Origin of the sequence: Luteimonas sp. TWI596 (assembly GCF_039674105.1) — a bacterium.
GTDB lineage: Bacteria > Pseudomonadota > Gammaproteobacteria > Xanthomonadales > Xanthomonadaceae > Luteimonas.
Genome location: NZ_JBDJMU010000006.1, coordinates 57,054 through 171,123 on the forward strand (window position 1 = coordinate 57,054; position 114,070 = coordinate 171,123).

Genomic DNA, 114,070 nt, shown 5'->3' on the forward strand with positions numbered 1-114,070 from the left:
CTGCTCGTGGCGAGAACGCGGGCCTGTCCGATGACGTGGATGCCTACGACCTGATCTTGAAGGACAAGGAGCGCTTGTTGTCGCTTGTCGAGCCGGTGCGTTTCATTTTTTCGCACTCGGCCCTGCGCGAAGGCTGGGACAACCCGAATGTGTTCGTCATCTGCGCGCTCAAGCACAGCGACAACGCCATCTCCCGCCGCCAGGAGGTGGGACGCGGTTTGCGGCTGTCTGTCAACCAGAATGGCGACCGGATGGATCACCCAGCCACCGTTCACGAAGTGAACGTGCTGACCGTGGTTGCCAGCGAGAGCTACAAGGACTTTGTTGCCGCGCTGCAGAAGGACATCAGCAAGTCGCTGTCGGAGCGTCCACGCGTGGCGGATAAGGCATTCTTTACTGGCAAGATGGTGACCACGGCCACCGGCTCAATGACTGTCACAGAAGACCAGGCGAGCGACATCGAGTTCTATCTGATTCAGAACGGCTACGTCGACAAGAAGCGCAACATCACCGAAAAATATCATCAGGCCAAGAAGGACGTCACCCTGGCTGCGCTACCGGATGAACTCGTTCCGTTGGGCGATCAAGTGTTCGCGCTTGTGGATAGTGTCTTCAGCGAAAGCCAGTTGCCTGACATCGGCGACGACCGCCGCCCGAAGAAGAATCCGCTCAACGCCAACTTCGACAAGCAGGAGTTCAAGGCGCTGTGGAACCGCATCAACCGCAAGGCGGCCTACAGTGTCGCTTTCGACTCGGACGAGCTGGTGCAAAAGGCAGTCAAGGAGCTGGACGCGGCCCTGCGTGTGACCCAACTGCAATACACCATCCAGGCCGGCGAACAGATCGACCAGGTGACTGGCGAGGCGCTTAGGCGTGGCGATGGTTTCAAGGTTTATGAAACAAAGACCGAGTACAATAAGCAGTCGGTCCATTCAGCGGTCAAGTACGACCTTATCGGCAAGCTGGCTGAAGGCACGCAATTGACCCGCCGGACAGTGGCGGAAATCCTCAAGGGTATCAACGTTGCGGTCTTTGCGCAGTTCAAGATCAATCCCGAGAGCTTCATCGCCGAGGCCGCGCGGCTCATCAACGAACAGAAGGCGACGGTCATCATCGAACACCTGGCCTATGACCCGGTCGAGGACAAGTTCGATCTGGACATCTTCACCGCCGGGCAGGCCAAGCAGGACTTCAGCAGGGCTGGTGAGAAGCTCCAGCGGCACATCTACGACTATGTGCTGACGGATTCGAAGGTAGAGCGAGAGTTTGTGAGAGAGCTGGATACCGCCAGCGAGGTAGTGGTCTACGCCAAGCTGCCGCGCGGTTTCCTGATTCCCACGCCGGTGGGTGACTACAACCCGGACTGGGCGATCAGCTTCAAGGAAGGTGCGGTCAAGCACATCTACTTCGTTGCCGAAACCAAAGGCTCCATGTCTTCGATGGACCTGCGTGAGATCGAAAGGACTAAGATCAAGTGCGCACGCAAGTTCTTCGATGAGATGAACCGTCGTTTTGCTCCGGAGAACATTAAGTACGAGGTCGTGGATAGCTTTGGGAAGCTCATGGACGTCGTTAAGTAGCTAAGGGATGAGTGAGTTTAAGCTTGGTTTCCGGGGTTGACATTCCCATTTCGTGGTGGGATGCTCATCCCCGGAGCCTCGAAACTCCGCAAACAGCGGTGCCCACCTCCGACAAACCGGTGGGTTTTTTGTGCCTGAGATCTTTGCAGGCGCAGCCGACGTGATTGCCTACGTCGGGAGGGCGGCGAATACAACACCCGCAAGGGGAATAAGCCCGCCGACTGTTTGCGGTTTCGAGCCTCCCGACTTCCCGTCCACCGTGCGCGGTGGCGGGTACTTCCCATGGAATGGAGGCAAACGCGATGTCCAAGCATGACCATGATGATCAGAATCAGCCTGGCTACTTCGTACCGGAAGACAGCCGCACGCGGCTGCGGCAGCTGATCGAGCATATGCAGTTCTTGTCGGAACTGGCGCAGCCGCGCTCGCTGGCGGATGAGGAGCAAGGCATCCCGCAGGTGCGTGGCGGCGATGTGGCCACCTGCCTGACGCTGTTGGCCGAGCAGGCCGATCAGGTGCTCGAAGCGATGACGTGGCGCTCGTCGCGGGCGGCGCGGCAGGATGCGTACACGCCGCCGGAGGACGTGGAAGCTACCGAGGCTACGAGTGCCGATGATGCGCCGCACGAGGCCACGATGGGCGCGTACGCGAAGGCACGCGCAGCGGAGGCGTTTGATGTGCCGGACGACTTCGTGTTCGGCGTGACCATCGACCAGGCGGATGCGCTGGACCGTCTGGTGCAGACGCTGATGGCGCATGGCGATGTGCTGGCGTCCGGTCATGAAGACGATCTGGCTGACGCCACGATCTCGACGCTGGGGCTGGCGATCTCGGAAGGTGCCGACACGGTGCGCGAGATTCTGGAGCAGGTGCAGGAACAGCAGTTGCAAGCGCCGTCCCGGCCGGCCACGGGTGTGCGTGAGCCGCGTCCTGCCTATGGGGCCGCGCTGCACTGATCGGGTGAGGTGTGGAGCCGGGCGTGCGGCAACGTTGCACGTCCGGCTCCAATTATCTAAACTTCAGATTGATGGTGCAGGGAACCTCGGCTGGATGGGTGCCGCGGATGGCACGCGGCGGAGGGTTCCACGCCATGCACGTACTGACTTCTCTGGACTCACTGCACAGGAAGCTCAACGCCATGACAGCGCAAAGGATGAGGGCCGGCGTCACGCTGGACCAAGTGGATCGCCTCGACCACTTACTGCAATCGATCACCGCCCTGGGTGATGTACTCGCGATGGGGGATGTGCCCGTGCTGCACAAGGAAACCGTGCCCACGATCGGGCACGCGGTCTTCCGGGCCGGGTGCGAGGCACGGGAGATTCTGGACACGTTCGACGTGCCTCGGCCCGACGCGGACGCGTCAGATGCAACGGTGGAGGAGAGCGACGACCCGATGGACGCCGCCGCTGCGGCGCGTGCCGCAAAGGAAGAGGATGTGCGACGCCGCCTCGACGAAGCGCGCACGCCAGAGGAACTTAACGCGGTGCTGGCAGACAGCTACTTCGACAAGATTCGCCAGGTGCTGGCCGATGGGCCTGGGGGTGATATCGAGGACGAGGATGAGTAGTTCGGTGGGGCGGGCACGTGTCTTTCGATCGTGACGCGCGCGTGGCCCTGACCATCACACCGAAACGCGTACGCATCGAGGCAAACCCCGACACCGCAGACCGGACATTTCCGATAGCGCGTGTCGGGCATGCCTTCGATGATTGAGCTCGACGCCTTCTTCGACGCAGTCACGCATAAGGCGTCGTCCCCCACACACGGAGGTGAGTGATGACCGGATCATCGAACGACACGCCCGAAGGCTTGGGCTACTACCTGTCGGTGGATGCGCAGTTCCGCCTGGAGCGGCTGCGCGTGTTCATGCGCTTTATCGCGCGGTTGGCGGAGCCGCGCACCAGTGACGACGACCCGCCGCAACTGGACTGGCAGGAACTGCAGTTCTGCATGGAGCAGTTGGCCGAGCAGATCGACAGCGTGATGGAGGTGCTCGACTGGCCGGCGCGGCGGAATGCGGCTGACCACGTTGACGGGGATGCAACGTCCGCGTCGTTGGACGAGGACGTGCACGACGCGGCGCCTGCCGAACGTGCAGCCAAGACGGCACGGCCCGGCAGCCAGGCGTCGCGCGCGTCGACCGGCCAGGCTGAGGACGCACCTGCGGCGACCTCGTTCGGCCAGTGCACGGACGGCGAGCCGTTTGTCTTCGGCCTCACGACGGATCAGGCCGATGCATTGGGGCGGCTGTTGCAGACGATTGCCGCGCATGGCGACGTTATCGCCTCCGATCACGCGGACGACCTCGCCGACGACACCTTGTCGACGTTGGGCCTGGCGATCTCCGAGGGCGCGGATGACGCCCGTGTGCTGCTGGATCAGATCGAGACCCAGCGCCTCGGCGTCGCCTCGCGGCCGATCCACGGCGTCGAAGAACCCCGGCCTCGCTATGGCGCTGGCGTGGTGCAGCTCGCACATCGCCGCACCCATCTGCGCACGGCCGCACCGGCGTATCAGGTGCATTGATCGGAGTGGCGCTGCCGGACGCGGCACGGCGTCCGGCAGTGCCAGTTCCTCTTAGGGCCGTGCAGGGCAGGCCGGCGGCGATCGCCAGCAGCACCAGCGCGAGCGCGCCGACGAGGTTGGCCAGCCAGACCACGCTCCAGGCACGCAGCAGACGCGTCGAACCGAGGCGGCGCTGGGCGAGCGGCAAGGTCATCAGCGTGTTGCCGGTGAACAGTTCGGCGCCGGCCAGCAGCACCAGGATCAGGCCGAGTGCGAAGCCGGTGCCGATCGCGAGTTGCGTGGGGCCGTAGGGCAGGTCCTCGGTGCCGGCGCCGAGCAACGCGGCCATCAGGCTGCCGAAGCCGATGTAGACGCCGGCCAGGATGCCCAGGCCGATCATCGCGCCGAGCGGCCGATGGGCCTTGTCGACGCAGGTCTCGGACAGGGTCTTGGCGATGGCCTCGGGCGGTGGCATCGCAAGGGCAGGCGTCGTCATCGGCGCGGTCCGTGCGGAGGGACAGATGTAGCGGATGCGCGGTGAATGCAGCGGCCAGAGCTTTTTTCGCGAACGGCGGCCCCCATCCCAACCTTCCCCCGCGCGCGGGGGAAGGAGACCCGGTTCCTCGCCGTCTGGTGCTCCCGTGGCAATCTTCCCGCGCGCGCGCGGGAAGGAGACGGGCGGTCGCTCGCGTGGTCGCCTCCACCGCGAGCGGAGAAAGGAAACACGCGATGATCTTGATCGTGACCTTCCCCGCGTGCGCGGGAGATCGGTGCCGTGGGCACCGGCACGACACGCACGAGACGAGATTGTCGCCTTGTGCGTGTCGATGCAGAGCGCCGGATCTGCCAGAGAATGACGTCAGGCGACGTCCGGCAACCCCGGCAGCAGTTTGTCGAGTGTGATCGGGTAGTCGCGCACGCGCACGCCGGTGGCGTTGTGGATGGCGTTCGCGATCGCGGCGCTGACGCCGCACAGGCCCAGTTCGCCGACGCCCTTGGCCTTCATCGGTGAGCTGTCCGCGTCGGCTTCGTCCAGGAACACGACCTCCTGCTCGGGTACGTCGGCATGCACGGGCACCTCGTAGCCGGCGAGGTCGTGATTGACGAAGAAGCCCAGGCGCTCGTCGACGGCCAATTCTTCAGACAAGGCGGCGCCGATGCCCATCGTCATCGCGCCGATGACCTGGCTGCGCGCCTGCTTCGGGTTGAGGATGCGGCCGGCCGCGCAGACGGCAAGCATGCGGCGCACGCGGGTTTCGCCGGTCAAGGCGTCGACGCCGACTTCGCAGAAATGTGCGGCGAACGTCGACAGCTGTTTGCGCTTGTCGAGGTCGCCGAATTCGATCGCGTCTTCGACGACGATCTGGCCGTCGCCGGCCACCTCGGCGAGCTTGACCGCACGTTCGCCGCCGCGCACTTCGCCGTCGACGAACTCCACCGTTGCAGGGTCGAGATCGAGCCGGGTCGCGATCACTTCGCGCAGTTTCATGCAGGCGGCATAGACGCCGGCGGTCGCGCTGTTGGCGCCCCACTGGCCGCCGGAGCCTGCGGACGCCGGGAAATCGGAATCACCGAGCTTGACCTCGATCTGGTCGATCGACAGGCCGAGCGTCTCGGCCGCGGTCTGCGCGATGATCGTGTAGCTGCCGGTGCCGATGTCGGTCATGTCGGTTTCGACCGTGACGCGGCCGTCGGGGTGCAGCCGCGCACGGGCGCCGGACTTGGTGACCGGTGCGTTGCGGAAGCCGACGGCCATGCCGAGGCCGACAAGCCAGCGGCCATCGCGGACGCTGCCATGCGCGGCACGGCGATGCCAGCCGAAGCGCTCGGCGCCCTGGCGCAGGCATTCGACGAGCTGGCGCTGCGAGAACGGCCGCTCGGGTTTCTCGGGATCGACCTGTGTGTCGTTGCGGATGCGGAACTCCACCGGGTCCATGCTGAGCTTGTCAGCCATTTCGTCCATGGCGATTTCCAGCGCCATCAGCCCGGGCGCCTCGCCCGGCGCACGCATCGCGTTGCCCTCCGGCAGGTCGAGCGTGGCCAGCCGCATCTTGGTCATGCGGTGTTCGCCGGCGTAGAGCAGCCGGGTCTGTTGCACCGCGACTTCCGGCCCGCCGCCAGGCAAGTCGCCCGACCAGCTTTCGTGCCCGATGGCGGTGATCCGCCCATCGCGACCGGCGCCGATGCGGATGCGTTGCTCGGTGGCGGGGCGGTGGGTGGTGTTGTTGGCGATCAGCGGTCGATGCAGGGCGACCTTGACCGGACGCTTGGCGGCGCGTGCGCCGAGTGCGGCGAGGATGGCGTCGGCGCGCACGAACAGCTTGCCGCCGAAGCCGCCGCCGATGTACGGCGAGACCAGGCGCACTTTCTCCGGCGCAAGCCCCAGCGTGCGGGCGACGTCGCCGCGGCTCCAGGCGATCATCTGGTTGGAGGTCCAGATCGTTACATGGTCGCCGTCCCAGGCGGCGAGCGAGGCCATCGGCTCCATCATCGCGTGCGACTGGTCGGGCGTGGTGTAGGTCGCATCGAGCGTGACTTCGGCCGATGCGAACGCGCTGTCGAAATCGCCGACCGCGGTATCGGCCGGCGTGTCGCCGTCCGGCTTGATGGCGCGGTCCTTTTCGGCGTGCAGCGAGAAGCGGCCGGGCTCGCGCGCATAGGTCACGCGGACCAGGGCGGCCGCCGCGCGCGCCTGCTCGAAGGTCTCGGCGACGACCAGCGCGATGGCCTGGTGGTAGTGCTCGATCGCCGGGCCGCCGAGCAAGGTCGCGGTGTTCATCCTGCCTTTGCCGAGCTCGCCGGCGTTGCGCGCGGTGACGACTGCCAGCACGCCCGGCGCGCGTTCTGCCGCCGAGGTGTCGAGTGCGGTGATGCGGCCCTTGGCGATGCCCGCGCCGACGACGTGGCCATAAGCGGCGCGCTCGGTGACGTCGTGCCATTCGTAGGCATACGGGGCGGTGCCGGTGACCTTGTGCGGGCCGTCGATGCGGTCGAGCGGCTGGCCGACCACGCGCAGGCGGTCGATCGGGTTGCGGCCGGCAGGGGTGTCGAATTTCATGCGCGGGTCTCCTGTGCCTCGACGAGCACGGCCGCGATCGTGCGCTGGGCGAGCGTGAGCTTGAAGCGGTTGTCGTCGGTGGGCGTAGCGCCGTCGAACAGGCGCGCCGCGACGGCGGTTGCGCCGTTGGGCAGTTCGGCATCGGCGGCCTCGCTGCGCCAAGGCGTGTGTGCGACGCCGCCCACGGCGATGCGGCCGCGGCCATCGTCGTGCACGATCGCCGCGACCGACACCAGCGCAAAGGCGTACGAGGCCCGGTCGCGGACCTTGCGATAGAGCTGGCGACCGCCCACCGGTGGCGGCAGCGCGACTGCGGTGATCAGCTCGCCGGGAGCGAGCGCGGTCTCGCGCTGCGGCGTGTCGCCCGGCGCGAGATACAGATCGGCGAGCGCGATGCGACGTTCGCTTCCGTCGGGCTGGACGGTCTCCACGACCGCATCGAGTGCGCGCATCGCGACCGCCATGTCGCTGGGATGGGTAGCGATGCAGGTGCGACTGCCGCCGATGACCGCGAGCTGCCGGCTGTAGCCGTCCAGCGCGCCGCAGCCGCTGCCGGGCAGGCGCTTGTTGCAGGGCTGCGCGGTGTCGTAGAAGTAGGGGCAGCGCGTGCGTTGCAGCAGGTTGCCGGCAGTGGTCGCGCGGTTGCGCAACTGGCCGGAGGCGCCGGCGAGCAGGGCGCGCGACAGCACCGGATAGTCGCGGCGCACGCGAGCATCGGCGGCAAGATCGGTGTTGCGCACCAGGGCGCCGATGCGCAGGCCGCCATCGGGCGTCGCGTCGATGGTATCCAGCGCCAGGCCGTTGACGTCGATGAGCTCGGCAGGCGTCTCGATCTCGAGCTTCATCAGGTCGAGCAGGTTGGTGCCGCCGGCGATGAACTTCGCGCTGGGGGCGCGGGCGACGGCTGCGGCGGCTTCGGCCGGGGACGTGGCACGCGTGTAGTCGAAGGCCTTCATGCGCCAGCCTCCGTCGCGCGGCGGCTACCGGCCACGTCCTCGATCGCGTCGAGGATGTTGGCGTAGGCACCGCAGCGGCAGAGGTTGCCGCTCATGCGCTCTCGGATCTCGTCGGGGCTGAGCGTAGGACGCGCGGTGAGGTCGCCGGTGACATGGCTCGGAATGCCGGCGCGCACTTCGTCGAGCACCGCTACCGCCGAGCAGATCTGCCCAGGCGTGCAGTAGCCGCACTGATAGCCGTCGTGCTTGACGAATGCGGCCTGCATCGGATGCAGGCGCTCTGGCGTGCCGAGGCCTTCGATCGTGGTGACCTTGGCGCCGGTGTTCATCACCGCCAGCGTCAGGCAAGTATTGATGCGGCGGCCGTCGACGATCGCGGTACACGCACCGCACTGGCCGTGGTCGCAGCCCTTCTTGGTGCCGGTGAGCTGCAGTTGTTCGCGCAGCAGGTCCAGCAGCGTGGTGCGGGTGTCCACCTCGCGCTCAATGCGGCGGCCGTTGACCTCGAGCGTGACGCGCTGCATGACGGGTGGGCGGGGCGGCGCAGCAGTCACGGATGCGGTGGCGGCCTGGGCGATGCCGGGCGCAGCGACAGCGCCGGCCGAGGCCGCGCCTGCCTTGAGCAGTTCGCGGCGGGAGAGCGGGGACATGGCGGAATCCTTCTGGCTGGCGACCGGGGGCACGGGCTGGCGGGGATTGGGATGGCGCGGAATGCGTGCGCGGGGCGTGCGCACGCGAGCGGGATGCCAGCGAGCGTGCCGGTCGTGGCGTGTCGAGGGGATCAAGAACACGGCGGAATTTTGATCGGCGTGAGCGGTACGCCTATTCATTCGCCGCAAGCGGATGCGATGTGCGGCCTTGCGGCGTGCTGGCGGTGGGGTCCCACCTGTCGCGACCGCCACCGATCTCAGCTGCACAGGGACCTGCATGCGCGCTGGCGTTCATTCGGAGAATGGGGGCCGCGCTCGACCGTCACATGCGCTGGCGCGTGCCTACGCGTGCGCGCCGCGCCACAGCTGCAGTTGCGTGGCGATGCTCAACGCAATCGCGGCCGCACCGCGGCCGCAACCGGGAACCCCGACCGGCGATTGCAGGCGGTCGGCGAGCGCGTCGCGATCTTCAGCGCGCAGCAACTTGAACAGGTCGCGCCGCCGACGCTCAGGGCCGAGCAGGCCGATGAAGGGAATGCGAGAATCTGCCAGTGCCTCGAGCGCGTTGCGGTCGGCCTCGAAGCCATGGTGCATGACCAGCGCGACGTCGGCATCGGCATGCGCGGCGATCGCGGCGGTGGGGGTCGCCTCGATCACGTCGATATCCGGCGCAACACGGGCGCGCCACGCATCGCGCGCATCGGCGACGACGACACGCCACCCCAGTGTGCGCAGCATCGGCGCCAGCACTGGCGTTTCCGGTCCGGTGCCGAGTACGAGCACGGCGGGCGCGCGTCGCACGACGACCGGCCAGCGGTCCACGGCGGAGGGCGGCACCGGTTCGCTGGGCAGGCGCCAATGCCATCGGCGTGCGCCGATGCGGCAGTCGATGTCGCCATCGCGACCGAATACGATCGTCATGTCCTGGTGGTCGGCAAGCCAGGCCTGCAAGGCGGTGTCGATGCCCCGTAGCGCGGCGAGCGGCAACAACGCGATCAGTTGGCGGCCCCGACAGCCGACGGCCGAGCCGAGGAACAGGGCGCCATCGTCGGTCGTGTCGATCTCGAGCCAGCCCACCTGTTGGGTGGCTGCGGCGTCCATCGCCAACCGCGCGATCTCCGGTTCCAGGCAGCCGCCGCTGATCCAGCCATGCGGCCGGGCTTCGCCGAACAGCGCGAGCGTGCCGGGCGCGGCATAGGTCGAGCCCTCGGTCTCGACGACGACCGCCAGCACCGGGCGCTGACCTGCCGTCAGCGCATCGCGCGCGGCCTGCAGCACCGTGCCCGGGTCGCCGTCCGCGAAGCGGGATCGCGGCATCTGCGCACGCGGCAGCAATGCCGGCGCGGTCGGCATCGGCGGCGTGCGAAGTAGGGGGGCGACTGCGACCATCGGGATCGGGAAGGCCGGCAGCGGAGCGATGCCGGACGCAAGCGAGGGAGGCGCCAGCCTCTATCAGTGGGTGTGAAGGTGGGTTGTAGGGTGCGCGGGCGTCAGGTTTAAGGTCCAGGCGAAAGCGGCCCCCATCCCAACCTTCCCCCGTAAACGGGGGAAGGGGCACAGGCGTTGCCTATCCCGCTCGCGGGGGAAGTCGCCGCGCGCAGCGTGACGGGTGGGGGCAGGTCTTCGCCCGTCAGCCGCGGTGCGCGCGGTCGGCGCCGACCGCGGCGGCGCCGCGCAGCAGCATGCGGATCATCTTCGCGAGGTCGTCGACCAGGGCCTCGTCGCGTTCGGGCGGCGAGTCGAGTGCAGTGCCGCCCAGCGCGAACACCAGGCGGGTGATCGCGCGGGCCACCAGCGCGGGTTCGTGGAAGGCCGCGCCCTGGGCGGCGGCGATGCGCACCAGATCGGCGCGCAGTTCGTCCTCGAAGAAATGCAGTTGCCGGTCCACCGCGCGCTTGAATGCGTCCGAGCCCACGGTGCCTTCGCGCAGCAACACATGCAGCAGTTTGTCGTCGGCGCGCAGGCGTTCCATGAACGCCTCCAGCGACCCGCGCACGATGCTGCGGCCCGAGACCGCGCGCTTGCGGGCGTCGCCGACGATGCGGCGCAGCGATTCGCCGGCCTGGTCGATCAGCGCGACGGCCAGCTCGTCCATATCGTGGAACTGGCGGTAGAAGCTGTTGGGGGCGATGCCGGCTTCGCGCGCGACCTCGCGCAGGCTCAGCGTCGAGACACTGCGGTGCGGACCGATCAGGCGCAACGTCGCGGCAATCAGGTCGTCGCGCACGATGGTCGGCTTACGGCCGGGTTGACCGTCCTGAGCGGCGGGATCGCCGGCGGGCGCGGGGGCGGTGACGGTCAAAGGGAAAGCCAGATGGAGCGGGCGACCAGCATAACAGCGCCTCCGGACTCCCCGCCTGACCGCGGTCTGTGGGCGGCTGAACAATTAATGCACAACTGTATACACGCCTGTGCGGATGCCTGTACAGTCGCGCCATGTCCGCCGTCTCCCCGCTTGCTTCCCGCCCGCGCAGCCCGCTTCGTCGGCTTGCCGCGCCTTTCGTCGCGCCTCCGGTGTTCGACTTCTGGGCCCGCCGGCTGCATCCCACGTGGACCTGGGAGCGGCCGCTTGCACGGGTCGTCGGCCGAGTACCGGCCGCCGAAGGCGCGGTCACGCTGACCTTGCAGCCCAATCGTCACTGGACGGGGGCGCAACCGGGCCAGCACGTCAATCTCGGTGTCGAGATCGACGGCGTGCGCGTCACGCGCAGCTACAGCCTCGATGCGCCGGTCGGCGCCGATGGACGGCTGACAATCACGGTCAAGCAGGTCGAGGGCGGCCGCGTCAGTGGGCACCTGCTCGAGCACGCACGGCGCGGCGACGTGTTCGACATCGGTCCGGGCTTCGGCGATCTGGTCCTGCCGGAGGCGCCGCAGGGCGCCTGGCTGCTGTTGGCCGCTGGCAGCGGGATCACGCCGATGATGGCGCTGATCCGGCAACTGGCCGCGCAGGACATGCCGGTGCCGGTGACGCTGCTGTACTGGGTGCGCCGTCGTGCGCAGGCCTGTTTCGTCGAGGAACTCAGAACCCTGGCCGCACGCCATGCCGGCTTCGACATGCAGTTGGTGCTGACGGGCGAGGTGCCCGCGACCGGCGACGAAGCCGGCGGCCGTATCGATGTCGCGCTGCTGGAGACGCGGGTCCCCGATCTTGCGCAGCGCCAGGTGTATGCGTGCGGGCCCGGCGGCTTCGTCGCCACCGCGCAAACCTTGCTCGACGGGCGCGTGCCGCTGTTGCGCAGCGAGGCGTTCACGCCGCCGCCGAATCCGCCTGTCGACGACAGCGGCACGGTGTCGGTGCATCTGGCGCGCAGCGGGCGCGCGCTGACATTGCCGCGTGGCACCAACCTGCTGGCAGCGCTCGAAGCCGAAGGACTCAAGCCACGCTCGGGCTGCCGCATGGGCATCTGCAATACCTGCGCTTGCGGCAAGGCCACCGGCGCCGCGCGCGACCTGCGCACGGGCCACGTCCACGGTGAGCCCTCGGCCGCGCTGAAGCTGTGCGTCAGCAGTGCGGTCACCGATCTCGTTCTCGATCTTTAAAATTGCGGAGCTCCCTGATGTCCAAGACCACCGCCCGCCGCCTGGGCGCGCAGGAACTCGAAGCCTTCGGCGCCGAACTCGATGCGCTGCACACGCGCACGATGGCGCAGGTGGGCAAGGTCGATGCTGACTATATCCGTCGGGTCGTCGCGGCGGTGCGCTGGACGGGCCTGGCCGGTCGCGCGCTGTTGATGCTCGGCGCGGTCGTCGGCGCGTTCGTGCCCTGGGTGCTGTGGGCGGCCTGGCCGACGGGCGTGCTGTTGCTGGCGCTGGCCAAGATCCTGGAGAACATGGAGGTCGGGCACAACGTGATGCACGGCCAGTACGACTTCATGGGCGATCCGCAACTCGAGGGCCGGCGCTACGAGTGGGACATCGTCGCGACCGGCGACAACTGGCGGCATTCGCACAACTACCGCCACCACACGTATACGAATGTGCGCGGCATGGACGATGACATCGGCTACGGCCTGCTGCGGATCTTCCCCGAGCAGCGCTGGAAGCCGTTCTACCTGTTGCAGCCGCTGATCGCGCCGGTGTTCGCGCTGTATTTCCAGTGGGGCGTGGCGATCCAGGAACTGAAGGTCGGCCGCTGGTTCGCCGGCAAGATGCCCAAGGGCAAGCTCGCGCGCGATTTCGCGCCGGTCGGGCGCAAGATGGGCCGACAGCTGCTCAAGGACTACGTGGTGTTCCCGGCACTGGCCGGCCCGTTCTTCCTGCCAGTGCTGCTGGGCAACCTGGTCGCCAACGGCCTGCGTAACATCTGGACGTTCGTGGTGATCTTCTGCGGGCACTTCACCGCCGATGCGGAGGTGTTCCCGAAGGACTGCCTGCGCCAGGAGACCCGCGGCCATTGGTACCTGCGTCAGCTGCGCGGTTCGTCGAACATCGGCGGCGGCCGGCTGATGCATCTGCTGACCGGCAATCTGAGCCACCAGATCGAGCATCACTTCTATCCCGACGTGCCGGCGCATCGCTACGGCGCGATGGCGGTCGAGGTGCGCGAGATCTGCGCGCGTTACGGCCAGCCCTACAACACCGGTTCGCTGCTGCGGCAGTTCGGCCAGGTGACCTGGCGGATCGTGCGGCATGCGTTCCCGAGCCGGCCGCGCCGCGCGCCGGCGCCGCGCGTCGGCGCCCCGCAGCAGGCCTGACAGGCCGGCACGCGCCGCGAGGTCAAAGACTCGCGCGCAGGTCGGTCAGGGTCGCCATCAGCAGCATCGGATCGAGCGGCGAAGGCTCGAATCCCACCTGCCGGTAGAAGCGGGCGGCGTCTTGCGACAGCGCGTGCACCAGTAGGCCGCGGATGCCGATGGTGTCGGCCGCCTGCAGGACGCGCAGCGCGGCATCGCGGACGAGCGCGCGTCCGATGCCGCGCCCCTGCAGCGATCGATCCACGGCCAGGCGGCCGAGGACGACGACCGGGATCGGCTCGGGCATGTTGCGTCGGAAGCGGCCCGGCGCCGAGGCGACGGCGACTGCGCTCGAGGCCAGTGCGTAGTACGCCATGACGCGTCCATCGGCGCATGCGACGAAGGTTCGCGACGCGCCGCTGGTCTGGTTGGCGAGCGCGCGCCGTCGCAACCACCGGTCCAGCCCGTCTTCGCCCGAGTCGAACGCGTCGACATCGTGCAGGGCGGTCAACGGTTCAGGAGCAGAGATCGTCATCGCGTCTGCGTGGCGGTGTCCCAGGGGGCCGGGGTCTGCATGGTCGTACGCAACTGGACGTTCGGCTCGGGCGGCTGGTCCAGCCGCGCGAGGAAGGCAGCGTAGGCCTTGCTGTCGACATGGAAGGTCGCCTGGTCGAGCAGTGCTTCCTCGGCAGCGGCGCGGGCGGCTGCCAGCACGAAGTCGGTGCGGTTTTTGCCGAGGGTCTTGGCGGCGCGATCGATCAGCGACCGGTCCTCTACCCGGATCCGAAGATTCAGGGTCTCGCGCTTGATGGGGGGGCGGCTGGTGGTGGGCATGACGACGGGCCTAGCGTGGGCTGATGGAATCATCGCACAGGTGTAATGACGATGTCGTTACGCCGGGCCGGGGCGGCGCGCCGGCCGACGCGGCCGATACGGTGGCGGGTCGATAATGCCGGCCGCTTCCGCTTTTCAGGCCGCCCCATGCCCAATCCGCCGTCGTCGACGCCTTCCGGTCCTGCGCAATGCGTGCGTGTGCGTGGCGCGCGCGAACACAACCTCAAGGACGTCGATGTCGACATCCCGCGCGATGCGCTGGTGGTGTTCACCGGTGTGTCGGGCTCGGGCAAGTCCTCGCTGGCCTTCGGCACGCTGTTTGCCGAGGCGCAGCGCCGCTATCTCGATTCGATCTCGCCTTACGCGCGTCGGTTGATCGACCAGGCGGGCGTGCCGCAGGTCGATGCGATCGAGGGCCTGCCACCGGCAGTGGCGCTGCAGCAGGCGCGCGGCACGCCGACGGCGCGCTCGTCGGTGGGCAGCCTGACGACGATCTCCAATTCGCTGCGCATGCTGTATTCGCGCGCCGGCGACTACCCGCCGGGGCAGGCGATCATCTACGCCGACGGGTTCTCGCCCAACACCCCGGCCGGCGCCTGCCCGACCTGTCACGGGCTGGGCCGCATCTACGACGCGACCGAGGCGTCGATGGTCCCCGATCGCAGCCTGACGATCCGCGAGCGCGCGGTCGCGGCTTGGCCGGGCGCCTGGCACGGCCAGAACCAGCGCGACATCCTGACCACGCTCGGTATCGACGTCGACGTGCCGTGGGCGAAGCTGCCCAAGAAGACCCGCGACTGGATCCTGTTCACCGACGAGCAACCGGTGGTGCCGGTCTACGCCGGCTTCAGCCTCGACGAGGTGCGCCGTGCGCTGAAAAAGAAAATGGAGCCCAGCTACATGGGCACCTTCACCAGTGCGCGGCGCCACGTGCTGCACACCTTCGCCCATACCCAGAGCCCGCAGCAGAAAAAGCGCGCGGCGCAGTACCTGATCGGCGCCGACTGCCCGGATTGCGACGGCAAGCGCCTGCGGCGCGAGGCGCTGTCGGTGACGTTCGCCGGGCTCGACATCGCCGCGTTCTCGCAGCGCCCGCTCGACGAACTCGCCGGCCTGCTGGCCCCGGCCGCGGCGGGCAAGACGCATGCCCGCGCGCACCCCGAGCAGGCCTTGGCCGCGCAGCGGATCGCGCAGGACCTGCTGGCGCGCATCGCGGTGCTGCAGGACCTGGGGCTGGGGTACCTGACCCTGGCGCGCAGCACGCCGACGCTGTCGCCGGGCGAGCTGCAGCGGCTGCGCCTGGGTACCCAGATCCGCTCGCAACTGTTCGGCGTGGTCTACGTGATGGACGAGCCCTCGGCCGGCCTGCATCCGGCCGATGCGCAGGCGCTGCTGCGCGCCCTCGACCAGCTCAAGCGCGCCGGCAATTCGCTGTTCGTGGTCGAGCACGAGATCGATGTGATCCGGCATGCGGACTGGATCGTCGATGTCGGGCCAGCCGCGGGCGAGCAGGGCGGCCGGGTGCTCTATAGCGGGCCGCCGGCGGGCTTGGCGCAGGTCGAGGCCTCGGCGACGCGGCGCTATCTGTTCGCGGGGCACGCGCCCGAGGCCAGCCGCCTGCGCGCGCCGGCCGGCTGGTTGCAACTGCGCGGCATCGTGCGCAACAACGTGTGTGGGCTCGATGTCGACCTGCCGCTGGGCGTGTTCGCGACCGTCACCGGCGTCAGCGGGTCGGGCAAGTCGTCATTGGTGAGCCAGGCGCTGGTGGAGTTGCTGGGCGCGCACCTGGGCCAGGCCGGGGAGGCCGACGAGGCGCCGCTCGACCCGCTCGAGCGCGGCGTCGAGACGCCGGTCGAGGGGCGGATCGTCGGCGGGCTCGACGCCGTGCGCCGGCTGGTGCGCGTGGACCAGAAGCCGATCGGGCGCACGCCGCGCTCGAACCTGGCGACCTATACCGGCCTGTTCGACCACGTGCGCAAGCGCTTCGCCGATACGCCGGCCGCGCGCCGTCGCCGGTTCGATGCCGGGCATTTCTCGTTCAACGTCGCCAAGGGGCGCTGCGCGACCTGCGAGGGCGAAGGCTTCGTCAGCGTGGAACTGCTGTTCATGCCCAGCGTCTATGCGCCGTGCCCGACCTGCCACGGCAGCCGTTTCGACGCGAAGACGCTGACGATCACGTTGCGGGGCAAGACCATCGCCGACGTGCTCGGCATGACCGTCGCCGAGGCGGCGGCGTTCTTCGAGGACGACACCGCGATCGCGCGACCGTTGCAGGTGCTGCTCGAGGTCGGCCTGGGGTACCTGCGACTGGGACAGCCGGCGACCGAACTGTCGGGCGGCGAAGCCCAGCGCATCAAGCTGGCCAGCGAACTGCAGCGGGCGCAGCGGCGCGGCACGGTCTACGTGCTCGACGAGCCGACGACCGGTCTGCATCCGAGCGATGTCGACACCTTGATGACGCAGTTGCACGGGCTGGTGGACGCGGGCAATACCGTGATCGTCGTCGAGCACGACATGCGCGTGGCCGCGGCCAGCGACTGGGTCGTCGATATGGGGCCGGGCGCGGGCGCGGCCGGCGGCCATGTGGTCGTGGCCGGAACGCCGGCGGCCGTCGCCAAGCACCGCAGCAGCCGGACCGCGCCGTTCCTGCGCGAGGCGATGGCCTGAGTCCGTCGCGCGCGGTGGCCGCGGTGGCTGCGTGCCCTACGGCGGTTGCCGTGATCCCGGTGCCTGTGGCATACGACTCGGTCGGCCGATCGGGCCGCAGTGGCGACGGGGACGATGGCACGAGCGGACGGGCGGGGCATGAGGCGGCTGGTGGCGTGGGCGATGGCACTGCTGGCGCTTCCTGCCGCCGCGCTGGCGGCAGGCCCCAGCGCCGATGACTACGCGCGCTCGCTGGCGCTGCGCGCGCAGTGGAGTGGGTTGGCGCGCAACGTGACCTGGCCGGCGCGCTGGACCGACGACGGGCGCTTTCACTATCGCGCGACGGTCGAGGGCGGGTTCGCATTCCTGCGTTACGACCTGGCCGGTGGCGGGTCGCGCCGCGCGTTCGACCATGGCGCGATCGCGGCCGCATTGGGCCGCGCCGACGGCACGCGCCACGATCCGCTGCACCTGCCGTTCGATGCGTTCGACTACGAGGCGGGCGGTCGCGCGATCACGTTCCAGGTCGGCGACGTGCGCTGGGGCTGCACGCTGCATCCCGCGCATTGCGCGCCGAAGCCGGCGCGCCCGGGCCGTCCGCGCGCATTCGGCGTGGTGCGCGACCTCACGGTGGCCGCCGACACGACGCCGCGGCCATCGCCCGACGGGCGCTACGAGGCCCAGGTCGAAGGCGACAACGTCGTCGTGCACCGGGTCGCCGATGGCCAGGTGGTGCTGCGCGGCAGCGGCGGGAGTGCAGCGGCGTTCGACGATCCGCAGACGCTGGCCTGGTCGCCCGATTCGCGCTGGCTGGCAGGCTATCGCGTCGTGCCGGGCGATCGCCGCGAGGTCGTGCGGGTGGAGACCGCGCCGCGCGACCAGCGCCAGCCGCGGGTGCACACCCAGCTCTATCCCAAGCCCGGCGACCGGGTCGACATCGAGCGGCCGGTGCTGTTCGATCTCGCGCAGGGCCGGCAACTGGAGATCGAGGCGTCGATGTTCGCCGATCCCTACCGGCTCTCGCCGATCCAGTGGCGTCGCGACAGCGGCAGCTTCGCCTTCGAGGTCGTGCATCGCGGCCACCAGCGTGTGGACGTGATCGCGGTCGACGTGCCGGCCGGCGATGGCGCGGCGATTGCCCGGGTCGCGATCGCCGAACCCAGTGCGACCTTCGTGGATACCTGGCGCGGGTTCCGCCACGAGGTCGGCGGGCTCGGTGATGAGATCGTCTGGGTGTCGGAACGCGACGGCTGGCGTCACCTGTACCTGTTCGACGGCCGCAGTGGCGCGATCCGCCGCCAGCTCACCCGCGGCGACTGGGTCGTGCGCGAGGTACTGCGGGTCGACGAGACCACGCGGCAGGTCTGGTTCACCGCCAGCGGGATGGATGCGGGGCGCGATCCGTATTTCCGGCAGCTGTTTCGCGTCGGCCTCGACGGCGGCGATCCGGTGCGCTTGACCGAGGTGGATGCCGACCACGACATCGCACTCTCGCCCGATGGCGCGTACTACGTCGACGTGTACTCGCGCGTCGATCTGCCGCCGGTGATGGAACTGCGCCGTGCCGACGGCCGTCTGGTCGCGGAGATCGCGCGCGGCGACGTTTCGGCGCTGCGTGCGGCTGGCTGGCGGCCACCCGAGCCGTTCGTCGCCCAGGGGCGCGACGGCGTCACCGACATTTGGGGATTGGTGGTGCGCCCGCGCGATTACGATCCGGCGCGGCGCTACCCGGTGATCGAGAACATCTACGCCGGCCCGCACGATGCGTTCGTGCCCAAGACGTTCTGGCCGTTCGGCTACCACAGCGGCGGCGACAAGCCGATCGGCATGCAGGCGCTGGCGGACCTGGGCTTCATCGTCGTGCAGATCGACGGCATGGGCACGGCGCATCGGGGCAAGGCCTTCCACGACGTGGCGTGGCGCAACCTGGGCGACTCGGGCTTCCCCGATCGCATTGCCTGGCACCGTGCGCTGGCCGCGGTCGATCCGGCCTACGACATCTCGCGCGTGGGCATCTACGGCGCCTCGGCCGGCGGCCAGAGCACGCTCGGTGCGCTGCTGTTCCATCCGGCGTTCTACAAGGTCGGTGTGGCCTGGAACGGCTGCTACGACAACCGCATGGACAAGATCAGCTGGAACGAGCAGTGGATGGGCCTGCCCGAGGGCGAAGGCGACCACTACGCGCGCGCGTCGGGCGTGGACAATGCGCACCGCCTGCAGGGCGAGCTGCTGCTGATCCTCGGCGAGCAGGACGACAACGTCGACCCGGCCTCGACGATGCAGGTCGCCGATGCGCTGATCCGCGCCGGCAAGGATTTCGAACTGCTCGCCATCCCCGGCGGCGGCCATGCCGTCGGCCGGTCCAATGGGCCGATCGACTACGCCCATCGTCGCCAGGCCGATTTCTTCGTCCGCCATCTGCTCGGCGCCGCGCCGCCGCGCTGGAACCGTGCCGCGGCCGCCGCCCCATGAACCCGTTGTCCAGGAGTTGCCCGATGTCCATGCCACCGCGTCGTCGCACGACGCTGTCCGTTCTCGCCCTGTCGGTCTCGCTCGCGATCGGAGCCGTCGTGCCTGCGTTGGCGCAGGACGCGCCTCCCGCGCCGCTGGCCGCACCGGCGAACGCCGCAGAAGCCGCCCTGCGCGCGCTCTACACGCAGGAGTGGGCGTGGCGGCAGCGCGAGTTCGTGCGCGAGAAGGTCGACGGGCGCTGGCAATCCGGCGATCGCCTGCCGTCGGTGACCCCCGAGGCCTGGGCGCGCCGCGCCGACTACTGGACGCAGACGCTGGCCGCGCTCGATGCCATCGACGCCGATGCGCTCGGCGGCGAGGAGCGCATCAATGCCGCGGTGTTCCGCGCCACCCTCGAGGCCAATGTCGCCAACGCACAGTGGCGCACCTACGAAGCACCGTTCAACAGCGACAGTTTCTTCTGGGGCGGGATCAACCCGCGCCAGCCGTTCCAGACCGAGGCCGACTGGCGCCGGTTCATCGGCCGGCTGGCGGACGTGCCTCGGTACTTCGACGAGCAGATCGCGAACATGGAACGTGGCCTGGCGCGGGGCTGGAGCGTGCCGCGGGCGACGCTCACAGGTCGCGACAACACGCTCGACCCCTACGTGCAGACGGGCGAGGGCAATCCGCTGCTGGCGACCTTCGAGCGCATTCCCGCCACCATCCCCGAGCCCGTGCGCGCGCAGCTGCGCGAGGAAGGCCGGCGTGTGGTGCTCGAACGCGCGATCCCGGCGTACAGCAAGCTGCTGGGCTTCATCCGCGGCGAGTACCTGCCGCGCACGCGCACCACGATCGCCGCCAGCGACCTGCCCGACGGCCGCGCGTTCTATCGCGCGCAGATCCGCGAGTACGTGACCCGCGACATGGACCCGCGGCAGATCCACGACCTGGGCCTGGCCGAGGTCGCGCGCATCACCGCCGAAATGGAGCAGGTCAAGCAACGCGCCGGCTTCACCGGGACTCTGGCGCAGTTCATCGAGTTCCTGCGCACCGACCCGCAGTTCTATGCGACCACGCCGCGCGGGCTATTGGCCGAGGCGTCGTTGATCGCCAAGAAGATCGACGGCCAGTTGCAGTACGTGGTCGGCACGCTGCCGCGCTACCGCTTCACGATCCTGCCGGTGGCCGATGACATCGCGCCGATCTACACCTCCGGCCGCGGCGGGCTGGAGTCGTGTTTCTTCAACACCTACGACCTGCCGTCGCGGCCGTTGTACAACCTGCCGGCGCTGGTGCTGCACGAGTGCGCGCCGGGCCACAGCTTCCAGGCCGCACTTGCGCTCGAAGCGCCGGCACGTCCGGACTTCCGCCAGCAGACCTACTTCTCCGGCTACGGCGAGGGCTGGGGCCTGTACACCGAGTGGCTGGGCACGCGCATGGGCCTGTACGAGACGCCCTACGAGGAGTTTGGCCGGCTGACGTTCGAGATGTGGCGCGCGGCGCGGCTGGTGATCGACACCGGCCTGCACGAGGATGGCTGGAGCCGCGAGCAGGCGATCGACTACCTCGCCAGCCACACCGCGCTCGCCAAGCACGATGTCGTGACCGAGGTCGACCGCTACATCTCCTGGCCGGGCCAGGCGCTGTCGTACTACATCGGCTACAAGACCATCCTCGACCTGCGCGCCGAGGCCGAGCGCGCGCTCGGGCCCGCGTTCGACCAGCGGCCGTTCCACGACACGATCCTGAATCTGGGCTCGGTGCCGTTGCCGGTGCTCGAGGCGGAGGTGCGGCGCTTCATCGCGGAACAGAAGGCGACGCCGGCCGAGCGCACCTGACGACGGCGTGGGCGCCGACGGGCCGCTGGCGGGCGATCTCACGGTTTGAGACGTCGCCGCGGCAGCCTGTGCGCATGTCCCGACGTACCGGCAGCGCTGACCTTCCCCTGCATGGCGGGCGTGTGCCCGCGTGGCTGGGGCGGCGCATGACCCGGCTGGGGGCGGTGCTGTGCGAGGCCATCGTGCTCGAGTACGGGCGCGCCGAGTTGCTGCGCCGGCTGGCGCATCCGTTCTGGTTCCAGGCCTTCGGCGCGGTGATGGGGATGGACTGGCATTCGTCGGGCATCACCACCAGCGTGGTCGGCGCGCTCAAGCGCGGGCTGGCGCCGTTGTCGGGCGAACTCGGCCTGCATGTCTGCGGCGGGCGCGGGCGGCATTCCCGGGCGACCCCCGATGAACTGCTGGCGGTCGGCGCGCGCACCGGGCTCGATGGCGCGGCGCTGGCGCGCACCAGTCGGCTGGTCGCCAAGGTCGACAGCGCGGCGGTGCAGGATGGCTTCGATCTCTATCTGCACGGCTTCATCGTCGCCGACGACGGCCAGTGGGTCGTGATCCAGCAGGGCATGCACGGCGGGCGAGGGCAGGCGCGTCGCTACCACTGGCTGTCCGAGGGCCTGGAGAGCTTCGTCGATGCGCCGCACGCCGCGATCGACGGGCCGGGGCAGGGGCGGATCGTCAATCTCGCCGATCGGCGCGCGGCCGCCTCGCGCGCATCGCAGGTCGCGCTGCTGCAGGAGATGGCGCCTGCGCAGTTGGTGCGGGAATTCGGGCAACTGGAACGGATGGCCGGCGCGGTACCCGCACGTGCCACGCGCGCGGCACCGGTATCGATGGCGCCGGGCACGACCGGCGATCTGTTTGCGCCGGTCGATATTGGCGCGCCGCCGCTACAGCCGCATCTGAGCCTGCCCGATCACCACGATGTCCGCAGTGGCGATGTCGTGCTGCGGCGTCTGCACGGCGCCCTGGCCGCGGCGGCCGAATGCGGGCCGCGCGATTTCACCGAGCTGCTGCAGGTGCCGGGGGTCGGGGCCCGCACGGTGCGGGCGCTGGCACTGGTCGCCGAGGTCGTGCACGGCACGCCGTGCCGATTCAGCGATCCGGCGCGGTTCTCGCTCGCACACGGCGGCAAGGACCGGCATCCGTATCCGGTGCCCACACAGGTGCTGGACCGCACGATCGACGTAATGCGCACCGCGGTGGCGCGCGCCAAGCTCGGCAACGACGACCGGCTGGCGGCGATCCGCCGGCTCGATGCGCAATCGCGCGCGCTGGAAGCGACCGCGGGCGGCCCGTCGCTGGCGGCGTTCCTGGCCCAGGAGCGCGCCGCCTCGCACGCCTACGGCGGCCGCAGCGTGTTCGGCTGGGAGCCGCCGGCCGATGACGCAGGCGCGGCACGCGCCGGGTGAGATATCTGCGGGCGTCTGCCCCCGCCCCAGCCCTCCACCCGTCAAGGGCGCAATGCCCCGCACGCGGGCAGGGTGAGGCATCGTCGTGGACGTTCGCCCCCACCCCAACCCTCCCCCGCGCGTGCGGGGGAGGGGGCGTTACTCGGCGAGTAGGGAGGGCGCTGTCTTGTGGGGCGGGCGGCGCTTTGCGGTAGGGTCACCGCCCCCGCGACGCGGGGGCGGTCGGCGCGCATGGCGCGCCGGGTGGGGCGCGGCTCCAGGCAGGATTCTCAAGGCACCGCGTAGCCCGCCTCGCGCAGCAGGCGGGCGGTCTCGATCAGCGGCAGGCCGATCAGCGCGGTCGGGTCGTCGCTGGTGATCGCCTCGAACAGGGCGATGCCCAGGCCCTCGCATTTGAAACTGCCGGCACAGTCGAAGGGCTGTTCGGCGTCGACGTAGCGCTCGATCGTGGCCCGGTCGAGGGCGCGAAAGCGCACCTGCGTGCGGTCGAGGACCTGACGTGCCGGCTCGCCGTTGCGGACCAGGGCCACGGCGGTGTGGAACACCACGGTGCGGCCCGCCATCGCCGACAGCTGGACGATGGCGCCGTTGCGGTCGCCGGGCTTGCCCAGCGGCGCGCCGTCGAGCACGGCGACCTGGTCGGAGCCGATGACCCAGCTGTCGGGTGCATGGGTCGCTACGTCGACCGCCTTGGCCAGCGCCAGGCGGATCGCCAGCGTCTGCGCATCCTCGCCCGGCGCCGGTGTCTCGGACACCTCCGGGCGCCTGCATTCGAAGGGCAGGCGCAGGCGCGCGAGCAGCTCGCGGCGGTAGGGCGAGGTGGAGCCGAGGATCAGGGGGGCGGGCATATTGGGTCCTGTGGCGTCGCGAGGATCAGGGAGCGGACCGGCGGCGTGCGGTCCATCGTGCGTTGTCCGGATGCATGAGCGGTCGCAGCACGGCCGCGACGCTTGCCCCCGCGGTTACAATACCAATCCATCGGTCGGCGTCGGCAGCATCTCCAGGCGGAGTCGAACGATGCCGGCAGCATCGCCGGGCGGTCGAAGACGATTCCGGGGCGATGGCGTATTTGACAGGCTCTCGGCACGTCTTTAACATTCAGCGGCTTATGTCCGCGCAAATGCCCGAGTTGGTCGATGCTTGGCGTCTGGTCGCGGCCTCAAGCCGTCTGGAAGCCAAGGTTCCGTTGTCGTCGATGTCGCGTCTTCGCGACGTCCTGGCCGACACCGAGGCCGACGACGTCGTCTGCTCGATCGAGTTCGGTCGCGACGCGCTGCAGATCCCGTACGCGGAGCTGCGGATCGACGCGATGCTGCCGCTGATGTGCCAGCGCAGCCTGCAGCGGTTCGTGCTGCCGGTCGGGACGGTGCAGCGGCTGGGCCTGATCCGCGACGAGGCGGACGAGGCCGGGCTGCTGCCGGAGTACGAAGCGTTGCTGGTCCCCGAGGACGGCATGCTGTCGCCGGCCGCGCTGGTCGAGGACGAGCTGATTCTCGCGGTACCGCTGATTCCGGCGGCCCCGGGGTCGGAGACGGTCGAGCGCGACTGGCCGGTGTCGACCGAAGAAGAAACACGCGTCAATCCGTTCGCGGCATTGGCGGATCTCAAGAAAGAACGAAACAACTGAACCTGTTGCTGGAGCAATTCCCATGGCTGTGCAGAAATCCCGAGTGACCCCGTCCCGCCGTGGCCAGCGCCGCGCGCACGACAAGCTGAGCGCCAAGCTGCTGTCGACCGACCCGACGACCGGCGAGACCCATATCCGCCACCACGTCACGGCCGATGGCTACTACCGCGGCAAGCAGGTGATCCAGCCCAAGACGCGGATCGTCGAGGAAGACTGAGGTCTTTCCCGGGTCCGTCGCGTCGCGGCGGACCTTTCGGCGTGTTTCACGCTTCTTTCCAGGCGACGCGCCGCGTTGCGGCATAGCGCCGGTCGTTTTCGCGAACGTGCCGGTCGCCGCCGTCCTTCCCAAGACGTTCATGAGGCGAGGGCAGTCCGCACGATGAGCAGCGAACGCATCTATTCCCGCATCGCAGGCACCGGCAGCTATCTGCCCGAGAAGGTGCTGACCAACGACGACCTGTCGAAGATCGTCGACACCAGCGATGAATGGATCGCGTCCCGCACCGGCATTCGCGAGCGTCATATCGCAGCCGAGGGCGAGACCACCAGCGATCTGGCCTTCCATGCCGCCACGCGCGCAATGGAGGCGGCCGGGGTTTCGGCCGGCGAACTCGACCTGATCATCGTCGGCACCACCACGCCCGACATCATCTTCCCGTCCACCGCCTGCCTGCTGCAGGCGCGGCTGGGCGCGGGCGGGTGTGGCGCGTTCGACGTCAACGCGGCCTGCTCGGGCTTCCTGTTTGCGATGTCGGTCGCCGACAAGTTCATCAAGTCCGGTGATGCGAAAACCGTGCTCGTGGTCGGCGCCGAGACCCTCACCCGCATGGTCGACTGGACCGAGCGCACGACCTGCGTGCTGTTCGGCGACGGTGCCGGTGCGGTGGTGCTCAAGGCTGATCGCGAGACCGGCATCCTCAGCACCCATCTGCACGCCGACGGCGCGAAGAAGGAACTGCTGTGGAACCCGGTCGGCGTATCGGCCGGCTTCAAGCCCGACGAGCCCAATGCCGGTGTGCGCATCCGCATGGCCGGCAGTGAGGTGTTCAAGTACGCGGTCAAGGCGCTCGACTCGGTGGTCGACGAGACACTGCACGCCAACGGCCTGGATCGTCACGATATCGACTGGCTGATTCCGCACCAGGCCAATCTGCGCATCATCGAGGCCACCGCCAAGCGGCTGGACCTGCCGATGGACCGCGTGGTCGTGACCGTGGACCGGCATGGCAACACCTCGTCGGGCTCGGTGCCGCTGGCGCTGGACGAGGCGGTGCGTTCGGGTCGCGTCGAGCGCGGCCAACTGCTGCTGCTGGAAGCCTTCGGCGGCGGATTCACATGGGGTTCGGCGCTGTTGCGCTACTGAGTGTCGATCGCGGCGCGCGCGTGACCGGTCCGGCCCCGCGCGGACCGCTTGCGATCGCGTGGAGGATGCCGCCATGGGTGTGCAATCGATCGTCATCGCCGGGCGCGAGGCCTGGCTCAAGGCCTACGAGGCAGGGGACAGCCGCAAGCTGACCCTGGGTCTGCTCGACGCCGTCGTCCGCAAGCTGGAAATCGATGCGCTGCGCCCGCCGCCGCATCCCGGCGGCGAGGAGGCCAAGGCCATCGAGGCGCGCCGCCTGGCCGAACTCGAGGCGCTGGGCATCCGCGTGCCGCGGGTGCTCGGAGAGGGGGAGTCGACGTTGTTGCTCAGCGATATCGGTACCACGTTCGCCGCCCGCCTGCGCGCAGCCGATGGCGATGCAGCCACGATCGATGCGCTGACCCGGCAGGTGATCGCGGCGATCGCCGACGCGCATGCGCGTGGCGCCTATTTCGGGCAGATGGTCCCGCGCAACATCACGATCGACGATGCCGGCCGCGTGGGCTTCATCGACTTCGAGGAAGATCCGCTCGAGGTCATGTCGCTGCCGCAGGCGCAGGCGCGCGACTGGCTGCTGTTCGCGTTCGGCATCGCCAAGTACTACGACGGGCGCACCGATGCACTGGCCGATCTGCTCGCGCCGGCGCTGCGCGATGGGTGCGGCGAGGTCGCACGCCATGCCGGGCAGGTGGGGCGCCTGGAGGGGCTGGCGCGGCGCATGCAATGGCTGGGGCGCTCGGCGCGGCACATCGCCCACTCGATCCTGGTGGTGCATGCCGCGACGCTGCTGCCGCTGTTGGTGATTGCGTTCGTGCTGTGGGACTGGATCGACGACGGCGAGATCGATCTGCTGCAGATGCTGTTCTGAGCCCGCTGGGCCGACCGCTGTGTTGCCCCGCCCAAGGCGTGGCGACGCGCAGGCGATGCCGCCCTGCATACGCCGCAGTACAGACAATGTCGTATCCGGCCCCTTATCATCGCCCCGGTTTTTTCCGCTGGAAGATCGTGTGACCGCATCGCAACTCGCATTCGTGTTTCCCGGGCAGGGCTCGCAGTCGCTGGGCATGCTCGGCGAACTGGCCGCGCAGCACCCGATCGTGGGCGACACGTTCGCGGAAGCCTCCGATGGCGCCAGCGTGGACCTGTGGGCACTGGCCCAGCAGGGACCGGAGGCCGAGCTGGGGCGCACCGAGTTCACCCAGCCGGCGTTGCTGGCGGCCGGTGTCGCGGTGTGGCGTGCATGGGAGCAGCGCGGCGGTGCGCGTCCCAAGGTACTTGCCGGACACAGCCTGGGCGAGTACACCGCCCTGGTCGCGGCCGGTGCGCTGTCGCTGGCCGACGGCGCGCGTCTGGTGCGCCTGCGCGGGCAGCTGATGCAGGACGCCGCGCCGGCCGGGACCGGTGCGATGGCCGCGGTCATCGGCGCCGAGGACGCGCTGGTCGAGACGCTGTGCCGCGAGGCGTCGGTCGACGCCGCGGTGGTGGTGCCGGCCAACTTCAATTCTCCGGGGCAGGTCGTGATCGGCGGGCATGCCGAGGCCGTCGACCGGGCGATCGCGCTGCTGGGCGAGCGTGGCGTGCGCAAGGTGGTGAAGCTGGCGGTCAGCGTGCCGTCGCATACCCCGCTGATGCGCGAGGCCGCCGACCGGCTGGCCGACGCGATGGGCGCGATCGCCTGGCAGGCGCCTGCGCTGCCGGTGGTCCACAACGTCGATGCGGCCGTGCACGAGGACGTTGCCGCGATCCGCGACGCGCTGGTGCGCCAGCTTTACCTGCCGGTGCAGTGGACGCGCTGCGTCGAGGCGTTGGCCGCGCGCGGCACCACTCGCATCGCCGAGTGCGGGCCGGGCAAGGTGCTCGCGGGCCTGGTCAAGCGCATCGACAAGTCGATCGAGGCGCGCGCGCTGGGCCTGCCGGCCGATTTCGACGCCGCGCTGGCCGATTGGGCCGCCTGATCACCGCGTGGCGGCTCGGCCAGCCGGCGCGATCGCGGACAGGGCGGACGGCCATCGCACCGCGCGCCGTTGATCCCGAACGATCCGTGACCCCGCTGTCGATCCGTCGCACCCCGACGTCCTTTTTCCGGAGCATTCAATGAGCACACCGCTTTCGGGCGAGATCGCCCTCGTCACCGGCGCCAGCCGCGGTATCGGCGCCGCCATTGCCGACACCCTGGCCGCGCAGGGCGCGACCGTGATCGGCACCGCGACCAGCGAGGCCGGCGCTGCGAAGATCGGCGAACGCCTGGCCGCGCACGGCGGCCACGGCCGCGTGCTGGACGTGGTGCAGGCCGGTGCGATCGAGGCGCTGGTCGAGTCGATCGCCGCCGAGTTCGGCGCGATCTCGATCCTCGTCAACAACGCCGGCATCACCCGCGACAACCTGCTGATGCGGATGAAGGACGAGGACTGGCAGGCCATCCTCGACACCAACCTGACCAGCGTCTACCGCAGCTCCAAGGCCGTGATGCGCGGCATGATGAAGGCGCGCCGCGGCCGCATCGTCAACATCGCCTCGGTGATCGGCGTGACCGGCAATGCCGGCCAGGCCAACTACGCCGCCGCCAAGGCGGGGATCATCGCTTTCAGCAAGTCGCTGGCCAAGGAGATCGGCTCACGCGGGGTCACGGTCAACGTGGTCGCGCCCGGTTTCATCGCCACCGACATGACCCGCGACCTGCCCGAAGCCTCCAAGGCCGCGCTGACCGAGCAGATCGCACTCGGCCGCCTGGGCGAGCCGAACGACATCGCACAGGCGGTGGCGTTCCTGGCCGGCCCGGCCGCCGCCTATATCACCGGTGAAACCCTGCACGTCAACGGCGGCATGTACATGCCCTGAGACGGCGGTCACCGTTCTCCCGATTTCGAGGGCAAGTCGTTGAATGGCAAGGGCTTTGATGGTGGTGCGCCCACTGCCCGGCTTTCCCTTACACTATCCACCGCAAATCGCCTCCCCGGAGCAGAAGACCTATGAGCAACATCGAAGAGCGCGTCAAGAAAATCGTGATCGAACAGTTGGGCGTCAAGGAAGACGAGGTCAGCAACAACGCCTCGTTCGTCGACGACCTGGGCGCCGACTCGCTGGATACCGTCGAGCTGGTGATGGCGCTGGAAGAAGAGTTCGAGTGCGAGATCCCGGACGAAGAAGCCGAGAAGATCACCTCGGTGCAGCAGGCGATCGACTACATCAAGGCACACGCCAAGGGCTGATGCCCGCGTCCTGCGTCGTGCCGCTCGGCGGCGCGCGCAGGTGCCGACCGGTCCGCCGGTCGGCTGCCCGATCCGAATCTGTCACGAGGCCGCACTGCGGCCTCGTGCGTATCGGCGGCCGCGATCTGCGCCGCATCCACGTCAGGAGTTCACCATGGCCAAGCGCCGCGTCGTCATCACGGGCATCGGCATCCTCTCGCCGCTGGGCAACGACCTGGCCTCGAGTTGGGACGGCATCGTCAACGGGCGTTCGGGCATCGGCCCGATCACGCATTTCGACGCTTCCAACTTCGCCACGCGCATTGCCGGCGAGGTCAAGGGCTTCGATGCCGGACAGTGGATCGGGGCCAAGGACATCAAGAAGATGGACCCGTTCGTGCACTACGGCGTGGCTGGCGGCCTGATGGCGATCGCCGATGCCGGGCTGGAGATTCGCGAGGCGGACGCCGAGCGCATCGGTGTGGCGATCGGCGCGGGCATCGGTGGCCTGAAGGGCATCGAAGAGACCGCGATCAAGTACCACGAGGGCGGCCCGCGCAAGATCTCGCCGTTCTACGTGCCCAGCACGATCATCAACATGATTTCCGGCCAGGTCTCGATCATGACCGGTGCCAAGGGGCCGAACATCGCCGCAGTGACCGCGTGCACGACGGCCACCCACAACATCGGCCTGGCGATGCGCATGATCCAATACGGCGATGCCGATGTGATGATCGCCGGCGGCGCCGAGTTCGCGACCACGCCCACCTCGGTCGGTGGCTTCTGCTCGATGAAGGCGCTGTCCACGCGCAACGACGACCCGACCGCGGCCTCGCGGCCGTGGGACCGCGACCGCGACGGCTTCGTCATGGGCGACGGTGCCGGCATCCTGGTGCTCGAAGAGTACGAGCGCGCCAAGGCGCGCGGCGCACGCATCTACGCCGAGGTCGCCGGCTTCGGCATGAGCGGCGATGCGTACCACATGACCGCGCCCAGCGAGAATGGCGAGGGTGGCGCCCGCTGCATGCGCGCGGCGATCGCCGATGCCGGCATCGACGCTTCGCAGATCGGCTACATCAACGCGCACGGCACCTCGACACCGGCCGGCGATCTGGCCGAGACGATGGGCATCAAGAGCGTGCTCGGCGACCAGGCCGGCAAGGTGATGGTCAGCTCGACGAAGTCGATGACCGGCCACCTGCTCGGCGCGGCCGGCGGTGTGGAAGCGGTGTTCTCGGCGATGGCACTGCACGCCGGCATCATTCCGCCGACGATCAACCTCGATCACCCAGGCGAGGGCTGCGACCTCGACTACGTGCCGCACACCGCGCGGCAGGTGCAGGTCGAGTACGCGATGTCGAACTCGTTCGGCTTCGGCGGCACCAACGGCTCGTTGGTGCTGCGTAAGGTCTGACGCCTCTGGTGTCCAGACGTTGATGGCATTCAAGAACCCCGCGTGCGCGCGATCAAAGTTCGCCTCCCTAGGCCGGGGCGGCGCACGATCCAGCCCTCCCAGCGTGTGGGCGAGGCAAACGATCCAAGCCCTCCCCCGCGTGCGGGGGAGGGTTGGGTGGGGGCTGTCAGTGTAGCGGGTTCTCGCATCGCGCGCAGGAGCAACCCCCACCCGGCGCCTGCGGCGCCGACCGCCCCCGCAGGCGAGGGCGGTGAACGACAGAGCCTTCCCCGCGTGCGGAGAAGTGCGCGATCAAGGCTTCCCGCGTGCGGCGAGGCGAGCGATCCAAGCCCTCCCCCGCGTGCGGGAGAGGTGGGGGACGTCAGCCGCGCTTCCAGCGCACGCCCTGGGGCGTGTCTTCGAGCACGATGCGTTCGGCCGCCAGTTGGTCGCGGATGGCGTCGGCGCGGGCGAAGTCGCGAGCGGCCTTGGCGGCGATGCGTTCGTCGATCAGGGCCTGGATGCGGGCGTCGTCGTCGTCGCTGGCGCCGCGGCCGAACCAGTCGGCCGGCGCCTGCTGCAGCAGGCCCAAGGCCAGGCCTGCGCCGAGCAGCGCGGCCTTGTGCGTGGCACGGGCCTCGAGCGTCTCGGCGCGCCGGGCCTCGCCGGCGATGCGCGCCAGTTCGGCCAAGGCGGCCGGCGTGTTGAGGTCCTCGTCCAGGGCCCGCTCGATGCTGTCGGGGATCGCCGGTGCGGCGTCGACGTCCCGCAGGTCGCGCAGGGTGCCGTAGAGCCGGTCGAGCGTGCGCACCGACTGCGCGATCAAGGCGTCCGACCAGTCCAGCGGCTGACGGTAGTGCGCCGACAGCAGCGCGTAGCGCAGCGCCTCGGGCGGGTGGGCGCGAACCAGATCGTGCACGCGCTCGATATTGCCCAGCGACTTGGACATCTTGCTGCCGGCGAAGGTCAGCATGCCGTTGTGCAGCCACACACGCGCGAACGGCGCGCCGCCGTGGGCGCATTCGCTCTGCGCGATCTCGTTCTCGTGGTGCGGGAACTGCAGGTCGACGCCGCCGGCGTGGATGTCGATCGTGGTGCCCAGGTGCGCGGCGGCCATCGCCGAGCATTCGATGTGCCAGCCCGGGCGGCCGCGGCCCCAGGGCGAGTCCCAGCCGGGCAGGGCGTCGGTCGAGGGCTTCCACAGCACGAAGTCGCCTGGGCCGCGCTTGTAGGGCGCGACCTCGATGCGGGCCCCGGCGAGCATGTCGTCGGGGTCGCGGCGCGAGAGCTTGCCGTAGCCGTCGAAGGTGTCGACCGCGAACAGCACGTGACCTTCGGCCGCGTAGGCGTGACCGGCGGCGATCAGCGATTCGATCATCACGATGATGCCGTCGATGTGCGCGGTCGCGGCCGGCTCGATGTCGGGCGGGGCGACGCCGAGCGCGGCCATGTCCTCGCGGTAGGCAGCGACGAAGCGGTCGGTGATCGCCGAGATCGGCACGCCCTGGGCGGCTGCGGCGGCGTTGATCTTGTCGTCGACGTCGGTGATGTTGCGCGCATAGCGCAGCGCCCCGTACCGGCGGCGCAGCAGGTCGGCCAGCACGCCGAACACGACGGGGCCGCGGGCATTGCCGATGTGCACGTAGTTGTAAACGGTGGGCCCGCAGACGTACATCGTCGGGCAGGCAGGGTCGAGTGGGGCGAAGGGCTCCACCTGACGGCTCAGGCTGTTGTACAGGTGCAGGGACATTGCGCGCTCGCCGGATAACCGCCCGATTCTAGCGGCGGGACGCCGCGGGCGACAGGCCGCGCGATGGCGTCCGGACGTCGGCCGATCGGGCCGGGCCACGACAGCGAGGATTCAGCCCCGGTCGTCGGGGGGCGCCTACACTGCTTCGGTGCCCACACTCGCCCGTCGAATCCGTCGCTCGTCCATGCCAGTGCCCGTCCTGGCCCTGCTCGCCGTCGCTGCGCCCGTCGCGGCGTTTGCACAATCCTCGCCTGCCGCATCGCCGACGCCGCAACAGATCGAGAACGCGCGGATCGAGTACGCCCAGGTGCTGCGCGCCGAGCCGGTGTATCAGACGCTGCGCGCCACCAGCATGGTCGAGCGCTGTGAGGCGACCACGCCGGTGACGGCCGAGTCGCAACGCCGCGGCTTCGCGCGGGTGGTGGGAGCGGTCAAGGACGTGCTGCGTTCGGACGACGAGAAGGTCGAAGAAGTCGACCGCTCGGCCGGCGGCGACTGCCGCATGGTGCCGGTCGAGCGCGAGTTCCGCCGGCCGATCGCCTATGACGTCGACTACGTGCACAAGGGGGTCAAGTACCGCTCCCGGCTGCCCTACGACCCCGGCAACCGGCTGCGGGTGCGGGTCTCGGTGACTCCTGTCGTCGAACCGCGTTGAGTCCGCTGCGGGCGCCTGTTGCAGCGCAGCGCGGCGCGTGCGAGGATGCGCGCCCATGACCGCATGCCGCGCCGACGCCGACATCCTGACCTCCGCCCGCATGGCGTCGGGCATGACCTCGCGCGCGCGTCGACCGCAAGCCCACATCCTCCCGGGCTAGACGGAACCTGCCTGCGCGTTTGCGCGGTATCCGACCAAACCCGGCCCAGGCCGGGTTTTTTCGTTTCCGCGCCGACCATTTCCTTTCCCGCCTTCCACGAGCCCATTGCCGATGACCGTCATCCGCCATTTCCTCAACACCCAGGACTGGAGCCGCGCCGACCTCGACGCCGTGCTGGCCGATGCCGCGCGCTTGAAGCGCGAGAAGCTCGGCGACGCGCTCAAGGGCAAGTCGATCGCGCTGGTGTTCTTCAATCCGTCGATGCGCACGCGCACCAGTTTCGAACTCGGCGCGTTCCAGCTCGGCGGCCACGCCATTGTGTTGCAGCCCGGCAAGGATGCCTGGCCGATCGAGTTCGACCTGGGCACGGTGATGGACGGCGAAACCGAGGAGCACATCGCCGAAGTCGCGCGGGTGCTGGGCCGCTACGTCGACATGATCGGCGTGCGCGCGTTCCCGAAGTTCGTGGACTGGCAGTACGACCGCCAGGACATCGTGCTCAAGTCGTTCGCCAAGTACTCGCCGGTGCCGGTCATCAACATGGAGACCATCACCCATCCCTGCCAGGAGCTGGCGCACGCGCTGGCCTTGCAGGAGCACTTCGGCACCTCCGATCTGCGCGGCAAAAAGTATGTGCTGACCTGGACCTATCACCCCAAGCCGCTCAACACCGCGGTCGCCAATTCCGCGCTGACCATCGCCACGCGCTTGGGGATGGACGTGACCCTGCTGTGCCCGACGCCGGACTACGTGCTCGACGAACGCTATATGGACTGGGCCAGGCAGAACGTCGCCGAGAGCGGCGGCTCGCTGGCGGTCAGCCACGACATCGACAGTGCCTATGCCGGCGCCGATGTGGTCTACGCCAAGAGTTGGGGCGCGCTGCCGTTCTTCGGCAACTGGGGCCCGGAGAAGCCGATCCGCGACCAGTACCAGCACTTCATCGTCGACGAGGCGAAGATGGCGCTGACCAACAACGGCGTGTTTTCGCACTGCCTGCCGCTGCGGCGCAACGTCAAGGCGACCGACGCTGTCATGGATTCGCCGCAGTGCATCGCCATCGACGAAGCCGAGAACCGCCTGCATGTACAGAAGGCGGTCATGGCGACCCTGATGCGCTGACGCGCACTGCATCCATATCGACTTCCTCTTTCGCATCTCCACGGACCACAGCCCATGACCAGCGCCACCACGTCCCGCGACATTGTCCTTGCCTTCTCCGGCGGCCTCGACACCAGCTTCTGTGTGCCTTATCTGCAAGAGCAGGGCTGGACCGTGCACACCGTGTTCGCCGACACCGGCGGCGTGGATGCCGAGGAGCGTGCGTTCATCGAGCAGCGTGCGGCCGAGCTGGGCGTCGCCAGCCATGTCACCATCGATGGAGGGCCGGCGATCTGGGACGGCTTCGTCAAGCCGTTCGTCTGGGCCGGCGAGGCCTATCAGGGCCAGTACCCGCTGCTGGTGTCGGACCGTTACCTGATCGTCGACGCCGCGCTCGCGCGCGCCGCCGAACTCGGCACGAATGCGATCGCGCACGGCTGCACCGGCATGGGCAACGATCAGGTGCGTTTCGACCTGGCCGTGAAGGCGCAGGGCGATTACCGCATCGTGGCGCCGATCCGCGAGATCCAGAAGGAACACACCCAGACCCGCGCCTACGAGCAGGCGTATCTGGAAGCGCGCGGTTTCGGCGTGCGCGCCAAGCAGCAGGCCTACACGATCAACGAGAACCTGCTGGGCGTGACCATGTCCGGCGGCGAGATCGACCGCTGGGAAGCGCCGGGCGAGGGCGCCCGGGGTTGGTGCGCACCGCGCGCCCAATGGCCGGAAGCGCCGCTGCAGGTCACGCTGCGTTTCGAGCAGGGCACGGCGGTCGCCCTCGATGGCGAAACGCTGCCGGGCGCGCAGATCCTCGCCAAGCTCAACGCCCTGTTCGCGCCCTACGGCGTGGGCCGCGGCGTCTACACCGGCGACACCGTGATCGGGCTCAAGGGTCGCATCGTCTATGAGGCGCCGGGTCTGATCTCGCTGCTCGCCGCGCACCGTGCGCTCGAGGATACCGTGCTCACCAAGCAGCAGAACCGCTTCAAGCCCGAGGTCGCGCGCAAGTGGACCGAGCTGGTGTACGAGGGCTTCTTCCACGACCCGCTCAAGACCGACATGGAAGCGTTCCTGGCCTCGTCGCAGGCCAACGTGACCGGCGAGGTGGTACTCGAGACCCGCGGCGGACGCGTCGATGCGGTGGCGGTGCGCTCGCCGCACATCCTCAACGCCAAGGGCGCGACCTATGCGCAGTCGGCCGACTGGGGCGTGGAGGAAGCGGAAGGCTTCATCAAGCTCTTTGGCATGAGCTCCACGCTGTACGCGCAGGTCAACCGCGGCTGACCGCGGTTGGCTTGGCTGGGCATTTCACCTTAAACCCCGCGTCGTTGGCGCGCCCCCTTCAGCTGGAAGGGGGCTCTCCTCCAGCCGGATAGAAGCAGTTCTGAAGGCGTGCCAATCCATGCTTGGACAGACTCTCGACCATCTCGAACACCTGGTGGCCTTCGATACCCGCAATCCGCCGCGGGCGATCGCCGCCGAGGGCGGAATCTTCGACTACATCCGTGCGCAGTTGCCGGGCTTCGCGGTCGAGGTGATCGACCACGGCGCCGGCGCGGTCAGCCTGTATGCGGTGCGCGGCGCGCCGAAGGTACTGTTCAACGTGCACCTGGACACCGTGCCCGACTCGCCGGCGTGGTCGGCCGATCCGCATACGATGCGGCGCCTGGACGACCGCGTGGTCGGGCTGGGCGTATGCGACATCAAGGGCGCAGCCGCGGCGTTGATCGCCGCGGCCAATGCCTGCGACGGCGACGCGGCCTTTCTGTTCTCATCCGACGAAGAAGCCAACGATCCGCGTTGCATCGCCGCGTTCCTGGCGCGTGGGCTGTCGTTCGATGCGGTGCTGGTCGCCGAGCCGACGCAGTGCGAGGCGGTACTCGCGCATCGCGGCATCAGCTCGGTGCTGATGCGCTTCGCCGGCCGCGCCGGGCATGCCTCCGGGCGCCAGGACCCGGCCGCGAGTGCGTTGCATCAGGCGGTGCGCTGGGGCGACCGTGCGCTCGATCACGTCGCCTCGCTTGACGCCGAGCGCTTCGGCGGTCTGACCGGGCTGCGCTTCAACATCGGCCGGATCGACGGTGGAATCAAGGCCAACATGATCGCGCCCGAGGCCGAACTGCGCTTCGGCTTCCGGCCGCTGCCGTCGATGGATGTCGATGGGCTGCTGGCGACCTTCGCCGGCTTCGCCGAGCCTGCCGCCGCGCATTTCCAAGAGACGTTCCGTGGGCCGAGCCTGCCGTCGGGCGCGGCTTTTGATGGAAGTGCTGCGCGGGCGGAAGAGCGGCGGCTCGCCGCACGCGACATCGCCGATGCGTTCGATCTGCCGATCGGCAACGCGGTCGATTTCTGGACCGAGGCCTCGCTGTTCTCGGCCGCCGGCCATACCGCGCTGGTGTACGGACCGGGCGACATCGCCCAGGCGCATACCGCCGACGAGTTCGTGACCCTCGACCAACTGCAGCGCTACGCCGCCGCGGTGCATCGGATCATCGCCGGCGGCTCGCGTCCATGAGCGCACTGCCCGTCGCGCGCCGTCGTCGCGCTGCCGCGGCCTGATCGCGCGGCGATGCCCGTCCTTCCTCATCCGTCCGCGCCTCCATGCGCGACACATCACAAGCCCAGACCCATGCACGCACACCAACAGACCCGCCAGACCATCGTGCGCCTGCTTTCGAGCATGGCCAGCGCGAAAGAGATCAGCCAATACCTCAAGCGCTTCTCGCAGCTCGATGCCAAGCGTTTCGCCGTGGTCAAGGTCGGTGGCGCGGTCCTGCGCGACGAGCTCGACGATCTGACGTCGTCGCTGTCGTTCCTGCAGGAAGTCGGCCTGACGCCGATCGTGCTGCACGGCGCCGGTCCGCAGCTCGACGCCGAACTGTCGGCGGCCGGGATCGAGAAGAAGACCGTCGACGGCCTGCGCGTGACCACGCCCGAAGCCCTGGCGATCGTGCGCCGCGTGTTCCAGGCCGCCAACCTGCGCCTGGTCGAGGCGTTGCAGAAGAACGGGGCGCGCGCGACCTCGATCACCGGTGGCGTGTTCGAGGCCCATTACCTCGATCGCGAGACCTACGGGCTGGTGGGCGAGGTGGAGCGCGTCAACCTGGCGCCGATCGAGGCCAGCCTGCAGGCCGGCTCGATCCCGGTGATCACCAGCCTGGGCGAGACCGCCTCGGGCCAGATCCTCAACGTCAACGCCGACTTCGCCGCTAACGAGCTGGTGCGCACGCTGCAGCCCTACAAGATCATCTTCCTGACCGGCACCGGCGGGCTGCTCGATGAAAGCGGCAAGGTCATCGACTCGATCAACCTGTCGACCGAATACGATCACCTGATCCGGCAGCCGTGGCTGCACGGCGGCATGAAGGTCAAGATCGAGCAGATCAAGGACCTGCTCGAAGGGCTGCCGCTGGCCTCGTCGGTCTCGATCACCCGGCCCGCGGACCTGGCCAAGGAACTGTTCACGCACAAGGGCTCGGGCACGCTGGTGCGGCGCGGCGAGCGCGTGCTGCGCGCGACCGCGTGGCACGCCCTCGACCTGCCGCGGCTGCGCACGCTGATCGAGTCGAGCTTCGGACGTACGCTGGCCGACGACTACTTCGAGCGCACGCCGCTGTTGCGCGCCTACGTCAGCGAGAACTATCGGGCTGCGGTCGTGCTGACCGCGGCCGAGGGCAGCACCTACCTCGACAAGTTCGCCGTGCTCGACGACGCTCAGGGCGAAGGCCTGGGCCGAGCAGTCTGGCAGGTGATGCGCGAGGAGACGCCGCAGCTGTTCTGGCGCTCGCGTCACCAAAACCCGGTCAACATCTTCTACTACGCCGAATCCGACGGCTGCATCAAGCAGGAGAAGTGGAAGGTGTTCTGGTACGGCCTCGATGGCTTCGAGCAGATCCAGCGTTGCGTGGCACACTGCGCGACGCGCGCCGCGACGCTGGCGGGCTGAGGACACCGACATGAGGGACAAGAAGACCATCGGCATCGTCGGCGCGCGCGGCCACACCGGCAGCGAACTGATCCGCCTCGTCGCCGCGCACCCGGGGCTGGACCTGTTGTTCGTGTCCTCGCGCGAGCTCGACGGCCAGCGCGTGGCCGACCACAACGACGCCTGGCAGGGCGCACTGCGCTTCGAGACTCTCGATGCCGACGCAGTCGCGGCCAAGGGCGCGGACGCGGTCATCCTGGCGCTGCCCAATGGCAAGGCGGCGCCGTTCGTTGCGGCGCTCGACGCGTCCCGGCCCGAGACGGTGATCGTCGACCTGTCGGCCGACTACCGGTTCGATCCAGCCTGGTACTACGGCCTGCCGGAACTGACCCGCGATACCTACAACGGCCAGCGACGCATCAGCAATCCGGGCTGCTACGCCACCGCGATGCAGCTGGCGATCGCGCCGCTGCTCGACCAGCTCGCCGGCCCGCCGCAATGCTTCGGCGTGTCCGGTTACTCGGGCGCGGGCACCACGCCGTCGGACAAGAACAATGTCGCGCTGCTGGCCGACAATCTGATGCCCTACGCGCTGACCGGCCATGTGCACGAGCGCGAGGTCTCGGCCCGGCTCGGCGTGCCGGTCGAGTTCATGCCGCACGTGGCGCCGCATTTCCGCGGCATCACGATGACCGTGAACCTGTGGCTGCGCGCACCGCTGTCGCGCGATGCGGTCAAGGCGCGCTTCGAGACCCGCTACGCTGACGAGCCGTTGATCGAGGTAGTCGACGAGGCACCTTGGGTGAGCCGCATCGCCGGCCATCACGGCGCCCAGGTCGGCGGCTTCACGATGGCCCAGGGCAACGGCCGTGTGGTCGTGGTCGCCACGCTCGACAACCTGCTCAAGGGCGCGGCGACGCAGGCGATGCAGAATCTCAACCGCGCGCTGGGGTTCGCCGAACTGACTTCGATCCAGTGACGCGAGTCGCTGGCAAGCGCTCGCACATCCCTGTGCGGGCATCCAACACAAGCCCATTCCGAGACGCATTTCGATGAGCAATCTTCTCTGGCAGAAGCCTGGCGTCGCTGTCGACACCCAGATCCAAGCGTTCCTGGCCGGCGACGACGTGATCCTCGACCGAGCGTTCTTCCTGCACGACATCGCCGCGAGCGCTGCGCATGCGCAAGGACTGCAGCGTGTGGGCATCCTGTCGTCTGACGAACTCGCCGGCCTGGAGCGCGAGCTGGCGACGCTGGCCGAGGACTTCCGCAGCGGCGCGTTCGTGCTCGACGACCGTTTCGAGGATGGCCATTCGGCGATCGAGGCGCGCCTGACCGAGCGCCTGGGCGATGCCGGCCGGCGCATCCACACCGGCCGCAGCCGCAACGACCAGGTGCTGGTCGCCACCCGCCTGTGGCTGAAGGAGAAGCTGGCGCGTCTGGCCGCGCTGTCGCGCGAGATCGCCAAGATCGCGCTGGATCGTGCCGAGGCCGAGCGCGACCTGCCGATTCCCGGCTACACCCACATCCAGCGCGCGGTGCTGTCCTCGGGCGGCATGTGGTGGTCGGGCTGGGCGGAGGCCTTCATCGACGATGCGGTGCGCGCGGCCGACACCCTGGCGCTGATCGACTGCAATCCGCTGGGCACGGCGGCCGGTTACGGCGTGAACCTGGCGCTCGATCGCGACCACACGACGGCCGCGCTGGGGTTCGCGCGGTTGCAGGTCTCGCCGGTCTACGCGCAGCTTTCGCGCGGCAAGTTCGAACTCGCCGCGCTCGAGGCGCTGGGCAGCGCGACGCTCGACCTGCGTCGCCTGGCCTGGGACCTGTCGCAGTTCACCAGCGCCGAGTACGGCTTTGTCGCGTTGCCGGCGCAGTACACCACCGGCAGCTCGATCATGCCCAACAAGCGCAATCCCGATGTCGTCGAGCTGATGCGCGCCACGCACGCCAGCGTCGCGGCGGCGCGCACCGAGATCGAGCAGCTGCTGTCGCTGCCGTCGGGCTACCACCGCGACCTGCAGAGCTCCAAGGGCGCGATCGTCCACGGCTTCGGTCGCGGGCTGGCGGCGCTGGAGCTGTTGCCGGCGCTGCTGGCGAACCTGGAATGGCGCGAGGACCGGCTGCGCGCGGCGGTCGATTCGGGCATGTACGCGACCGACGTCGCGGTCGAGGCGGCGATCGCCGGCGTGCCGTTCCGGGAGGCCTACCAGGCGGCTGCGGCCAGCGCCGACACCGCCGGCCAGGGCCGCACGCCCGAAGGCAGCCTGGCCGCGCGGACCTCGCCGGGCGGGGCCGCCGACCTGCGGCTGGATGCCTTGCGTGCGCGCTGGGAGGCGCTGGCATGAGCACGGTCACCCGATATCTGGTGCTGGCCATGCGGCGATCGGATTTCGACGACGCGGTCATCGCACCGCACAAGGCCTTCCTCGATGATCTGCGCGCGCGCGGCGTGCTGGAGATGACCGGCGGTTTCGGTGATGGCAGCGGCGGTGCGTATCTGTTGCGCAATGTCGCCTCGCTGGAGGCTGCGCGCGCGATCGTCGCAGCCGATCCGCTGGCGCTGCAGCAGACCAGCGATCTCATCGTCTACGAGTGGCATACCCGCTGAAATCCGGCCGATGACCGCCTCCGACACGCAAGCGTTCCCCGAGCAGCCGCTGCCACCCTGGCGGCGCGCGGTGCTCAAGGTCGGCAGCAGTCTGCTGGCCGCCGATGGCGGCGGGCTGTCGCCGCAGTACGCCGCCGCGCTGGCCGGCTTCGTGCGCGTCGCGCATGCGGCCGGGCGCGAGGTCGTGCTGGTCTCGTCGGGGGCGGTGGCCGCCGGCCGCGCGATCCTGCAGGCCGGCGGCGAGCCGGGCGCGCCGATGGCCGAGCGCCAGGCGCTGGCCGCGCTCGGCCAGGCCCGGCTGACCGGGTTCTGGCAGGGCTTCTTCGAGCGGCCCGTGGCGCAGGTGCTGCTGACCCACGACGACCTGCGCAACCGTCGCCGGTATCTCAATGCGCGCGCCACGTTGCAGGCGTTGCTGCGCCACCGCGCCTTGCCGGTCGTCAACGAGAACGACACGGTGTCGGTGGACGAACTCAAGCTGGGCGACAACGACAACCTCGCTGCGATCGTCGCCGCGCTGGTCGATGCCGAGGTGTTGTTCATCGCCACCGACATCGATGGCCTCTACGACGCCGACCCGCGGGTCGAGCCGTTCGCACGGCCGATGCCGGTGGTCGCGCAGATGAGCGGGGCGTTGCTCGCGGTGGCGGGCGGTGCGGGCAGCAGCGTCGGCACCGGCGGCATGCGCACCAAGCTCGAAGCCGCTCAGCGCGCGGCCTCGGCCGGCATCGCGACCGTGCTGTTCAACGGCCGTCGCGCCGATGTGCTCGAGGCGCTGGCCCATGACCGGCTGACCGGCACCCGCATCCATGCGCTGCGCACCCGGCTGGCGGCGCGCAAGCACTGGCTGCGCAACGCGCCCGCAGAGCCTGGCGCGCTGGTCGTCGATGCCGGCGCCGCGCACGCGCTGGTGGAGAAGGGCGCGTCGCTGTTGCCCGGCGGCGTGGTCGCGGTCGAGGGGGCGTTCCGTCGCGGCGACCTGGTCGAGATCGTGCGGCGCGATGGCGATGGCCAGGATGCGGTCGCGCGTGGCGTCAGCCAGTATTCGGCGGATGACATCCGCCGCCTGTTGCGCCGGCACACGCGCGACATCGAGTCGGTGCTCGGCTATAGCTACGGCGGCAATATCGTCCACCGCGACGATCTGGCGCTGACGTGAATCCGCGGTTGGCGACCGGTGAGAGCGCCGGACCGGCGCGGCCGCGCGCCGCGGGCGTCGAAGCAACGGGGGAGCGATGATGCGCGGCTCGATGTTCAAGACCGTCGCGGCTGTGGGCCTGGGCCTTGCGCTGGTGGCCGGCCTTCCGTTGCTGGTGAGCTGGCAGCTCTCGCGCTATGCCGATAGCCGGATCCAGTCCGGGCCGCTGCTGCTCGACGATGCAAGCGCGCCGCAGATGGCGTTCGTGCTCGAGGACACGCGCGCGCACGCGGTCGAGAACGGCATCGTGCGCAGTCGCTCGCGTCAGTACGCGCAAGTCGTGGACGTGCGCGACGGCCGGTTGCTGTGGAGCCGGCGCTTGGACGCCGAGGATGCGCAAGGCCGCGACTGGGGCCGCGGCGCACTGCTGGGTGCATCGCAGCGCTATCTGTTTGCCTGGCGCAATGCGGTCTATGCCTTCGGCCGTGCCGATGGCCACCGTGAAAAGCCGGACGGCCCCCTGGCCGCACCGGTGGAACGGGCGCGCTACGACGCGCAGGCCGGGCAGTTGGCCGTCGTCGACGTACAGGGCCGCAGCTGGCGTATCGACGGCGACACGCTGGCGGCGACGGCTGCAGACGAGATCGATCCGGCGACGCTGTTCGAGAAGGCCGACCCCGGGATGGCCGCGTCTGCGCTGGCGTCGGCCTCGGCGGCGGTCGACGCCGACGGTAGCTGGACGCTGCTGGCGACACCGGCGCAGGCGCAGGCGGTGGCCGCCGGGCGCGAGCGCGCCGGCGACGACATGCTCGATGCGCGCCGTCAAATGCTGCGTGGACGACTGGATTGGCGATCGCCCTAGACCAATCGCTTCGCGCCGGTGGGCGAGGCGGTGTTCATCCGTGGCGTGTTCCTGCGTGATCCGGTGCGCGCGCCGCTGGCCGTCGACACGGCGCTGTCGCAGGTCGGACCGGAACATGACGTGCCGAAGCCCGAGTCGCCGCGCATGCCGCATTTCGGGCGCGAGCCGTCCGACTTTCCCAACGAGGCCGCCTATCGACAGGCACGGGCGCGCTACCGTGCGCAGCTGCCGGCCGCGCTGCGCCAGTTCAGCGCCGAGCAGTTGGAGTACACGCGCGCGATGGCCGCCTACCGTGCGCAACGGCAGCAGGCCAATGCGCAAGCACGGCAGACGCGCGCTGCGCGCAATGCGTACGTGAACGCGATGCGCGGCCTGCTGCGGCATGCGCCGCTCGCGGCCGACAACGCCCTGTGGACGGTCGGCGCGGCGCGCGATCGCCTGGTGCTTCACGCCACCCATGCGGCGCGCGGTGCGCCGCAACTGCTCAGTGCGGTCGGCGAGGACGGGCAAGTGCGCTGGACGCTGGCGCTGGAGGTGGAGCGGCTCGATGCGATCTGGCGCGCACGCGACGGCGCGCTGCTGGCCGTTGGACGTAGCGACGATGCGCGCTCGGATGTGCTGTTGCGGGTGGAGCCGGGCAGCGGCACCGGCTGGCGCTACCTGGCGCGCACACGCGACACGCAGCCGTTGGCGCCGGGCGCGCCGGCGTCGGAGGCGACCCGATGATCGAACTGATGGTGGTGCTTGCGGCGATGGCACTGCTGGTGCTGGTGGCGCTGTGGGCTGCGGCGTGGCCGCTGCGGCACTGGTGGCGCTTGCGCCGGATCGCCGCCGCTGGCGTTCGCCGCGAGGCCGAGGTGCTCGCGGCGAGCGCAGGGCCGGGCCCGGCGACCACGGTGACCTTGGCGTTCGACAACCTGAGCGGACATCGGATCCAGGACGCGGTGACGCTGGTCGACACCCGGCCGCAACTGCGCCGATTCGTGCCCGGTGGGCGCCTGATGGTGCGGCTGGCGCCGGACCCGCGTCGCGCGCCGCGACTGTTGATCGAGGGCGCGCGTTCGCGCCCGGGCATCTGGGCCGGGGCCTTGCCGCTGCTGCCGCTGGGCATCGCCGCGCTGTGCGCCTGGCGCCTGCGGCTGCGCCATTACCAGGCCGGCGGCGAGTGGTCGGAGATGTTCGGTCATGGGCAGGCCGAGTTCGGACTGGCGATCGCGATGCTGCTGCTGGCGGCGGCGCTGGCCTTCGTCGTGCGGTTGCTGCGGCGCCACGTCGTACCTGTCTCCGTCGAGCTGCGCTACGCCGGCGCGCCGGCGGTGGCCGAGGTGCTGTCGGCCGAGCACACCGGTACGGTGATCAACGAAGCACCCGTCATCGCCCTGCGCCTGCGCTTCGTCGATCGTGCCGGCGTCACCCATACGGTCGTCGCCAAGCGCGCGATCGCGCCGTTGCGGTTGGCGCGCGTGGAGGCGGCGCGCACGCTCGAGGTGCTGTACCTGCCTGCACGCCCCACGCGTGTGGCGTTGCCGACGCTGGATTAGCCGCCCCGGCGCGCCGACGCCGGCTCGGCGATGCTAGGGTGACGCCCTGTTCATTGGGCACAGGAGCCGACATGCAGACCATCCGCGATCAGGCCCTGGCGTGCCGTGACGCCGCCTGTACGCTGGCCGGCCTGGGGACCGCGGCACGCGACGCGCTGCTGCGCGCGATGGCCGATGCACTGGACGCGCATGCCGAGACGATTCTGGCCGCCAACGCGCGCGACCTCGAGGCGGCGCAGGCGCGCGGCACCGGCGGCGCGTTGCTCGATCGCCTGCGCCTGGACGCGGTGCGGCTGGCGGGCGTGTCGGCGGCGGTGCGCGAGGTGGCGGGGTTGCCCGATCCGGTCGGGCAGGTGACCCGCGACGATGTGCGCCCCAACGGCCTGCACGTGCGCAAGATGCGCGTGCCGCTGGGCGTGATCGCGATGATCTACGAGGCGCGCCCGAACGTGACCGCCGATGCCGCGGCGCTGTGCATCAAGGCCGGCAATGGGGTGATCCTGCGTGGCGGCAGCGAGGCGATCCACTCCAGCACCGCGATCGCCGCCGCGCTGCGCGAGGCGATCGCCGCGCACGGCGTCGGCCCCGACGCGTTGACCCTGGTGACCGACCTGCGCCGCGAGACCATGCTCGCCCTGTTGCAGCTCAACGAGATTGTCGACCTGGCGATCCCGCGCGGCGGCGAAGGCCTGATCCGCTTCGTCGCCGAGCACGCCCGGGTGCCGGTGATCAAGCACTACAAGGGCGTGTGCCATTTGTTCGTCGATGCCAGCGCCGATCCCGAGGTTGCATTGCGGATGCTGATCGACGGCAAGACCAGCCGCCCCAGCGCCTGCAACGCGCTCGAGACACTGCTGGTGCATGCCGACATCGCCGCGACGTTCGTGCCGCGTGCGGTGCAGGCGTTGCAGGCGGCCGGCGTCGAAGTCCGCGGCGATGCGCGCGTCCGTGCCCTGGCCGGCGACGTCGCCGAGGCGAGCGAGGACGACTACGCCGCCGAGTTCCTCGACCTCATCATCGCCGCGCGCGTGGTCGACTCGCTCGACGACGCGATTGCGCACATCCAGCGCTTCGGTTCCGACCACACCGAGGTCATCGCCACGCGCGACGACGACAACGCCACCCGCTTCGTCGCGGCGCTTCGCGCAGCGGTGGTGATGGTCAACGCCTCGTCGCGCTTCAGTGACGGCGGCGAGCTGGGCCTGGGCGCGGAGATCGGCATCTCGACCACACGCCTGCATGCCTACGGGCCGATGGGTCTGGAGGCGCTGACCGTCGAGCGCTTCGTCGTTTGCGGGACCGGTCAGGTGCGGCACCCGTAGCGGGCTGCCCGCTCTGCACCTGACGCGCCGGCCGTCAGTTCGGCGCGGACCTGCGGCCTGAAGCGATCTCGCGCATCAGATACTTCTGCACCTTGCCGGTGATCGTCATCGGGAAGCCATCGACGAATTCGATGTCGCGCGGAATCTTGTAGTGGGCGATGCGGCCGCGGCAGAACGCGCGGATCTCATCGGCGGTGCACGTCGCACCCTCGGCCAGGCGGATCCAGGCGCAGACTTCCTCGCCGAAGCGCGCGTCCGGCACGCCGAACACCTGCACGTCGGCGACGGCAGGGTGGGTGTGCAGGAATTCCTCGATCTCGCGCGGATAGATGTTCTCGCCGCCGCGGATGAGCATGTCCTTGAGCCGGCCGACGATCCGGCAGTAGCCATCGGCGTCGAGCGTGGCCAGGTCGCCGGTGTGCATCCAGCCGTCGGCGTCGAGCACTTCGGCGGTGCGTGCCGGTTCGCCCCAGTAGCCGCGCATGACCGAGTAACCGCGGGTCTGCAGTTCGCCGGTCTCGCCGCGCGCCACGACCACGCCGTCCTTGTCGACGATGCGCACCTCGACGTGCGGATGCACCCGGCCGACCGAGTCGACGCGCCGGTCGAGCGGGTCGTCGGGTGTGGTCTGGAAGCTCACCGGACTGGTCTCGGTCATGCCGTAGGCGATGGTGACCTCGCGCATGTGCATGCGCTCGACGACCTTCTTCATGACCTCGATCGGGCAGGGCGAGCCGGCCATGATCCCGGTGCGCAGCGACGACAGGTCGAAGTCGCCAAAGCGCGGGTGGTCGAGCTCGGCGATGAACATCGTCGGCACGCCATGCAGGCCGGTGCAGCGCTCGCGCTCGACCGTCTGCAGGGTCGTCAGCGGGTCGAAGCCTTCGCCGGGAATCACCATGCACGCCCCGTGGGTGACGCAGGCCAGGTTGCCCAGCACCATGCCGAAGCAGTGATAGAACGGCACCGGGATGCACAGCCGGTCGGCCTCGGTCAGGCGCATGGCCTCGCCGACGAACCAGCCGTTGTTGACGATGTTGCGGTGGCTCAGCGTCGCGCCCTTCGGCGCGCCCGTGGTGCCGGAGGTGAACTGGATGTTGATCGCATCGTCCGGGGACAGGCGGTCCTGCAAGGCCGCCAGCCGGGCGTGTGCGTCGGGGGCGTCGCAGGCGGCCACGGTGTCGAAGCGCAGCGTGCCGGGCACATCGTCACCGTCGCCGAGCACCAGGACCTGGCGCAAGTCGGGCAGGCGGGCGGCCTGCAGTGCGCCGGGTGTCGCGCTGTCGAGTTCAGGGGCCAGTTCGCGCAGCAAGCCAAGGTAGTCGGAGGTCTTGAACGCACGCGCCAGCACCAGCGCTGCGCAACCGACACGCGTCAGCGCGTACTCGAGCTCGTGCGTACGGTAGGCCGGGTTGATGTTGACCAGGACCAGCCCGGCGCGCGCGGACGCGAACTGCATCAGCACCCATTCGGCGCGGTTGAGCGACCAGATGCCGATGCGATCGCCCGGTTCGAGTCCCAGCGCGAGCAGGCCCGCGGCCAGCCGTGTGACCGCGGCATCGAATGCGCGGTAACTGAGCCGCACCGATTGCGACGGGACGACCAGCGCCTCGCGATCGGAGTGCTGGGCCGCCACGCGCGCGAGCATCGCGCCGACGGTCTCCTCGAGCAGGGGCGTCTCGCTGGGGCCGGTGACGTGGCTGGGCGTTTGGTCCATGGGAATCGGCTGCGCTATCGTGAGTGCGCAGGATACGAGGCCCGCCCGGGAAGTTCACGGCGCAGCGACTGCGGTGCAGCCGCCGCGCTGCGCAGATTCAGGCGTCTGTGACCGAACGCGACCACCGATCCCTGCGATTGGCCTCGCCGGATATGGACCGCTGTCTGTTGATCCCCTTCGTCTTTCTCTTCCAACTGTTCGGCGGCATCGTCGGCCAGGTCGCGTTGATGCAAGGTAGCTTCGCGCTGCGTCCGGCAGAGGCGGCAATCGACCATCCGTCGCGTCCGCATCGCCTGTTCTATCGTGGTATGGCGCTGCTGATGTGCAACCTGTGGTCGTTGCTGGCGACGCTCCTGTTGCTCGATGCGGTCGGCGTCGATGTGCCGGCGCCGGGCCTGTCGCCACCGGCACGCGTGGCGACCCTGGTGTTGCTGCCGCTCCCGTTGCTCGGCGTGTTCTATTGGCTGTACGTGCGATTCCTGCGTTGGGTGGCGTAAAGCGATCCCCGATCGAACCGCTGACGGCAGCCCCGGCGCCAGCGTGCGTCGCCGTTACCAGCTGTCCTCGAGCGCGCGCGGCTTGCAGGCCAGCCAGCCACCGACCAGCAACACGCCGACGAAGCCGTAGAGCATCGCGAACGGCCAGTGCCAACCGCCGGTCGCGCCGTGCAGCACGCCGAACAGCAGCGGGCCGGCGCAGCTGAGCGTGTAGCCCACGCCCTGCATGAAGCCCGACAGCGCGGCCGAGCCGGCGGGCGTGCGCGTACGCAGGTTGATCAGCGTCAGCGCCAGCGGAAACGTCGACGGGCCCAGGCCCAACAGCACGACCCACAGCACCGGCGCGGCCATCGGTGCGAGCAGCAAGCCGGAGAACGCTGCGATATGGCAACAGGCGCACAGCAGCACGATCGCGAACGGATTGCGTACACGTACCGCAAGCGCGGGCATACCCAGTGCACTGACCAGGCCGAGTGCGGAGAACAGCGCCACCATCGTGCCGCCGAAGGCAGGCGAGGCGCCGGCTTCGCTGAGCAGGGTCGGCAACCAGGTGAACATCGCGTAGGTGATTAGCGAGGTGGTGCCGAACATCATCGCCATGCCCCAGGCGACCGGCGAGCGCCACGCCCGGCCGCGCGCGCCGCCGGACGGGACGCTGGCCACGGCGGTCGACGGGCCATCGACGCGGACGCCGCTGCCGCGTCGCCGCGCCATCGCCAGCAGGCCGACCCACGGCAACGCCGCGGCCAGCGCGGTCAAGGTCCAGGCGCCGAGCGCCACCCGCCAGCCGGCGGCCTCGGCCAGCGGCACGGCCAGCAGTGCGGGCAGCATCGTGCCCAACTGCAACACGGTGATGTAGAGCGTGGAGACCGCGCCGACCCGATCGGGGAAGTAGCGTTTGACCAGTGGCGGCAGCACCACGTTGCCGATGCCCATACCGGCCAGCGCGACGATCGACCCGGCCATCAGCAGGCCCACGCCACCGGCGCACGAGCGCAGCACCAGACCGGCAGTGGCGAGCAGCATCGCCAGCAATGCCGTGCGCTCGATGCCGACGCGGCGCGCGAGCATCGGCGTGGTCACGCCGAAGACGGCGAAGGCCGCGGTGGGCAGCATGCCCAGCACGCCTGCAGTGGCCGAGCCGAAGCCGAATTGGGCGCCGAGCAGGTCGAGCAGCGGGGTCAGCGAGGTCACCGCGGTGCGCAGGTTGAAGGCTGACAGCGCGATGCCCAGCAGCACCACCAGGCGCACCGTGCGCAAGGCGATCGGTGGACGGACGGTGTGGGGCGTGGGGGTCATGGCGGGCGGCATCGCATGCCGCGAACCGGGCACGGCCTTAGATAAACGAAAACCGGCACGACGGCCGGTTTCGGATCACCAGATTGGTCGGGGAGACAGGATTCGAACCTGCGACCTCTACGTCCCGAACGTAGCGCTCTACCAGACTGAGCTACACCCCGACAGGTGTAGCCGCGCATTCTACCGATGCACCCGTCACCAGGGCAAGGGGGGCGTGTTCGACGGGGGGCGATCGGCCTCTGGAGGAGGGCGGTGGCGTCGTCGGCGCGGCGGGCTGCGATAATAGCGGGCACGACGCGATACCGACAATGGGGTCGCCGTCATCCGCTGCTGGATGTTTCCGATTCATGACCTCGCCGCCGCAAGGAAAGGACCCGACCGGTCCTCGTCGTCTTCGCCTGCAATGGCTCGATGCGCAACTGCTGCCGAGCCGGTCGCGCCATCGCGTGGCCCAGGCCAGCCAAGTGCTCGCCGGCTGGCTGCTGGTGCCCCAGGCCGCGGCGATCGCCTGGGGGCTGGATGCGGCGCTGATCGACGGACGCGGACTCGATGCGCTGCGTGCGCCGCTCGCGCTGCTGGCGGTCGCCTTGCTGGCGCGCACGCTGCTGGGATGGATCGGGCAGCGCGCGGCCGCCGATGCGGTCGAGGACACGCTGACGCGCATGCGCGTGGGGCTGGCACGTGCAGCGATCGCGCGCGGTCCGGTGTGGCTGCGGGGGCGCCGCAGCGGCGAACTGGTCGCGCTGTCCACCGGCCATGTCGATGCCGCCGCGCCGTACTTCGGCGGCTACCTGCTCGCGCGCGCCGAGGTGATGCTGGTGCCGCCGGTGCTGCTGGTGGCGGTGTTCGCCGCCGATTGGATCGTCGGTCTGCTGCTGTTGGCGGCCGCGCCGCTGGCGCCGTTCTTCATGGCGCTGATCGGCATGCGCGCCGAGGCCGCCGGCCGCGCGCAGCTGTCGGCGCTCGCCAGGGCCGGGGCGCATTTCACCGATCGCTTGCGTGGGCTCGACCTGATCCGGGTCTACGGCCGCGGTGAAGCGGAGCTGGCGCAGGTCGGCGAGGCCACCGAAACCATCCGCGTGCGCAGCATGCGCGTGCTGCGCATCGCGTTTCTGTCCTCGACGGTGCTCGAGTTCTTCGCCTCGGTCAGTGTCGCGCTGGTGGCGCTGTATTTCGGCTTCAGCTACCTGGGGCTGATCGCGTTGCGCGACCCGGCCCCGAGCCTGGCGATCGGCCTGTTCTGCCTGCTGCTGGCGCCGGAGTTCCACGGGCCGATGCGTCGTCTGGCCGGGCATTACCACGATCGTGCGAACGCACTGGCCGCAGTCGCCGAGGTCGAGGCCGCGTTCGACGGCACCCGGCCTGCGCTCGATGCCGCGCCGGCGATCGATCCCGCACCGGTGGCGACCGGTGCGCCGGCGGTGCGGATCGAGGCGATCACGCTGCGCCATCCCGGCGCTGCAATGCCGGCGCTGGCCGGCGCCTCGCGCGATATCCCGGCCGGGCAGCGCCTGGCGATCGTCGCGCCCAGCGGCGGCGGCAAGAGCACGCTGCTCGACGCGCTCGCCGGCTGGCTGCCGCCCGAGTGCGGTCGCATCCACGTGCCGGCCGGCACCCGGATCGCCTTGGCCGGGCAGCGGCCGTGGCTGTTCCAGGGCAGCCTGCGCGACAACCTGCGCATCGGCGCGCCGCAGGCCGATGAGGCTGCGGTGCACGAGGCGGCGCAGATCGCGCAGGTCATGCGGTTTGCCGCGCGCCTGCCCGAGGGCTTGGACACGCCCATCGGCGAGCATGGCTTCGGGCTGTCGGGTGGGCAGGCGCGTCGTGTGGCGCTGGCGCGCGCGTTGCTGCTGCGGCCGCAGTTGCTGCTGCTCGATGAGCCGACGGCGTTTCTGGATCCTGCGACCGAAGCCGACCTGCTCGCCGCACTCGACGCTTCGCTGCGCGACTGCACCGTGATCGTCGCCACGCACAGCCAGGCCGTCATGGACTGGGCCGACGCGGTCTGGCGCTTGCCGGGTCCGCTGGTGGCGCCGCTCGAGTCGCCCGTGGAGTCGGTGCGATGAGCGCGGCCTCCGATCGCGCCATCGCCAGCACCCGCATGCTGCTGCGTCGCCATCGCGGGCGCGTGGCCGCGGCGATCGGCCTGCTGGCGCTGACGCTGGTGTCCGGCGTCGCGCTGCTGGGGCTGTCGGGTGGCTTCATCGCGGCGAGCGCGCTGACCTTCGGCACCCTGGGCAGCTTCAACTTCTTCACCCCGTCGGCCGGCATCCGGGCGCTGACCTTCGCGCGCATCGCGTCGCGCTATGTCGAAAAGCTCGCCGGCCACGACGCGATGCTGCGCATCGCCCGCGACCTGCGCAGCTGGTTCTTCGCACGCGCGCTGCGGCTCACGCCCGGCCAGTTGGGGCGCCTGCGCACCGGCGATCTGCTGGCGCGGCTGCTGGGCGACATCGACGCGGTGGACGGTCTGCTGTTGCGCGCGACCGGCCCATTGCTGGCACTGCTCGCGCTCGGCGTGGCGGGCCTGGGCGTTGCCGCCTGGCTGCACCCGCCGACCGCGGCCTGGCTGGCGCTGGTCGCGCTGGCCACCGGGCTCGGCGTGCCCTGGCTGGTCGCCCGCGGGCGGTCGGCGGCCGAGGCCGAGCGGGCGCGGCGCCGGGCCGAGTTGCGCGCCCGCCTGCATGAGCTCTACGACGGGCAGGCCGATCTCGCAGCACTGGGCGTGGCCGATGGCTGGTTGGCCCGCGTCGATGCCGACGCACAAGCGGTGGGCGATGCCGAGCGCGTGCGCCGGCGGCAGCTGGCGGACGGCGGCCTGTGGCATGGGGTGGCGACCGGTGTTGGCCTGGTCGGCACCTTGTGGATCGTCGGCGCCTGCGCGCTGGGCGGGGCGCTGCCGGCCGCGCATGCGGCGGCGCTGTTCTTCCTCGCGATCGGGTTGTTCGAGGCCTGGGCCGGGGCCGGCCTGGCCTGGCAGGCGCTGCTGGCTGCACGTGCATCGATCGCGCGTCTGGACGCGGTGGCCGGCACCGAGCCGACGGTCGTCGATCCCGCGGCGCCGGTGGCCTTGCCGGCCGCCGGGGCGCTGCATTTCGACGAGGTGACCTTCGCCTGGCCGGGCCAGGACCGGCCGGTGCTGCGCGGGCTGACGCTTTCGGTCGCGCCGGGCGAGCGCGTGACGATCGGCGGCGACAGCGGCGGCGGCAAGTCCACGCTTGCGGCGTTGCTGCTGCGCAGTGCCGAGCCCGATGCGGGCACGCTGACGTTCGGCGGCGTCGACCTGCGTCACGTGCGCCAGCGCGACTGGTTCGCGCGGATCGCCTGGTTGCCGCAGAACGCTCCGGTGTTCGCCGGCAGTGTGCGCGACAACCTGGTGTTCGGTGCGCCGCAGGCCGACGACGCGCAGCTGTGGGCGATGCTGGCGCGGGTGCGGCTGGCCGACTGGGCGCGCGCGCTGGGCGGGCTCGATGCCTGGGTCGGCGAGGCCGGCATCACGATGTCCGGGGGGCAGGCGCGGCGGCTGGCGCTGGCCCGTGCGCTGCTGCGCGATGCCGCGCTGGTGGTGCTCGACGAACCGACCGAGGGCCTGGACCACGACACGGCCGATGCGCTGCTGCGCGAACTGCCCGATCTGCTCGATGGCCGCAGCCTGCTGCTGATCACCCACGGCGCGGTGCCGCCGGGGCTGGCGGACCGCCACCTGTGGCTGCGCGACGGGCACCTGCATGCCGACACGCCCTAGAATGGCGGTCTTCCTCCGCATCACCGACGAGCTGCCCGCATGATCAAGCCCCGGACCCCGCCCGGCGTCATGGAACTGTTGCCGCGCGACCAGATCGCGTTCCAGCGCATGCTGGACACGATCCGCCGCACGTTCGAAGGTTTCGGGTTCCTGCCGATCGAGACGCCGGTGTTCGAACTGTCGGAGACCCTGCTGACCAAGTCGGGCGGTGAGACCGAGCGGCAGGTCTATTTCGTGCAGTCGACCGGTGCGCTCGCCAAATCGGCCGACAGCGGCCAGGCCGACGGCCTGCCGGAACTGGCGCTGCGCTTCGACCTGACCGTGCCGTTGGCGCGTTACGTCGCCGAGCACGAGCACGACCTGGCATTCCCGTTCCGCCGCTACCAGATGCAGCGCGTCTACCGCGGCGAGCGCGCCCAGCGCGGACGCTTCCGCGAGTTCTACCAGTGCGACATCGACGTGATCGGCAAGGACACGCTGTCGCCGCGCTATGACGCCGAGGTGCCGGCGGTGATCAGCGCGGTGTTCGCTGCGCTCGACATTGGCGAATTCACGATCCAGCTCAACCACCGCAAGCTGCTGCGCGGCTACTTCGAAGGGCAGGGCATCGACGACGCGCAGCAGATGACCGTGCTGCGCGAGATCGACAAGCTCGACAAGCGCGGCGAGGATGCGGTGCGCGCGACGCTGACCGGCGCCGAGTTCGGTTTGTCGGACGCGGTCGCCGACCGCCTGCTGGCGTTCTCGCGCGTGCGCTCGACCGGCCATGACGACGCCCTGGCCAAGCTCGACGCGCTCGGCGCCGGCACGGCGCTGTTCGAGGAAGGGCGCGAGGAGCTGCGCGAGCTGCTCAACCAGCTGCGTGCGCTCGGCGTGCCCGAGTCGCGCTACGCGCTGAACCTGTCGATCGCGCGTGGCCTGGATTACTACACCGGCATGGTCTACGAGACCGTGCTCGATGCGCACCCGCAGATCGGTTCGATCTGTTCGGGCGGACGCTACGACAACCTCGCTAGCCACTACACCAAGTCCAAGCTGCCGGGCGTGGGCATCTCGATCGGTCTGACCCGGCTGTTCTGGCAGCTGCGCGAGGCGGGCCTGGTGCACACCGCCGACAGCTCGGTCGACGTGCTGGTGACGCTGTTCGACGATGCCGGCCTGCCGTCGGCGCTGGCGCTGTCGCAGCGCCTGCGCAGTGCCGGGCTCAACGTCGAGACCCAGCTCGAGCCGCGCAAGCTCGCCAAGCAGATGCAGTACGCCGATCGCGCCGGCATCCGCTTCGTGGTGATCCGCGGCGACGAGGAAGCGGCGCGCGGCGTGGTTGCGGTCAAGGATCTGCGCCGCGGCGAGCAGTTCGAGGTCGCCGACGACGACCTGCCGCGCACATTGCTGGTCGAGCGAGAGCAGGCGAGATCGATGCCGTGATCGGCCTGCGCGTCGCCGTCGTCTGCAAAGGAGCACATTGATGAAAGCCATCCGTCTCGACGGCCGCTCGCTGACCCGCGCGCAACTGGTGATCGTCGCCCACGGCGCGCCGGTCGAGCTCGACGACCAGGCGCTGCACGCAGTGGCGAACGCAGCCGACTTCCTTGCCGAGCAGGTGCGCCGCGAAGAACCGATCTATGGCGTGTCCACCGGCTTTGGCAGCAATGCCGACCGCCTGCTCGGCGCGCGCCCGCTGCGCGACGACCTGCCGGGCGCCACGCCTTCGGGGCGCGCATTGCACGAGGAACTGCAGCACAACCTCATCGTCACTCACGCGGTCTGCGTCGGCGAGCCGCTGGCGCCGGAGGTGGTGCGCGCGATGCTGTGCATCCGCATCAACACGTTGCTCAAGGGCCATTCGGGCATCCGTGTGGCGACGCTGCAGGCGCTGGCCGACCTGCTCAACGCCGGCATCGTGCCCGTGGTGCCGGGGCTGGGCTCGGTCGGTGCCTCGGGCGACCTGGCGCCGCTGTCGCACCTGGCGATCGTGCTGCTGGGGGGCGGCGAGGCGTTCTTCGCGGGCGAGCGCATGTCCGGCGCGGACGCACTGCGGCGCGCCGGCCTGGCACCGGTCACGCTGTCGTACAAGGAGGGCCTGGCGCTCAACAACGGCACTGCGCAGATGCTCGCCACTGGCGTGCTGGCGCTGCATCGGCTCGACGCATTGCTCGACACCGCCGATCTGGCCGCGGCGATGACCATCGATGCCTTCGCCGGCCGGCTCGGCGCATTCGACGCCGATGTCCACGCGCTGCGCCCGCATCCGGGCCAGGTCGAGGTCGCCGCGCACCTGCGCGAGCTGCTCGACGGCTCGACGCTGGCCGACATCGCCTACCACCTGGTGCCGAAGTTCCGGCCGTGGCTGCCGTCGAGCTGGGACACCGCGCAGGCCCAGGCGCTGCGCTTCGACATCGGTTGGGACTGGGTGCCGAGCGATCAGCGCCATGGTCGCGAGAAGTTCTATGCCCGGTTTCGGCCGTTCCGTGGCGGCAAGAAGCACCAGCCGCAGGACGCCTACTCGCTGCGCTGCATCCCGCAGGTGCACGGCGCGGTGCGCGACGCGGTCGAGCAGGCCAAGCGCGTGTTCGACGTCGAGCTCAACGCGGTCACCGACAACCCGTTGGTGTTCCCGGGCCGCGAGGCCGAGCACGTCGAGCAGCAGGTGATCTCGGCCGGCCATTTCCACGGCATGCCGCTGGCGCTGGCGATGAGCTACGTCAAGGCGGCGATCCCGGTGCTGGCGTCGATCTCCGAGCGCCGGCTGGCCAAGCTCGTCGACCCGGCGACCAACGACGGGCTGCCGGCGTTTTTGATCGGCAACGAGGACGCCACCGAGTCGGGTTTCATGATCGTGCAGTACACCGCGGCGGCGCTGGTCAACGACCTGGCCACGCGCGCGCACCCGGCCAGTGTGTACTCGGTGCCGACCAGCGCCAACGCCGAAGACCACGTCTCGATGGGCACCAACGAGGCGCGTCATGTGCTGGCGATGGCCGACGACCTGGGCAAGGTGCTCGCGCTGGAGCTCTACACCGCAGCCCAGGCGCTGGACCTGCGGATGGACATGATCAACGCCGCGCGCGACCTCGCGGGCCGGGGCGATGCCCCGGTGCTGGCGACGAAGGTGCAGGGCGGCCCGGCGCAGGATCGCGCGACGCACGCCGGCTTCCTCGACGAGGTCGAGGCGCTGCGCGTCGAGCTCGCCGCGTGCGCACCGTTCCACCCCGGCGCGATCGTCGCCGAGGCGCATGCGCGCATCCGCGAGGCGATCCCGTTCCTCGAACGCGACCGCGCACTCGATGGCGAGGTGGCCGCCGCGGTGCGCCTGGTCGCCGACGGCACGCTGCTGGGGGTGCTGCCGCGCTGGCGGGTGCCGGCCACCGGGCCTGCGGCGTGAACCTGCCGCTGCATTTCGGCTGGCTCGGGGTGCTGGAGGCTGCGCTGATCGCGATGGCGGTCGGTGCGCTGTGCTATCTGCTGTTCCACTGGCTGAGCGCGCGCTACCGCTGGGCGCACGGGCATTCGATCGCGTGGAGCAGCCTGGGCGCGCTCGCGATCGCGGTCGGCATCGATGCCTGGCACCTGTTCTACATGGGCGTGGTCAAGCTCGAATCGCCGGTCTATGCGCGCATCGCGCTGCAGAAGATCCACGATCCCAATTTCCTCGCCACCCGGGTGTTCCTGTCCTCGATCGCCGCGTTCTCGGGGGTCGCACTGGCTTGGCTGGGGATGCAGGCCCGCACGCGCGCCGACTGACACACCTCTCAAGAACCGGGGTCCAAGAACCGGGGTCAGAGTGGATTTCTGCAAAGAAATCCACTCTTACCCCGGTTCTGCCGGTTCTGTTTTGGCTGGTGGATCAGGCCTTCGCCTGGCGTGCGCGCTCGATCCGCCGCAGGAACACCGTCATCTCCTTGGACGACTGCACGTCGCCACGCCGCGCCGCGGCGTCGAGCCCGGCGCGCCAGGCCGCTTCGGCATCCGCGTCGCGCCCTTGCGTCAGCAACGCCTTGCCGAGCAGTTTCCACGCGGCCGAGTAGTCCGGATCGTGCCGGGTGGCGGCGGCCAGATGGGTCGCGGCCGAGGCCGGGTCGCCTGCCTGCAGGCAGGCATTGCCCAGCCCGAAGCGCAGCAGGGCGTCGTCGCGCCCGGCATCGAGCAGGGCCTGCAATCGGTCGCGCATGGCGCCCCCGAATCTGAGAGTCGAGGCAGGATCTTCCGGGATCGGCAGGCGAGGGCGGTGGAACGCTGCGGTCCAGTCGGCGCCCTGCGAACGGCATGTGGCGACGCCGCGATGCCCGGGGGAGCGCCTGCATCGCCGCTGTACGGCGCCGCATGCCCGGTTGACTTCGAATCGGAAAGGCGTAATGTACTAGCACGCTATTACATTGATACGTCCGGCGATCCCCGTGAAGCAACGCCCCGAACCCTTGCCCGACCACGAAGCCAGCGCCTCGCTGCAAGCGCTGGCACGCGCGTTTGCGGCGCTGAAGACCGCCGATGAGGTCGCCCGGTTCCTCGACGACCTGTGCACGCCGGCCGAGCTCGAGGCGCTGGTCGACCGGTGGCGGGTCGTGCCGCTGCTGCAGCAGGGCGTGCCGTATCGCGAGATCCACGAGCGCACCGGCGTCAGCGTGACCACCGTCGGCCGCGTCGCACGTACGCTCGACCGCGGCGCCGGCGGCTATGCGATCGCAGCGCGTCGTGTCGGGCGTTCTGCGTCCCCCGATTCCCACTGAGGTTTCCCGATGAGTCCTGTCACTGGCGGCGCCGCGCGCGACCGCCTGCGTATCGCGATCCAGAAATCCGGCCGGCTCAGCGAGCCGGCGCGGGCGTTGCTGGCGTCATGCGGCCTGTCGTGGCGCGAGAGCCGCGACAAGCTGTTCTGTTACGGCGAGACGCTGCCGGTCGACCTGTTGCTGGTCCGCGACGACGACATCCCCGGGTTGCTCGCCGATGGCGTCTGCGATTACGGCATCGTCGGCCGCAACGTGCTCGACGAGGTCGCGGCCGACCGGGCCTTGCGCGGCCTGCCGCAGGTGTCCAAGGCGGTCCGTGCGCTCGGCTTCGGCGGCTGCCGGCTCGACATCGCGATTCCAGAGTCGCAGGACTGGTCGGGCCCGGCGCAGTTGCAGGGCAGCCGCATCGCGACCAGCTACCCAGGCCTGCTGCAGCGATGGCTCGACGCGCAGGGGGTGCAGGCGAGCATCGTCACGCTGTCGGGTTCGGTCGAGATCGCGCCGCGGCTGGGCCAGGCCGACGTGATCTGCGACCTGGTGTCCAGCGGCGCGACGTTGACCGCCAATCAGCTCAAGCCCGCGGTCACGCTGATGACCAGCGAGGCGGTGTTGGCCGGCCCGGTGCAGCCGTTCTCCGATGTGCGGGGCGACCTAGCCGCCCTGCTGCTGCGCCGCCTCGATGGCGTGATGCGGCTGCGCGACAGCCGCCTGCTGATGTTCCAATCGCGTCGCGACGGCGTCGATGCGCTGCTCAAACTGTTGCCCGACGCCGAGCCGCCGACGCTGCTGCAGGTCGACGGCAGCGATGCGGTCGCGTTGCAGGTGCTGTGCCACGGCGAGCTGACCTGGCCGCGGCTCGAGGCGCTCAAGCAGGCCGGCGCGGCCGGGCTGATGGTGCTGCCGGTGGAGCGGATGCTGGCATGAACCTCAACGCCCCCTTTTCACTGGACGGCGCGATTCCGGCGATCGTCGACTGGTCGGCCGCCGATGCGGCAGCGCAGGCCGAACTGCTGCGCCGCCCGACGCAAACCGTCGCCGCGCAGACGCGCGCGGCCGTCGCCGACGTGCTCGACGAGGTGCGGACACGCGGCGACGCCGCACTGCGCGCGTTGACCGAACGCTTCGACCGCGTCGCGCTCGACGATTTCGAAGTCGGCGCCGACGAATTCGCCGCGGCCGAGGCCGAGGTCTCGCCGCGCTTGCGCGAGGCAATGGCCAACGCCGCCGCGCGGATCGAGCGCTTCCATGTCGCGGGCAGGGTTGACGGCTACGCCGTGCAGACCGCCGATGGCGTGGAGTGCGCACGGATCGTGCGGCCGATTCCGCGGGTCGGGCTGTACGTGCCGGCCGGGACCGCGCCGCTGCCTTCGACCGCATTGATGCTCGGTGTGCCGGCCCGGCTGGCCGGTTGCCGCGAGGTCGTGCTGTGCACGCCGCCGCGCCCGGACGGCAGCGCCGATCCGGCGGTGCTGGTCGCCGCGCGGCTGACCGGCGTGCACCGGGTATTCAAGCTCGGCGGCGCGCAGGCGATTGCGGCGATGGCGTTCGGCACCGCGTCGGTACCGGCCTGCGACAAGCTGTTCGGGCCGGGCAATGCGTTTGTCACCGAAGCCAAACAGCAGGCGGCGCAGTCGGGCACGGTCGCGATCGACATGCCGGCCGGCCCGTCGGAGGTGCTGGTGATCGCCGATGCCGGCGCCGACGCGGCGTTCGTCGCGGCCGATCTGCTGTCGCAGGCCGAGCACGGGGCCGACTCGCAAGTGCTGCTGCTGAGCGACGACGAGGCGCTGCTGCGCCGCGTGCGCGTCGAGCTGGCGACCCAGCTTGGTGCGCTGCCGCGCGCCGACATCGCGCGCCGGGCGCTGGCGCGCTCGCGGTTGCTGCGGGTGCCGACGCTGGAGGTCGCGTTCGACATCAGCAACCGTTATGCGCCCGAGCATCTGATCCTGGCCCTGCGCGCGCCGCGTGACTGGCTCGACCGGGTCGAGGTCGCCGGTTCGGTGTTCCTGGGCGACTGGACCCCCGAGGCGCTGGGCGACTACTGCAGTGGCACCAACCACGTACTGCCGACTGGCGGCGCCGCGCGCGCCTGGAGCGGCGTTGGCGTGTCCAGCTTCCAGACCCTGGTCAGCGTGCAGAGCGCCGACGCCGCGGGCATCCGCGCGATCGGACCCGATGCGGTGACGCTGGCGCGCGCCGAAGGCCTGGACGCGCACGCCAACGCGGTCGCGCTGCGGCTGGCGAGGGCGGGCGCATGAGCACGGTGCTCGATCTGGTGCGCGACGACCTGCGCGCATTCTCCGGCTATGCCTCGGCGCGGACCCAGACGCTCCAGGGCGAGATCTGGCTCAATGCCAACGAGGCACCGTGGGCGAATCCCGGCGATGCCGACGGCCAGTGCCGCCGGTATCCGGCGCCACAGCCGCCCGCGCTGCAGGCGCGACTGGCCGCGCTGTACGGCGTGGACGCGTCGCGCTTGCTGATCGGCCGCGGCAGCGACGAGGCGATCGACCTGCTGGTGCGTGCGTTGTGCGTGCCCGGGCGCGACGCCGTGCTCGCGACGCCCCCGGTGTTCGGCATGTACGCGGTCAGCGCCCGGCTGCAGGGCGCGCCGTTCGCCGAGGTGCCGTTGCGCGATGGCGCCGACGGCTTTGCGCTCGATGTCGATGCCGTGCGCGAAACCGCGCTCGCGCGGGGCGCGCGGTTGGTGTTCCTGTGCTCGCCGTCCAACCCGACCGGTGGCCTGGTGCCGCTGGCCGATGTCGCGGCGTTGGCCACTGCGCTCGACGGGCGCGCTGTCGTCGTCGTGGACGAGGCCTACGTGGAGTTCGCCGACGCGCCGTCGGCGACCACGCGGCTCGACGCCCACGCCAACCTGGTGGTGCTGCGGACACTGTCGAAGGCGCATGGCCTGGCGGCGGCGCGGATCGGGGTGGCAATCGGCGACCCGGCGTTGATCGCGGTGCTGCGGCGCTGCCAGGCGCCGTATCCGGTGCCCACGCCCTGCGCCGAGCTGGCGCTGGCCGGGCTCGCCGACGCGGCGCTCGCGCAGACCCGCGCGCGCGTGGCACAGACGATCGCCGAGCGCGATGGGTTGGCGGCCGCGCTGGCGGCGACGCCGGGCGTGCGCCAGGTGTATCCGTCGGCCGGCAACTTCCTGCTGGTGCGCTTCGCCGACGCCTCGCGCGCGTTCGCGGCACTGCTGGCCGCCGGCATCGTCGTGCGCGACCAGCGCGCCGCGCCCGGGCTGGGCGATGCGCTGCGCATCACGGTCGGTACGCCGACGCAGAACGCAGGTGTCGTGCAGGCGTTGCAGACATTGGAGGTCGTGGCATGAGCGGAACCAAGATCCTGTTCGTCGACCGCGACGGCACCCTGATCGAGGAGCCGGCCGACTATCAGATCGACGCCTACGAGAAGCTGCGCTTCGTGCCGGGCGTGATCCCGGCGCTGCTGCGGCTGCGCGATGCCGGGTTCGAGTTCGTCATCGTCACCAACCAGGACGGCCTGGGCACCGAGGGCTACCCGCGCGCCAGTTTCGACGGCCCGAACGACCTGATGCTGCAGATCTTCGAAAGCCAGGGCATCACGTTCCGCGAGGTGCTGGTCGATTGCAGCTGGCCGGCCGACAACGCGCCCACGCGCAAGCCGGGCCTGGGGCTGGTGATGCACTACCTGCGCGACCGCGGCATCGATCTCGACGCCTCGGCGATGGTCGGCGATCGCGACACCGACCTGCAGTTCGCCGACAACCTGGGCATCCGCGGCTTCAAGCTGCGGACCCCGCAGTTCGGCGGCGACTGGGACTGGCCCGGCATCGCGCACGCGCTGTGTGATGCGCCGCGCTGCGCGCGCATCGTGCGCAACACGCGCGAGACCCGCATCCGGGTCGAGCTCGACCTCGATGCCGCGCGTGATGCGCAGGTGTCCACGGGGCTTCCGTTCTTCGACCACATGCTCGATCAGATCGGCAAGCACGGCGGCATCGCGCTGACCGTGCAGGCCGAGGGCGACCTGGAGATCGACGAACACCACACCGTCGAGGATGTCGGCATCGCGCTTGGTCAGGCGTTGCGCGCGGCGCTCGGCGACAAGCGTGGCATCGCCCGCTACGGCTTCATGCTGCCGATGGACGAGACCCTTGCCAGCGCCGCGCTCGACTTCGGCGGGCGTCCGTACCTGGTGTTCGACGGCACATTCCGGCGCGAGCGTGTCGGCGACCTGCCGACCGAACTGGTCGCGCATTTCTTCCGCTCGGTCTGCGACTCGGCGGCGTTGAACCTGCACCTCAAGGTCGAGGGCGACAACGACCACCACAAGGTGGAAGCGTGCTTCAAGGCCTTCGCCCGCGCGCTGGGCCAGGCGGTGCGCCGCGACGGGGCCGCGCTGCCGAGCACCAAGGGCGTGCTGTGATGCGCGTGGTGATCGTGGACGCGGGCGGCGCCAACACCGGCTCGGTGCGCTACGCGTTCGAGCGCCTGGGGGTGCGGGCGGCGCTGGTCACCGATGCCGAGGCGATCCGCGGCGCAGACCGCGTGATCCTGCCCGGGGTCGGCACCGCGGCGCAGGTCATGACGCGGCTGCGGGCGCTCGATCTGGTCGAGGTCCTGCGGACACTGGACCGGCCGCTGCTGGGCATCTGCGTGGGCATGCAACTGCTGTTCGAACGCTCGCAGGAAGGCGATGTCGAGGGGCTGGGCCTGCTGCGCGGCACGGTCGCCCGGCTCCACGGCGGCCCCGGTATCCGGGTGCCGCACATGGGCTGGAATCGACTACAGCCGCGGGCCGACAGCGCGTTGCGCACCGGCATCGACGACGGTGCACACGCCTTCTTCGTGCACAGCTATGCAGCCCCGGTGACCGCCGACTGCATCCTTGCCTGCGCCCACGGCCAGCCATTCGCCGCGGCCGTGCAGCGGGGCCTGGTCGCCGGTGCGCAGTTCCATCCCGAGCGTTCGGCTGCGGTCGGCGCGCAGCTGCTGCGCAACTTCCTGTCTCCATCGTTCGATGCTGGAGTCCGTGCATGAGCGGTTTCACCGTCTATCCCGCCATCGACATCCGCGATGGTCGCGTGGTCCGGCTGGCGCAGGGCGACTATGCGCGCGAGACGCGCTACAGCGACGATCCGCTGGCCCAGATCCAGGCCTACGCCGACGCGGGCGCGACGTGGCTGCATCTGGTCGATCTCAATGCCGCACGTGCGGGCGGCTTCACGCTCGCGCCGCTTCTGGCGCGCATCCGTCAGGTCACCGGCCTGCAGGTGCAGACCGGCGGGGGGGTGCGCAGCGTCGACGATGTGGCGCGGATCCTCGATGCAGGCGCCGCCCGCGTGGTCGTCGGGTCGCTCGCGGTGCGCGATGCCGATGCGGTGGCTGGTTGGATCGAGCGTTTCGGTGCCGAGCGCATCACCGTCGCGCTCGACACGCGGCAGGGTGCCGACGGGGTCTGGCGCCTGCCGGTGCACGGCTGGACGCAGACCGCCGAGGCCACTCTCGACACCTTGGCCGTGCGCTATGCGCAGGCCGGGCTGCGTCACCTGCTGAGTACCGACATCGCCCGCGACGGCATGTTGTCGGGACCCAACAGCGCGCTGTACGCGCATGTGCGCGCGCTGGCGCCAGCGCTGCAGGTCCAGGCGTCGGGCGGCGTGCGCGCGCTCGACGATATCGTCGCGGCGCGGAGCCAGGGCTGCGCCGGCATCGTGCTTGGCCGCGCATTGCTCGAAGGCCGCTTCGCACTGCGGGATGCGCTGACATGCTGAGCCGGCGGATCATTCCATGCCTGGACGTGCGCGACGGCCGTGTGGTCAAGGGCGTGCGCTTCCGCGATCACGTCGACATGGGCGACATTGCGGAGCTCGCGCTGCGCTACCGCGACGCGGGCGCCGACGAACTGGTGTTCTACGACATCTCCGCCAGTCCCCAGGGCCGTTCGGTCGACCGCGGTTGGGTCGAACGGGTGTCGCGGCTGATCGACATCCCGTTCTGCGTCGCCGGTGGCATCCGCGACGTCGCCACCGCGCGCGCAGTGCTGCATGCCGGCGCCGACAAGATCTCGATCAATACCCCAGCGCTCGAGCGCCCGGCGCTGATCGCCGAACTGGCCGACGCGTTCGGCGTGCAGTGCGTGGTCGTGGGCATCGATTCGATCCGCGAGGCCGACGGTCAGTGGCGGGTGCGCAGCCACACCGGCGACCCGGATCGCACCCGCGCGCTGGCGGTGCGCACGTTGGACTGGATCGTCGAGGCCCAGCGTCTGGGGGCGGGCGAGATCGTGCTCAACTGCATGGACAACGACGGCGTGCGCCGCGGCTATGACATCGCGCAACTGCGTCAGGCACGAGCACTGTGCGAGGTGCCGCTCATCGCCTCGGGCGGGGCCGGCGAGACCGCGCATTTCGTCGACGCGTTCGTGCAGGCGGATGTCGACGGCGCGCTGGCTGCCAGCGTGTTCCACAGCGGCCGCATCGCGATTCCCGACCTCAAGCGCGAGCTGCGCGCGGCCGGCGTGGCGGTGCGCGATGTCTGACCTTCGCGACCAGGGCCCGACGGCCGCGCCCCCCAATGCGCCCCAGGACGATGCCATGACCGACATGTCCTTCGACCCGGCGCGCCTGGACTGGAACAAGGGCGACGGCCTGCTGCCGGCGATCGTCCAGGACGCCGACACGTTGCGCGTGCTGATGCTCGGCTACATGGATCGCGACGCGCTCGATGCCACGCGCCGGCTGGGGCAGGTGACGTTCTTCAGCCGCAGCAAGGGTCGGCTGTGGACCAAGGGCGAACAGTCGGGCCACGTGCTCGAACTGGTCTCGGTCGAGGCCGATTGCGATGCCGACACGCTGCTGGTGCTGGCCCGGCCGCAGGGGCCGACCTGCCATCTGCAGCGGCCCAGCTGTTTCCCATCCGCCCCGGGCGGTGTGTTGGCCGAACTGGATGCGCGCGTCGCGCAGCGCGCACGCGAGCGGCCGGACGGGAGCTACACGACGCGGCTGTTCGACGGCGGCATCCGCCGGATCGCCCAGAAGGTCGGCGAGGAGGGCGTGGAGACTGCATTGGCAGCCGTCGCGCAGGGCGACGACGACCTGCTCGGCGAGAGCGCCGACCTGCTGTACCACCTGCTGGTGCTGCTGCGCGCGCGCGGGCTGTCGCTGGCCGATGTCGAGCGCGTGCTGGCCGCGCGGGGCCGGTGAGGCGGCCTTGCGTGTGGCCCGGGAACTTCGAGGCCGTCGGGGTGCGCGCGACGTTGCTCGCCGACGATGACGCCGCCCTGTTTGTCGCCCTGTACGGCGATCCGGCGACGATGCGGCAGGTCGGCCCGGCGCTCGATCGTTCCGCCGCGACCCGTGCATTCGCTGCGGCGCGTCGGCAAATGCGGGGCGACCCGCCTGCCGCCCGGTTCTGGCGGCTGGAGACTGCCGCCGGCGCGCAGGGATTGCTGTCATTGGTGCCCGATGCGGCCGGTCGGGACGCCGAGACCGGGCTGTTGCTGGCGCCTGCGGCGCAACGGCAGGGGGTAGCGACCGCGGCGCTGGGGCATCTGTGCGAGGTCGCGCTCGGCACCGGCGCATTCGAGGCGCTGTGGACCCGGCACCGGGCCGGCCATGCAGCCGCCGTCGGCCTGATGCGGCGCCTGGGGTTCGTGCGCGCTGCGCCGGTGGAGGGCTGGCAGCGCTGGCGTCTCGGTCGCACGGCCTGGCGCGCGCTTGCCGGCGGTGCATCTGCCGATTAGATTCCGCGCTCGTGCAGGGGAGTTGACGATGGAAGGCAGGGGGCGGCTGGCCTGCGTCGGTGTCGGCATGATGCTCGGCGCGCATCTGGGGCCACGCGCCAGACGCCATATCGAGACGGCGGAGGTCGTCTTCGTCGCCGTCTCCGATCCGCTGGTCGAGCTGTGGGTGCGGAGCATGAATGCGGATGTCCGCAGCCTGCAGCCGTTCTATCGCGAGGGCCGCTCCCGGCACCGCAGTTATGCCGGCATGATCGCTGCGATGCTGGCCGAGGTGCGCGCCGGGCGCGATGTGTGCGGTGCGTTCTACGGCCACCCGGGGGTGTTCGCGCAGGTGCCCCACCAGGCGATCGCGGCGGCCCGTGCCGAGGGCTTTCAGGCCGTCATGGAGCCGGGGATCTCGGCCGAGGACTGTCTGTACGCGGATCTGGGGATCGATCCGGGCGACGTCGGTTGCCAGCACTACGAGGCCAGCCAGTTCCTGTTCTACCGACGGATCGTCGACCCTGCTGCCTGGCTGGTGCTGTGGCAGGTCGGGGTGGCCGGGGTCCGCGACACCGGGCGGTTCCACAGCACCGGCGCGGAGCGCGCCGCGCTGGTCGCCCGCCTGGCCCGGGATTACCCGCCCGGACATGTTGTGACGCTCTACGAAGCTGCTACGCTGCCCACCGTGCGGCCCCGCCTCGAGCGGCTGCCGTTCGAGGCGCTGGCGCAGGCGAGATTGCACCAGCACACGACGCTGGTGGTGCCGCCGGGAAAGGCGCTGGAGCGGGACGTGGGCATGGCATGGTCGGCAGGCGCCGCGGGCGCGGCCGACTGAGCACAATCGAGAACGACTGGGGGGGACATGCTCGACGTTGTCGCGTTGCTGGAATCGGCGGGGGCCGGAACCGCGTTCGATCCGGTCGGTCCGGAAGTCGCCGATGCGGTACTGGCCTTCCTGGCCGACGGGACGAGCGTGCCGGCGATCGTGGCCTGCATGATCATGACTCCCGACGACGGACAGAGCGAACCCCCGCAGGATGAACCGGATCAGGACGATGACGGCGACCGGCGCGATGACGATGATCCGGGCGAACGCTCCGCGTGAGGCCGTGGCCGGCGATGCGCGGGACGTGCGATCGCGCGCGCGCTGGCGGTTGGGTCTGCTTCTGGTCGGGATCGTCCTGTCGCAGGTGGCACTGGCCGGCGACGCGCTCGATGCGCTGATCGAAGAGGCGAGTGCGCTCAGGACGTCCGATCCCCAGCGCGTGGACGCGTTGCTGCGCGACATGGCCGGCCATCTCGAGACCGCGACCGAGGCCCAGCGCGCACGGGTGCAACTGCTGCGGGTGCACCGGATGATGACCAGCGGGCAGTCGGCCATCGCCACCGACCAGCTGACGGCATTGCTGGCGTCGACGGCCGATCCGGTGGCCCGTTTCGAGACCGCGTCGATGCTCGCGAACATCTACGCGGTCCAGCGGCGCTTCGAGGACGCACTGCGGATGCTCGAGACGATGCTGCCGCTGGCCGACCAGGTCGAGGACGCGCAGCTGCGCCATCGCGGCCTGATGGTCGCGGCCATCGTCTACAACCAGGTGGGGGAGTTCGGCCAGGCACAGCAGTATGCCGAGCGCGTGCTGCGCGAAGATCCAGACGGGCGCAATGCCTGCGCGGCCGGCGGTGTGCTGCTCGAGGCGATCAATGGGCTCGGGCAGTCCTTTACCGATGCGGCCGGGCAGAGCGCGCTGGATCGGTGCACTGCGCAGGGCGAGCCGATCTTCGCGGGGTTCGTCCGCCTGCATATCGCCCGCCAATGGGACACGCGCGGCAGATGGGAGGAGGCCTTGGCGCTGCTCGGCGGCGGACTGGCTGCGGTCGAGCGCACCGGCTACCCGTTCCTGATCGCGCAGACCCGCGCGGCGCTTGCGGCATTGAGCCAACGCGCCGGGCAGCCTGCCGCGGCACGCGCGCACGCCGAGGCCGCACTCGCCAACAGCCAGGATGCGACGTCCACCGAGGCGCGCGTCACCGCCCATCGGGTCCAGTACGAACTGGCATTGGCCAAGGGCGATGCGGTGGCCGCGCTGGCAGCCTATCGGCAGTATGTCGATGCCGAGCGCGCCCATTTCAACGATGTGAAAACACGCGAAATGGCGTATCAGGTCGTGCGCCACCAGTCGCTGCAGCAGGCCCAGCAGATCGAGCTGCTGCGCCAGAAGAATCAGTTGCTCGAACTCGAGCGCAGTGTCACCGAGCAGCGCGCGCGCAGCTGGCTGCTGTTGACGCTGGTGCTGGTGGGATTGGTCGCGTCGGTCGGCTACTGGGCCTACAAGACCAAGCGCCTGCAGATGCGCCTGAAGCGGATGACCGAGGTCGATGCGCTGACCGGTATCAGCAATCGGCAGCACTTCAGCGAGCGGGCCGAAGCCGCACTCGCGCAGTGCGCGCGCGAGCGCATGCCGGCGGTGCTGGTGATGTTCGATCTCGACCACTTCAAGCTGGTCAACGACCGCCACGGGCATGCAGCCGGCGACTGGGCCCTGCAGCAGGTGGCAGTCCGTGTGCAGCCGCTGTGCCGGGAGATCGACAGCTTCGGTCGGCTGGGCGGCGAGGAGTTCGCACTGTTGTTGCCGGGGCTGGACGAGTCTGCCGGACGCCGCTTGGCCGGCGATGCGCAGGCGCGGCTGGCCGGCGTCGACACCCAGGCCCAGGGGTATGGGTTCCGGATCGCGGCCAGTTTCGGCGTGGCCAGCGCGATCACGGGCGGCTACAGCCTGGCCGCGCTCATGCGCCAGGCCGACCAGGCGATGTATGCGGCCAAGCGCAATGGTCGGCGGCAGGTCCGGGTGTTCGACCCCCACGCGCAGGGCGACGACCCGGAGGCGTCACAGGCGCTGCGTGGCAGGGGGCATGAGGTCGCGGCTGCGCCGGCACATGCGGGCGATCCGACCCGCCGCGCCATCGCCTGATCACAGGCGGCGCCCCACGGGCTCAGACCGGGTCGCGGATCACCAGCAGCCGATCCTCGCACATGTCGCGGATCGCATAGCGCACGCCTTCGCGGCCGATACCCGAGTCCTTGATGCCGCCGTAGGGCATGTTGTCGACGCGGAAGCTCGGCACGTCGCCGACGATCACGCCGCCGGCCTCGATCCGATCCCAGGCGCGCATCGCGTGGGCGAGGTTGCCGGTGAACACGCCGGCCTGCAGGCCGAAATCGCTGTCGTTGACCCGCGCGATCGCCTCGTCGAAGCTGTCCACCGGCTCGAGTAGCGCGACCGGACCGAACACCTCCTTGCGCTGCAGGTCGGCGTCGCGCGGCACCTTTTCCAGCAGCGTGGCCGGAATCATCGTGCCTTCGCGCTTGCCGCCGGCGATCACCTTGGCGCCGCCCTTGCGCGCGGCATCGATCCACGATTGGATGCGGTCGGCCGCATCGGCGTCGATCACCGGACCGATGAAGGTCGTCTCGTCGCGCGGATCGCCCATGCGCAGTGCGCCGACGGCCTTCTTGAGCTTGCGCCGCAGCGCGTCGTGGATCGCGCGATGCGCATAGATGCGCTGGACGCCGATGCAGCTCTGCCCGGACTGATAATAGGCCCCGAACACCAGCCGCTCGACCACGTGGTCCAGGCTCGCGCCGGGGTCCTCGTCGACGATGCAGGCGGCGTTGCCGCCCAGCTCCAGCACGACCTTCTTCTTGCCGGCGCGCGCCTTGAGGTCCCAGCCCACCAGGCCGCCGGTGAAGCTCAGCAACGCGATGCGCGCATCCTCGGTCAGCGCGGCGGCGTCCTCGTTGCTGCAGGGGATCACCGAGAACGCGCCCTTGGGCAGGTCGGTCTCGGCCAGGATCTCGCCGATGATCAGTGCGCCGACCGGGGTCTTGGCTGCGGGCTTGAGCACGAACGGACAGCCGGCCGCGATCGCCGGTGCCACCTTGTGCGCGACCAGGTTCAACGGGAAGTTGAACGGGGTGATGAAGCTGCACACGCCCACCGGCACGCGCTTGACCATGCCGCGATAGCCGCGGGTGCGCGGCGAGATCTGCAGCTCGACGACCTCGCCGTCGAGCCGGGTCGCCTCGCCGGCGGCGATGCGGAAGGTGTCGATCAGGCGCGTCACTTCGCCGCGCGCGTCCTTGATCGGCTTGCCGGCCTCGATGCACAGCGCCAGGGCGAGCTCCTCGGCGCGTTCTTCGAACCGGCGCACGCAGTGCTCGAGCACATCGCGGCGCTGGTCGGGCGCGAACGCGGCCATCGCCTCGCGGGCCTTGTGCGCGGCGACGATCGCCTTGCGGATCGCCGTCGCATCGCCCATCGCCACGCGCGTGGCGACCTGTCCGCTGTACTTGTCGCGGACTTCGAGATCGGCGTTCGCCGCGACCGCGACGTTGGCGAGGTAGTAGGGGTAGCGGCGGGCGAGCCCGGCGGTCTTGGGGGCGGTCTTGTGCTTGGCCATTGGGCGCTCCGGAGTCGAAAGGCGGAAGGACGCGGCGGCGATCAGTCGATCGCGGCGCTGCGCGCGGGAATCTCGGTGTTGAGCAGGGCGTCGTCGTCGCGATAATCGATGGCCAGATCGATCAGATCCACGCCCGGCGTGTCCAGCGCGGTGCGCAGCGTGTGTGCGAAGGCGGCGGCGCTGGTGGGGCGATGGCCGCGCGCGCCGTAGCTCTGTGCGTAATGCACGAAGTCGGGATTGCCGTAGTCCATGCCGTACACCGGATAATCCTCGTGCTGCTGCTTCCACTTGATCATGCCGTAGGCATCGTCGCGCAGCACGATGACCACCAGGTCGAGCGCCAGGCGCACAGCGGTTTCCAACTCCTGCGAATTCATCATGAAGCCGCCGTCGCCGCAGACTGCGACGATCTTGCGGTCGCCGTGCACCAACCTGGCTGCGATCGCCGAGGGCAGGCCGGCGCCCATGGTCGCCAGTGCGTTGTCCAGCAGCAGGGTGTTGGGCGCGCGGCACCGGTCGTTGCGCGCGAACCACAGCTTGTACAGGCCGTTGTCGAGACAGACGATGTCGCGCGGGTCGATCGCATCGCGCAGCGTCTTGACCAAGTGCGGTACGTGCACGGGGAAACGGTCGTCGGCGGCGAGTTCGGCGATGTTCCGGCACAGCGCGGTCCGCACGCGATCGAAGAACGTGAAATCCCAGTGCGGCTGCGGGGCGTCCAGCGCCTCGGCCAGTTGCCAGACCGTATTGGCGATGTCGCCGATGACCTCGATCTGCGGAAAGTACACCTGATCGACGACGGCGCTTTCGTAGTTGACGTGGATCACCGTGCGCCGGCCGCGGTGCATGAAGAACGGCGGTTTCTCGATGACATCGTGGCCGATGTTGACGATGCAGTCGGCAGCATCGATCGCGCGGTGCACGAAATCGTGATCCGACAGCGCGGTGGTGCCGAGCCACAGCGGATGCGTCTCGTCCAGCACGCCCTTGCCCATCTGGGTGCTGAAGAATGGGATGCCGAGCCGGTCGACGAAGGCCCGCAACATCTTGGCCGTGGTCTTGCGGTTGGCGCCGGCGCCGATCATCAGCAGCGGATGCCGGGCATTGCGAATCGCCTGCGCGGCATGCGCGATCGCCTTGTGCTCGGCCAACGGACGGCGCGTGTAGGGGGCAGGCAACAGGCGCGCATCGGTGTCGTCGCCGGCGATGTCCTGGGGCAGTTCGAGATGGGTCGCGCCGGGACGTTCCTCCATCGCACGCTGGAACGCGTCGCGCACGCGCGCGGGGATGGCGTCGGCGGACACCAGTTGATGGGTCGACTTGGTCAGTGGCCGCATCATGTCGACCACGTCGACGATCTGGAAATGCCCCTGCTTGCTGGTCCGGATCGGCTTCTGGCCGGTGATCATCAACATCGGCATCGCGCCCAACTGGGCGTAGGCGGCCGGCGTGACGAGGTTGGTCGCGCCGGGGCCCAGTGTCGACAGGCAGACGCCGGCCTGCCCGGTCAGCCGTCCCCAGGTCGCGGCCATGAAGCCTGCGGCCTGCTCGTGGCGGGTGAGCACCAGCTCGATCGTGGACGCGCGCAGCGATTCGAGCAGGTCGAGGTTCTCCTCGCCCGGGATGCCGAAGACATGGGTCACGCCTTCGGCTTCCAGCGCCGAGACGAACAGGTCGGAGGCCTTGGTCATCGGTCCGTGTACTCCAGCGACAGATCGCCGGTCATCGTGCCAGCCCCGGCGTGATCGCCGGGCGAGGGCGGACCGCGCCGCGCTACTGCACCTCGACCCGAAGCGTGCCATCGCCGACGCGTGCATCGAGCCGATCGCCGGGCGCGGCGTCGGCGGTGCTGCGCACGATGCGGCCGTCGTCGCGCTGCAGGATGCTGTAGCCGCGGGCGATCGTCGCCAGCGGGCTCACCGCCTCGAGCGAGCGCACCAGCCCGCGCAGGTGCAGCGCATCGCGTTGCAGCCGACGGGCGACCGCGGCCTGCGGGCGCGCCTGTAGCGCATCGAGGCGCTGGTGCAGCTGGGCGAGCCGGCGTTGCGGCGAGGCCGCGCGCAGCACCGCGCCGGCATGCTGGAGCCGCGCCTGACGCTGCTGCAGCTGTTGCCGCTGGGCAGCCTGCAGCCGGCGCAGCGCTGCGTCCTGCCGCTGGCGCAGGGCGTCGAGCCGCGCCTGCGGGCGGGTGGCCTGCAGGCGCAGCGCCGCACGGTCGAGCCGCTGTGCGCAGGCCTGCAGCGTGCGCAACTGCACGGCGTCGACCTGGCGTTGCAACTGGCGCACGCGCCCGAGCAGGTCGTTGCGGTCGGGCGTCAGTAGTTCGGCAGCGGCCGACGGCGTGGGTGCGCGCAGGTCGGCGGCAAAGTCCGTCAGGCTGAAGTCGGTCTCGTGCCCGACAGCCGAGACCACGGGCACCGGCGAGGCGGCCACCGCGCGCGCCAGCGCCTCGTCGTTGAAGGCCCACAGGTCCTCGAGCGAGCCACCGCCGCGGGTCAGCAGCAGTACGTCGTAGCGCCCGCTCTCGCCCGCGCGCTGCAGCGTGCGCAGCAGTTGCCCAGGCGCGTCCACGCCCTGGACCAGGGTCGGCAGCACCTCGACCTCGAGCAGCGGGAAGCGCCGCGCCAGCACGCTGAGCACGTCGCGCACCGCTGCGCCCGATGGCGAGGTGATCACGCCCAGGCGCCGCGGAAACGCCGGCAGCAGGCGTTTGCGCTCGGCCTCGAACAGGCCCTCGGCCTGCAGCCGGGCCTTGAGCGCATCGAAGGCCCGCCGCAACGCGCCTTCGCCGGCTTCTTCGAGCGTGTCGAGGATCAACTGGTAGTCGCCGCGCGCCTCGTACAGCGTCACCCGGCCGCGCGCACGCACCAGCATGCCGTCGCGGGGCACGAAGCGCAGCCACTGGCTCTTCTGCCGGAACAGCGCGCAGCGCACCTGGGCGCGCGCGTCCTTGAGCGTGAAGTACATATGGCCCGACGCCGGGCGTGAGACGTTGCACAACTCGCCCTCGACTGCGACCTGGGGGAAGCTGTCCTCGAGCAGCCCGCGGGCGAGGGTGTTGAGCTGGCTCGGGGTCAGGACGTCGCGTGCGGAATCGTGCATGCGCACAAGGATACCGGCACGCGGCGGGCGGGGCTGCGACACCCGGTCGCAGGCACCACGTCCGCAGCCGGCGATAATGGCCGGCCAGGCGCCGCAGGCGTCGCAGTGGAGTACTCGGATGCGCCATCCCCGTTTCGGTCTTCTTGCCGCCGGCCTCACCGCCCTGGCCCTGGCCGCCTGCCAACCGTCGTCGCCGGAAGGCCCCGCGCCGGCGACCGGGACCGATGCCGCCCAGGTCGCGGTGTCGAACGCCTGGATCCGCGAGACTCCGCCCAACGCGGCGGTGGCCGGTGGTTACTTGACATTGCGCAGTGCCGGCGACGATCGGCTGGTGTCGGTGGAGAGCACCGCCTCCGCTGCGGTGGAGATCCACGAGATGCGCCACGACGGCGGCATGATGCGCATGCGCGAACTGCCCGACGGCGTCCCGCTCGCCGCCGGCACGGAGGTCGAACTGCGCCCCGGCGGCTACCACCTGATGTTCATCGACCCGGTCGAGCCGTTGCGCGCCGGCGCCACGGTCGAGGCGACGCTGCACTTCGAACATGCGCCTGCGCAGCAGGTCCAGTTCGACGTCCGCCCGCTGGCCGGCGATGCCCCGGCCGAGGGCCATGGCGGCCATTGACGACGCGCGCGATCGCGTCGCGCAGACGTTGATCGCGTCGGTGTGGCCTGGGCCGCGCGATGCGGGGCCAACGGGGCTCGAACTTGCCCAGCGCGATGCGGGGCCAACGCGGCTCGAACATGCCCCCACCCGCCGCGCGTTGCGCGTCGACCTCCCCCGCACGCGGGGGAGGGGACGCACAGCCGCTATGCGCGGTGCGGGCCTGTGTCGTATCCCGTCGAACGCAGCGCTGCCGTGCTCCCTCCCCGCATACGGGGGAGGGAATGCACAGCCGCTGTACGCGGTGCGGGCCTGGGCCGTATCCCGTCGAACGCAGCGCTGCGGTGCTCCCTCCCCGCATGCGGGGGAGGGGGCGCACAGCCGCGATGCGCGGTGAGGGCCTGTGTCGTATCCCGTCGAACGCGGCGCTGCGGTGCTCCCTCCCCGCATGCGGGGTAGGGCAAGCACAGCCGCTGTACGCGGTGCGGGCCTGTGTCGTATCCCGTCGAACGCAGCGCTGCGGTGCTCCCTCCCCTGCGTGCGGGGGAGGGAATGCACAGCCGCTGTACGCGGTGCGGGCCTGTGTCGTATCCCGTCGAACGCAGCGCTGCGGTGCTCCCTCCCCGCATGCGGGGGAGGGAATGCACAGCCGCTGTACGCGGTGCGGGCCTGGGCCGTATCCCGTCGAACGCAGCGCTGCGGTGCTCCCTCCCCTGCGTGCGGGGGAGGGCTGGGGTGGGGGGTGGACGCTCGCGGCGATGTTTCGGCGACGCGTGCATGCAAGCCCGTCCTGACCTGCGTTCGCTGCGACGATGGGGAGCGGTGGTTGTCCGTCCGGCGTCGGACGATGCGGCGAGCGCGGCACGACAAGACCATCGCGCACCAGGCGAGCGCTGAAACGCAAAAACCCGCGCAGGCGCGGGTTTTTCGAAAGATGACCGGCTGGCGAGCGAGGGCTGGCGGGCGGGTCGTACGCGGCTGGCTGGCGATGGCGGGCTTGCGGCGTGCGTCGATTCTAGCGAGCGCACGCGGCCCATGACGGAATGAGAATTGCTCTCGTTACAAGGCGGCGCGGCGCGCGCGACGCCGCATCTGTTGGCGATGCGCACCCGGCGATTGCCCCCAGGTGCGCTCGCCGTTCGACCTCCGTGTCCGCAGGCCGGTTTTGACGCGCGTGCGGTGCTCAGCGCGGGCGCAAGACGAGGGCGGTCAGGTTGCCGGATCGATCGTGTCGAACGAGGTCACGCGGCGGTGGCCGTTCGCGGCGGCGGCATCGCGCGGTTCGGGATAGTCGTCGAGGCGGTCCACCAGCACCGTGCGCAGCCCGGCGTCGCGCGCGGCATCGAGTTCGGCCACCACGTCGGACAGGAACACGATGGCGTCCGGGGGCTGCTGCAACGCCTCGGCGATGCGCGCATAGCTCGCCGCCTCGCGCTTGCCGCCGACTTCGGTGTCGAACCAGGCCGAGATCAGACCGGTCAGGTCGCCGGCGTCGCTGTGCCCGAAGAACAGTTTCTGCGCCGGCACCGAGCCGGACGAGTACACCGCCAGGCGTTCGCCGGCCGCATGCCAGCGGCGCAGCGCCTGCGCCGCGTCGGGATAGAGATGCGCGGTGAAGTCGGCCTCGCGGTAGCCCGCTTCCCAGATCCTGCCCTGCAGGGCCTTGAGCGCGGTGTGCTTGCGGTCCTCGTCGATCCAGCCCTGCAGCGTCTCGACGATCATCGTGTCGTCGCACATCGCGCCGTGCTCGGTCGCCACCACGTCCAGCCAGCGCCGGACCTCGGGATCGGCGCCATGCGCGGCGACGAAGCCGGGCAGGGCGCGGCGGGCATAGGGAAAGAGGACGTCTTTGACGAACGAAATGCTGCTGGTGGTGCCTTCGATGTCGGTGAGGATCATGCGATCTGTTGCTCTCGTCGCGCGCGTGAAAAGGAGGCCGTCCCTGGCGTTGCATCCTCGCCCACACCTGGCACCGGCCCGGTCATCCCTGGCCGGTCGTTCGCGCGCATTGCGTCCGCCTGGACGGCGGACGCAGGGCCTGCGCGCTCATCCTCGACGAACGAAATGCTGCTGGTGGTGCCTTCGATGTCGGGCAGGATCATCGCGTCGGAACTGCGGACAAAACGGACGCGGCATGATGCCACCGGCGGCCGTGCGCCGGGGCGATGCCAGCCTCGGGGTTGTTCAGTCGCGCGCGCCCGGCTCGTAGCGCGGGAACTGCTGGGCGATGTCGGAGCCGGTGAAGTGGCCGATCCAGCCGTCGGGCTGCTGGAAAAAGCGGATCGCCACGAAGCGCGGTTCCGGCCCCATGTCGAACCAGTGGGTCACGCCGTGCGGCACGCCGATCAGGTCGCCCTTGACGCATTCGATCTCGTAGACCTTGTCTTCGACATGCAGCGTGAACAGCCCCGAGCCGTCGACGAAGAAGCGGACCTCGTCTTCCTTGTGCAGGTGTTCGTCGAGGAATTTCTTGCGCAGTTCGTCGCGGTTGGGATTGTCCGGCGCGATGCTGATCACATCCACCGTGGTGAAGCCGCGCTCGGCGCTGATGCGGTCGATGTCGGCCTTGTAGGCGGCCAGCACCTGCTCGGGCGAGGCGCCGGCAGCGACCGGCTGCGAGGCTTCCCAGCGTTCGAAGGTCGCGCCCAGTGCGCCGAGCTCGCGGGCGATCTCCTCGCCGTCGCGGCTGTCGAACAGCGGCGTATCAGGGGCGTTGTCGGCGAAGATGCGGAGGCGGCTCATGGCGGTCTGGCTCGGGCAAAGAGGGGCGCGCCAGACTAGCAGCTGCTCCGGAAGGCAGCGTTGACCGGCGCGGAACGCGGGCGTTCCACGCACACGCGGAACGGGAGGTCAACGAGCGCGCAGTCGATGCAGCGCCAGTTCGCAGTGCAGCAGGAAATCGAAGGCTTCCAGATGCCGGCGCGCCTCGGCCATGTCGCGGCCCCAGGCATACAGGCCGTGGCCGTCGATCAGGTAGCCCCACATCGGGCCGGCATCGAGCAGGCATTCGACCTGCGCGGCCAGCGTGGGCATATCCTGGCTGTTGGGCAGCACCGGCACGTCGATCGCGGTCTCGTGGGTTGCGTTGCCGGCGAAGGCCTTGAGCAGTTCGTAGCCTTCGATGCGCACATGCCCGGCCCCCGCGTACAGGCGCGAGGCGATGGTCTGGTTGGGCGAATGGGTGTGCAGGATGCAGCCGACCTCGGGGAACCGGCGATAGAGCTGGGTATGCAGCAGCGTCTCGGCCGATGGCCGGTGGGTGCTGCCGACAGCCTGGCCGTCGAAATCGACGACCATGATGTCGCCCTCCTGCAGCCGGCCCTTGTCGCGGCCCGACACCGTGATCGCCGCGTGGCGGTCGTCGAGGCGCTGCGAGAAGTTGCTGCTGGTCGCCGGCGTCCAGCCGGCCTGGGCGAGTTCGCGGACATTGACGATCAGCTCGCCTGCGAGCTCGCGCAGGCGGTGGGGGTCGAAGGAGGGCGTCGGTGCGTGCATGGCGCAAAGTCTACCGCGCGCCCGTGTCCTTCAACGACGCCAGCGCCAGCGCGGCGGCTCGCCCTTCAGCGCGCAGGTCGCGATCAACAGACCGGTGGCCAGCGACAGGCAGCCGAAGAAGGCGGCCGGATCGCGCTGCGGCGGAAACCGCAGCAGCACGACGACGACGCTGAGCGCATAGACCGCCAGCACCGCCCAACCCTGCCAGCGCCGTGGGGCGCCCCAGCCCCAGCCGAAGGACTTGGCTGGAAACCAGTAGTCCTCCTTCCGGGGCGCGGTCACGGCGCGGTATCCGGCCGTGCACGGCGACCGAACCCGCGATAGCCGGCCCAGGCCAGCAGCGCGATGATCGCCGCGCCCATCAACGTCTCGATCGGCGTCGACCAGACCAGCAGCCCGCAGGCGAGCAGGGCGCCCATGCCGAGCAGGCGCTCGCGCGTACCCGAGACATGGGTCCGGTTGCCCAGCAACAGGCTCAGGCCCGCGGCCGCATAGGCCATCACCACCAGCGTCACCGCCATGTTGATGATGGTCTCGAACTGGTTGGCCACCGAGTCGGAGAAGGTGGTCAGGGCGATCGCGGTCATCGAGATCACGACGATCAGCAAGCCGGTGGCGGCCGCGCCATTGCGCAGCAGCCGCCCGAAGATCGCCGGCAGAAAGCCGCGCTGGGCGGCGCGCGCGCCCGACTCGCCGGTCACCAGCATCCAGCCGCCGAGCGTACCGGTGGCCTTCAGGGCGGCGGCCGCGGCGATCACCGGGATCGCCCAGGCGCCGAACATCTGGCCGGCGACCAGTGCGAACGGTGCGCTCGATTGCGCGAGCTCGGCGACCGGCACGATGCCCATCATCAGCACCGAGGAGACCAGGTAGACGACGCCGGCCAGCAGGATGCCGCCGAGCGTGGCGATCGGCACGTTGCGGTCCGGGTCGCGGACGACGCCGGCGACCATCGCCCCGGTCTCCAGGCCGATGAACGCCCAGAACACCACCGACAGCGAACCGATCGCGACCGCCGCGTCCGATTGCCCGCTGACGTTCCAGCCGGCCAGGTACAGATCGGGATCGAAGTGCGCCCAGCCGGCGATCAGGATCGCCGCGACCGGCAGCAGGCCGAACACCACGCAGAACGACTGGAACCGGGCGATGGTGCGTGGCCCGAACAGGTTCAGCGCGAACATCGACCAGATCAGCACGACCTGCCCGACGACCTGCGCACCGGGGGTCGCCTCGACCGGCAGCAGGATGATCAGGTAGCCGAACGCCGCCACCGCGATCGCGTTGTTGCCGATCCACGACGACAGCCAATACAGCGTGGACGCCAGAAAGCCCATGTCGCGGCCCAGTGTCGGGCGGATGTAGTCGTCGGGCGACTCGAGGTTCGGGTACTGCCGGGCCAGGCGCGCGAATGCACCGCCCAGCGCCACGGCCAGCAGCGTGCCGAGCAGCCACGACAATGCCGTCACCGCACCGGAGCGCGCCAGCGTGGCCGGCAACAGGAAGAAGCCCGAGCCGATCATGTTGTTGGCGACCATGAACGTCGCCAGCACCGGTCCGATCTTCCGGGCCGTCGAGGGAATGGACATCGCGGAATCTCGCAGTGGCGCGCAGCGCCAAGTCGAAAACGGACACGGCCCGCGCGATGCGGGCCGTGGACGGAACTCAGCGGGCGTTGCGCAGCTTGCTGTGCCGGTAGCCGTAGGCGAAGTAGATCGTGAAGCCGATCACCGTCCAGCCCAGCAGCACCATCCAGTTGAGCATCGGCATGATCGCCACCAGCCCCAGGCACGCCAGCACGCCCAGCGTGCCGACGACATAGACGGCCGGCGTGCGGAACGGGCGGTGCAGCCCCGGCTGCGTGCGACGCAGCACCATCACGCCCAGGCACACGGTCGCGAACGCGACCAGCGTCCCCATCGACACCACGTCGCCGAGCAGCTGGATCGGCAGCAGTGCGGCCATGATCGCAGCGACCGCGGCGACCAGCACGGTGCCCTTGTGCGGGGTGCGGAAGCGCTTGTGCACCGCGCCGAAGAAGCGCGGCAGCAGCCCGTCCTGGGCCATCGAGAAGAAGATCCGCGGCTGGCCCATCAGCATCACCAGGATCACCGTGGTCAGGCCGGCGATCGCGCCGACTTCCACCAGGACCTTGAGCCAGGCGAGGCTCGGATAGGCCTCCAGCGCGGTCGCCACCGGCTTGGCGGTGCCGAGCGCGGTGTAGGGCACCATGCCGGTCAGCACGGCGGAGACCGCGATGTAGATCAGCGTGCACAGCACCAGCGAGCCGAGGATGCCGATCGGCATGTCGCGCTGCGGGTTCTTGACCTCCTGGGCGGCGGTGGAGACCGCGTCGAAGCCGATGTAGGCGAAGAACACGATCGAGGCGCCGCGCAGCACGCCCTCCCAGCCGAAGCGGTCGCCGCCCTGGTTTTCGGGAATGAACGGCAGCCAGTTGTCGACATTCACGTACTGGGCGCCGAAGGCCAGCAGCAGCAGGATCACCACGACCTTGATCGAGACGATGATCGCGTTGGCGGTGGCCGACTGGGTGATGCCGACATAGCACAGCGTGCCCACGGCGGCGACGATCAGCAGCGCCGGCAGGTTGAACAGCGCGCCGGTCAGCACGAACCGGCCGAACTCGCAGGCGCCGGCCTGCGCGGCTTCGTGGGTACAGAAGTTGATCGGCGCCTGGGTCAATGCCGCGGGTAGATGGAGCCCGAACGACTCCAGGAAACTGACCGTGTAGCCCGACCAGCCGACGGCGACCGTGGAGGCCGCGAACAGGTACTCGAGCACCAGGCTCCAGCCGACGAACCAGGCCAGCGCCTCGCCGAGGGTGGCGTAGGTGTAGCTGTAGGCGCTGCCCGAGGCGGGGATCATCGCTGCGAACTCGGCGTAGCACAGGCCTGCCATCGCGCATGCGAAGGCGGCGATGACGAAGCTGAGCATGATCGCCGGCCCGGCGTGATTGGCGGCCGCAGTGCCGGTGATCACGAAGATGCCCGCGCCGATGACCGCACCCAGCCCCAGCATCACCAGGTGCTTGGCGGTGAGCGTGCGCTTGAAGCTGGCTTCGCCCGACAGGCCGCCTTCGACCGGTTCGCCGGCGTCGACACGCGGTTGGGCCTGGATAGGCTTGGTGATCAGCAGATTCTTGAGCATCGGGTTCCCCGGGTTGGACGGTCGGTCGGGCACACGAATGGGCGGCTCCCTGCCGATTCCCCCTGAATCCCGATGCGCCCCGCGAATCGCCGTACCTTGCCAAACGCAGCGTTCCGGCACAAGCAACGCCGTCGTATTCATTGCAGCCCGTCCGGCAGCGCATCGCGATATCGGATGGCGCGACGCGTGTGCCTTGCGGCCTGGACGGGTTCGGGGCGGATTCATGCTGCAGTGCGCAACGTCCGCTCCCACAGTCGGGATGCGTTCGTCGCTACAATTGTCCGCTGACCTTGATGCAGAAGCGGAGCGGCCGTGGAGTTCGGTTTCAACGAAGAGCAGTTGATGATCCAGGACATCGCGCGCCGGATCGCAAAAGAGAAGATCGCGCCCAGCGCCGAGCACTTCGACCGCACGGGCGAGTTCCCGCTGGAGAACATCCGCCTGCTCGGCGAGAACGGCCTGATGGGCATCGAAGTGCCGGCCGAGTACGGTGGCGCGGGCATGGACCCGATCGCCTACGTGCTGGCGATGATCGAGATCGCCGCCGGCGATGCCGCGCACTCGACGATCATGTCGGTCAACAATTCGCTGTTCTGCAACGGCATCCTGACCCACGGCACCGAGGCCCAGAAGCGCACCTACGTCTCGGCGATCGCCCAGGGGCGGGAGATCGGCGCGTTCGCGCTGACCGAACCGCAGTCGGGGTCGGATGCGACCGCGATGCGCTGTCGCGCGGTCAAGCAGGCCGACGGCAGCTTCGTGGTCAATGGCAAGAAAAGCTGGATCACCTCCGGCCCGGTCGCCAAGTATTTCGTGCTGTTCGCGATGACCGAGCCCGACAAGGGCGCCCGCGGTGTGACTGCGTTCCTGGTCGACGGCGAGCGCGCCGGGTTCCACCGCGGCAAGACCGAGCCCAAGCTCGGCATCCGCGCCTCGGCGACCTGCGAGATCGAGTTCCAGGATTATGTCGTCCAGCCCGACGAGGTGCTCGGCGAGGAAGGGCAGGGCTTCAAGATCGCGATGGGCGTGCTCGATGCCGGCCGCATCGGCATCGCCTCGCAGGCCATCGGCATCGCCCGCGCCGCGTACGAGGCGACGCTCGCCTACGTCAAGGAGCGCAAGGCGTTCGGTCAGCCGATCGGCGCGTTCCAGATGACCCAGGCCAAGATCGCCGACATGAAGTGCCGGCTCGATGCGGCGCTGCTGCTGACCTTGCGCGCGGCCTGGACGAAGGGCCAGGGCCAGCGCTTCGGCAACGAGGCGGCGATCGCCAAGCTCACCGCGTCCGAGACCGCGATGTGGATCACCCATCAGGCGCTGCAGATCCACGGCGGCATGGGTTACTCGAAGGAAATGCCGATCGAGCGGTACTTCCGAGACGCCAAGATCACCGAGATCTACGAGGGCACCTCGGAGATCCAGCGGCTGGTCATCGCCCGCAACGAGACCGGCCTGCGCTGAGCGCTTCGTGATCCCTCGCCCCGTTCCCGTCGTTCGCTTCACCGGTCCGCGCCGCCCCGAAGGCTGCGCGGCCGCTTCCGTCGTCCCCGATCCGGCCGCCAGCCGCAGTTCGCGCGGCATGCCACCCGTCGGTCTCCTGTTCCCTGTCGGCCCGCGTGAGAACGCGGGCCTCATTGCATCGGACCTATCGTCGTCATGAGCACATCCCGCAAGACCGGTACCTCTTCTTCCAAACGCAAGGCCGCCGCGGCCCCGACCCCGGCACCGCGCAAGCGCGCCAAGCCGCAGGGCAGCAGCGCCAGCGTCATGCCCGCGCCGTCCAGGCCCGCAGGGTCCGGGTTGCTGGACCCGATCTTCGAGGCCGTGCGGCGGCGCGCAGGCAAGGCCGCCCAGCGCGGTGCCGACGCCTTCGCGCAGGCGTTCTACCGGCGCATGACCGAGGACGAGATTCCGCTGCACAGCGCCGATGGCTGGGCGGCCCTGGCCGCCGACCTGTTCGAATTCGCCGCACGTCGCAAGCCGGGCACCGCCAACGTGCGGCTGTTCAATCCGGCGCAGGACACCCACGGCTGGGAATCGCCGCACACCGTGCTGCAGATCGTCAACGACGACATGCCGTTCCTGGTCGACTCGGTGACGATGGCGCTGGCCGAGCGCAGCATTGGCGTGCACGTGCTGGGCCACCCGGTCCTGCACATCGCGCGCGACCGCAGCGGCCGCCTGACCGGCGTGGGCGAGGGCGATGCCGAGTCGGTGATGCACCTGGAGATCGATCGCCAGACGCCCGAAGCGAGCGCACGTATCGAGCAGGTCGTGCGTCGCGTGCTCGACGACGTGCGCGCGATCGTGGCCGATTGGGGGCCGATGCGCGAGAAAATGCAGGAGGTCGCCGCCGATCTCGTCGCGCGGCCGATGCCGGTCGCCGACGCCAGCCGGCGCGAGGCGCAGGAGTTCCTGCGCTGGGCGGCCAGCGACCACTTCACATTCTTCGGCTACCGCGAGTACAAGGTGCGCCGCAAGGGCACCGATGGCGTGCTCGAGCCCGTCGCCGACAGTGGCCTGGGCCTGCTGCGCACGCCGGCCACGGTCAAGTCGCGCCCGCTCAGCGAACTCGGCGCCGATGCGCTGCGGCGCGCGGGCCAGGTCGATGCGCTGATCCTCACCAAGACCAGTGCCCGCTCCACCGTGCATCGTCCCGGCTACATGGACTACATCGGCGTGCTGCGTTACGACGCCAAGGGCCAGGTGGTCGGCGAACAGCGCTTCCTCGGCCTCTACACCTCCAGCGCCTACACCCGCCGGCCCTGGGACATCCCGCTGGTGCGCGAGCGGTTCGAGCACGTGATGAGCGAGTCCGGCCTCAAGCCGACCGGCCATAGCGGCAAGACCCTCAAGCACCTGCTCGAGACCCTGCCGCGCGACGAGCTGTTCCAGTCCACGCCCGATGAGCTGTTCCGCCTGGGCACCGGCATCCTCGGCCTGCAGGAGCGCGTGCGCAGCCGGCTGTTCCTGCGCCGCGACCGCTACGGCCGCTTCTATTCGGTGCTGGTCTACATCCCGCGCGACCGTTTCAACACCGACGTGCGCCACCGTGTCGAGGACATGCTGCGCGAGACGATGCAGGCCGACCACGTCGATGCACACGTGGTGCTGGGTGAGTCGCCGCTGGCGCAGTTGCACTTGATCGTGCGCCCGCGTGCGGGCGTGCAGGGCGAGGTCGACCAGGCTGCGCTCGAGCAGGCGCTGCAGAAGATCGTACGCAACTGGCACGACGACCTGCGCGACGAGCTCGTGCGTCGCCAGGGCGAAGGCGAAGGCCTGCGTCTGGCCGGCCGCCTGGGACGCGGCCTGTCGGCTGCCTACATCGAGTTCGCATCGCCGGCCGTCGCCGCGACCGATGTCGAGAAGCTCGCCGCCGCCCAGGCGAGCGGCGCGCTGCAACTGAGCTTCTACACCCAGCCCACGTCGTCGGCCGGCGATGCGCTGCTGCACTTCAAGCTCTACCGCAGCGGCGAACACCTGCCGCTGTCGGAGGTGCTGCCGGTGATGGAGAACCTCGGCCTGCGGGTCATCGCCGAGAATCCCACGCGTCTGATCGTCGATGGCACCACGCTCTACATCCAGGACTTCTTCGTCGAGACCCTGGCCGCGAACGTCGATATCGACGCGCGCGCGGCCGCGTTCACCGAAGCGTTCGACCGCGTGTGGCGCGGCGATGCCGAGAATGACGGCTTCAACCGGCTGATCCTCGCCGCCGATCTCGACTGGCGTCAGGTGGCGATGTTGCGCGCGTACTGCAAGTACCTGCAGCAGGTCGGCGTGCCGTTCTCCCAGGCCTACGTCGAGGACACGCTCGGCCGCTATCCGCTGCTTGCGCGGCTGCTGGTGGAAGTGTTCGAAGCCCGTTTCGATCCGGCCACCGGCCGCGAGAGCGGCGCGCAGGTCGCCGCCGGTATCGAGATGCTGGCCAGCCAGCTCGGTGCGCTGTCGGGCGACGACGCCACGCGGGCACTGCTGCAGCCGGTGCTCGATGCCCGCGCGCAGGACCGCGACGCGCAGTACGATGCGGCGCGCACTGCGCTCACGGGGCTGCTCGACCGCGTCGCAAGCCTCGACGAGGACCGCATTCTGCGCAGCTACCTGGGCGTGATCGATGCGACCTTGCGCACCAGCTATTACCAGCGCACCCGCGAAGGCGCGGTGCGCGACACGATCGCCTTCAAGTTCGATTCGGCGCGCGTGCCCGAACTGCCCAAGCCGCGTCCGTACCGCGAGATCTTCGTCTACGGCCCGCGGGTGGAGGGCACCCACCTGCGCTTCGGGCCGGTGGCCCGCGGCGGCCTGCGCTGGTCGGATCGCCGCGAGGATTTCCGCACCGAGGTGCTGGGCCTGGTCAAGGCGCAGATGGTCAAGAACACGGTCATCGTGCCGGTCGGCTCGAAGGGCGGCTTCATCGTCAAGCGGCCGCCGGCCGGGGGCGACCGTGATGCGCTGTTCGCCGAGGGCGTGGCCTGCTACACGCTGTTCATCAACGGCCTGCTGGACATCACCGACAACATCGTCGACGGCGCGATCGTGCCGCCGCGCGACGTGGTCCGTCACGACGACGACGACCCGTACCTGGTCGTTGCCGCCGACAAGGGCACCGCGACGTTCTCCGACATCGCCAACGGCATCGCCCGCGAGCATGGCTTCTGGCTCGACGATGCGTTCGCGTCGGGCGGCTCGGTCGGCTACGACCACAAGGGCATGGGCATCACCGCGCGCGGCGCCTGGGAATCGGTCAAGCGTCACTTCCGGGCGCTGGGCCGCAACTCGCAGACCCAGGACTTCACCGCGGTCGGCGTCGGCGACATGTCCGGCGACGTGTTCGGCAACGGCATGCTGCTGTCGCAGCACATCCGGCTGGTGGCCGCGTTCGATCATCGGCATGTGTTCATCGACCCGGCGCCCGACGCGACGGTCTCCTACGCCGAGCGCCAGCGACTGTTCACGCTGCCGCGCTCGAACTGGGCGGACTACGACGCCAAGCTGATCAGCAAGGGCGGCGGCGTGTGGCCGCGCAGCGCCAAGTCGATCCCGCTGTCCAAGGAGGCCCGCGAGGTGCTGGGCATCGATGGCGACACCGCCGCGCTCAGCCCCAACGAGCTGATGTCGGCGATCCTGCGCGCGCCGGTCGACCTGCTGTGGAATGGCGGCATCGGCACCTACGTCAAGGCGTCGTCGGAAAGCCACGCCGATGTCGGCGACCGGGCCAACAACGCGCTGCGCGTCGATGGCCGAGAGCTGCGCTGCAAGGTCGTGGGCGAGGGCGGCAACCTGGGCATGACCCAGCTCGGCCGCATCGAGGCCGCGCAGGCCGGTGTGCTGCTCAACACCGACTTCATCGACAACTCGGCTGGCGTGGACACCTCCGACCACGAGGTCAACATCAAGATCCTGCTCAACGAGGTGGTGCAGGCCAAGAAGCTGACCGTGCCCGCGCGCAACAAGCTGCTGGCCTCGATGACTGACGAGGTCGCCGAATTGGTGCTGTGGGACAACTACCGCCAGAACCAGGCGCTGAGCCTGATGGAGCGCATGAGCGTCTCGCGGCTGGGGTCCAAGCGCCACTTCATCCGCACGCTCGAAGCGCAGGGTCTGCTCGATCGCCAGATCGAGTTCCTGCCGTCAGATGCCGAACTGTCCGAGCGCAAGGCCAAGGGCCTGGGCCTGACCCGGCCTGAGCTGGCGGTCCTGCTGTCGTACTCCAAGCTCGTCGCCTTCGACCAGATGCTCGCCTCCGACATCCCCGAAGATCCGTATCTGTCGCGCGAGCTGCAGCGTTACTTCCCCGTGCCGCTGCAGAAGAAATACGCCGCGACCATGGAGCAGCACCGCCTCAAGCGCGAGATCATCGCCACCGCGGTGACCAACCAGATGATCAACCGCATGGGCGCGACGTTCCTGCTGCGCATGCAGGAAGACAGCGGGCGCTCGCCGGGCGAGATCGCCAAGGCGTTCACGATCACCCGCGAGACGATCGAGGCGCGCGCGCTGTGGAACAGCATCGACGCACTCGATGGCGCCGTGCCCGAGTCGGTGCAGGTCGATGCCCTGCAGGTGATCTGGAACCTGCAGCGGGCCTTCACCCGCTGGCTGCTGGCGCGTGCCGGTGCGATCCCGGACATCACCACGGCCGTGGCGCGCTATCACGACGGTTTCCACGCCATCCGCATCGGCAGCCAGATCATCGCCGACAGCCAGCGTGCCGAGCACGACGCCAGCCTGCAGAGCTGGCGCGAGAAGGGCGTGCCGGAGGACCTGGCCGAGCAGCTTGCCGCGTTGCCGTACCTGGAAGCGGCATGGGACATCATCGAGGTCGCCAGCGAGACGCGGCGCAAGCCGATCGATGTCGCGCGCGTGCACTTCCGTCTCGGCGAAGCGCTCAATCTGCCCTGGCTGACCGCGCAGATCGACGCGCTCGAGGTCGATGGCCGCTGGCACGCGGTGGCACGCGGCGTGCTGCGCGAGGATCTCGGCCAGCAGCATCGCCTGCTCGTCGGCCAGGTGCTGGCGATGCCCGGCGACACGCCCGAGGAGAAGGTCCGCACCTGGCTCGAGCGCGACGATCCGACGCTGCGCTTCACGCTGGCGATGCTGGCCGAACTGGCGGCGCAAAAGACGCTCGACTACCCGACGGTATCGGTCGCGGTGCAGCGCGTCTCGCAGCTCGTCCAGCGCAGCTGAGGCCAACGGGGAGGGCGCACAGGCGCCCTCCCTGTCCTTTGCGGGATCGATCCGCGGCTGCCGCATCGACCCGCCGCCACACCACCTGCGCTAAGCTGCGCGCCGACGTTCCCGCACCGGCCCGCCGATGACCGCAACGCCCCGCCTCGCCTTCGTCGCCAGCCAGACCGCCGATGCCCAGGAGGCGCTGCAGGTGCTCGGCGCCGAACACGGCCAGTGCGATCCGGCAGACGCCGACGTCCTGGTGCCGCTCGGCGGCGACGGCTTCATGCTGCAGACGCTGCATCGCCACGGCCATCTCGGCAAGCCGGTCTACGGCATGAAGCTGGGCACCGTGGGGTTTTTGATGAACCAGCACCGCCAGGGCGACCTGCTGGCGCGCATCGCCGCGGCCCAGCCCGCGGTGCTGCATCCGCTGGAGATGCTGGCCGAGACCGAGTCCGGCGCCACTGTCTCGTCGCTGGCCTACAACGAGGTCTCGTTGTTGCGCCAGACGCGCCAGGCCGCGCATATGCGCATCGAACTCAACGGTGTCACGCGTCTGGAGGAACTGGTCGGCGATGGCGTGATCCTCTCCACCGCCGCCGGCAGCACGGCCTACAACTTTTCCGCGCACGGCCCGATCCTGCCGCTGGGCGCGGGCATCGTCGCATTGACCCCGATCGCACCGTTCCGACCGCGTCGCTGGCGCGGCGCGATCCTGCGCGCCGAGACCGAGGTCCGCTTCCGCGTGCTCGATCCCTACAAACGGCCGGTCAGCGCGACGGCCGACTCGCACGAGGTGCGCGATGTCGTGCAGGTCACCGTGCGCGAATCCGAGCGCACGGTGACGCTGCTGTTCGACCCCGAGCACAATCTCGAGGAACGCATTCTCAGCGAGCAGTTCGTGGCGTGAGTCGTGCGGGCGCCCAGTGCGCCCACGCGGTCCGGCGAGTCCGTCCCTGGACCCGCCGGACGTGGCCTCAGCGCAGGCCCTGCTCGATCGCCCGAGTCAGCGTGCCGCTGCTGTCGTCGCCGCTGAACTCCCAGAAGAACGCGCCGCCCAGGCCCTGCGCCTTGACGTAGGCCATCTTCTCGGCGATCAGCGCCGGGTCGTCGAACGACCAGAACGTCGTGCCGTTGTAGATCCACTGCGCGCGCGCGGTCGAATCGACGAAGCGCGGCCAGCCGAGCGTCTTGAGCACCTTCCAATCCTCGATCCCGGCCTCGTACGTGCCCGGCGCCGCGGTGCCGGTCTGATACAGCCCGTTGTTGGCGTTGGGGACGTTGGTCCAGCCGCGCCCGTAGTAGCCGATGCCGAGGTTGAGCTTGGACGCCGGCACGCCGAGGTCCAGGAAGGCCTGGATCGCATCGTCGGTGTTGTACAAGCGCACATCGCCCGTGGACGGATCGCTCGGGGATGCGAACAGCGCCGAGTGGTGGTTGGTGCGTGGCTCCCAGCCGCCATGGAAGTCGTAGGTCATCACATTGATGTAGTCCAGCGACGGGTGGTAGAGGTTCGGGTCGGTGACGCGGATCTTGTCGACGCCCGCGCCCACGGCCACTGTCAGCAGCAAGCCCGGCCGCACCGCGTTGAGCTGGCTGCGGAACTCGGCCAGCAGCGCGGTGAAGTTCTGCCGGTCTTCCGCCGTGCCGCAGGCGATCCCGCAGGCCACCGGATACTCCCAGTCGATGTCGATGCCGTCGAACACCCCGGCCGCGGCCGCAGCACCGCCCGCACCGTCGGTGACCGGCAGGTTGCCGCGGATGTAGGCGTCGATGCACGAGGCCACGAATGCCTGCCGGTTCTCCGGTCGTGCGGCCTGCGAGAACCCACGCGACCAGGTCCAGCCGCCCAGCGAGATCAGCACTTTCAGTCCGGGATGGCGGGCCTTGAGCTTGCGCAGCTGGTTCCAGTTGCCGCGCAGCGACTGGTCCCAGGTGTCGGCGATGCCGTCGACGCTTTCGGCCGCCGAGAACGCCTTGGTGTAGTCGGCGAAGGCGTCGCCACCGGCCCCCGTGTTCGGATCGGCCGGCTGGGTGACGCCGACCTCGCAGCGGTTGTTGCGCACGTTGCCGAACGCGTAGTTGATATGCGTGAGTCGGGCGGCCGAGCCACTGGTCTCGATGTCCCGCACGCGGTAGTTGCGGCCGTAGATGCCCCACTGGGTGAAGTAGCCGATCACCCGCTTGTCGCCGCCGGCATTGGCCGCGACCGTACGCGCGACGATCTCCGGCGAGGACGCCGACGCGTTGCCGCTGCGGTCACGTGCGCGGACCCGGTAGGTGTAGGCGGTATTGGCCGACAACGGGCTGTCGGTGTAGCCGGGCGTGGTCGGCGAGCCAACGATCTGGCCATTGCGATAGACGTCGTAGCCGGCCATGCCACTGCCGCCGACGTTGTCGGTCGAGGCGGTCCAGGTCAGCGTGATGCTGGCGGCCGTCTGCTGCGTTGCCTGCAGCCCGGTCGGCACGCTGGGCGCGGTGGTGTCCGGGCCGGTGCCGCCGCCAACGGTGATCGTCACCGCTGCGGAGGTCGTCGTCGCGCCCTTGTTGTCGGTGGCCACCGCGGTCAGCACGTGCTGGCCGGCGGTCGCGTTCTGCCAGGTCAGGGCGTAGGGCGCGCTGGTGTCGGTCCCCAGCGACACCGCGCCGCGGAAGAACTGCACCGAGGCGATCGTGCCATCGTTGTCATTGGCATTGGCGGTGATCGTCACCGAGGCGCCGGTGGCGAATGTCGCCCCCTGGGCGGGCGCGGTGAGCGCCACAGTCGGTGGCTGATTGGCGGTGCCGCCGCTGCATGACCCCAGGTCCTGGTACCAGCCGCAAGAGGTGCAGTAATCGGGCGCCGCGTTCCAGATCTGGGTGCGTGCCTCGTACAGCCGGTTCTGGTAGGTCAGGCGGTCGCCCGGGTTGTAGATGGTGCTGGCGTTCCATGCGGGAACGCCCCCACAGGCGGCGGTTTGCGCCTGTGCGCTGGCGGCCATGCCGGCCGAGGCCAGCAGGCACAGCGACAGTGCGGCGAGTCTGCGATGCATCATGACGAAGTCTCCCTTTCCGATGCCGAGTGAAGCCGGCGCCCAGCCGCCGTCGGCACGCCGACAGCGGAGCGCAGCGCCGACCGGATGCCCTTTCCGCCGCCTCCTGGGATCCAGGGGGCAGCGGAAACCGGTACAAGGTCGGAGCAAGGGGGTGTCGGCTGCCATGTGCGTCCTGAAAGACAACGTTGTCAATGGCAGGTGCCCGGAATGCGAAGCCAGTCACGCTTGTGCGTGTCGCGGCGGTTGGACGTCCCGGTATTCATGATGCGGTGCAGCGAATGCGTCCGCGGCTACACGGTGCGCGTTGAGACCGGGCGGGGTTCTGGCGGAGGGGCCTGCGCGCGCGGGAGGTCGGACGCCAGTTCGTGTCCCCGCCACCTCGACACGCGGGTGAGGGCGCTTCTGGTTAGGGCAGGCAGGGCGGCGGGTCGGGTCGCGGCACAGGCTGGCATAATGGCGGGTCGGTCCGCGATGCCTGCGACTCGGCGGCGGGCCTGCTGTCCATCCGACGATCCCCGCTGGCGGGGCGTCGCGGTCCCTTTCGAGCTCACGCCCTGCCATGCCCGACACCTTCGTCCCCACGCTGACCGTCGCGATCTCCTCGCGGGCCTTGTTCGACCTCGAGGACAGCCACACGCTGTTCGAGAGCGAAGGGATCGATGCCTACGCCGAGCACCAGCGCGCGCACGAGGACGACGTGCTGGAGCCGGGGATCGCATTTCCGCTTGTCCGCAAGTTGCTGGCGCTGAACGTGGACGCGCCGCCTGATGCGCCGCGCGTGGAGGTGATCCTGCTGTCGCGCAATTCGGCCGATACGGGTCTGCGGATCTTCAACTCGATCCAGCATCACAACCTGGGCATCATCCGCGCGACGTTCACCTCGGGCGAACCGACCTGGCCCTACATCAAGCCATTCGGCACGCAGTTGTTCCTATCGGCCAACCCCGATTCGGTGCGACGCGCGCTGGAGAACGGCATCGCGGCGGCGACGATCATTCCGGCGCGCGCACCGGCGCATCGCAACGACCAGTTGCGGATCGCATTCGACGGCGATGCGGTGATCTTCGGCGACGAAGGCGAGCGGTTGTCGCAGGAAGGCGGGCTGGACGCGTTCCACAAGCATGAGCGCGAGCGCGCGCGCGAGGAAATGACCGGCGGCCCGTTCCGTGGGTTCCTGGCGGCGCTGCACGATCTGCAGGCGGCGTATCCGGCGGGCAAGGACGCGCCGATCCGCACCGCCCTGGTCACCGCGCGCTCGGCGCCCGCGCACGAGCGGGTCATCCGCACCCTGCGTGCCTGGGGCGTGCGCCTGGACGAGGCGCTGTTCCTGGGCGGGCGGCCGAAGGGGCCGTTCCTGGATGCGTTCGGGGCGGACATCTTCTTCGACGACTCGCAGCACAACATCGATTCGGCGCGGCCGCACGTCGCCGCCGGGCATGTGCCGCACGGCTGGTCGAACCGCTGAGCGCCGGCATGGGGCAGGGGGACGACACCGGGGCGCGGCCGTGGTGGGCGCGATGGCTGGCCCACTGGCGCGGCCGCAGTGCCCCCAAGCGGCCCTACGTGCGCCGGCACGATGGCTTCACCTCGCTGCAGTTCGTGCGCCGGCAGACGCAGAGCCGCATGGTCAGCGGCGATCCCGATCGACTGTTGGTCGACTACACGCGCACGATGTTCGCCGCGCTGTTGTGGCAGCCGGCGCCGGCGGTGCTCGGCATGGTCGGCCTGGGCGGGGGCTCGCAGGCGAAGTTCGCTTATCGCCACCTGCCGGACACGCGGATCGAGGTGGTCGAGAACAACCCGCACGTGGTCGCGCTGCGCGCGGAGTTCGGCGTGCCGGCCGACGACGCGCGGCTGGAGGTCGTGATCGATGACGGGGCGCAGTTCGTGGCGTCGCGCCGGGCGCGTTTCGACCTGTTGTTGGTCGACGGCTACGACGAACACGGCATTCCGGCAGCGCTGTCGAGTCAGGCGTTCTACGACGACTGTCGCGATGCGCTGGTCGCCGACGGTGTGCTGGCCTGCAACCTGTACGTGCGCGATCCCGACGCCCATGTGGCCCGGCTGCAGCAGGCCTTCGGTCAGGCGCAGGTGTTGGTGGTCGACGAGCCGAAGATGAGTAATCGGGTTGCCTTCGCGTGGCGTGGCCCGCTGCCGGCATTCGATGCCGCGGCGCTGGTGGCGCGGGTGCCCGAACCTGTGCGTGCCTTGTTGCCGGAGGTGTTTGCGCGCATCGCCGCACGCGTGGTGCGGCACAGGACGATGGCAGCGCGCACGGCGTAGTGGGGGCAGCCCGATGCGTGGTTCATTGCCATGCGGATTCTGGACCGGGGGCGGCCTGCGTCGACATCGGAGCGGTGTCGGTCCATTCGCGCAGGCTGCCGCGTTCGTCGTGACCGGCACGGTGATTTCAATCGCCGTCAGGATCGGCTAGCGTTCGCCGGCCTTCTGCCGAGATCGGGATCCCGATGAGACACGCCATGCAATGGATCTATCTCGTGCTGTGCGTGTTGGGCGCTGCGCTCCCGCTCTCTCGGTTCCTGCCGTGGCTTGCCCGGCACGGCGTCGATGTGCCGTTGTTGGTGGCGCAAGCGGTGGCCACGCCCATTGCCGCATTCGCTTGGGCGGATGTTCTGGTGTCCGGTGTTGTGGTCATCGTGCTGATCGTCGCCGAAGGGCGGCGGCTCCGGATGCGCGGGCTGTGGCTCCCACTTGGATGCCTGGCCGTCGGTCCCTCGCTTGCATTGCCTGCGTTTCTCCTGATGCGAGAGCGTCATCTGGCCGCTTGCGGACGCACGCGATAACGCAGCGTCTGGCGCGCGTGGGCGGGTCAGGCGAGGGGGCGCTTGGCGCCTGGTCGCTGTTCGGCCCGCGCGCCGTTGCGCCGCTCGTCGAAGCCGGTCAAAGTCCGAGGCTGTCTTTCGATCGGGGAGATCCGGATGCAACGTTGGATCATGGGCATCGCCTGCGCGCTGGTGCTGGCGACCGCGACGCCGGCCGTCGCCGCGCGCCAGAGCGCCGGCATGACGCTCGAACAGGTGGCGCAGACGCGGGCCGCGAACCAGGCCGCGATCAGCCCCGACGGCAGCGAAGTGGCCTACGTCCTGTCGGTGCCGCGCACGCTGGGCACCGACCCCGACGGTCCGGCGCGCAGCGAACTGCACGTGGTCGACCGTGCAGGCCACGACCGTGGCTTCGTGACTGGCCAGGTCGATGTCTCCGCGCCGCGCTGGCTGCCCGATGGGCAGTCGATCGCTTACCTGAGCAAGCGCGAAGGCGACGCGACCCGGCGGCTGTACACGATTCCGCTGCGTGGCGGCGAATCGACCGCGGTTGCGCACCTGGCCGGCGACATCAGCAGTTTCGATCTTTCGCCCGACGGCCACCGCGCCGCGCTGCTGGCGGCGCAGCCCGAGGACGCGGCGCGCAAGCAACTGCGCGAGCAGGGCTTCTCGCAGAAGGTCTACGAGGAGGACTGGCGCCCGGTCGAGGTGTGGATCGCCGAACTGGGCGGCAGCGCAGCGCCGCGCAAGCTCGCGATCGAAGGCAGCGTGCGCACCGTGCGCTGGAGCCCGGCCGGCGATCGGCTGGCGGTGGTCGTGGCCCCGCGCCAGCTCACCGACGACATGATGGTCGATGCGCGCGTGCGCATCTATTCGGCCGAGGGCCGCGAACTGGGGCGCGTGGACAACCCCGGCAAGCTCGGCGAGATCGCCTGGAGCCCGGATGGCGAACACCTGGCGATCATCTCGGCCGCCGATGCCAACGATCCGAGCGAAGGTCGGCTGACCGTGGTCGGCAAGACCGGCGGCGCGCAGCGCGACCTGCTGCCCGGGCTCGAAGGCCACGTCTGGCATGTCGGCTGGCGCGATGCGTCGACGCTGGTGTTCCTCAGCCAGGAGGGCGTGCAGAGCCGGCTGGCCGAGATCGCCGTGGACGGCACCGGCCAGCGCACCTTGCTGCCGGCCGCAGGCCCGGTGCACATGGGCCTGAGCGTGGCGCGCAACGGCGACCTCGCCCTGGTCGGCAGCACGCCGGCGCACCCGTCGGAGATCTTCCACCTGGCCGCCGGCAGCGCCGAGCCGCGACGGTTGACCGGCAGCAACCCGTGGCTCGCCGATGTGCGGCTGGCGCGGCAGGAGGTCGTGCGCTACACCGCGCGCGACGGCCTGGAGTTGGAGGGCCTGCTGGTGCACCCGCTCGAGCGCCGGGGCCATGCGCGGGTGCCGCTGGTGGTGGTCGTCCACGGCGGCCCCGAATCGCACAACGTCAACGGTTGGCTCAACAGCTACGCGCAGCCGGCGCAGACGCTGGCCGCGCAGGGCTTCGCTTCGTTCTTCCCCAACTACCGCGCCAGCACCGGCCGCGGCGTCGCGTTCTCCAAACTCGACCACGGCCGGCCGGGCATGGAAGAGTTCGACGACCTGGTCGACGGCGTGGATCACCTGGTCGATATCGGCCTGGTGGACCGCGACAAGGTCGGCATCACCGGAGGCTCCTACGGCGGCTACGCCAGCGCTTGGGGCGCCACCTACTACAGCGCGCGCTTCGCCGCGTCGGTGATGTTCGTCGGCATCTCGGATCAGGCCAGCCTGGTCACCACCGGCGACATCCCGCGCGAGCAGTACCAGGTGCACATGCAGACCTGGCCGTGGGAGAGCCCGGAGATGTACCGCCAGGCCAGTCCGATCACGCACGCGCAGAAGTCGCGCACGCCGACGCTGATCCTGCACGGCGAGGCCGACCCGCGCGTGCCGGTGATGCAGTCCTACATGCTCTACCGGTATCTCAAGCTGGCCGGCCAGGCCCCGGTGCGCCTGGTGCTGTACCCCGGCGAGGGCCACGGCAACAGCCGCGGCGCTTCGCGCTACGACTATTCGCTCCGCCTGGTGCAGTGGATGCGCCACTATCTGACCGGGCCGGGCGGCGAGCCGCCGGCCTACCAGCTCGATTACGCGCTGCCGAAGGCAGACGCCGCAGGTTGAGGCCTGCATCGATACAGCGCCCTGCCGCGGTGACGGAAGGGCGCTGCCCTGGTCTGGAGCAGCCGCAGCGCATGCGCATGCCGGGCCTTCGCGCTTTCACAAGATCGTCGCTCGCGCGTCACGTCTCCTTGCCCGACCGGTCTCTAGGGTAGGCCCCATCGCTCCACGGCCACGCGCAGTCATTGCCCGCCTGGACGATGCGGCCCGCGACCTTCCATCGCGCTCGCGCCGCGCCATCCCCTCATTCGATCGGAGACCCAAATGACCAACAAGTCCGCGCATACGCTCAACGACCTCATCGCCATCGCCCGCGACGGCAAGGATTTCTACGAGGAAGCTGCGCAGAAGGTCGATCACGCCGAGCTCAAGACGCTGTTCTCGCGCATCGCTGCGCACAAGTCGCAGCTGGTGACCGACCTGAGCGCCGCTGTACAGGCCGTCGGCGGCAAGCCGGAGACCTCGGGCACGATGGTCGGCTCGCTGCAGCAGTTCTACGGCAAGGTGCGCGCCGCGTTCGGCGACAAGGAATACGGCTACGTCGCCGAGTTGGAAGAGTCGGAAGACCGCCTGCTCGAGGCGTTCGACGAAGCCGCGCGCGATGCGGACACGCCGCCGGCCGCGCGCGACGTCGTGACCCGCCTGCTGCCGGAAGTGCGGGCGACGCACGACGAGCTGCGCGCGCGCAAGCACGCGCTCAAGGAACTCAAGGACCGCGGCTGATCGTCGGCCGGCCTTCAGGGGCCGGCCCACGCGTCCGTTTCGAGGCCCCGGCTTGCGCCGGGGCTTTTTCGTTGTGCGCGGCCGATTCTTTGCGAGCTGACCGGCGATGGGCCTCAAGCAAGCAACAGTCCGCGCAACAACAGGTCCAGTGCGTCGAGACTCCGTGCCAGTCGCGCCTGGTCGTCGCCGTCCTCGCCGGTCGCGATCCAGACCGCAGCCTCGGTCAGGCTGCCGTGGAGCAGCGCGGCCAGCGCCTGCGGGTCGGTCGTGGCGACGACGCCTTGTGCCATCAGCGATTCGAGCAGGCCCTGCATCGATGCGATGCACGCGCGCTGCGACTGCGCCGATGCGCCGCCCAGCACGATCCGGGCATCGCGCAGCACCACCTGCTGGATCTCCGGTTCCAGGGCCATCTCCAGATACGCACGGCAACGACTCGTAAGTCCTGTCCAGGGGGTGTCGGCCGATTCGGAGAGTGCGTGCAGGCGCGCGTCCATCTCGGCATCGATCTGCGCGACCACGGCGGCCAGCAGGCCAGGCTTGTCGCCGAAGTGGTGATACAGCGCGCCGCGGGTCAGGCCGGCCTGGGCGGTGAGCGCGTCCATCGAGGCCTCCGCGTAGCCGTGGTGGGCGAACGCGTCGCGGGCGGCGGCCAGCAAGGCCGCCCGGGTTTTCTCCATTTCCGCGCGGGTGCGACGCACCATCGCCATCTCCTCGATTTCGACGCAACAGTATTTACATACGATCCGTATGAATATACGATTCTATTCATACGAGACGTATGCATTGTCGGCTTGACGCGCTCGCGCGGCAAGCGCATCCAGGAGGCCGGTGTTGCGCAATCCCTATGTGGAACTGTTCGCCTTGCCCGGCACCCGCGGGCTGGTGCTCGCCGGTGTGCTGGCCCGGATCCCGTTGCCGATGGCCGGCATCGGCATCATCACGATGCTGGCGCAACTGCGCGGCAGCTATGCGCTCGCAGGCGCGGTGTCGGCGGCGTTCGTGCTGACCTATGCGCTGCTGTCGCCGCAGATCTCGAGGTGGGTGGACCAATACGGACAGCGCCGCGTGTTGCCGGTCGCGAGCGCGATCAGCGTCGCCGGCTTGGGCCTGTTGATCGCAGGGTCGCACTGGCCTGCCGCCGACTGGACGCTGTTCGCCGGCGCGCTGCTGGCCGGCTGTATGCCGAGCATGTCGGCGATGGTGCGGGCGCGCTGGACGGCGATCTATCGCGGACAGCCGCGGCTGCAGACCGCGTACTCGCTGGAAACAGTGCTCGATGAGGTCGCCTTCATCGCAGGGCCGCCGCTGTCGGTGGGGGTGTCGGTGGTCGTCTGGCCCCAGGCCGGCCTGCTGGTGGCGGCCCTGCTGCTGGCCCTGGGCACCGCGGCGCTGGTCGTGCAGCGCGGCACCGAGCCGCCGGCCGCGGGACAGGGCGGCGGCGCTGATCGCTCGGGCTCGGTGATCCGCTTGGCCGAGGTGCGCTTGCTGGCGCTGCTGCTGCTGGCGATGGGCGTCATCGTCGGCACGGTGGACATCGTGAGCGTGGCGTTCGCCGGGCAGATGGGCCAGCCCGCGGCCGCCAGCCTGGTGCTGTCGGCCTACGCCTTCGGTTCGTGTCTGGCCGGATTGCTGTTCGGCGCCGTGCGCCTGGCGATGCCGCTGCATCGGCAGTTGCTGACGGGCGGGCTGGCGACGGCCGCGACGACGATGCCGTTGTGGCTGGTCGACAGCATCGGCGCACTCGCCGGGATGGTCTTCATCGCCGGGCTTTTCTTCGCGCCCACGATGATCGTGGCCATGTCGCTGATCGAGCGCGTGGTGCCCGCGCATCGATTGACCGAAGGCATGACCTGGCTGCTGGCCGGCTTGAATGTCGGCGTGGCGCTGGGGGCGGCGGCCTCCGGACAGGTCGTCGATCACAGTGGCACGCGTGCCGGTTTCGCCGTCGGATTGGTGGCCGGCGCCGCAGTGCTGCTGTTCGCACTGTGGGGCAGCGTCCGCCTGCGCGGACGCGATGTGCAGGCCGGCGAGCTGGCATGACACGCGGGAGTGTCCGGCGCGTCGGCGTGCGGAGCTGGGCGCGTGCTGTCAGTCCAGACTGCGCAGGGCGCGGGTGCAGATACGGCGCGTGGCTTCGGTCGGCTGCCCCTGACGCCAGCGCGTGCAGAGCCCGCGGACCCAGTCGGGGCGATCCTTCGCTGCATCGTTGAGCCAGTTCGCCACCGAGTCCTGGACGTAGGTGGCGGGGTCGGCGCGGAGCGGTTCGAGCAGAGGCAGCGCGATCTGCGGCTGCTGCTTGAGGGCCGGGATATGCGCGCACCAGACACCGCGCGGGCGCAAGGCTTCGCTGGCGAAACGGCGCAGGCGTTCGGAGGGCGAGGCGGTCCACGGGGTCAGCTGCGCAATGGCCGCGTTCAGGTCCTGCGCCAGCTGCGGGCGAACCGCCATCCAGGCCCACTCGCGGACGCCGAAGTGCAGGTCGTCGGCCAACGGTCGGATCGCCTCCAGCCGGCGGGGCAGGTCGATGTCCGGCTGCTGGCCGATCATGAAACAAGCCCAGCCGCGCACGGTGTCCGAGGCATGCGCTTGGCAGTCCGCGATGCCGGCCGGCCCCAGGGCCTGCAGCAGCACCTGGGCGATCGCGCGCATGCGCTTGAGGATGCCGAGCCGGCAGGCGGCGTCCGCGTTGGTCAGGGCGTGCGGCGGCAAGCGCGGAAAGACCGTCCGCAACAGCCGGGCCTGATCGACCGCGAGACCTTCGGCCAGCGTCGCACTGGGCAGCGCGCCGAGCGACAGCGCCTCGAGCACCTCGACAGGGATGTCGGATGCGCGGATGGCGCCCGTGCGCCGGGCCGATGCGCTCATTGTGCTGCCGCCTGCAGGGCAGGGGGCAACCGCATCGCGACCTTGTCCAGCAGTGTCGCCAGTTGGGTGCGCTCGGCTGGGTTCAATCCGCCGAACAGACTGGCGATCCACCGCGTATGCGCATCGAACACACGGCGCGCCCGCTGCTTGCCCTGACGGGTGAGATGGATGCGCAGCGCGCGGCGATCATGGGGATCGGCCCTGCGCTCGATGAGGCCCTCGCGCGCCAGGCCGTCGAGCAGCCCGGTCACCGTGGCGCGGGTGACCCCCGCACGTTCGGCAAGCGCGTGCGGGGCCAGTCCTTCGCCGGCTTCGAGCAGGAAGAGCATCACAAAGCGCCCTTCCGACAATCCGTAGGGCGCCAGCAGCGCGGCGCAATCGCGATCGATGGCCGCGGCCAGCGACAGCGTCCGGAAGCACAGGGCCATGCCGTCGACGTCCGGGAGTTGCCGTTGTTCGGCTTGCTGCAACAACGCGCGGTACTTCTGTTCCAACTCCATGTGTTGCCGCCATATGATGTGGCGCCTAATCGTATACTCGATGTGTCGATCTGTCCAATCGCGCCAGGGTCGCGCGGGGGCTGTGACGTAGGGCGCGTCGCGCGTCCAGGCACGACGCACGCGTTGACATTGCGTTAATGAACGATAATCATTCTCGAATTCGGCGTGCCCTCTGGGCGCCGATCACCGCAGTCGCCACCCGTGCGCAACCGCTCGCACCGGCCAGCCCTCCCTGCCACCCGTCGCGCCGCTTCCGGCGCGCGACGCATGCCGTCTTTTGCCCGTCGTCCAAGGAACCCCCATGTCCCGTTGTACCGCTCGACTTGTCCGCTCCACTGCCTCGTCTCCTGTGTTCGGCTGTGCCGTCCCCGCGACGGCGGCGCCGCTCGCCCGTCGTCCATTGGCGCTGGCGCTCGGTCTGCTCGTGGCGGCCGCGCCGATCCTGGTGCAAGCCGCGGACAACGACAGCGGCCGCTACGCGGATGCGACCTCGCTCGACCAGGTCAATGTGCACGGCACGCGCTACGCGGCCGGCATCAAGCAGGCGGTGGATCTGAAGGACATTCCACAGACGATCTCGGTGATCTCGCGTGAGCAGATCGAACTGCGCAACCTCTACACGCTCGAGGACGCGTTGATGCAGACGCCCGGCATCACGGTGACCGGCGTCAGCTCCGAAGGACAGACCTACATCTCGCGCGGCTTCAACATCAGCACCTACCTCATCGACGGCGTGCCGTCGACCGGCTACCCCGGACCGCGGCCCGACCTGACCGTGTACGAGAGCGTCGAAGTCCTGCGCGGGGCGTCGAGCCTGTTTTCCGGTGCCGCGCAGCCTGGCGGCGCGATCAACCTGGTGCGCAAGCGCCCGCAACGCACGTTCCACGCCAGCGGCGCGCTGCTGGCAGGCAGTTGGGACAATACCCGCGCCGAGATCGACGTCGGCGGACCGCTGGTCGAAGGCGGACAACTGCGCGGCCGTTTTGCCGCCTCCGCGCACGAATCGGACATGTTCTACGACGTCGGCCGCCGCGAACGCTATGTCGCCTACGGCGTGACCTCGCTGGATCTGGGCGACGCCGCGACGCTGACCGTCGGCGCGCACTACCAGGACTATCTGGCGCCGATCCAGACCGGTCTGCCGGGCTATGTGGGCGGCGGCCTGCTGCCCGTGCGGCGTTCGACCTATCTGGGGGCCGACTGGAACGCGCTCGACAGCCAGAGCATCGTCGGCTTCGCCGAACTCGACTGGCGTCTGGGCGAGGCCTGGCACGCCAAGGCCACGTTCCAGCGCGCCCGCGACGACTCGGAGAACTACTACGCCTACATCGGCAACGGCGCGGTCCGCCCGGACAACGGCTGGGTCAACCAGATCGCCTACTACGGCGACACGACCGAACGCTGGACCAGCGTGGACGTCAATGTCGGCGGCGCGTTCGACCTGTTCGGCCGCGAGCATGACGTGCTGATCGGCGCGGATCTGCAAAAGAGCGACTACAGCTACGTCGAATGGCGCGACAGCGCGTTCGCACGCATCGACGTGTTCAATCCGGACACCGCGATCCCGCGCCCCGGCTATCAGCCCAACAGCGGCGGCCTGAGCAAGACCCGCCAGTGGGGCGTGTACGGTCATGCCAATCTGAGCCTGAGCGAGCGCCTGAACCTGTTGGCCGGCGCGCGCCTGAGCCAGTGGCAGATCCAAGCGCGCAACGGCTTCACCCGCGACCGTCCCAGCCTGACCAATCCGCAGCCGGTGCGTCTGGGCCCCTGGACGGAGAATCGCATGCCGTCGGAAGTCACGCCCTTCGCGGGCCTGACCTACGATCTGAGCGGGGAATGGACGGTCTACGGCAGCTACGTCGAAAGCCTGCAGCCGCAAGAGCGCCGTACCGCCGATGGCCGGCTGATCGATCCCTCGCGCGGCGAGCAGTGGGAAGGTGGCGTCAAGGGGGCGCTGATGGACGGCCGCCTGCTGCTCAGCGCCGCCGCCTATCGCATCGATCAGGTCGGTCGCGCGCAACCTGACCCGGACAACGAGGGCTTCTACGTCGCCGAGGGCGAGGTCGAGTCCAAGGGCGTCGAGCTGGAAGCCAACGGCCGGATCACCGAGAACTGGTCGATCTTCGGCGGCTACGCCTACAACACCAACGCCTATGCCAAGGACAGTACCAACGAGAACCGGCCGTTCACGCGGATCTCGCCCAAGCATGGCCTGAAGCTGTTCACCCATTACGACGTGACCGCCGGTGCACTCGCAGGCCTGCAACTGGGCGCAGGCGTGAATTGGTACTCGCCGGTGGAAGGCGGCAACGCCTACGCGGCCGTGCCGACCGTGGTGCGGCAGGGCGGCTACGCCGTCGTCGATGCACTGGTCGGCTACCGGGTGCGCGACAACCTCACTGTGCGCCTGAATGTCGGCAACCTGTTCGACAAGGTCTACTACACTCGGATCTCCGCCACCGGCCGCGGCAATTTCTACGGCGAACCGCGCAACGTGACCCTGTCGCTGCGCACGACGTTCTGATCCCGCGCGGCGTGTCGGGCGGGCCCGTGCCCCCACCCGACACGCTGCGCGTGTCGACCTCCCCCGCGTGCGGGGGAGGTGAGGACCCGCACTGCGCAGAGTGCCGCCAGTGGGTGGACCTCCCCCGCGTACGGGGGAGGTGATCCCGCGCGATGACGGCTTTGAGCTGCTTCCCCCGGCTTACGGAGCATTGCGCCCTTTACGGGTGGAAGGTTGGGATGGGGGCCTTTTTCCGCGACGAGCCAGTGCCCCAACCGACACGCCGGCGCGTGTCCAATGCCGCCGCAGGCAGGGAGAGGTGACGCGCACAGCCGGCATCTTTGCAAGCCATGGCCAGTCCTGCACAGAATGCCGGCTCTCCCCGCGCCGCCTTCACCATGTCCCCGACGCCGCCCAACTCGAAAGGCCGTGTGCTGTTTGCAAGCCTGATCGGCACGACCATCGAGTTCTTCGACTTCTACATCTATGCCACCGCGGCCGTGCTGGTGTTCCCGGCGCTGTTCTTCCCCGACGCCGATCCCGCCGCGGCGACGCTGCAGTCGCTCGCCACCTTCGCGCTGGCGTTCATCGCCCGCCCGATAGGATCGGCGGTCTTCGGCCACTACGGCGACCGCATCGGCCGCAAGGCCACGCTCGTGGCCGCGCTGTTGACGATGGGCATTTCCACCGTCGTCATCGGCCTGCTCCCCACCCACGCCCAGATCGGCATCGCCGCGCCGATCGCGCTCGCGCTGTGCCGTTTCGGTCAGGGGTTGGGCCTGGGCGGCGAGTGGGGCGGGGCGGTGCTGCTGGCGACCGAGAATGCACCGCCCGGCAAGCGCGCCTGGTACGGCATGTTCCCGCAACTCGGCGCGCCGCTGGGCTTCTTCCTGTCGACGTCCACCTTCCTGCTGCTCGGCCGGCTGATGGACGAGTCGGCGTTCCTGGCCTGGGGCTGGCGCATTCCGTTCCTGGCCAGCGCCCTGCTGGTGCTCGTCGGCCTGTGGGTGCGCCTGCGCATCACCGAGACGCCCGACTTCCAGCGTGTGCTCGACGGTCATGCGCGAGTGCGCCTGCCGATGCGCGAGGTGCTGCTGCGCCATGGGCGCGGCGTGCTGCTGGGCACGCTGCTCGCGCTGGCCACGTTCGTGCTGTTCTACCTGATGACGGTCTTCGCGCTGAGCTGGGGGACCGCGCGGCTCGGTTACACCCGCGAGCAGTTCCTGCTGCTGCAACTGGTCGGCGTCCTGTGTTTCGCTGCGACGATTCCAGTGTCGGCGCTGTATGCCGACCGCGTCGGCCGTCGCCGCACGATGATCCTGGCCAGCATCGCCATCGCGCTGTTCGGCCTGGGCTTTGCGCCGTTGTTCGTCGCCGGCAGCTCCGGTGCCACGCTCGCGTTCCTGATGATCGGCTTGGGGCTGATGGGCCTGACCTATGGCCCGGTCGGCACGCTGCTGGCCGAGCTGTTTCCCGCCACGGTCCGCTACACCGGCGCCTCGCTGGCGTTCAACCTGGCCGGCATCTTCGGCGCCTCGCTTGCGCCGTATCTGGCGACCTGGCTGGGCGGTCGCTTCGGCCTGCACGCAGTCGGTGCCTACCTCGCGGTGGCGGCGCTGTTGAGCCTGGGTGCGCTGCTGGCCTTGCCGCGCGACCGCCCGGCGGCATGAGCGCGCGCAGGCTCGGGCCGCGGCACGTAGACTGATCCGCCGCCCTGCCGGAGCTCCGCATGAACATCTGGCTGCTGTCCAGCATCGCGCTCGCCGCGATCGTGGGGATGGCGCTGCCGCTGCAGGCCTTGCTCAATGCGCGCCTGGGCGCGCTGACCCACGGGGCGCTGTTCGCGTCCTTCGTCTCGTTCGCCGTCGGCACCTGCGCGCTCGGGCTGGCCCTGGCGGCCAGCCGCACGCCCTGGCCGACGCTGCGCGAGCTGGCCGCGCTGCCGCCGTGGCTGTGGTTGGGCGGGCTGATCGGTGCGGTGTTCGTGTTCAGTGGCACCTTGCTGGTGCCACGGCTCGGCGCGGCCGGCATGATCTGCCTGATCGTGGCCGGGCAACTGGTCGGCTCGCTGCTGGTCGATCATTTCGGCGTGCTCTCGCAGCCGCGCCCGATCGATGCGATGCGGGTCGTGGGCGCGGTGCTGGTGGGCGTCGGTGCGCTGCTGGTGGTGCGGCCGTGGCGGGTGGCGACATGACCCGGCCGGGACCGATCGCGTTGCCGGCACCGATGCGCGCTGCGCTGGAGGCGGCCTACGCCACGCCGCCGCGCGCCTATCACAACCTCGAGCATGTGGCCGAGCTGCTGCGCCACTACGATGCCGTCGCCGCGGCCGAGGGCTGGGCGCAGCCGGTCGAGGTGTGGCTGGCGGTGCTCTACCACGACGCGATCTACGAGGCCGGCCGCAGCGACAACGAGGCACGCTCGGCGCAATTGGCGGCCGACGCGATCGCGCGCTGGCTGCCCGAGGCGGGCGTCGATGTCGCGCGCGTGGTCGAGCTGATCGAACTCACCGCGCGCCACGGCAGCCTCGCGCCGGACGACTTCTCGCATGACGCGCAGGGAGACGACACCCGGCGCTTCCTCGACTGCGACATGGCCATTCTCGGCGCCGATCCCGCCGCGTTCGATGCCTACGATCGTGGCATCGCGTCCGAGTACCGCCATGTGCCGCGCTGGCTGTATGCGCTCAACCGTCGACGCTTTCTCAAGGCGTTGTTGGCGCGCGACCGGCTGTATCTCGACGACGGCTTCCATGCGCGCCTGGATACCCAGGCGCGCCACAACCTGCGCCGCGCGGTGACGACCAAACGCTGAGGCCGGGCTATCATCGGCGCACGCTGCCGCCGTCCCCGTTTTCTCCGATCGCCATGGCCAAACTGCTGCTCAACCTGCGCTACGTGCCCGAGGACGAGGCCGCCGACGTGCGCGCCTTCCTCGACGAGGCCCGCATCGACTGGTACCAGACCCGGCCCAGCCCGTTCGGGATCTCGCAGGGCGGTATCTGGCTGCGTGACAACGACGACCTGCCGCGCGCCAAGGCGCTGATGGCCGACTACCAGGCCAAGCGCCAGGCACGCGCGCGTGCCGACCAGGCGCAGGCCGAGCGCGACGGGACCGCCGAGACCTTCGCCGACATCATGCGGGCCAACCCGCTGCGCGTGGCACTGATCGTCGCCGCGATCGTGGCGCTGATCGGGCTGATGGCGGTGCCCGGGTACATGCTCTCGCGCTGAGCCCACGTCACGCCGGGGCGACGTCAGGCACTGCAAGCTCGCGACCGTCCCGTCGTCGTCCTGGCCGGCATTGCTGCCGGCGGACGGGGACGGGCGACCCTTCGCATTCGATGAGCGCATCGCCATGTCCGGTACGCCGACCCGCGCGCAGCCCAAGCCCAAGACCAAACCCTGGACGCGGCCGAATCCGAAGCCGCGGTCCGCACGCACCCGGTTGAGCACGGCGCAGAAGAACGCAGCGCAGCAGCGTGCCGACGAGAACGGCCGGCGTTATCCCAACCTCGTCGACAACATGTGGGCCAGTCGCCATCTCGCGAAGGACGGCTCGCCGAAAGCGTGAGCGCGGTCGGGCAGGCATGACCATCGGCACGGCGTCAGACGCGCCGGCATTGTTAAGGTCGATGGTTGCCCGCGCGCGCGGGCCCGCCCTTCGCCCTTCGGAGATTCCATGCGCCGACCCCGACCGCTGCAGCCGCTGCTGCTCGCGAGCCTGATCGCCACCTTTGCCCTGCCTGCCGCTGCGCAGCGCGACATCCGCTTCGACAGCGCACAGACGCCGGCCGGCGGCACACTGGTGCTGGCGGTTCCGGAAGTCGCTGACGGCGGCGCACGCAGCGGCGCGTTCGCACAGATCGACGCCGCCAGTCAGGGTGCGCTGTCCCGGGCCATCGCCGCGGCCGGCTTCAGCGGCAAGGCCGACAGCCAGCTCGACCTGCCGGGCATCGCCGGCTACGACCGCGTGTTGCTGATCGGCACCGGCGCCGGCACGCCCGATGCGCGCCGGATCGAGGACGTCGGGGGCCAGGTCGGTCGGTTCGCCGCACGCAGCCGTGCGCCGCAGATCGACGTGCTGTGGGAAGGCGCCGAATCGGGCGCCGCCGCGCACCTCGCGTTCGGCGCCGCGCTGGGCCAGTACCGCTTCGACACCTACCGCAGCGGGGGCGACGGCCAGGCGGCCGGGACCGGCACGCTGGTCGTGCGCAGCCCCGCGGGCGCCGATGCCGCGCGCACCTGGGACGGCGATTGGAAGGCGGTGGCCGAGGGGGTGGCGTTCGCACGCGACCTGGTCACCGAACCGGCCAACGTGCTGTATCCCGAGGTGTTCGTCGCGCGGACGCGCGAGGCGTTCGCCGGCAAACCGAACGTCAGCATCGAGGTGCTCGACGTGCCGGCGATGGACAAGCTGGGCATGGGCAGCCTGCTGGCCGTGGGGCAGGGCAGTGCGCGGCCGCCGCGGCTGATGGTCGTGCGCTACAACGGCGGCGCGCGCGGCGAGGCCCCGGTCGCGTTCGTCGGCAAGGGCATCACCTTCGACACCGGCGGCATCTCGATCAAGGGCAGCGAGAACATGTGGCGCATGAAGTACGACATGACCGGCGCGGCCAGCGCGACCGGCGCCGTGCTCGCGCTCGCCGGCCGCAACGCGAAGGTCAACGCCGTGGCCGTGGCCGCGCTGGCCGAGAACATGCCCTCGGGCACCGCCGCGCGCCCCGGCGACGTGGTGCGCACCGCGTCCGGCAAGACCTACGAAATCATGAGCACCGACGCGGAAGGGCGCATGGTGCTGGTCGATGCGCTGTGGTACGTCCAGCGCCAGGACAACCCGCGCGTGATTGTCGATATCGCCACGCTGACCGGCGCGATCGTCACCGCGCTGGGCAACGATTACGCCGGCCTGTTCACCCGCGACGATGCCCTGGCCGCGCAACTCACTGCCGCAGGCCAGGCGGCCGGCGAGCCGGTCTGGCGCATGCCGATGCATCCGGGCTACGGCAAGCTGCTCGAATCGCCGATCGCCGACCTGCGCAACGGCGGCGGCCGCCCGGGCTCGGGCACGGCGGCGCACTTCATCGGCGAGTGGATCGATCCGGGCCGCGCCTGGGCGCACCTGGACATCGCCGGCATGGCCTGGCGCGACGGCAACGAGCTGCCGACGACCCCGGCCGGCGCATCGGCCTTTGGTGTGCGGCTGTTCGACCGCTTCGTGCGGGAGAACTACGAGCGCTGAGGTCGTCCCTCACGTTCGGCGTTCTGTGCTGACCGCTTGGACCAAGGCGCCGGGATGGCTCCCTGCCCGCAAAGCGGGGGCGGGCTGTACCGCAATCACCGCGCGCTCCCTCCCCCGCATCGCGGGGGAGGGCTGGGGTGGGGGGCATCGGGTCGCTGGCGGAACCTCCCGGTCCCGAGATCGGCTCTCATGCCGCGCTCTGGGTTTTCGGCGGCCTGATCGTCTGCGCTCTGCCATCCGGTTCCCGCGGGCGAGGGCGTCGGCGCGGAGGCCGAGGGCGGGCCCCGCTACAATTGCGCCCATGATCGACAACCTCGCCGCCTACCACTTCGCCGCCATCGACGATCCGGCTGCCGTCGCCGACTGGCTGCGTGCGCTGGCCGAAGCCGGCGAACTGCGCGGCACGGTGCTCGTCGCCCCGGAGGGGATCAACCTGTTCCTGGCCGGCGCCGCTGCGGCCATCGACACGCTGGTCGAAGCAGTACGCGCTGACCCGCGATTTTCCACGCTGCAGGTCAAGCGCAGCGGCAGCGAGGGGGTGCCGTTCGCACGGCTGAAGGTCAAGGTCAAACCCGAGATCATCAGTTTCCGCAGGCCCGAGGCGATGCCGCTGGCGGCACCGGCCCGTGCGCCCGATGTCGCGCCCGAAGACCTGGCGCGCTGGATCGCGCAGGGTCACGACGATGCAGGTCGCCGGCTGGTGTTGCTCGACACGCGCAACCGCGAGGAAGTCGCCCACGGCAGCTTCGCCGGCGCGCTGACCCTGCCGATCGACAACTTCACCGAACTGCCGGAGGCGCTGGCCCCGCACCGCGATGGGCTGCGCGACGCGACCGTCGTGAGCTTTTGCACCGGCGGCATCCGTTGCGAGAAGGCGGCACTGTGGATGCGTGCCGACGGCATGGACAATGTGCTGCAACTCGACGGCGGCATTCTGGGGTACTTCGAACGCGTGGGCGGCTTCGGCTACGACGGCCGCTGCTTCGTCTTCGACGAGCGCGTCGCGCTCGATCCCGCGCTGCGCCCGCTGCACGATGGAGCGGAGGCCGCGTGAGCTGGCTCGGCTTCGTCCTGGTCATCGTCGGCATCTGGCTCGCCTTCAAGGTGGCCGGCGTGGTGCTGCGTCTGCTGGTGACCGTGTTGATCCTGGTCGCCGCCTACTGGTGGCTGGCGCCGTATCTGGGCTGGCCGCCGCTGGCCGAGGTCTGGCATGTGCTGGGCCCGGATGTCCGGCTGCCGGACGTCTCGCTGCCGAAGATCGGCGGGTTGTTTTAAGCGGCGGGCCCGTGCCCCCACCCGACGCGCGTTGCGCGTCGACCTCCCCCGCAGGCGGGGGAGGGGCAAGCTTGCGTCCCGTCACCCGCGGCGCTGCAGCTCTGCGCCCTCCCCGAACGCACGGGCTGCGGCTCTGCCCCTTCCGCGACGTGCGGGATAGCGCTGCCCCTTCCCCGGAGCGCACGGGCTGCGGTTCTGCCCCTTCCCCTCGACGCGCGGGATAGCTCTGCCCCTTCCCCGGAACGCACGGGTCGCGGCTCTGACCCTTCCCCCGCGGGGTAGCTCTGCCTCTTCCCGGAACGCACGGATCGCGGCTCTGACCCTTCCCCCCGGGGGAGCTCTGCCTCCTCCCCGGAACGTGCGGGCTGCGGCTCTGCCCCTTCCCCCGCGACGCGGGGGAAGGTTGGGATGGGGGCGCTTTTTTTGGAGGGCGACCCAGCAGCCACAACCGACGCGCTGTGCGCGCCGACTCACCCCGGCGGCGAAGTGCGGCGTCGCTCCGTCCGCCGTCACGCGGGGCATTGCGCCCCTTACAGGGGGAAGGTTGGGATGGGGGCGCTTTTGGGGGCGACCCGTGTCCACCCGCGCGCCGGGCAGGTCGGCCTCGCCACGCTGATGTGCCGGCTCAGCCGAACTCCCGCGACGGCAGCACGAAGCGGCGGTCGGGGCGGCCAACGAGGTCGAGGAAGGTGTTGAAGACCGCCTCGGCGCGCGCCTGCATCGGTGCGATGTGCTGCGCGGTCAGTGCGCGGATCGCATCGGCGTCGTGCGGCAGGCCGGCGCTGGCGAGCTCGTCGCGATAGGCCGGCGTGCCGAGCCAGCGTTCGATCAGCGGCGCGTCCATCTCCAGGTGGAACTGGAACCCGTAGGCGTTGTCGCCATAGCGGAAGGCCTGCTGATCGCAACTGTCGGTGCGCGCCAGGTGCACGGCGCTGCCGGGAATCTCGAAATGCCGACCATGCCACTGGAACACCGGGGCACCGGCGCCGAGCGGGGCGAGCACGGGGTCGCCGAGCCCGGCCTCGGTGCTGCGCAGCGGATACCAGCCGATCTCAGGCCGCGCGATGCGCCTCACCGGCGCACCGAGCACGTGCGCCAGCAACTGCGCGCCCAGGCAGATGCCCAGCACCGGGCGACCGAGTTCGAGCATGCGCTCGATCGCGTGCAACTCGGTCAGCAGATGCGCCCGTGCGTGCCGGTCCTCGACGTTCATCGGACCCCCCAGCACGATCAGACCGCGGTAGCGAACGACCGTCGGCTGCGCATCGGGCTCACGCTCGAAGTTGACGAAGCGGATCCGGTGTCCGCGTCGGCGGATCAGCGGATCGAGCGTTCCCAACGGCTCGGCGGCGACATGCTGGAAAACAAGAATGCGGGGCATCCCCCGATTCTAGGCACATCCAAAACCGGGGTCAGAGTCGAATTTCGCTACGGAACACCGGGGTCGAGCGCACGTCAGGCGAAATTCGACTCTGACCCCGGTTTTTAGCGTCAGTCGCGGCGGGGGCCTTTGCGCGGACCGCCGGGGCGGAAGCCGGGCTTGCCGTGCGGCTTGCCGGCGAACGGACGCTTGCCGCTGCGCGGCGGGGCGGCGGCCATATCGGCCTCCTCGGCGCGGCGCATGCGGATCGATTGGCCGGCCACACGCACCTTCTTCAGGTGCTCGAGCAGCTCGCGCGGCATGCCTTCGGGCAGGTCGACCAGGCTGTAGTCGTCGCGGATGTCGATCCGGCCGATGTAGCGGCTTTCCAGGTCGGCCTCGTTGGCGATCGCACCGACGATGTTGCCCGGCTGCACGCCGTGCACGTAGCCGACTTCGATGCGGAAGGTCTCCATGCCCACGTCGGGCTCGCGCGGGCCCTGGTCGGGGCGCGGCGCACGAGGCTCGCGGGGCTCCCGCGGCTCGCGTGCGGCGCGCGAGGCTTCGCGACCACCGGGCCGCTCGACGAATTCGCGCTCGAACGGCTTCTCGGGCTTGCGCGGCGGATCGAGCAACAGCGGCGTGTCGCCCTGGACCAGGGTGGCCAGGGCCGCGGCGATCTCGGCGGCGGGCACGTTGTGCTCGCGCTCGTAGCGATCGACCAGGTCGCGGAACTGCGCCAGTTGCGGGCTCTCCAGCGCGCCGGTGATCTTCTCCAGGAAGCGGTCGACGCGGCGTTCGTTGACGATCTCGACCGTCGGCAGTTGCATCTGCTCGATCTTCTGCCGGGTCGCGCGCTCGATCGCGCCGAGCATGCCGCGCTCGCGCGGGGCCACGAACAGGATCGCCTCGCCGCTGCGCCCGGCGCGGCCGGTGCGGCCGATCCGGTGCACGTAGCTTTCGGTGTCGTAGGGGATGTCGTAGTTGAGCACGTGGCTGATGCGCTCCACGTCCAGCCCGCGCGCGGCGACGTCGGTCGCCACCAGGACATCGATACGGCCATCCTTGAGCTGCTGGATGGTCTTCTCGCGCTGCTTCTGGTCGAGATCGCCGTTGATCGCGGCCGCGGCCAGGCCGCGCGCCGAGAGCTTCTCGGCCAGTTCCTCGGTCGCCAGCTTGGTGCGCGCGAAGATGATCATCGCGTCGAACGGTTCGGCTTCCAGGATCCGGGTCAGCGCATCGAGCTTGTTGGTGCCGCTGACCATCCAGTAGCGCTGGCGGATGTTGGCGGCGGTCGTGGTGGTCGCCTTGATCGCGATCTCGACCGGCTCGCGCAGATAGGTCTGCGCGATGCGCCGGATCTGGGTCGGCATCGTCGCCGAGAACAGCGCCACCTGGCGCGTGTCCGGCGTCTTCTTCAGCACCGCTTCGACGTCATCGATGAAGCCCATGCGCAGCATCTCGTCGGCCTCGTCGAGCACCAGCGCGCGCAGCTCCGACAGATCGAGCGAGCCGCGCTCGAGGTGGTCGATCACGCGGCCGGGCGTGCCGACGATCACCTGCACGCCGCGCTTGAGCGCCGACAGCTGCTGGCCGTAGCCCTGACCGCCGTAGATCGGCAGCACATGGAAGCCGGGCATGTGCGCGGCGTACTTCTGGAACGCCTCGGCGACCTGGATCGCCAGTTCGCGGGTGGGGGCGAGCACCAGCGCCTGCGGCTTGCGGGCGGCCGGGTCGATGCGCGCCAGGATCGGCAGCGCGAATGCGGCGGTCTTGCCGGTGCCGGTCTGCGCCTGGCCGAGCACGTCGCGGCCTTCGAGCAGCGGGGGGATGGTCGCGGCCTGGATCGGCGACGGCGACTCGTAGCCCACGCCGGCCAGCGCGCGCAGCAGCGTCTCGGGCAAGGCGAGGTCGGTGAACTTGGGGGTCGAAGCGGGGGCGATGGGCGTCTCGGCGCTCATGGTGCGGTCTCTCGTAGCGCCGGCGCGGTGCCGGTCGGGGGAACCGCATAGTGTAACCCGCGATGGCCCCGGGATCGCGGAATGCGTATCGAAGCCAATGGCAGCAGCCGGCCTGGAGCCCTGCCGACGCGCGGTGCGACCAGGCGCGGATGCCTGCGCGATCCGGATCGCCCGGTCCGCGGCTGCTCAGGGCGAGGCGATCAGGCGCGGCGCTGCATCGTCGATCCGCAGGGCTTGGTCGTCGTCGAGGAACGTGAGGGGATATGTGGCCCCGTAGGTGCGGCGGATCTCGGCGATCAGGGCGGGCGGATACGGCGGCAAGGCACCGTCGGCGTGCGGGATCACGACGGTATCGACCAGCCCAAGTCCCCGACGCTCGGCCAGCGCCGGCGCCTCGGCCGGGTCGTCCATCAGCGATGCGGGTTCGATACTGGGACCGGTCACGATCGCTCCGGCACTGGCCCCGATATAGGGCAGGCCGGCCTGGACCTGCGCCACCAACGCCGCGTCGACACTGCGGCGACGCAAGGCCGCCAGCAGGGCGAACGTATTGCCGCCGGCGACGTAGAGCGCATCGAGTCCCTCGAGCGTTGCGCCGAACGCGGCCGGATCCTCGAAGTCGCCCGCGGTCAGCGCGATCACCCGGTACCCCTGGGCCACGATCCGCGCGCGCTCGGCGGCCACGAACGGCAGCCCCGCGTAGGGACGCGCGGCGTCGTCGAGATAGCCCAGTCGCACAGTCGACGCGGGCCGACCGACGTGGTCGGCGATGAAGTCGGGAAGCGCCCCGGTCCCGAGCGAGAGCAGCAGAAGTCGCATGGCCCATTGTAGTGGCTGCGCTGCGTGCAGCGATTGCCGACCGTTGGGGCGCGCTTTGCTCCGATTCTCCGCGTCTTGTCATGCTCTGGCCCATCATGGCGCCCACAAGCCGAACGCAGAGAACCCGATGGCGACGATCCGCGTCCACCACCTGAACAACTCCCGCTCCCAGCGCGTGCTGTGGTTGCTCGAGGAGCTGGGGCAACCCTACGAGGTCGTGCGCTATCAGCGCGACGCCCGCACCATGCTTGCCCCCGAGGCGCTGCGCGCGGTGCATCCGCTGGGCAAGTCGCCAGTGGTCGAGCTCGACGGCCGCGTGCTGGTGGAGTCGGGGGCGATCGTCGAAACTCTGGTCGAGCGCTTCGACCCCACGCATACGCTCTCGCCCGCGCCGGACGACGAGGACGCGCGGCTGCGCTACCGGCAATGGCTGCACTACGCCGAAGGCTCGGCGATGCCGCCGCTGCTGCTGACCCTGGTGATGGCGCGCCTGCGCAGCGCGCCGATGCCGTTCTTCGTGCGGCCGATCGCGCGCGGCATCGCCGACCGGACGATGCAGGCGTTTGTCGGCCCGCAACTGGCCACGCATCTGGGCTATGTCGAGCGCGAACTGCAGGCGCAGCCGTGGTTGCTCGGCGAGCGCTTCAGCGCGGCCGACATCCAGATGAGCTTTCCGCTGGAGGCCGCAGTGGCGCGCGCGGGCGAGTACGTCGGTCCGCATATCCGCGACTTCGTCGAGCGGATCCATGCGCGGCCGGCCTACCGGCGCGCGCTCGAGGTCGGCGGTCCCTACGAGCTGGGGCGATGAGCACGACGGTCCTGCCGCAGGTCGCGCTGACGCATGGTCTGCGCCTGGACAACTGCTTCGTGCGCGAGCTGCCGGGCGATGCCGAGGCCGGCAGCCGGCGGCGCCAGGTCGAGGGTGCGCTGTGGTCGCCGGTCCTGCCGACGCCGGTCGCTGCGCCGCGCTTGCTCGCGCATTCGGCCGAGATGGCGCAGGCGCTGGGCTTCGATGCCCAGACCGTCGCCTCGCCGGCGTTCGCGCAGGTCTTCGGCGGCAACGCGCTCGCACCGGGGATGATGCCCTTCGCCGGCAACTACGGCGGGCATCAGTTCGGCCACTGGGCCGGGCAGCTCGGCGATGGCCGCGCGATCACCCTGGGCGAGGGCGTTGCCGACGACGGACAGCGTTGGGAGTTGCAGCTCAAGGGCGCCGGGCCCACGCCGTACTCGCGCACTGCCGACGGCCGGGCGGTGCTGCGCTCGTCGATCCGCGAGTTCGTCTGCAGTGAGGCGATGCATCACCTGGGCATCCCGACCACGCGCGCCCTGTCGCTGGTCGCCACCGGCGATGCGGTCGTGCGCGACATGTTCTACGACGGCCATCCGGCCGCCGAGCCGGGCGCGGTGGTGTGCCGGGTCGCGCCGTCGTTCGTGCGCTTCGGGCATTTCGAGTTGCCGGCCGCGCGCGGCGACCTTGCGCTGCTCAAGCGCCTGGCCGACTTCACGATCGCCCGCGACTTTCCGCATCTGGCCGGCCAGGGCGAGACGCGGTACGGCGACTGGTTCGCAGAGGTCTGCACCCGCACCGCGACAATGATCGCCGGCTGGATGCGCGTGGGCTTCGTGCACGGCGTCATGAACACCGACAACATGTCGATCCTGGGCCTGACGATCGACTACGGGCCGTATGGCTGGATCGACGACTACGATCCGGACTGGACGCCCAATACCACCGATGCCCAGGGCCGGCGCTATCGCTTCGGTTGGCAGCCGCGGATCGCGCACTGGAACCTCGGGCGGCTGGCGCAGGCGCTGGCGCCGCTGTTCGGTGAGGTCGCGCCGCTGCAGGCCGGGCTCGACGCCTATGCCGCCGCCTACGGCGCCGCCGATCGCGACAACACCGCCGCCAAGCTCGGTCTGCCGGATGCGCGCGAGGGCGACGTCGCGCTGATGCAGCGCCTGTACGGCCTGCTGCAGGAAGGGGAGGTCGACATGACACTGTTCTTCCGAGGGCTGGCCGATCTCGACCTCGCCGCGCCGTCGCTCGATCCGGTCGGCGAGGCGTTCTACGACCCGGCGCGCCGCGCGGCGGTCGAGGACGGGCTGACCGCGTGGTTGCGCGACTACGGCACGCGCCTGGCCGACACCGCCGAACCCGCCGAGAACCGACGGTCGCGCATGCACGCGGCCAACCCGCGCTACGTGCCGCGCAACTACCTGACCCAGCAGGCGATCGACCGCGCCGAGGGCGGCGATGCGGCAGGCATTGCCGAGCTGCTGGACGTGCTGCGCCGCCCCTACGACGATCAGCCGGGGCGTGACGCCTTCGCCGCGCGCCGGCCGGATTGGGCGCGCAGCAAG

Annotated in this window: 100 protein-coding genes and 1 tRNA gene (2 of these 101 only partly in view); 71 read left to right on the forward strand and 30 right to left on the reverse strand. The window is 69.9% G+C overall.

What is annotated here, in order from left to right; genetic code table 11:
* The 4 genes from ABE487_RS06380 to ABE487_RS06395 form a co-directional block, all read left to right on the forward strand.
* A protein-coding gene (locus tag ABE487_RS06380) for a DEAD/DEAH box helicase family protein (RefSeq protein ID WP_346451684.1) crosses the window boundary here: on the forward strand, positions 1-1,580 show its 3' portion. It extends 1,504 nt beyond the left edge of the window; 1,580 of the gene's 3,084 nt are visible here — the last part of the coding sequence; its start codon lies beyond the left edge, outside the window; the stop codon is at positions 1,578-1,580.
* A gap of 302 nt (positions 1,581-1,882) precedes the next feature.
* Positions 1,883-2,536, forward strand: coding sequence for a hypothetical protein (locus ABE487_RS06385; RefSeq protein WP_346451686.1), 654 nt, complete (start codon positions 1,883-1,885; stop codon positions 2,534-2,536).
* A gap of 134 nt (positions 2,537-2,670) precedes the next feature.
* The gene (locus ABE487_RS06390) at positions 2,671-3,150 is read left to right on the forward strand and encodes a hypothetical protein (protein ID WP_346451688.1); all 480 of its coding nucleotides are present in this window, start codon (positions 2,671-2,673) and stop codon (positions 3,148-3,150) included.
* Positions 3,151-3,410: 260 nt separating this feature from the next.
* Positions 3,411-4,109: a hypothetical protein gene (locus ABE487_RS06395; RefSeq protein WP_346452873.1), complete on the forward strand. Its 699-nt coding sequence runs from the start codon at positions 3,411-3,413 to the stop codon at positions 4,107-4,109.
* Between the two features lie 838 nt (positions 4,110-4,947).
* Here ABE487_RS06395 and paoC read toward each other — a convergent pair.
* The 5 genes from paoC to fabR all read right to left on the reverse strand — a co-directional run bounded on the left by paoC (position 4,948) and on the right by fabR (position 11,054).
* On the reverse strand, positions 4,948-7,146 hold the full coding sequence (gene paoC / locus ABE487_RS06400) for an aldehyde oxidoreductase molybdenum-binding subunit PaoC (RefSeq protein WP_346451691.1): 2,199 nt from the start codon (positions 7,144-7,146) through the stop codon (positions 4,948-4,950).
* The gene (locus ABE487_RS06405) at positions 7,143-8,102 is read right to left on the reverse strand and encodes a xanthine dehydrogenase family protein subunit M (RefSeq protein ID WP_346451693.1); all 960 of its coding nucleotides are present in this window, start codon (positions 8,100-8,102) and stop codon (positions 7,143-7,145) included. Before ABE487_RS06405 ends, paoC begins: the two co-directional genes overlap by 4 nt.
* Entirely contained in the window at positions 8,099-8,752 is a 654-nt protein-coding gene (gene paoA, locus ABE487_RS06410; RefSeq protein ID WP_346451694.1) for an aldehyde dehydrogenase iron-sulfur subunit PaoA, read from the reverse strand. The genes ABE487_RS06405 and paoA overlap by 4 nt, the downstream gene beginning before the upstream one ends.
* A gap of 342 nt (positions 8,753-9,094) precedes the next feature.
* The gene (locus ABE487_RS06415; protein WP_346451695.1) at positions 9,095-10,105 is read right to left on the reverse strand and encodes an XdhC family protein; all 1,011 of its coding nucleotides are present in this window, start codon (positions 10,103-10,105) and stop codon (positions 9,095-9,097) included.
* A gap of 277 nt (positions 10,106-10,382) precedes the next feature.
* Positions 10,383-11,054, reverse strand: a complete 672-nt coding sequence (gene fabR / locus ABE487_RS06420; RefSeq protein ID WP_346442125.1) for an HTH-type transcriptional repressor FabR — start codon at positions 11,052-11,054, stop codon at positions 10,383-10,385.
* Between the two features lie 134 nt (positions 11,055-11,188).
* Between fabR and ABE487_RS06425 the strand changes: the two genes are divergently transcribed.
* Both ABE487_RS06425 and ABE487_RS06430 read left to right on the forward strand, forming a co-directional pair.
* Positions 11,189-12,295 carry a ferredoxin reductase gene (locus tag ABE487_RS06425; protein WP_346451697.1) on the forward strand — a complete coding sequence of 369 codons (1,107 nt, stop codon included), beginning with the start codon at positions 11,189-11,191 and terminating at the stop codon, positions 12,293-12,295.
* Between the two features lie 17 nt (positions 12,296-12,312).
* On the forward strand, positions 12,313-13,449 hold the full coding sequence (locus ABE487_RS06430; RefSeq protein WP_346451698.1) for an acyl-CoA desaturase: 1,137 nt from the start codon (positions 12,313-12,315) through the stop codon (positions 13,447-13,449).
* 22 nt (positions 13,450-13,471) lie between these two features.
* Here ABE487_RS06430 and ABE487_RS06435 read toward each other — a convergent pair whose 3' ends face one another.
* Both ABE487_RS06435 and ABE487_RS06440 read right to left on the reverse strand, forming a co-directional pair.
* Positions 13,472-13,963 (reverse strand): GNAT family N-acetyltransferase, encoded by a 492-nt coding sequence (locus ABE487_RS06435; RefSeq protein WP_346442121.1) that lies wholly within the window; start codon positions 13,961-13,963, stop codon positions 13,472-13,474.
* Positions 13,960-14,262 (reverse strand): DUF1778 domain-containing protein, encoded by a 303-nt coding sequence (locus ABE487_RS06440; RefSeq protein ID WP_346451699.1) that lies wholly within the window; start codon positions 14,260-14,262, stop codon positions 13,960-13,962. Before ABE487_RS06440 ends, ABE487_RS06435 begins: the two co-directional genes overlap by 4 nt.
* 147 nt (positions 14,263-14,409) lie before the next feature.
* Here ABE487_RS06440 and ABE487_RS06445 point away from each other — a divergent pair, with 147 nt between their 5' ends.
* From ABE487_RS06445 to ABE487_RS06460, 4 genes are all read left to right on the forward strand, one after another.
* Positions 14,410-16,929, forward strand: coding sequence for an excinuclease ABC subunit UvrA (locus ABE487_RS06445; protein ID WP_346451700.1), 2,520 nt, complete (start codon positions 14,410-14,412; stop codon positions 16,927-16,929).
* A 138-nt stretch (positions 16,930-17,067) separates the two neighbouring features.
* Positions 17,068-19,380 (forward strand): DPP IV N-terminal domain-containing protein, encoded by a 2,313-nt coding sequence (locus ABE487_RS06450; protein ID WP_346451701.1) that lies wholly within the window; start codon positions 17,068-17,070, stop codon positions 19,378-19,380.
* A gap of 23 nt (positions 19,381-19,403) precedes the next feature.
* A complete protein-coding gene (locus ABE487_RS06455) occupies positions 19,404-21,200 on the forward strand; it encodes a DUF885 family protein (protein WP_346451702.1) in 1,797 nt (598 codons plus the stop codon).
* Between the two features lie 74 nt (positions 21,201-21,274).
* Positions 21,275-22,609 (forward strand): DUF763 domain-containing protein, encoded by a 1,335-nt coding sequence (locus tag ABE487_RS06460; RefSeq protein ID WP_346451703.1) that lies wholly within the window; start codon positions 21,275-21,277, stop codon positions 22,607-22,609.
* Positions 22,610-22,878: 269 nt separating this feature from the next.
* Here the strand turns inward: ABE487_RS06460 and ABE487_RS06465 are convergent, their stop codons facing one another.
* Complete coding sequence (locus ABE487_RS06465) at positions 22,879-23,457, reverse strand: nucleoside triphosphate pyrophosphatase (protein WP_346451704.1); 579 nt, start codon at positions 23,455-23,457, stop codon at positions 22,879-22,881.
* A gap of 260 nt (positions 23,458-23,717) precedes the next feature.
* Here ABE487_RS06465 and ABE487_RS06470 point away from each other — a divergent pair, with 260 nt between their 5' ends.
* The 8 genes from ABE487_RS06470 to fabF all read left to right on the forward strand — a co-directional run bounded on the left by ABE487_RS06470 (position 23,718) and on the right by fabF (position 30,201).
* Positions 23,718-24,236 (forward strand): YceD family protein, encoded by a 519-nt coding sequence (locus ABE487_RS06470; protein ID WP_346442112.1) that lies wholly within the window; start codon positions 23,718-23,720, stop codon positions 24,234-24,236.
* A 22-nt stretch (positions 24,237-24,258) separates the two neighbouring features.
* The gene (gene rpmF, locus ABE487_RS06475; RefSeq protein WP_183425630.1) at positions 24,259-24,453 is read left to right on the forward strand and encodes a 50S ribosomal protein L32; all 195 of its coding nucleotides are present in this window, start codon (positions 24,259-24,261) and stop codon (positions 24,451-24,453) included.
* A 162-nt stretch (positions 24,454-24,615) separates the two neighbouring features.
* Positions 24,616-25,599, forward strand: coding sequence for a beta-ketoacyl-ACP synthase III (locus tag ABE487_RS06480; protein ID WP_346442111.1), 984 nt, complete (start codon positions 24,616-24,618; stop codon positions 25,597-25,599).
* Between the two features lie 73 nt (positions 25,600-25,672).
* Positions 25,673-26,467 carry a serine/threonine protein phosphatase gene (locus ABE487_RS06485; protein WP_346451706.1) on the forward strand — a complete coding sequence of 265 codons (795 nt, stop codon included), beginning with the start codon at positions 25,673-25,675 and terminating at the stop codon, positions 26,465-26,467.
* 139 nt (positions 26,468-26,606) lie between these two features.
* Positions 26,607-27,554: an ACP S-malonyltransferase gene (fabD, locus tag ABE487_RS06490; RefSeq protein WP_346447451.1), complete on the forward strand. Its 948-nt coding sequence runs from the start codon at positions 26,607-26,609 to the stop codon at positions 27,552-27,554.
* Between the two features lie 139 nt (positions 27,555-27,693).
* Positions 27,694-28,437, forward strand: coding sequence for a 3-oxoacyl-ACP reductase FabG (gene fabG / locus ABE487_RS06495; RefSeq protein WP_346442108.1), 744 nt, complete (start codon positions 27,694-27,696; stop codon positions 28,435-28,437).
* Positions 28,438-28,568: 131 nt separating this feature from the next.
* Positions 28,569-28,808 carry an acyl carrier protein gene (acpP, locus tag ABE487_RS06500; RefSeq protein WP_047137282.1) on the forward strand — a complete coding sequence of 80 codons (240 nt, stop codon included), beginning with the start codon at positions 28,569-28,571 and terminating at the stop codon, positions 28,806-28,808.
* Between the two features lie 154 nt (positions 28,809-28,962).
* Positions 28,963-30,201, forward strand: a complete 1,239-nt coding sequence (gene fabF / locus ABE487_RS06505) for a beta-ketoacyl-ACP synthase II (RefSeq protein ID WP_346442107.1) — start codon at positions 28,963-28,965, stop codon at positions 30,199-30,201.
* A 361-nt stretch (positions 30,202-30,562) separates the two neighbouring features.
* Here the strand turns inward: fabF and cysS are convergent, their stop codons facing one another.
* Positions 30,563-31,930, reverse strand: a complete 1,368-nt coding sequence (gene cysS, locus ABE487_RS06510) for a cysteine--tRNA ligase (RefSeq protein WP_346442106.1) — start codon at positions 31,928-31,930, stop codon at positions 30,563-30,565.
* 184 nt (positions 31,931-32,114) lie between these two features.
* On the opposite strand from cysS, the gene ABE487_RS06515 reads away from it, so the two are divergent.
* The 13 genes from ABE487_RS06515 to ABE487_RS06575 all read left to right on the forward strand — a co-directional run bounded on the left by ABE487_RS06515 (position 32,115) and on the right by ABE487_RS06575 (position 45,245).
* Positions 32,115-32,585 (forward strand): hypothetical protein, encoded by a 471-nt coding sequence (locus ABE487_RS06515; protein WP_346442105.1) that lies wholly within the window; start codon positions 32,115-32,117, stop codon positions 32,583-32,585.
* A 271-nt stretch (positions 32,586-32,856) separates the two neighbouring features.
* Complete coding sequence (locus tag ABE487_RS06520) at positions 32,857-33,867, forward strand: N-acetylornithine carbamoyltransferase (protein ID WP_346451708.1); 1,011 nt, start codon at positions 32,857-32,859, stop codon at positions 33,865-33,867.
* Positions 33,868-33,921: 54 nt separating this feature from the next.
* Positions 33,922-35,130, forward strand: a complete 1,209-nt coding sequence (locus tag ABE487_RS06525) for an argininosuccinate synthase (protein ID WP_346451710.1) — start codon at positions 33,922-33,924, stop codon at positions 35,128-35,130.
* A gap of 118 nt (positions 35,131-35,248) precedes the next feature.
* Entirely contained in the window at positions 35,249-36,361 is a 1,113-nt protein-coding gene (locus ABE487_RS06530) for an acetylornithine deacetylase (protein ID WP_346447456.1), read from the forward strand.
* A 114-nt stretch (positions 36,362-36,475) separates the two neighbouring features.
* A complete protein-coding gene (locus ABE487_RS06535) occupies positions 36,476-37,792 on the forward strand; it encodes an acetylglutamate kinase (RefSeq protein WP_346451712.1) in 1,317 nt (438 codons plus the stop codon).
* 10 nt (positions 37,793-37,802) lie between these two features.
* Complete coding sequence (gene argC, locus ABE487_RS06540; protein ID WP_346442100.1) at positions 37,803-38,750, forward strand: N-acetyl-gamma-glutamyl-phosphate reductase; 948 nt, start codon at positions 37,803-37,805, stop codon at positions 38,748-38,750.
* A 73-nt stretch (positions 38,751-38,823) separates the two neighbouring features.
* Positions 38,824-40,119, forward strand: a complete 1,296-nt coding sequence (locus ABE487_RS06545) for an argininosuccinate lyase (RefSeq protein WP_346451714.1) — start codon at positions 38,824-38,826, stop codon at positions 40,117-40,119.
* Positions 40,116-40,382: a YciI family protein gene (locus ABE487_RS06550; RefSeq protein WP_346451716.1), complete on the forward strand. Its 267-nt coding sequence runs from the start codon at positions 40,116-40,118 to the stop codon at positions 40,380-40,382. The genes ABE487_RS06545 and ABE487_RS06550 overlap by 4 nt, the downstream gene beginning before the upstream one ends.
* A gap of 10 nt (positions 40,383-40,392) precedes the next feature.
* Positions 40,393-41,541, forward strand: a complete 1,149-nt coding sequence (gene proB / locus ABE487_RS06555; RefSeq protein WP_346451718.1) for a glutamate 5-kinase — start codon at positions 40,393-40,395, stop codon at positions 41,539-41,541.
* A gap of 91 nt (positions 41,542-41,632) precedes the next feature.
* A complete protein-coding gene (locus ABE487_RS06560) occupies positions 41,633-42,382 on the forward strand; it encodes a PA2928 family protein (RefSeq protein ID WP_346451719.1) in 750 nt (249 codons plus the stop codon).
* An 18-nt stretch (positions 42,383-42,400) separates the two neighbouring features.
* Positions 42,401-43,108, forward strand: coding sequence for a hypothetical protein (locus ABE487_RS06565; protein WP_346451721.1), 708 nt, complete (start codon positions 42,401-42,403; stop codon positions 43,106-43,108).
* The gene (locus ABE487_RS06570) at positions 43,105-43,923 is read left to right on the forward strand and encodes a hypothetical protein (RefSeq protein ID WP_346442094.1); all 819 of its coding nucleotides are present in this window, start codon (positions 43,105-43,107) and stop codon (positions 43,921-43,923) included. The genes ABE487_RS06565 and ABE487_RS06570 overlap by 4 nt, the downstream gene beginning before the upstream one ends.
* Before the next feature lie 71 nt (positions 43,924-43,994).
* The gene (locus ABE487_RS06575; RefSeq protein ID WP_346442093.1) at positions 43,995-45,245 is read left to right on the forward strand and encodes a glutamate-5-semialdehyde dehydrogenase; all 1,251 of its coding nucleotides are present in this window, start codon (positions 43,995-43,997) and stop codon (positions 45,243-45,245) included.
* A gap of 34 nt (positions 45,246-45,279) precedes the next feature.
* On the opposite strand, the gene ABE487_RS06580 is transcribed toward ABE487_RS06575, so the two are convergent.
* Positions 45,280-46,962, reverse strand: coding sequence for an AMP-binding protein (locus tag ABE487_RS06580; protein WP_346442092.1), 1,683 nt, complete (start codon positions 46,960-46,962; stop codon positions 45,280-45,282).
* Positions 46,963-47,114: 152 nt separating this feature from the next.
* Between ABE487_RS06580 and ABE487_RS06585 the strand changes: the two genes are divergently transcribed.
* Entirely contained in the window at positions 47,115-47,459 is a 345-nt protein-coding gene (locus ABE487_RS06585; RefSeq protein ID WP_346451723.1) for a hypothetical protein, read from the forward strand.
* A gap of 54 nt (positions 47,460-47,513) precedes the next feature.
* Here ABE487_RS06585 and ABE487_RS06590 read toward each other — a convergent pair whose 3' ends face one another.
* Both ABE487_RS06590 and ABE487_RS06595 read right to left on the reverse strand, forming a co-directional pair.
* Positions 47,514-48,758 carry an MFS transporter gene (locus ABE487_RS06590; RefSeq protein WP_346447466.1) on the reverse strand — a complete coding sequence of 415 codons (1,245 nt, stop codon included), beginning with the start codon at positions 48,756-48,758 and terminating at the stop codon, positions 47,514-47,516.
* 84 nt (positions 48,759-48,842) lie between these two features.
* Positions 48,843-48,919, reverse strand: a tRNA-Pro gene (locus ABE487_RS06595).
* Positions 48,920-49,105: 186 nt separating this feature from the next.
* Between ABE487_RS06595 and cydD the strand changes: the two genes are divergently transcribed.
* Genes cydD through ABE487_RS06620 form a run of 5 tightly spaced genes read left to right on the forward strand, consistent with a single transcriptional unit; the run spans position 49,106 to position 56,244 of the window.
* Positions 49,106-50,824 (forward strand): thiol reductant ABC exporter subunit CydD, encoded by a 1,719-nt coding sequence (cydD, locus tag ABE487_RS06600; RefSeq protein WP_346442089.1) that lies wholly within the window; start codon positions 49,106-49,108, stop codon positions 50,822-50,824.
* Positions 50,821-52,503 (forward strand): thiol reductant ABC exporter subunit CydC, encoded by a 1,683-nt coding sequence (cydC, locus tag ABE487_RS06605; protein ID WP_346451724.1) that lies wholly within the window; start codon positions 50,821-50,823, stop codon positions 52,501-52,503. Before cydD ends, cydC begins: the two co-directional genes overlap by 4 nt.
* Before the next feature lie 39 nt (positions 52,504-52,542).
* Positions 52,543-53,928 (forward strand): histidine--tRNA ligase, encoded by a 1,386-nt coding sequence (hisS, locus tag ABE487_RS06610; RefSeq protein ID WP_346451726.1) that lies wholly within the window; start codon positions 52,543-52,545, stop codon positions 53,926-53,928.
* A 40-nt stretch (positions 53,929-53,968) separates the two neighbouring features.
* A complete protein-coding gene (locus ABE487_RS06615) occupies positions 53,969-55,885 on the forward strand; it encodes an aromatic amino acid lyase (protein ID WP_346451728.1) in 1,917 nt (638 codons plus the stop codon).
* Positions 55,882-56,244, forward strand: a complete 363-nt coding sequence (locus tag ABE487_RS06620; protein ID WP_346442085.1) for a hypothetical protein — start codon at positions 55,882-55,884, stop codon at positions 56,242-56,244. Before ABE487_RS06615 ends, ABE487_RS06620 begins: the two co-directional genes overlap by 4 nt.
* A gap of 103 nt (positions 56,245-56,347) precedes the next feature.
* On the opposite strand, the gene ABE487_RS06625 is transcribed toward ABE487_RS06620, so the two are convergent.
* Positions 56,348-56,671: a tetratricopeptide repeat protein gene (locus ABE487_RS06625; RefSeq protein WP_346444724.1), complete on the reverse strand. Its 324-nt coding sequence runs from the start codon at positions 56,669-56,671 to the stop codon at positions 56,348-56,350.
* 226 nt (positions 56,672-56,897) lie between these two features.
* Between ABE487_RS06625 and ABE487_RS06630 the strand changes: the two genes are divergently transcribed.
* From ABE487_RS06630 to ABE487_RS06690, 13 genes are read left to right on the forward strand one after another with little or no spacing between them, the layout of a single operon-like run.
* Positions 56,898-57,227, forward strand: a complete 330-nt coding sequence (locus tag ABE487_RS06630) for a YerC/YecD family TrpR-related protein (protein WP_346452727.1) — start codon at positions 56,898-56,900, stop codon at positions 57,225-57,227.
* A gap of 9 nt (positions 57,228-57,236) precedes the next feature.
* Positions 57,237-58,151, forward strand: coding sequence for an ATP phosphoribosyltransferase (gene hisG / locus ABE487_RS06635; protein ID WP_346447473.1), 915 nt, complete (start codon positions 57,237-57,239; stop codon positions 58,149-58,151).
* On the forward strand, positions 58,148-59,485 hold the full coding sequence (gene hisD / locus ABE487_RS06640; protein WP_346447474.1) for a histidinol dehydrogenase: 1,338 nt from the start codon (positions 58,148-58,150) through the stop codon (positions 59,483-59,485). The genes hisG and hisD overlap by 4 nt, the downstream gene beginning before the upstream one ends.
* Positions 59,482-60,564: a histidinol-phosphate transaminase gene (gene hisC / locus ABE487_RS06645; RefSeq protein WP_346452728.1), complete on the forward strand. Its 1,083-nt coding sequence runs from the start codon at positions 59,482-59,484 to the stop codon at positions 60,562-60,564. The genes hisD and hisC overlap by 4 nt, the downstream gene beginning before the upstream one ends.
* A complete protein-coding gene (gene hisB / locus ABE487_RS06650) occupies positions 60,561-61,640 on the forward strand; it encodes a bifunctional histidinol-phosphatase/imidazoleglycerol-phosphate dehydratase HisB (protein WP_346447476.1) in 1,080 nt (359 codons plus the stop codon). The genes hisC and hisB overlap by 4 nt, the downstream gene beginning before the upstream one ends.
* Entirely contained in the window at positions 61,637-62,254 is a 618-nt protein-coding gene (hisH, locus tag ABE487_RS06655; RefSeq protein ID WP_346444714.1) for an imidazole glycerol phosphate synthase subunit HisH, read from the forward strand. The genes hisB and hisH overlap by 4 nt, the downstream gene beginning before the upstream one ends.
* Positions 62,251-62,988, forward strand: a complete 738-nt coding sequence (hisA, locus tag ABE487_RS06660) for a 1-(5-phosphoribosyl)-5-[(5-phosphoribosylamino)methylideneamino]imidazole-4-carboxamide isomerase (protein WP_346447477.1) — start codon at positions 62,251-62,253, stop codon at positions 62,986-62,988. The genes hisH and hisA overlap by 4 nt, the downstream gene beginning before the upstream one ends.
* Positions 62,982-63,755, forward strand: a complete 774-nt coding sequence (gene hisF / locus ABE487_RS06665) for an imidazole glycerol phosphate synthase subunit HisF (protein ID WP_346452729.1) — start codon at positions 62,982-62,984, stop codon at positions 63,753-63,755. Before hisA ends, hisF begins: the two co-directional genes overlap by 7 nt.
* 55 nt (positions 63,756-63,810) lie before the next feature.
* The gene (gene hisIE, locus ABE487_RS06670) at positions 63,811-64,419 is read left to right on the forward strand and encodes a bifunctional phosphoribosyl-AMP cyclohydrolase/phosphoribosyl-ATP diphosphatase HisIE (RefSeq protein ID WP_346447479.1); all 609 of its coding nucleotides are present in this window, start codon (positions 63,811-63,813) and stop codon (positions 64,417-64,419) included.
* 11 nt (positions 64,420-64,430) lie between these two features.
* Positions 64,431-64,958, forward strand: coding sequence for a GNAT family N-acetyltransferase (locus tag ABE487_RS06675; protein ID WP_346446137.1), 528 nt, complete (start codon positions 64,431-64,433; stop codon positions 64,956-64,958).
* A gap of 28 nt (positions 64,959-64,986) precedes the next feature.
* The gene (locus tag ABE487_RS06680; RefSeq protein WP_346447481.1) at positions 64,987-65,775 is read left to right on the forward strand and encodes an SAM-dependent methyltransferase; all 789 of its coding nucleotides are present in this window, start codon (positions 64,987-64,989) and stop codon (positions 65,773-65,775) included.
* A gap of 27 nt (positions 65,776-65,802) precedes the next feature.
* Positions 65,803-66,045, forward strand: a complete 243-nt coding sequence (locus ABE487_RS06685) for a hypothetical protein (protein WP_346444703.1) — start codon at positions 65,803-65,805, stop codon at positions 66,043-66,045.
* Positions 65,996-67,909 (forward strand): GGDEF domain-containing protein, encoded by a 1,914-nt coding sequence (locus ABE487_RS06690; protein ID WP_346444701.1) that lies wholly within the window; start codon positions 65,996-65,998, stop codon positions 67,907-67,909. Before ABE487_RS06685 ends, ABE487_RS06690 begins: the two co-directional genes overlap by 50 nt.
* A gap of 22 nt (positions 67,910-67,931) precedes the next feature.
* On the opposite strand, the gene ABE487_RS06695 is transcribed toward ABE487_RS06690, so the two are convergent.
* The 3 genes from ABE487_RS06695 to xseA all read right to left on the reverse strand — a co-directional run bounded on the left by ABE487_RS06695 (position 67,932) and on the right by xseA (position 72,500).
* Positions 67,932-69,398: an aldehyde dehydrogenase family protein gene (locus tag ABE487_RS06695; protein WP_346452730.1), complete on the reverse strand. Its 1,467-nt coding sequence runs from the start codon at positions 69,396-69,398 to the stop codon at positions 67,932-67,934.
* 41 nt (positions 69,399-69,439) lie between these two features.
* Complete coding sequence (locus tag ABE487_RS06700) at positions 69,440-71,089, reverse strand: acetolactate synthase large subunit (RefSeq protein WP_346452731.1); 1,650 nt, start codon at positions 71,087-71,089, stop codon at positions 69,440-69,442.
* 82 nt (positions 71,090-71,171) lie between these two features.
* A complete protein-coding gene (gene xseA, locus ABE487_RS06705) occupies positions 71,172-72,500 on the reverse strand; it encodes an exodeoxyribonuclease VII large subunit (RefSeq protein ID WP_346452732.1) in 1,329 nt (442 codons plus the stop codon).
* A gap of 118 nt (positions 72,501-72,618) precedes the next feature.
* Here xseA and ABE487_RS06710 point away from each other — a divergent pair, with 118 nt between their 5' ends.
* Complete coding sequence (locus ABE487_RS06710; RefSeq protein WP_346444694.1) at positions 72,619-73,125, forward strand: copper chaperone PCu(A)C; 507 nt, start codon at positions 72,619-72,621, stop codon at positions 73,123-73,125.
* A 1,188-nt stretch (positions 73,126-74,313) separates the two neighbouring features.
* Here ABE487_RS06710 and mtnC read toward each other — a convergent pair.
* The 7 genes from mtnC to ABE487_RS06745 form a co-directional block, all read right to left on the reverse strand.
* On the reverse strand, positions 74,314-75,003 hold the full coding sequence (mtnC, locus tag ABE487_RS06715; protein WP_346452473.1) for an acireductone synthase: 690 nt from the start codon (positions 75,001-75,003) through the stop codon (positions 74,314-74,316).
* Positions 75,000-75,206, reverse strand: coding sequence for a hypothetical protein (locus ABE487_RS06720; protein WP_346452474.1), 207 nt, complete (start codon positions 75,204-75,206; stop codon positions 75,000-75,002). Before ABE487_RS06720 ends, mtnC begins: the two co-directional genes overlap by 4 nt.
* 82 nt (positions 75,207-75,288) lie before the next feature.
* Positions 75,289-75,846 (reverse strand): acireductone dioxygenase, encoded by a 558-nt coding sequence (locus ABE487_RS06725; protein WP_346447487.1) that lies wholly within the window; start codon positions 75,844-75,846, stop codon positions 75,289-75,291.
* 108 nt (positions 75,847-75,954) lie between these two features.
* Positions 75,955-76,599, reverse strand: a complete 645-nt coding sequence (locus ABE487_RS06730; RefSeq protein WP_346452475.1) for a methylthioribulose 1-phosphate dehydratase — start codon at positions 76,597-76,599, stop codon at positions 75,955-75,957.
* A 30-nt stretch (positions 76,600-76,629) separates the two neighbouring features.
* Positions 76,630-76,881 (reverse strand): hypothetical protein, encoded by a 252-nt coding sequence (locus tag ABE487_RS06735; RefSeq protein ID WP_346452476.1) that lies wholly within the window; start codon positions 76,879-76,881, stop codon positions 76,630-76,632.
* Positions 76,878-78,185: an amino acid permease gene (locus tag ABE487_RS06740; RefSeq protein WP_346452478.1), complete on the reverse strand. Its 1,308-nt coding sequence runs from the start codon at positions 78,183-78,185 to the stop codon at positions 76,878-76,880. Before ABE487_RS06740 ends, ABE487_RS06735 begins: the two co-directional genes overlap by 4 nt.
* Positions 78,186-78,261: 76 nt before the next feature.
* Entirely contained in the window at positions 78,262-79,764 is a 1,503-nt protein-coding gene (locus ABE487_RS06745) for an amino acid permease (protein WP_346444680.1), read from the reverse strand.
* Positions 79,765-80,076: 312 nt separating this feature from the next.
* Here ABE487_RS06745 and ABE487_RS06750 point away from each other — a divergent pair, with 312 nt between their 5' ends.
* The 3 genes from ABE487_RS06750 to ABE487_RS06760 all read left to right on the forward strand — a co-directional run bounded on the left by ABE487_RS06750 (position 80,077) and on the right by ABE487_RS06760 (position 87,349).
* On the forward strand, positions 80,077-81,225 hold the full coding sequence (locus tag ABE487_RS06750) for an acyl-CoA dehydrogenase family protein (RefSeq protein WP_346452480.1): 1,149 nt from the start codon (positions 80,077-80,079) through the stop codon (positions 81,223-81,225).
* Between the two features lie 306 nt (positions 81,226-81,531).
* Positions 81,532-86,454, forward strand: coding sequence for an NAD-glutamate dehydrogenase domain-containing protein (locus ABE487_RS06755; protein WP_346452508.1), 4,923 nt, complete (start codon positions 81,532-81,534; stop codon positions 86,452-86,454).
* A 127-nt stretch (positions 86,455-86,581) separates the two neighbouring features.
* Entirely contained in the window at positions 86,582-87,349 is a 768-nt protein-coding gene (locus ABE487_RS06760; RefSeq protein ID WP_346447490.1) for an NAD kinase, read from the forward strand.
* A gap of 67 nt (positions 87,350-87,416) precedes the next feature.
* Here ABE487_RS06760 and ABE487_RS06765 read toward each other — a convergent pair whose 3' ends face one another.
* A complete protein-coding gene (locus ABE487_RS06765) occupies positions 87,417-89,474 on the reverse strand; it encodes a glycosyl hydrolase family 18 protein (RefSeq protein WP_346452482.1) in 2,058 nt (685 codons plus the stop codon).
* A 559-nt stretch (positions 89,475-90,033) separates the two neighbouring features.
* On the opposite strand from ABE487_RS06765, the gene ABE487_RS06770 reads away from it, so the two are divergent.
* From ABE487_RS06770 to ABE487_RS06790, 5 genes are all read left to right on the forward strand, one after another.
* The gene (locus ABE487_RS06770) at positions 90,034-90,939 is read left to right on the forward strand and encodes a 5'-nucleotidase (RefSeq protein ID WP_241943588.1); all 906 of its coding nucleotides are present in this window, start codon (positions 90,034-90,036) and stop codon (positions 90,937-90,939) included.
* Positions 90,940-90,947: 8 nt separating this feature from the next.
* Entirely contained in the window at positions 90,948-91,757 is an 810-nt protein-coding gene (locus ABE487_RS06775) for a transferase (RefSeq protein WP_346452483.1), read from the forward strand.
* A 197-nt stretch (positions 91,758-91,954) separates the two neighbouring features.
* Positions 91,955-92,278, forward strand: coding sequence for a DUF2834 domain-containing protein (locus ABE487_RS06780; RefSeq protein WP_346447493.1), 324 nt, complete (start codon positions 91,955-91,957; stop codon positions 92,276-92,278).
* 135 nt (positions 92,279-92,413) lie between these two features.
* Positions 92,414-94,459: a S9 family peptidase gene (locus tag ABE487_RS06785; RefSeq protein WP_346452484.1), complete on the forward strand. Its 2,046-nt coding sequence runs from the start codon at positions 92,414-92,416 to the stop codon at positions 94,457-94,459.
* A 261-nt stretch (positions 94,460-94,720) separates the two neighbouring features.
* Positions 94,721-95,179: a PA2169 family four-helix-bundle protein gene (locus tag ABE487_RS06790; protein WP_346444670.1), complete on the forward strand. Its 459-nt coding sequence runs from the start codon at positions 94,721-94,723 to the stop codon at positions 95,177-95,179.
* A gap of 113 nt (positions 95,180-95,292) precedes the next feature.
* On the opposite strand, the gene ABE487_RS06795 is transcribed toward ABE487_RS06790, so the two are convergent.
* Positions 95,293-95,883, reverse strand: a complete 591-nt coding sequence (locus ABE487_RS06795; RefSeq protein ID WP_346452486.1) for a TetR/AcrR family transcriptional regulator — start codon at positions 95,881-95,883, stop codon at positions 95,293-95,295.
* Between the two features lie 130 nt (positions 95,884-96,013).
* Here ABE487_RS06795 and ABE487_RS06800 point away from each other — a divergent pair, with 130 nt between their 5' ends.
* Entirely contained in the window at positions 96,014-97,222 is a 1,209-nt protein-coding gene (locus ABE487_RS06800; RefSeq protein ID WP_346452488.1) for an MFS transporter, read from the forward strand.
* A 48-nt stretch (positions 97,223-97,270) separates the two neighbouring features.
* Here the strand turns inward: ABE487_RS06800 and ABE487_RS06805 are convergent, their stop codons facing one another.
* Both ABE487_RS06805 and ABE487_RS06810 read right to left on the reverse strand, forming a co-directional pair.
* Entirely contained in the window at positions 97,271-98,047 is a 777-nt protein-coding gene (locus ABE487_RS06805; RefSeq protein WP_346444664.1) for a DNA alkylation repair protein, read from the reverse strand.
* On the reverse strand, positions 98,044-98,547 hold the full coding sequence (locus tag ABE487_RS06810; RefSeq protein WP_346444662.1) for a MarR family transcriptional regulator: 504 nt from the start codon (positions 98,545-98,547) through the stop codon (positions 98,044-98,046). The genes ABE487_RS06805 and ABE487_RS06810 overlap by 4 nt, the downstream gene beginning before the upstream one ends.
* A 301-nt stretch (positions 98,548-98,848) precedes the next feature.
* Between ABE487_RS06810 and ABE487_RS06815 the strand changes: the two genes are divergently transcribed.
* From ABE487_RS06815 to ABE487_RS06855, 9 genes are all read left to right on the forward strand, one after another.
* Positions 98,849-101,071 (forward strand): TonB-dependent siderophore receptor, encoded by a 2,223-nt coding sequence (locus ABE487_RS06815; protein ID WP_346452490.1) that lies wholly within the window; start codon positions 98,849-98,851, stop codon positions 101,069-101,071.
* A 377-nt stretch (positions 101,072-101,448) separates the two neighbouring features.
* Complete coding sequence (locus tag ABE487_RS06820; RefSeq protein WP_346447498.1) at positions 101,449-102,720, forward strand: MFS transporter; 1,272 nt, start codon at positions 101,449-101,451, stop codon at positions 102,718-102,720.
* Positions 102,721-102,779: 59 nt separating this feature from the next.
* Positions 102,780-103,244: a DMT family transporter gene (locus ABE487_RS06825; RefSeq protein WP_346452492.1), complete on the forward strand. Its 465-nt coding sequence runs from the start codon at positions 102,780-102,782 to the stop codon at positions 103,242-103,244.
* On the forward strand, positions 103,241-103,864 hold the full coding sequence (locus ABE487_RS06830; protein WP_346444654.1) for a hypothetical protein: 624 nt from the start codon (positions 103,241-103,243) through the stop codon (positions 103,862-103,864). The genes ABE487_RS06825 and ABE487_RS06830 overlap by 4 nt, the downstream gene beginning before the upstream one ends.
* A 53-nt stretch (positions 103,865-103,917) precedes the next feature.
* On the forward strand, positions 103,918-104,283 hold the full coding sequence (locus ABE487_RS06835) for a DUF6164 family protein (protein ID WP_346444653.1): 366 nt from the start codon (positions 103,918-103,920) through the stop codon (positions 104,281-104,283).
* Between the two features lie 124 nt (positions 104,284-104,407).
* Entirely contained in the window at positions 104,408-104,623 is a 216-nt protein-coding gene (locus tag ABE487_RS06840; protein ID WP_346444651.1) for a hypothetical protein, read from the forward strand.
* Between the two features lie 108 nt (positions 104,624-104,731).
* Positions 104,732-106,291, forward strand: coding sequence for a leucyl aminopeptidase (locus ABE487_RS06845; protein WP_346452494.1), 1,560 nt, complete (start codon positions 104,732-104,734; stop codon positions 106,289-106,291).
* Between the two features lie 301 nt (positions 106,292-106,592).
* Complete coding sequence (locus ABE487_RS06850) at positions 106,593-107,345, forward strand: sulfurtransferase (RefSeq protein ID WP_346444649.1); 753 nt, start codon at positions 106,593-106,595, stop codon at positions 107,343-107,345.
* The gene (locus ABE487_RS06855) at positions 107,342-107,566 is read left to right on the forward strand and encodes a hypothetical protein (protein WP_346444647.1); all 225 of its coding nucleotides are present in this window, start codon (positions 107,342-107,344) and stop codon (positions 107,564-107,566) included. Before ABE487_RS06850 ends, ABE487_RS06855 begins: the two co-directional genes overlap by 4 nt.
* A gap of 625 nt (positions 107,567-108,191) precedes the next feature.
* Here the strand turns inward: ABE487_RS06855 and ABE487_RS06860 are convergent.
* The 3 genes from ABE487_RS06860 to ABE487_RS06870 form a co-directional block, all read right to left on the reverse strand.
* The gene (locus tag ABE487_RS06860; protein WP_346452496.1) at positions 108,192-108,947 is read right to left on the reverse strand and encodes a glutamine amidotransferase; all 756 of its coding nucleotides are present in this window, start codon (positions 108,945-108,947) and stop codon (positions 108,192-108,194) included.
* A gap of 110 nt (positions 108,948-109,057) precedes the next feature.
* Entirely contained in the window at positions 109,058-110,887 is a 1,830-nt protein-coding gene (locus ABE487_RS06865) for a DEAD/DEAH box helicase (RefSeq protein WP_346447505.1), read from the reverse strand.
* Positions 110,888-111,073: 186 nt separating this feature from the next.
* Positions 111,074-111,706: a Type 1 glutamine amidotransferase-like domain-containing protein gene (locus ABE487_RS06870; RefSeq protein ID WP_346444643.1), complete on the reverse strand. Its 633-nt coding sequence runs from the start codon at positions 111,704-111,706 to the stop codon at positions 111,074-111,076.
* 127 nt (positions 111,707-111,833) lie between these two features.
* Here ABE487_RS06870 and ABE487_RS06875 point away from each other — a divergent pair, with 127 nt between their 5' ends.
* Together ABE487_RS06875 and ABE487_RS06880 are read left to right on the forward strand one after the other, a co-directional pair.
* A complete protein-coding gene (locus ABE487_RS06875; protein WP_346444641.1) occupies positions 111,834-112,514 on the forward strand; it encodes a glutathione S-transferase in 681 nt (226 codons plus the stop codon).
* On the forward strand, positions 112,511-114,070 hold the 5' portion of the coding sequence (locus ABE487_RS06880; protein ID WP_346452498.1) for a protein adenylyltransferase SelO. It continues 33 nt past the right edge of the window; the window shows 1,560 of its 1,593 coding nt (coding positions 1-1,560); it begins with the start codon at positions 112,511-112,513; its stop codon lies off the right edge, out of view. Before ABE487_RS06875 ends, ABE487_RS06880 begins: the two co-directional genes overlap by 4 nt.

Bases quoted from the DNA above. Each gene is read 5' to 3' on its own strand.
- ABE487_RS06700 (WP_346452731.1), bottom strand. From the start codon at position 71,089: ATGACCAAGGCCTCCGACCTGTTCGTCTCGGCGCTGGAAGCCGAAGGC.
- ABE487_RS06875 (WP_346444641.1), top strand. From the start codon at position 111,834: ATGGCGACGATCCGCGTCCACCACCTGAACAACTCCCGCTCCCAGCGC.
- ABE487_RS06760 (WP_346447490.1), top strand. From the start codon at position 86,582: ATGACCGCAACGCCCCGCCTCGCCTTCGTCGCCAGCCAGACCGCCGAT.
- ABE487_RS06435 (WP_346442121.1), bottom strand. From the start codon at position 13,963: ATGACGATCTCTGCTCCTGAACCGTTGACCGCCCTGCACGATGTCGAC.
- ABE487_RS06470 (WP_346442112.1), top strand. From the start codon at position 23,718: ATGTCCGCGCAAATGCCCGAGTTGGTCGATGCTTGGCGTCTGGTCGCG.
- acpP (WP_047137282.1), top strand. From the start codon at position 28,569: ATGAGCAACATCGAAGAGCGCGTCAAGAAAATCGTGATCGAACAGTTG.
- ABE487_RS06695 (WP_346452730.1), bottom strand. From the start codon at position 69,398: ATGGCCAAGCACAAGACCGCCCCCAAGACCGCCGGGCTCGCCCGCCGC.
- ABE487_RS06860 (WP_346452496.1), bottom strand. From the start codon at position 108,947: ATGCCCCGCATTCTTGTTTTCCAGCATGTCGCCGCCGAGCCGTTGGGA.
- ABE487_RS06845 (WP_346452494.1), top strand. From the start codon at position 104,732: ATGCGCCGACCCCGACCGCTGCAGCCGCTGCTGCTCGCGAGCCTGATC.
- ABE487_RS06720 (WP_346452474.1), bottom strand. From the start codon at position 75,206: ATGATCCTGCCCGACATCGAAGGCACCACCAGCAGCATTTCGTTCGTC.
- proB (WP_346451718.1), top strand. From the start codon at position 40,393: ATGACCGCCTCCGACACGCAAGCGTTCCCCGAGCAGCCGCTGCCACCC.
- ABE487_RS06390 (WP_346451688.1), top strand. From the start codon at position 2,671: ATGCACGTACTGACTTCTCTGGACTCACTGCACAGGAAGCTCAACGCC.
- ABE487_RS06590 (WP_346447466.1), bottom strand. From the start codon at position 48,758: ATGACCCCCACGCCCCACACCGTCCGTCCACCGATCGCCTTGCGCACG.
- ABE487_RS06745 (WP_346444680.1), bottom strand. From the start codon at position 79,764: ATGCTCAAGAATCTGCTGATCACCAAGCCTATCCAGGCCCAACCGCGT.
- paoA (WP_346451694.1), bottom strand. From the start codon at position 8,752: ATGTCCCCGCTCTCCCGCCGCGAACTGCTCAAGGCAGGCGCGGCCTCG.
- ABE487_RS06570 (WP_346442094.1), top strand. From the start codon at position 43,105: ATGATCGAACTGATGGTGGTGCTTGCGGCGATGGCACTGCTGGTGCTG.
- ABE487_RS06780 (WP_346447493.1), top strand. From the start codon at position 91,955: ATGCAATGGATCTATCTCGTGCTGTGCGTGTTGGGCGCTGCGCTCCCG.
- cysS (WP_346442106.1), bottom strand. From the start codon at position 31,930: ATGTCCCTGCACCTGTACAACAGCCTGAGCCGTCAGGTGGAGCCCTTC.
- ABE487_RS06840 (WP_346444651.1), top strand. From the start codon at position 104,408: ATGTCCGGTACGCCGACCCGCGCGCAGCCCAAGCCCAAGACCAAACCC.
- ABE487_RS06560 (WP_346451719.1), top strand. From the start codon at position 41,633: ATGTTCAAGACCGTCGCGGCTGTGGGCCTGGGCCTTGCGCTGGTGGCC.
- ABE487_RS06690 (WP_346444701.1), top strand. From the start codon at position 65,996: ATGACGGCGACCGGCGCGATGACGATGATCCGGGCGAACGCTCCGCGT.
- ABE487_RS06385 (WP_346451686.1), top strand. From the start codon at position 1,883: ATGTCCAAGCATGACCATGATGATCAGAATCAGCCTGGCTACTTCGTA.
- ABE487_RS06795 (WP_346452486.1), bottom strand. From the start codon at position 95,883: ATGGTGCGTCGCACCCGCGCGGAAATGGAGAAAACCCGGGCGGCCTTG.
- ABE487_RS06820 (WP_346447498.1), top strand. From the start codon at position 101,449: ATGTCCCCGACGCCGCCCAACTCGAAAGGCCGTGTGCTGTTTGCAAGC.
- ABE487_RS06710 (WP_346444694.1), top strand. From the start codon at position 72,619: ATGCGCCATCCCCGTTTCGGTCTTCTTGCCGCCGGCCTCACCGCCCTG.
- ABE487_RS06550 (WP_346451716.1), top strand. From the start codon at position 40,116: ATGAGCACGGTCACCCGATATCTGGTGCTGGCCATGCGGCGATCGGAT.
- rpmF (WP_183425630.1), top strand. From the start codon at position 24,259: ATGGCTGTGCAGAAATCCCGAGTGACCCCGTCCCGCCGTGGCCAGCGC.
- ABE487_RS06440 (WP_346451699.1), bottom strand. From the start codon at position 14,262: ATGCCCACCACCAGCCGCCCCCCCATCAAGCGCGAGACCCTGAATCTT.
- mtnC (WP_346452473.1), bottom strand. From the start codon at position 75,003: ATGATCCTCACCGACATCGAAGGCACCACCAGCAGCATTTCGTTCGTC.
- ABE487_RS06575 (WP_346442093.1), top strand. From the start codon at position 43,995: ATGCAGACCATCCGCGATCAGGCCCTGGCGTGCCGTGACGCCGCCTGT.
- cydC (WP_346451724.1), top strand. From the start codon at position 50,821: ATGAGCGCGGCCTCCGATCGCGCCATCGCCAGCACCCGCATGCTGCTG.
- ABE487_RS06850 (WP_346444649.1), top strand. From the start codon at position 106,593: ATGATCGACAACCTCGCCGCCTACCACTTCGCCGCCATCGACGATCCG.
- ABE487_RS06755 (WP_346452508.1), top strand. From the start codon at position 81,532: ATGCCCGCGCCGTCCAGGCCCGCAGGGTCCGGGTTGCTGGACCCGATC.
- ABE487_RS06790 (WP_346444670.1), top strand. From the start codon at position 94,721: ATGACCAACAAGTCCGCGCATACGCTCAACGACCTCATCGCCATCGCC.
- fabF (WP_346442107.1), top strand. From the start codon at position 28,963: ATGGCCAAGCGCCGCGTCGTCATCACGGGCATCGGCATCCTCTCGCCG.
- hisIE (WP_346447479.1), top strand. From the start codon at position 63,811: ATGACCGACATGTCCTTCGACCCGGCGCGCCTGGACTGGAACAAGGGC.
- hisG (WP_346447473.1), top strand. From the start codon at position 57,237: ATGAGTCCTGTCACTGGCGGCGCCGCGCGCGACCGCCTGCGTATCGCG.
- ABE487_RS06765 (WP_346452482.1), bottom strand. From the start codon at position 89,474: ATGATGCATCGCAGACTCGCCGCACTGTCGCTGTGCCTGCTGGCCTCG.
- ABE487_RS06425 (WP_346451697.1), top strand. From the start codon at position 11,189: ATGTCCGCCGTCTCCCCGCTTGCTTCCCGCCCGCGCAGCCCGCTTCGT.
- ABE487_RS06680 (WP_346447481.1), top strand. From the start codon at position 64,987: ATGGAAGGCAGGGGGCGGCTGGCCTGCGTCGGTGTCGGCATGATGCTC.
- ABE487_RS06485 (WP_346451706.1), top strand. From the start codon at position 25,673: ATGGGTGTGCAATCGATCGTCATCGCCGGGCGCGAGGCCTGGCTCAAG.
- ABE487_RS06805 (WP_346444664.1), bottom strand. From the start codon at position 98,047: ATGAGCGCATCGGCCCGGCGCACGGGCGCCATCCGCGCATCCGACATC.
- ABE487_RS06450 (WP_346451701.1), top strand. From the start codon at position 17,068: ATGAGGCGGCTGGTGGCGTGGGCGATGGCACTGCTGGCGCTTCCTGCC.
- ABE487_RS06825 (WP_346452492.1), top strand. From the start codon at position 102,780: ATGAACATCTGGCTGCTGTCCAGCATCGCGCTCGCCGCGATCGTGGGG.
- ABE487_RS06775 (WP_346452483.1), top strand. From the start codon at position 90,948: ATGGGGCAGGGGGACGACACCGGGGCGCGGCCGTGGTGGGCGCGATGG.
- hisD (WP_346447474.1), top strand. From the start codon at position 58,148: ATGAACCTCAACGCCCCCTTTTCACTGGACGGCGCGATTCCGGCGATC.
- hisA (WP_346447477.1), top strand. From the start codon at position 62,251: ATGAGCGGTTTCACCGTCTATCCCGCCATCGACATCCGCGATGGTCGC.
- ABE487_RS06580 (WP_346442092.1), bottom strand. From the start codon at position 46,962: ATGGACCAAACGCCCAGCCACGTCACCGGCCCCAGCGAGACGCCCCTG.
- ABE487_RS06685 (WP_346444703.1), top strand. From the start codon at position 65,803: ATGCTCGACGTTGTCGCGTTGCTGGAATCGGCGGGGGCCGGAACCGCG.
- ABE487_RS06730 (WP_346452475.1), bottom strand. From the start codon at position 76,599: ATGCACGCACCGACGCCCTCCTTCGACCCCCACCGCCTGCGCGAGCTC.
- ABE487_RS06835 (WP_346444653.1), top strand. From the start codon at position 103,918: ATGGCCAAACTGCTGCTCAACCTGCGCTACGTGCCCGAGGACGAGGCC.
- argC (WP_346442100.1), top strand. From the start codon at position 37,803: ATGAGGGACAAGAAGACCATCGGCATCGTCGGCGCGCGCGGCCACACC.
- ABE487_RS06535 (WP_346451712.1), top strand. From the start codon at position 36,476: ATGCACGCACACCAACAGACCCGCCAGACCATCGTGCGCCTGCTTTCG.
- ABE487_RS06865 (WP_346447505.1), bottom strand. From the start codon at position 110,887: ATGAGCGCCGAGACGCCCATCGCCCCCGCTTCGACCCCCAAGTTCACC.
- ABE487_RS06515 (WP_346442105.1), top strand. From the start codon at position 32,115: ATGCCAGTGCCCGTCCTGGCCCTGCTCGCCGTCGCTGCGCCCGTCGCG.
- ABE487_RS06770 (WP_241943588.1), top strand. From the start codon at position 90,034: ATGCCCGACACCTTCGTCCCCACGCTGACCGTCGCGATCTCCTCGCGG.
- cydD (WP_346442089.1), top strand. From the start codon at position 49,106: ATGACCTCGCCGCCGCAAGGAAAGGACCCGACCGGTCCTCGTCGTCTT.
- ABE487_RS06810 (WP_346444662.1), bottom strand. From the start codon at position 98,547: ATGGAGTTGGAACAGAAGTACCGCGCGTTGTTGCAGCAAGCCGAACAA.
- ABE487_RS06525 (WP_346451710.1), top strand. From the start codon at position 33,922: ATGACCAGCGCCACCACGTCCCGCGACATTGTCCTTGCCTTCTCCGGC.
- ABE487_RS06625 (WP_346444724.1), bottom strand. From the start codon at position 56,671: ATGCGCGACCGATTGCAGGCCCTGCTCGATGCCGGGCGCGACGACGCC.
- fabG (WP_346442108.1), top strand. From the start codon at position 27,694: ATGAGCACACCGCTTTCGGGCGAGATCGCCCTCGTCACCGGCGCCAGC.
- ABE487_RS06545 (WP_346451714.1), top strand. From the start codon at position 38,824: ATGAGCAATCTTCTCTGGCAGAAGCCTGGCGTCGCTGTCGACACCCAG.
- ABE487_RS06785 (WP_346452484.1), top strand. From the start codon at position 92,414: ATGCAACGTTGGATCATGGGCATCGCCTGCGCGCTGGTGCTGGCGACC.
- ABE487_RS06585 (WP_346451723.1), top strand. From the start codon at position 47,115: ATGGACCGCTGTCTGTTGATCCCCTTCGTCTTTCTCTTCCAACTGTTC.
- ABE487_RS06870 (WP_346444643.1), bottom strand. From the start codon at position 111,706: ATGCGACTTCTGCTGCTCTCGCTCGGGACCGGGGCGCTTCCCGACTTC.
- xseA (WP_346452732.1), bottom strand. From the start codon at position 72,500: ATGCACGATTCCGCACGCGACGTCCTGACCCCGAGCCAGCTCAACACC.
- ABE487_RS06460 (WP_346451703.1), top strand. From the start codon at position 21,275: ATGTCCCGACGTACCGGCAGCGCTGACCTTCCCCTGCATGGCGGGCGT.
- ABE487_RS06430 (WP_346451698.1), top strand. From the start codon at position 12,313: ATGTCCAAGACCACCGCCCGCCGCCTGGGCGCGCAGGAACTCGAAGCC.
- paoC (WP_346451691.1), bottom strand. From the start codon at position 7,146: ATGAAATTCGACACCCCTGCCGGCCGCAACCCGATCGACCGCCTGCGC.
- ABE487_RS06480 (WP_346442111.1), top strand. From the start codon at position 24,616: ATGAGCAGCGAACGCATCTATTCCCGCATCGCAGGCACCGGCAGCTAT.
- ABE487_RS06725 (WP_346447487.1), bottom strand. From the start codon at position 75,846: ATGAGCCGCCTCCGCATCTTCGCCGACAACGCCCCTGATACGCCGCTG.
- hisB (WP_346447476.1), top strand. From the start codon at position 60,561: ATGAGCGGAACCAAGATCCTGTTCGTCGACCGCGACGGCACCCTGATC.
- ABE487_RS06530 (WP_346447456.1), top strand. From the start codon at position 35,249: ATGCTTGGACAGACTCTCGACCATCTCGAACACCTGGTGGCCTTCGAT.
- ABE487_RS06445 (WP_346451700.1), top strand. From the start codon at position 14,410: ATGCCCAATCCGCCGTCGTCGACGCCTTCCGGTCCTGCGCAATGCGTG.
- ABE487_RS06415 (WP_346451695.1), bottom strand. From the start codon at position 10,105: ATGCCGACCGCGCCGGCATTGCTGCCGCGTGCGCAGATGCCGCGATCC.
- hisC (WP_346452728.1), top strand. From the start codon at position 59,482: ATGAGCACGGTGCTCGATCTGGTGCGCGACGACCTGCGCGCATTCTCC.
- hisF (WP_346452729.1), top strand. From the start codon at position 62,982: ATGCTGAGCCGGCGGATCATTCCATGCCTGGACGTGCGCGACGGCCGT.
- ABE487_RS06830 (WP_346444654.1), top strand. From the start codon at position 103,241: ATGACCCGGCCGGGACCGATCGCGTTGCCGGCACCGATGCGCGCTGCG.
- ABE487_RS06465 (WP_346451704.1), bottom strand. From the start codon at position 23,457: ATGCCCGCCCCCCTGATCCTCGGCTCCACCTCGCCCTACCGCCGCGAG.
- ABE487_RS06740 (WP_346452478.1), bottom strand. From the start codon at position 78,185: ATGTCCATTCCCTCGACGGCCCGGAAGATCGGACCGGTGCTGGCGACG.
- ABE487_RS06520 (WP_346451708.1), top strand. From the start codon at position 32,857: ATGACCGTCATCCGCCATTTCCTCAACACCCAGGACTGGAGCCGCGCC.
- ABE487_RS06815 (WP_346452490.1), top strand. From the start codon at position 98,849: ATGTCCCGTTGTACCGCTCGACTTGTCCGCTCCACTGCCTCGTCTCCT.
- hisS (WP_346451726.1), top strand. From the start codon at position 52,543: ATGATCAAGCCCCGGACCCCGCCCGGCGTCATGGAACTGTTGCCGCGC.
- ABE487_RS06405 (WP_346451693.1), bottom strand. From the start codon at position 8,102: ATGAAGGCCTTCGACTACACGCGTGCCACGTCCCCGGCCGAAGCCGCC.
- ABE487_RS06615 (WP_346451728.1), top strand. From the start codon at position 53,969: ATGAAAGCCATCCGTCTCGACGGCCGCTCGCTGACCCGCGCGCAACTG.
- ABE487_RS06455 (WP_346451702.1), top strand. From the start codon at position 19,404: ATGTCCATGCCACCGCGTCGTCGCACGACGCTGTCCGTTCTCGCCCTG.